Here is a 103,982-nt window from a genome sequence, read left to right on the forward strand (position 1 = left end):
CTGGTGCGATCCAGCTGAAAGAAGGCGTTGAAATGGTTATGCCAGGCGACAACGTTGAAATGTCAGTAGAATTAATCCACCCAATCGCAATGGACGCTGGTTTACGCTTCGCGATCCGTGAAGGTGGCCGTACTGTAGGTGCGGGTGTAGTTGCTAAAGTAACTGCATAATTATAAAATAAGTTTCACAAGCCGAAGTTTGCGGATTTCGGCTTGTTCTACAGGCCAGTAGTTCAATTGGTAGAGCGTCGGTCTCCAAAACCGAATGTTGGGGGTTCGAGTCCCTCCTGGCCTGCCATTTTTCAAAAAAAGCTTGATGCTGGCAAAACTGGTCATATAATAAGTCGCGAATCCTACGACGAGTACAAAAATGTCGAATGATAAATCGCGTGACGCATTAAGCGAAGCGCCAATTCCTCAAAGAAATAATCCTGCTGAAGTTGTAAATTCGGGTTCTCCATTAGACTACGTGTTGTGGATTATCGCCTTGATTTTATTCATTGCGGCAACCATGGTGAATCAGCATCTACCAGCGTACTGGGCACCGGCAAATGATATTTGGGTGCGCGTTGGGGTAATTTTGGCTTGTATCGTAGTGGCTTTAGGTTTATTATACGCCACCCATCAAGGCAAAGGCTTTGTTCGTTTATTGAAAGATTCACGAATCGAGCTGCGTCGAGTGACTTGGCCAACCAAGCAAGAGACAGTGACCACATCTTGGCACGTACTTGCAGTTGTAGTTGTAGCATCCATTTTATTGTGGTGTTTTGACTACGTTTTAGGTTGGGCGATTAAATTTATTATCGGGTAAGAGAGCTATGAAACGTTGGTACATTATTCATGCCTATTCTGGTTATGAAAAACAAGTGATGCGTTCGCTTAATGATCGAATCCAGCGTAGCGCTGTTGCCGATAGCTTTGGTGAAGTCCTGGTTCCTACCGAAGAAGTGGTAGAAATGAAGGATGGCAAGAAACGTAAATCTGAGCGTAAATTCTTTCCGGGCTATGTGCTAGTCGAAATGGAAATGAATGATGATACTTGGCACATTGTAAAAGAATGTCCAAAAGTATTAGGTTTTATTGGTGGTACACCGGAAAAACCTGCGCCAATTACGCAGCGTGAAGCTGATGCGATTCTTGCACGTGTACGCAATACTGGTGAAGCACCTCGTCCGAAGACGATGTTTGAACCAGGCGAAGAATTACTGGTAATTGACGGTCCATTCACCGACTTTAAAGGCGTGGTGGAAGAAGTCCTTTACGACAAGTCGCGTTTAACGTTGACGATTAATGTATTCAATCGACCAACACAGGTTGAGCTGGAATTTCGCCAAGTCGAAAAATCAGTTTAATTCACTGCTGGTTGAAAACGCCCGATTTGTTATGGATCGGGCATTGTTGTTGTAACGGTATCGTTACTTAGAAATCATTGGGGAGCCTAGCGGCGTTTGTACCCAGAGGTAATTGAAAATGGCTAAGAAGATTGACGGCTATATCAAGCTGCAAGTTCCAGCTGGTAAAGCAAATCCATCTCCACCAATTGGTCCTGCACTGGGTCAACGTGGTGTTAACATCATGGCATTCTGTAAAGAATTCAATGCTGCGACACAAAAAGTTGAAGCTGGTCTTCCAATTCCAGTAGTGATCACTGTGTACAACGACAAGTCGTTCACATTCATCATGAAAACTCCACCTGCTGCTATTCTGCTTAAGAAAGCTGCTGGTATCCAGAAGGGTTCAGCTGTACCAAACAAAACTAAAGTTGGTAAGTTGACTCGTGCTCAGTTAGAAGAGATCGCGACTACGAAAGAACCAGACTTAACTGGTGCTGACTTAGACGCGCGTGTACGTACCATCGCTGGTTCTGCACGTTCTATGGGCTTGGAAGTGGAGCTATAAGACATGGCAAAGTTAACTAAACGTCAAAAAGCCATTGCTGCTGCTGTAGAAGCAAACAAAGTTTATACTTTGGAAGAAGCAGTACAAGTTCTTAACAGCCTTCCTGCAGCTAAATTCAAAGAATCTTTGGATGTATCTGTAAACCTAGGTGTTGACCCTCGTAAATCTGACCAGGTTGTTCGTGGCGCGACTACACTTCCTGCAGGTACAGGTAAAACTGTACGTGTAGCTGTGTTTGCTCAAGGCGCTGCTGCTGAAGCTGCTAAAGCTGAAGGCGCGGACGTAGTTGGTTTTGATGACCTGGCTGAAAGTATCCAAGCGGGTAACCTTGACTTTGACGTGGTAATTGCTGCTCCAGATGCAATGCGCGTTGTAGGTAAATTAGGTACAATCCTTGGTCCACGTGGCTTAATGCCAAACCCTAAAGTGGGTACGGTTACTCCTGACGTAGCAACTGCAGTTAAAAATGCAAAAGCTGGTCAAGCACGTTACCGTGTAGACAAAGCGGGTATCATCCACGCTGCGATCGGTCAAGTAGGTTTCACTGCTGAAGCTGTTCGTCAAAACGTTGAAGCTCTTGTAGCTGACCTGAAGAAAGCAAAACCTGCGACTTCTAAAGGTGTATACATCAAAAAGATCACTCTAAGCTCAACTATGGGTCCTGGTCTGACTGTTGATGTAAACAACGTTTCTAACTAAGTTTAACTTAGACAGAATTTTAAAGTCCTGAGTGAAATTTAAAGCACTGCTTTAAATTTCATGCAAGAGAGGGTATAAGCTTCACTCGAAGCATAGCTTCTCGTCTTGCGGATCGGCAAAGCGTTGCTTTGCTGATCGATCCTCAGGCGGACTTTGAATTGGTAAATGAGAATTTATCAGCGTCAAAGACCTCAGGCGAGGGGAGTTTTATGCTCTTCTCTTAAAATCCCAGCCTGCGTAGACGCGGTGGTGTGATTTATTCCTCCTCCGCGTGTGAGTTCAGTGATGAATTCACGAATTGGGAGTGTATCCCTTGTGGGTACATAAATCACCGTTAGGAGGTTTTACAATGGCTCTTCTTATCGAAGACAAAAAACAGATCGTAGCAGAAGTAAACGAAGTTGCTTCTCGCGCGTTCTCTGCTGTTGTTGCTGACTATCAAGGTTTAACCGTTGAGCAATTAACTGCTTTACGTGTTGAAGCGCGTAAGCTTGGTGTTACGACTCGTATCGTGCGTAATACTTTGGCTAAGCGTGCATTCGAAGGTACTCAATTCGATATCTTGAATGCAACTCTTGTTGGTCCAACAATCTTAGCTTTCTCGACTTCTGAAGACGACATGGGTGCAGCTGCACGCTTGTTCGAAGATTTCGCTAAAACAAACAAAGCATTTGAACTTAAAGCTGCTGCATTTGACGGCAAGGTTTATCAAGGTGCTGAAGTTAGCGTGATTGCAAATCTTCCGAACCAAGAAAAAGCGCTTACTATGCTTGCAAACGTTCTTCAAGCTCCTATTTCGAAATTGGGTCGCCTTATTACAGCACTCAAAGAGAAAAACGAGTCAGAAGCAGCTTAAGCTTAAATCAATTTACACACCATTCAATTTCCATTTGGAGTTATTCTCATGGCTTTAACTAACGAAGAAATTTTAAACGCAGTTGCTGAAAAAACTGTTCTTGAACTTGTTGAACTGATCTCTGCTTTCGAAGAGAAATTCAACGTATCTGCTGCTGCTGTTGCAGTTGCTGCTGCTCCAGGCGCTGGCGCTGCTGCTGCTGAAGAGCAAACTGAATTCAACGTTGAGTTGACTTCTTTCGGTGCAAACAAAGTTGCAGTAATTAAAGCAGTTCGTGAAGCGACTGGCCTTGGTCTTAAAGAAGCGAAAGACATGGTTGAAGGTGCTCCAGCAGTACTTAAAGAAGGCGTTTCTAAAGAAGAAGGCGAAGAGCTTAAGAAGAAACTTGAAGAAGCTGGTGCTACAGTTACACTTAAGTAATAGCTTAAGCGGAGTCGATTTTTTTATAATCGACTCCAAAAAATGGCTGATGGCTCTTGGGTCATCAGCCTTTTTGCGTTACAATAATCGGCTCGATTTTTGTTTGCATGATATAAATTTCATACAAATTAAAAATAAAGATAACAATCAAACGCTTACCAATATTTTTCAATGTTAAAAAATATTGTTAAGCGTTTTAATACCACTAAAAATTGCAGCATTTGTAAAGAGTGGTGGCCATATCGGCCTGCGTAATTCCTTCTGAGCCCGTTCTGCAGGCGGGCTTGGTTTACTTTCCGAGGACTCCAGATGGCATACTCATATACCGAAAAGAAACGGATCCGTAAGAATTTTGGTAAATTGCCCCAAGTCATGGAAGCACCGTACCTGTTGGCGATTCAAGTCGACTCGTACCGTACTTTCTTGCAAGATGGCAAATCTCCAAAAAACCGCGAAGATATCGGTCTCCAAGCCGCATTTCGTTCAGTTTTTCCTATAGAAAGTTATTCTGGCAATGCTGCTTTAGAATTTGTTGAGTATAGTCTTGGTAAACCAGAGTTTGATGTGCGCGAATGTATTCTTCGCGGCTCAACTTATGCGGCACCAATGCGCGTTAAAATTCGTTTGATCTTGAAAGATCGTGAAACGAAATCAATCAAAGACGTACGTGAACAAGAAGTCTATATGGGCGAAATGCCATTGATGACGGATAACGGTACTTTTGTGATCAACGGTACCGAGCGTGTAATCGTATCGCAATTACACCGTTCACCAGGCGTATTCTTTGACCATGACAAAGGTAAGACTCACTCAAGCGGTAAAGTGCTGTATTCAGCGCGTATTATTCCTTACCGTGGTTCATGGTTAGACTTTGAATTTGATGCCAAAGATTTAGTCTATGTACGTATCGACCGTCGTCGTAAATTACTGGCGACTGTGGTTCTGCGTGCCCTGAACTATAACAACGAACAGATTCTTGACCTGTTCTACGAAAAAGTTCCTGTTTACCTGGATATGGGTAGCTATCAGATCGACTTGATTCCAGAACGTCTGCGTGGCGAAATGGCACAATTCGATATCACTGATGCTGATGGTAAAGTCATTGTTGAACAAGGTAAGCGTATCAACGCACGTCATGTTCGTCAAATGGAAGCCTCTGGTCTGACCAAACTGTCAGTGCCGGATGAATACCTGTATGAGCGCATTACTGCCGAAGACATCGTGCTGAAAGATGGCGATGTGATTCCGGCCAATACACTGTTAAGCCATGAAGTGATGGTGAAGCTGGCTGAAGGCGGCGTGAAGCAGTTCAATATCCTGTTCACCAACGACATCGACTGCGGTTCATTCATTGCAGATACGCTACGTGCCGATACGACTACAGGTCGTGAAGAAGCACTGGTTGAAATCTACAAAGTGATGCGTCCAGGCGAGCCACCAACCAAAGAAGCAGCTGAGAACCTGTTTAACAACCTGTTCTTCTCTTCTGAGCGTTATGACCTGTCACCAGTCGGCCGTATGAAGTTCAACCGTCGTCTGGGTCGTCCTTATGAAGTTGGTACTGACCAGAAGTCGCGCGAAGTTGAAGGCATCCTGTCGAACGAAGACATCACGGATGTACTGAAAACATTGGTTGAAATCCGTAACGGTAAAGGTGAAGTCGACGATATCGACCACTTGGGTAACCGTCGTGTTCGTTCAGTGGGTGAAATGACTGAAAACCAATTCCGTGTCGGTCTGGTTCGTGTAGAGCGTGCGGTTAAAGAACGTCTATCACAGGCTGAAACTGATAACCTGTCTCCGCAAGATTTAATCAATGCGAAGCCAGTGGCTGCTGCAATCAAGGAATTCTTTGGTTCAAGCCAGTTATCTCAGTTCATGGACCAAAACAACCCATTGTCTGAAATCACCCACAAGCGTCGTGTATCAGCGCTTGGGCCTGGTGGTTTGACGCGTGAACGTGCTGGCTTCGAAGTACGTGACGTACATCAAACTCACTACGGTCGTGTGTGTCCAATTGAAACGCCTGAAGGTCCAAACATTGGTTTGATCAACTCGCTTTCTGTATATGCAAAATGTAACAACTTTGGTTTCTTAGAAACGCCTTACCGTAAAGTTGTTGATGGTCGTGTAACGGATGAAGTTGAATACCTGTCTGCGATTGAAGAAGTGGGTACTGTGATTGCACAGGCCGACTCGGTTGTAGATCAGGACGGTAACCTGACTGAAGAATTCGTTTCTGTACGTCACCACGGTGAATTCGTACGTATGTCACCTGAAAAAGTGACTCATATGGACGTATCTGCTCAGCAGGTGGTTTCTGTTGCAGCATCGCTGATTCCATTCCTTGAACACGATGACGCCAACCGTGCATTGATGGGTTCAAACATGCAACGTCAGGCCGTACCTACACTAATCGCGGACAAACCGCTGGTTGGTACCGGTATGGAAGCCAACGTGGCACGTGACTCAGGTGTGTGTGTGGTTGCAGGCCGTGGTGGTGTGATCGAGTTTGTTGATGCATCACGTATCGTAATTCGCGTGAATGAAGATGAAATGATCGCGGGTGAAGCAGGTGTAGATATCTACAACCTAATCAAATACACGCGTTCAAACCAGAACACCTGTATCAACCAGAACGTTGTGGTACGTTTAGGCGATAAAGTTGCACGTGGTGACATCCTGGCGGATGGTCCATCGACAGATGGCGGTGAACTGGCCCTGGGTCAAAACATGCGCGTGGCGTTCATGACCTGGAATGGTTACAACTACGAAGACTCGATCTTGCTTTCTGAGCGTGTGCTTCAAGAAGACCGTTTAACGTCGATTCACATTCAGGAACTGTCATGTGTTGCACGTGATACCAAACTGGGTGCTGAAGAAATCACGGCTGATATTCCAAACGTCGGTGAAGCTGCGCTGTCTAAACTGGACGAATCAGGTATCGTTTACATCGGTGCAGAAGTGACTGCCGGTGACATCCTGGTGGGTAAAGTAACACCAAAAGGTGAAACTCAGTTGACGCCTGAAGAAAAACTGCTTCGTGCCATCTTCGGTGAAAAAGCAGCGGATGTAAAAGACTCCTCTTTACGTGTTCCATCGGGCACCAAAGGTACAGTGATTGACGTTCAGGTCTTTACCCGTGATGGTCTGGAAAAAGACGAACGTGCACTGGCGATTGAGAAAGCGCAGCTTGATGCATACCGTAAAGACTTGAAAGAAGAATACAAAATCTTCGAAGAAGCAGCACGTGAACGTATTGTCCGTCTGTTAAAAGGTCAGGAATCGAATGGCGGTGGCGGCACCAAACGTGGTGATAAACTGTCTGAAGATATGCTGTCTGGTCTTGAACTGGTTGATCTGCTTGAAATCCAGCCAAGTGACGAAGCGATTGCGGAACGTTTAACGCAAATTCAAACCTTCCTGAAAGAGAAGAGCTTTGAAATTGACGAGAAATTCGCTGAGAAGAAACGCAAACTGTCTACCGGTGACGAACTGACCACTGGCGTACTGAAAGTGGTTAAAGTTTACCTTGCAGTGAAACGTCGTATCCAGCCGGGTGATAAGATGGCGGGTCGTCACGGTAACAAGGGTGTTGTATCCAACATTCTGCCAGTTGAAGACATGCCACACGATGCCAACGGTGTGCCGGTAGACGTGGTACTGAACCCGCTGGGTGTACCATCGCGTATGAACGTGGGTCAGATTCTGGAAACGCACTTGGGTATGGCAGCCAAAGGTCTGGGTGATCAGATCGACAAGATGCTGAAAGAACAGCGCACCATTCTTGAACTGCGTGAATTCTTGGACAAGATTTACAACAAGGTGGGCGGCGAGCAAGAAGATCTTGACAGCCTGACGGATGATGAAATCTTGGCGCTTTCTGGCAACCTGCGTGCCGGTGTTCCATTGGCAACACCTGTATTTGACGGTGCTGAAGAAGGTCAGATCAAAGACTTGCTTGAACTTGCGGGTCTGTCACGTACCGGTCAAACCGTATTGTATGATGGCCGTACGGGTGAGCGTTTCGACCGTCCAGTTACTGTCGGTTACATGTACATGCTGAAACTGAACCACTTGGTTGATGACAAGATGCATGCGCGTTCAACTGGTTCTTACTCATTAGTAACACAGCAGCCGCTGGGTGGTAAGGCACAATTCGGTGGTCAGCGTTTCGGTGAGATGGAAGTCTGGGCACTAGAAGCATACGGTGCAGCTTATACGCTTCAAGAAATGCTCACTGTGAAGTCGGATGACGTTGAAGGCCGTACCCGCATCTATAAGAACATTGTAGATGGTAACCATTATATGGATCCGGGCATGCCTGAATCGTTCAACGTATTGACCAAAGAGATCCGTTCTTTAGGTATCAACATTGAACTGAAAAATGGTGACTAAGAATCTCCATTAAATCTCCCTAAATCCCTCTTTGTAAAAGAGGGACTTTTCCCCCTTTGAAAAAGGGGGATTAAGGGGGATTAAAATTCAGTTAAAAAACAATATTTGTGACCCAGTCGGAAAGTGAAAATCTTACCGGCACACGGAGAAAAAAATTGAAAGACTTGCTCGATATCATGCGCAAAAAGACGGACTCAGACGGTCATGCTCCTGTAGAGTTTGATCGCATCCGTATTGGTCTTGCGTCACCAGAAATGATTAAGTCGTGGTCTCATGGTGAAGTTAAAAAGCCTGAAACCATTAACTACCGTACCTTCAAACCAGAACGTGACGGTTTGTTCTGTGCCAAAATCTTTGGTCCAGTCAAAGATTACGAATGCTTGTGTGGTAAATACAAGCGTATGAAATACAAAGGCGTCATCTGTGAAAAATGTGGCGTTGAAGTAACAACTGCAAAAGTTCGTCGTGAGCGTATGGGTCACATCGAGCTGGCATCTCCAGTAGCACACATCTGGTTCTTAAAATCACTGCCGAGCCGTATCGGTCTGTTATTAGACATGACCTTACGTGATATCGAACGTGTTCTGTATTTCGAATCTTATGTAGTGACTGACCCAGGTATGACTCCATTTGAGAAATACCAGCTTCTGAACGATGAAGAATACTTCAATGCGTTGGAAGAGCACGGTGATGAATTCACAGCGAAAATGGGTGCAGAAGCAGTTCAGGACCTGTTAAAAGACATCGATCTTGAAAACGAAATCTCACGCCTGCGTGAAGAAATTCCACAAACAACCTCTGAGACGAAACTGAAAAAAGCGTCTAAGCGTTTGAAATTGATGGAAGCGTTCAAAGAGTCGAACAACAAGCCAGAATGGATGGTGATGAATGTACTGCCAGTACTTCCGCCAGACCTTCGTCCGCTGGTTCCGCTTGAAGGTGGCCGTTTCGCAACGTCTGACCTGAACGACCTTTACCGTCGTGTGATTAACCGTAACAACCGTTTGAAGCGTCTTCTTGACCTTGCAGCGCCAGACATCATCGTACGTAACGAAAAACGTATGTTACAAGAGTCTGTAGATGCATTGCTTGATAACGGTCGTCGTGGTCGTGCGATTACCGGTTCGAACAAACGTCCGCTGAAATCTTTGGCCGATATGATCAAAGGTAAGCAAGGTCGTTTCCGTCAGAACTTGTTGGGTAAACGTGTTGACTATTCAGGCCGTTCGGTGATTACCGTAGGTCCTACTTTACGTTTGCACCAATGTGGTCTTCCGAAGAAAATGGCGCTGGAACTGTTCAAGCCGTTCATCTTTGCGAAACTGCAAGCCTCTGGTCAAGCCACTACCATTAAAGCTGCGAAGAAAATGGTTGAGCGCGAGACGCCAGAAGTTTGGGATGTTCTTGCATCTGTGATTCGTCAGCATCCAGTGATGTTGAACCGTGCGCCAACCCTTCACCGTTTGGGTCTGCAAGCGTTTGAACCGATTCTGATTGAGGGTAAAGCGATCCGTCTGCACCCGCTCGTTTGTGCTGCGTTCAACGCCGACTTCGACGGTGACCAGATGGCGGTACACGTACCATTAACACTTGAAGCGCAATTAGAAGCGCGTGCGTTAATGATGTCGACCAACAACATTCTGTCTCCAGCCAACGGTGAGCCAATCATCGTACCGTCTCAGGACGTGGTCTTGGGTCTTTACTACATCACCCGTGATGCAGTAAATGCCAAAGGTGAAGGCATGGTGTTCGCAGATACGCATGAAGTTAACCGTGCTCTTGCAACTGGTCAGGTTGATCTACACGCTCGCGTAAAAGCGCGTGTATACCAAACTGTGATCAATGACAACGGTGAGCGTGAGCAACAAACTATTGTTGTAGACACCACGCCAGGTCGCTGCCTGCTTTGGGAAGTTGTGCCAGAAGGTTTAAGCTTTGAGCAAATAAACGTTGAGATGACCAAGAAAAACATCTCTAAGTTAATCAACTCTTGCTACCGTAAACTGGGTCTGAAAGACACGGTAATCTTTGCTGACCAATTAATGTACTTGGGCTTCCGTCAAGCGACGCGTTCAGGTGTATCTGTTGGTATGGAAGACATGGTTATTCCACCAAGCAAACAGGCGATCATTGACAAGGCAGAAGCTGAAGTTCGTGAAATCGAACAACAGTTCGAACAAGGTTTCGTAACGGCCGGTGAACGTTATAACAAAGTCGTCGATATCTGGGCACGTACCAATGACCAGGTAGCGAAAGCGATGATGGACAACTTGTCTTTCACCACTGTGAAAAACAAACAGGGTGAAGACGAGAAGCAGAAATCATTCAACTCGATCTACATGATGTCGGATTCTGGTGCCCGTGGTTCGGCAGCTCAGATTCGTCAGCTTGCAGGTATGCGTGGTCTGATGGCGAAGCCGGATGGCTCGATCATTGAAACACCAATTAAGGCGAACTTCCGTGAAGGTTTGACGGTACTTCAGTACTTCATTTCAACGCACGGTGCGCGTAAAGGTTTGGCCGATACTGCACTGAAAACTGCGAACTCGGGTTACCTGACGCGTCGTCTGGTTGACGTTGCGCAAGACTTGGTGATCACTGAGCCAGATTGTGGCACCATGGCTGGTCTGGTGATGACACCATTCATTCAGGGCGGTGACGTGATCGAGAACCTGGGTACGCGAGTACTGGGTCGTGTGGTTGCTGAAGACGTGAAGAAAGCCGGTTCAGATGAAGTGATCCTGCCACGTAACACCTTAATTGACGAAAAACTTGCCAACTTCCTGGAAGAGCAAGGTGTCGACGAAGTGAAAGTACGTTCAGTAGTATCATGTGAATCGACCTTCGGTGTGTGTGCGAAATGTTATGGTCGTGACCTTGCACGCGGTCACTTGGTGAACCCAGGTGAATCTGTGGGTGTTATGGCGGCACAATCAATTGGTGAGCCAGGTACACAGTTAACCATGCGTACCTTCCACGTGGGTGGTGCGGCAAGCCGAACTTCTGCTGCCAACAGCGTTCAAGTGCGTAACAAAGGTACCGTACGTTTCCACAACGTGAAAACTGTACAACATGCCAAAGGTCACCTGGTATCGACCTCTCGTTCAGGTGAAATTGGTATTGCAGATGACTTAGGTCGTGAGCGCGAGCGCTATAAACTGCCTTACGGTGCGTCAATCTTGCTGAAAGATGGCGAAGCGGTAGAAGCAGGCGGTATCGTGGCGACTTGGGATCCGCATACCCATCCACTGGTAACTGAAGTTGCAGGTAAAGTACGTTTCAGCCAGATCGCTGATGGTGTCACTGTAACCTCGAAAACGGATGATGCAACCGGTATGACCACAATCGAAATCTTGCCAGTGACTTCACGTCCTGCGTCAGGTAAAGATTTACGTCCTGCTGTTGTGTTAGACACCGTGGACGGTGGTGAACAGTTCTACTTCCTGCCACAAAACACTATTCTTTCGGTTCGCGATGGCGAAACCATTGGTGTCGGTGACGTTATTGGTCGTGTACCACAAGAATCTTCACGTACCCGTGATATTACTGGTGGTCTGCCGCGTGTTGCTGACTTGTTCGAAGCACGTAAACCAAAAGAGCATGCGATTTTGGCAGAAGTGTCAGGTATCGTGAGCTTCGGTAAAGAGACCAAAGGTAAGAACCGTCTGGTGATTACCCCGGATGATGGTTCAGAGATCTACGAAGAGCTGATTCCGAAATGGCGTACTATTAACGTGTTCGAAGGTGAGCATGTGAACCGTGGTGAAACCATTTCTGATGGTCCACAAAACCCGCATGACATCTTACGTCTGAAAGGTGAAGTGGCGTTGACCAACTACATCGTGAACGAAGTTCAGGACGTTTACCGTCTGCAAGGTGTAAAAATCAACGACAAGCATATTGAAGTCATCGTACGTCAAATGCTGCGTAAAGTTGAAATCACTGACGGTGGTGATACCAGCTTCATCAAAGGCGAACAGGTGGATTACATCCGCGTGGTTCAAGAAAACCAGGCTGTACTTGCACAGAACAAGTTCCCAGCGAAGTTTGATCGCCAGTTGATGGGTATTACCAAAGCATCGCTGTCGACGGATTCGTTCATCTCTGCTGCATCGTTCCAGGAAACCACACGTGTGTTAACTGAAGCGGCTGTAACCGGTAAAGAAGATGATCTACGTGGTCTGAAAGAAAACGTCGTTGTTGGTCGTCTGATCCCAGCGGGTACAGGTTTGGCTTACCACTTAGAGCGTCGTCGTCAGGAAGCAGAAGCTGCAGAATTTGAACTGCAAAATGACTTCTCTGATGTAGACCAAGCATTAAGTCAGGCATTTAACCAGGAATTCTAAGCTGGTGAAATGACAACCAAGAGACGCCTTCGGGCGTCTTTTTTTATGCCTGAAAAAAGGGTATCGCGCTGTACTTTGGCGTTAGATGGGCCGGGTTGCTGCTGCAAAGCGGGTGTTTTTACATAAATCCTCTATTGGTTACCAAGTTGGTAACATATTGCTCAGATTCGACCCATCAATATCGAATAAGCTAAAGCTATGACCAAAACAGGGGAAGAGCGATCATGAAAAAAGTTATCGGTGTTATGGCAGCCGCCACCTTATCTACCTTTATGCTGGCCGGCTGTGAAAGTATGTCTCCAAATGAACAGCGTATTGGTGCAGCGGCCTTAGGTGGTGCAATTGGTGGTGGTGTCGGTGGTAATGTCGGCGGTACTGCAGGTGCAGCCATTGGTGGTGGTGCCGGTGCAGCAGTGGGTAGTAAAACCCAGGATGGTTCAAACCGTAACGCGACCTATAGTGGTGTCGGCGGTGCAATTGGTTCTGCGGTAGGTAAAAGCATCTTCGGTGGTAGTACTGGTGCAGCGATTGGTGGTGCGATTGGTGGCGGTGCAGGTGCCGCGATTGAGCAGAACCGCTAAGTCTGGTTTAGACGATCTCACATAAAAAAAGCGCTTAAAGATAAGCGCTTTTTTATTTAGCCGGCAGCATGCGGCTTTCTGCGGCGGATGTATACCGTCTTTTCTACCTCGGCAATACGTACGCCGGCTTCATCAAAAATATTCAGGTGATAGTTGCGATACACCGGTGCGTAATTCTCGGCCAGTTCCCGAATGGTAGCGACCTCCATGGCATTGAGGCGGATATCGGCATAGACCATACTGCGACCGGGCGCTAGAAAGCGGATGGTCGCGGCCTTATCCCAGACAATATATTTTGAGCCAAGATGATGCATCAACAGCAGCATATAAAACGGATCGACCATGGCATACAGGCTACCGCCAAAATGCACCCCAACAATATTCTGGTTTTTACGCGTCAGTGGCATTTTGACACGAATGTGGTAATTGGCCAGATCCATTTTCTCGACCGCAATACCGGCGCCGCGATAGGGGGCATAGCGATTGATCAGGAATTTGGACAGGGTCGGAATTGTCTGTAGTTTTTTTAAAAGGCTCATAAGGGTCAATTATTTTTATTGCACTGATCTGCATACTAGAACAGAAACCGGCAGGTGGCATTGATTTGATTGACTGCACTTGCCAATAAACAGCCAATACAAGAAATCACCCATAAACAGAACAGGATGTCATCATGCACGCTCATACGCAGTGGATTCATACCTCAGACCAGCAGCGCCTGTATGTCAAAAGCTGGGGCAAGCCGGACAATCCGGCGCTGGTACTGGTTCATGGTTATCCCGACAATCAGGAAGTCTGGGAAGCTGTTATTACCCAGCTGATTCAGGATTTTTATATTGTGACCTATGATGTGCGTGGGGCCGGTCAGTCTTCCATTCCGAAGCATATTCATGATTATCGGCTGGCACGCCTGTCTGAAGATTTACTGACTGTGGTGGATGCAGTGCTGCCCAACCGGCCATTTCATCTGGCTGCGCATGATTGGGGTTCAATTCAGTCCTGGGAGTCGGTGACCGATGCCCGGTTTCGCCAGCGGATTCTTTCTTACAGCAGCATTTCCGGGCCTTGTCTGGACCATGCTGCATTCTGGATGCGTGCCCAGTTACAGCAGGGTAAGACTAAATTCTTAAAACAGCTGGGCAAGTCCTGGTATATCGCTGTGTTTCAATTGCCCTTACTGGCACCGACGGTGTGGCAATACATGAGTGCAGAGCGCTGGGGCAAAATGCTACAGCAGCTGGAGCAAAGCTCGGGTCTGGCCTTAAACCCGAATATCCAGCAGGATGGTCAATATGGCGTCAATCTGTATCGGGCCAATTTTATCCCGCGTTTGCTCAAACCACGTCAGCGTGTGGCGATTTGTCCGGTACAGGCCGTGGTACTGACCGAAGACCGCTTTGTCAGTCCGGAGCTGATTGATGAAGTGCCGAACTGGGCAGCAGACTTCCAGCGAGTGGAGATTGCGGCCAATCACTGGGCAATTTTAAGCCAGCCGGAGCGGATTGCTCAACATCTTCGGGATTTTGCATTTTCAAAATCAGGTAGTTAATTTGACTGTTACTGGCAAGGTCAAGACAAATATCGGACAGCGCAACAACAGCAGCTAAATAGCGATCAATCTCTGATAAAATAGCGTTTTTTCTCGATCCGTCTTTTCTTATGTTTGCAATTCTTGCCGCCATCGCAGTCATGTTCGGGCTGTCGTTGGCACGTGTTCCTGTTGTTTTTGCACTGGTCATTGGTGCCGTTACGGGTGGTTTGCTGGCTGGTTTGGGCCTGCAAGGTACTTTAGAGGCGTTTAATAATGGCCTGGGCGGTGGTGCTAAAATTGCTTTGGCCTACGGTATTTTAGGTGCTTTTGCACTGGCTCTGGCGCGTTCAGGTTTACCTGATTTATTGGCCTATAAAATGATTCACACCTTAAAGGGTGAGGCCGATCTGAAAGCGCAAAACCGGGTCAAATACTTTATTTTCCTGGTGGTGGCCATTGCCGCGGTATTCTCCCAGAACGTGATTCCGGTACATATTGCCTTTATTCCGGTGCTGATTCCGCCATTGTTGATGGTATTTAACCACCTGAAACTGGACCGTCGTCTGGTGGCCTGTTTATTGACCTTTGGTCTGGTGGCCACCTATATGCTGGTGCCGGTCGGATTTGGCGCCATCTTCCTGAATGATATTCTGGGCCATAATATTAATACCTTTGGCAAGCCGTATGGATTTGAGATCAGCTATGACCAGATTCCAACAGCGATGGCCATTCCGGTATTCGGGATGTTTGTCGGTTTGCTGATCGCGGTGTTTTTCTCATACCGTAAGCCACGTGAATATAAAGACGTGCATATTGAAGAGCAGCAAAGCATTTCGGCTGAAATGGGTGTGGCACAAAAATCAGGTCAACCTGAAGTGGCGACGTTCACCATCTGGATGGCAGTCATTGCGATTCTGGTAACCCTTGGCGTGCAGCTGTATTCAGATTCGATGATTCTGGCCGGTCTGGTTGGTGTAGCGATTCTGAGCTGTGCCGGGATCTTTAAGTGGAAAGAAGCGGACGATGTTATTATTACCGGTATGCGGATGATGGCACTGGTTGGCTTTATTATGATTGCTGCGCAAGGTTTTGCTGCCGTGATTGAGGCAACAGGACAGGTTTCTGCGCTGGTTGAAGCGTCGGTTGACTGGATTGGTAATAGCCAGGCACTTGCAGCCTTTTTAATGTTGTTGATTGGTTTGCTGATTACTTTGGGCATCGGTTCATCATTCTCTACCATTCCGATTCTGGCGATTATTTATGTACCGCTCTGTATTCAATTTGGTTTTAGTCCTGCAGCAACTATTGCGATCATTGGGACTGCGGCTGCACTGGGCGATGCCGGTTCACCTGCTTCGGATTCGACCTTGGGGCCAACCTCAGGCCTGAATATGGATGGTCAGCATGACCATATGAAAGACAGTGTAGTGCCGACCTTTATTCACTTTAATATCCCGCTGATGATTTTTGGCTGGATTGCCGCCATGGTGCTTTAACCTGAAATATCCCGGGAATAAAATCCCGGGATTTTTTTGAATCATAGATGTATTTATAATAAATCTTATAATCATTCTGATAATCTAATAATAGATGTATTTAAAATATATATTATAGAGTGTTTAAAATAAACCTGAGTATTTTAATCTGAATATTATTATTTAATCTTGATAAATCAGGTTGGTATTTAAAACCAAGTTGCGTGGTTGGTTAAAATAAATTAATTTAATAATCAATAGTTTGAAAATAATATAAAATTATTATATCGGATAAGTATTGCATATTAATTTATAACGTGTTTATTATTAATTAATGTTTAATTTTTGAATAAATAATCTTCCAGTGGGGTATTAAAATGTTAAAGCAAATTACACTCGTTGCATTAATGGGTCTTTCTGCTTCTGCGATGGCAGGCCAATGGCAAGTCAAGCTGGGCGGTTCGGTTGTAGCACCTACAGGCGATTATAATCTCGGCGGCGCAACAGTTGAGGCAGATCATGAATATGCATTTACCCCGTCAGTTGAATATTTCTTTAATGACAATATTTCGACAGAACTGCTTTTAGCTGCACCAATTAACCATGATGTTCAGTTAGCGGGTACAGATGTGGTACGTATTAAACATTTACCACCAACGCTGACGGCAAAATACCATTTTAAAAACAATACCGGTTTTACACCGTACATTGGTGTCGGTGGTACCGCATTTGTGGCTTGGGATGAGCGTACCAAAGGTCTGGGTGATACCGATGTGAAAGTAAAAGAAGATTTTGGTTTTGCCGGCCAGATTGGTTTTAACTTCCAGCCAGCAGATGCCAAAAACTGGGGCGTATTCTTTGATGCACGTTATGCGCAACTTAGCCCTGAAGTTACTTTAAGTGGTGATGTGGCAGCCCAATTCGATTTAGATATCGATCCAATGGTGTACACCATCGGTTATAGCTACAAATTCTAATTATAAAAAAGTACCAATAATAAAATTCAGCGTAGCCCCATCCTTGTGATGGGGCCTTTTTATTGCAAAATGATAACAATAGAACAAAATCAGAATATTGAGTTAAGTATTCGTTTTCATTTAATTTGTAGTGAATGAAATGAAAGAAATGAAAAAGTGAGAAGATCAAATATGAATAGAAATACAACCTTTGCCTTGGTCTTCGCCAGTTTGATCAGCCTGCCTGCCGCTGCAGCCAGCTTTAATTGTGAACGTGCTCAAACCCCAACCGAACATGCCATTTGTGAACATCGTAATGTTAATGATGCCGATGTGAAGATGGCCACCACCTATAAAATTATTAACCGTCTGGTACCGATGGGGACACGTTCGGCTATACGGGATGAACAGGTGCGCTGGCTGGCCCTGCGTGACCGCTGTGGCCAGTCGGTTGAATGTCTGACCCAGGTTTACCAGATGCGTCAGCAAAAGCTGGAGCAGTATATGCAGCGGGTCTATCAGCAGGGCCCATTTTAATATTTTTTTGTTTTCCTATTGAAAAATCGTCGCCTCACTCCAATTCATAAGGCATTCCAATACAACAATGCTGTCAATTTAAGGAGTGATGAATGAGCGAACAAAGCGCACAAAAACACAGTTTCCAGGCTGAAGTGGCTCAGCTTTTACATTTGGTGACGCATTCTCTTTATTCCAACCCTGAAATTTTTCTGCGTGAACTGATTTCTAACGCCTCTGATGCCTGCGATAAATTGCGTTTTGAAGGCATTAACCATCCTGAATATTATGAAAATGATCCGGACCTGCGCGTGCGTGTGCGTCTGGATGCAGAGAACAATACCCTGACCATTTCCGATAACGGTATTGGTTTAAGCCAGCAGGAAGCGATTGATAACCTGGGGACCATTGCCAAATCCGGCACCAAAGACTTTATGTCCAAGCTGACCGGTGATCAAAAAGCCGATGCCCAGCTGATTGGCCAGTTTGGGGTGGGTTTCTACTCTGGCTTTATTGTGGCCGATAAAATTACCGTAGAATCACGCCGTGCCGGTCTGGACGCATCGGAAGGTGTACGCTGGATCAGCGGTGGCACCGGTGAATTTGAAGTCGAGCAAATCAACAAGGAAGGTCGTGGCACCGACATCATCCTGCATTTACGTGAAGATGCGTTGGACTATCTGCAAAGCTATAAAGTGAAGCAGATTATCAATAAATATTCTGATCACATCAGCCTGCCCATTCAAATGCAAAAAGAAGTCTGGCAGGAAGAGGAAGTAGCGGAAGGTGAACAGCCAAAAGGCGGCCAGTATGTGAAAACTGATGAATGGGAAGCGATTAACTCGGCCAGTGCTTTATGGACCCGCAGTAAAAACGAGATTAGCGAAGAACAGTATATCGAGTTTTATAAAAACCTGAGCCATGATTTTGAGGCACCGCTGGCCTGGTCGCATAACCGTGTCGAAGGCAGCACCGAATATACCCAGTTGCTGTATATTCCGCCAAAAGCACCACATGATATTTTTACCCGCGAAGCCAAAGCTGGCATCAAGCTGTATGTCAAACGCGTATTTATTATGGATGATGCTGACAACCTGATTCCAAACTATTTGCGTTTTGTACAGGGTGTGGTGGATAGCGCCGATTTACCGCTGAACGTCAGCCGTGAACTGCTACAGGAAAGCCGCGATGTGAAAACCATACGTGAAGGTAACGCACGCCGTGTGCTGACCATGCTGGATGGTCTGGCCAAATCTGAAGATGAAAAAGACCAGAACAACTTCAAGACTTTCTATCGTGAATTTGGTTCGGTCTTAAAAGAAGGCCTGGGCGAAGACTTTGGTAACCGTGAGCGTATCCTGAAATTATTACGCTATGCGACCTCCACCCAGGATGAGGTCAGTACCTCACTGGCAGATTACAAAGCGCGGATGCAGGACGGCCAGAAAGCCATTTACTATGTAACCGCAGATAGCCTGACCGCGGCCAAGAACTCGCCGCAGCTGGAGCTGTTCAAGAAAAAAGGCATTGAAGTCCTGCTGATGACTGAACGTGTTGATGAATGGGCCATGAACTTCGTACATGAGTTTGATGGTACACCGCTGCAAAACGTGTCTAAAGGTGCGGTCGATTTGGGCGATCTGCAAGATGCTGAAGAGAAGAAGGCACTGGAACAGGCGGCAGAGCAGTTTAAGCCAGTGGTGGAGCAGCTGTCTGAATCGTTGAAAGACAAAACCAAAGAAGTGCGCGTGACCACACGACTGGTTGATTCTCCAGCCTGTCTGGTTACGGCTGACGGGGAATTGTCGCCACAGCTGATCCGGATGCTGAAAGATGCCGGTCAGCCGGTGCCAGAAATGAAACCGATTCTGGAAATTAACCCGCAGCATCCGTTGGTGCAAAAACTGCAAGGTTCGGCCCAGTTTGATGATCTGGCCAATGTGATTTTTGATCAGGCCCTGATTGCAGAAGGGGGACTACCAGAAAATCCGGCAGAGTACCTGAAACGGATCAACAGCTTATTATTGAAATAAGCCCATCAAAAAACCTCCTGCGGGAGGTTTTTTAATGCACGATTATATTGTTGATGGTTTTAGAACAGGGCTTCTAAACGCAGCAAGACACTCGGGAAATGGCTGCGGTCTTCACGGTCATCATTATAGTAATTCAGGTCGCCCTGCACAAAAAACCATTCGCGCAAGAACGGCTGACGCCAGGACACAAATGGCCCCCAGCTGTTCAGGCGTAAATCATCATTATGATAATAACCGCCGGTGTAGAGCCCGTAGTTAAAACGGTTGCCATGGAAAAACTGGTGCTGTCTAAAGCTGTAATTGTCCCATCTGAGGTCATCATCCTGTTCATCGGCATAGGTCAGGCTAAACTGGTTGCTTAAAAACGGATGATCAGGCCGGGCATGAATAAGTTCCAGGTTTGTTCTTAAATAGTTTTCACTGTCGAGGCCGTAACGGTAAATCTGCTCGGCATGAAAGGAAAAATCATTGACCAGTTCCCAGTCCTTGGCAATTTTTAAACGGGCATAAATATCATCGCCAGAACGCACCCCGAGGTCGGCATCGGTTTCAAAAGGCAAACGTTCAGTGAAGTCAGACCAGCGTAAGGCTAAGGAGCTGTTGTCTTCACGCGCCCGTCGGCCATCTAGGGTTTTGTCCGGGCTGTTGCTGGGGTTTTCATTGGTAATGGCAACACTGTTTTGCAGTTCGTTATCCAGCGAGTCATCACCAAAGACCAGACTTAATTTGCGTTCCAGCGTCGGCAGTTTAATCCGGCCACGTACCCGCGGTTTAATATCGTAGTCATCATATTTGTTCCAGCGACTGTCGACCAGAATACGCAAGGTCGCAGAGGCCGGTTCCTCCGGGCTGGTTTCTCCAAACCAGTTATCAATTTTATGTGCGGTATTGTCTGCCCAGAGGCGAATCTGTTTCTGGCGCCGGTCTACCCAGCTTTGTTCTTCGGTTTCATGCGTGGGCTGCACAATCGGTTCATTCGACTGTTCCGGCAAAATGGTTGGGGTGGCATCAATCAGGCGCGGCAGGGTATAGAAAAAACCATTACCCGCCTCAGTTTCGGGTACCAGCGGCACCTCATAACCTGGTGGTGCGGTCTGCTGTTCTGCGTCCAGGTCGGTATTGTTGTCTGCAACCGTATATCCACTGCCTAACAGGCAAAATAATAATAATGATGGCGCTATAAAATGTACTTTTCTTGGCATTATTTACTGATCTTTAAGCTCTTTTTGCTAGTGTTGAAAATCTTCAGGCGAAAAGCAAGATGCAGCTACAAAAACATAAACATTAACTGGCGGTGAGCTGTTGAATGGCCTGAACCAGACGTAAAGGATCGACCGGCGCAGGCAGATGATTCAGGACTTTTTGAATGATCTGCCAGCTCACGCCCTGCTGACGATCGAGCAGAATATAGGGATAGGCCTGTTCGGTACGCGCCAGTTGTAAACGCTGCTGGCCATGAATCAGGCGAATTTTTTGTCGCTCTTTTAATAAAATCAGCGGTGTGGCCAGCGTGGCTGCTGTTTCTTCAAACTGGATAAATTTCTGGGTATGAATCAGTTGTAGCGGAATAAACGGATAATAATCTTCTTTGTGCCAGATCATCTGCTCGGCATGTTGATAGCACTGAAACAGACTGTCCAGCGCAAACAGCTGGCTTTCCAGTACAGCGCTGTCTATTTCACGAATTGCGGCAATTTTATGTTCGTGCTGCTGGCTAAAGGCATGGGCAAAACGGGTGGCCTGCATAGCATCCAAGGCGCCAAACAAGACCAGATATTTAATAAAACGGCCTTGGGCATTAATTTGCTCGGCCACATAACCGGGGCGTTTGAGCAGAGCCGCTTGCTCTGCATCATGAACCAGCACATCGGCATACTGCATCACTTCAGGCCGGGCCGGTAAAAATACCCGGCACAGTGTTTCCGCCGGCAGATGGTCCAGGGGTAATTCGGAAATCGGGCAGCTGAGCTGATTGAGCAGCAGATGACGGGCGCTAGACTCTGCTTCGGGTACGGAATCTGCTTGCTGTTCAGGCTGAACAGGTGCGGCTTTGGTAGGCTTGAACTGCTGAGCTGCTGCTTCAGGTTCTATCGCTACAGATGAACGTGCTGCGACGGTATGCTGAAAGGCCTGCGTTGCGGCATAGTTTTGCTGGTTAAGTAATTCCAGATCGGTATGCAGACTGCGATACTGATGCTGCTGTTGCAACATCCAGCGATAGACCTGTTCCAGATTGCCCCAGTCACTGAGCAGGGCAGTACGTGCGGGTGCCGGAATCAGCCAGATTTGCCAGCCGGAGGCGGGCTGATACAAGATGGCCCAACCTGAATCGGGCTGGGCATATAAGGCCTGTTCTAGCGCCTCGACCTGCTGAAACACGCCCCGAAAAGAACGTGCATAAATGGTGTCACGCGCAAATTCTTCGGCAGAACGTTCCGGCTGCACCTGTGTCTTATAGGCCAGAATCTGCTTTTTAAACAGAGGCTGGTCGCATTCAACAAAAATACTTTTAATCCGGCTTTTGGCCTTGGCGGTTTCATACAGACTCAAGGAACGACGCTCCAGTGCGCCCGTCAGGTCATGCAGTTCTTTAATCAGCCGGGATTTTTCTAAAGTATTCATGGTGGAAACTTAAACCAGTTGTTGTGCTTTTTCCAGATAACTGGCCAGGACAATATTCAGGGCCAGTTCAACCAATTTGTATTCGGCAGAATGCGGCTGTGAATAATGTTCCGCCAGCGCCACCAGATTTTCTACATTAATCTCTTGTGGAGAAATTTTTCTCTGAATCAGGGCTTGAAGTTCGTGCATTGCTCTCTCATCAACCTGTACTTAAATAATTGTTTTGGATCACTTTGATTATAGGTATTTCACTAAAAATTACATGAAAAAAAATGTCAGCTTTTGTGGATTTTTAGGCATTTATGACAGAAATTGGGATTTCAATATAATAAATATTAAAAAATTTTTTAGATAAATTTCAGTTAAATCAGAGAATAAACAGATCATGATGCCGAATTGACAAAAAATGTCAGTCTGGAATTGTCTGGTCGGATCAGGTGTCAGCCACAGAATTGTTCTAAACCGCAATAAAAAAAGCAGACCTGAGGTCTGCTTATATTTAAAGAAGTGCTTAAGCTTCTTTGTTCTGTTCAGCGCTTGCAGGCTGATCGTTGCTCACGGTTTCAGTGTGGGCTTTTTCAGTCGGGAAGCTTGGTACATAAACCATTTCTGCTGATACATTGGCTGCATACAGGGTGACCATAAACAGGCCAAGCGCTTTTAAAACGTTCATCAATCTTACCTTCACAAAAAAAGGATGACTTGGGAGAAAAGTCATCGTGGGAGAGTGTATTCAAACAACAGCTATGATAGCGCGTTGTGATTGAGAGAAAATGATCATATCGGCAAGTTTAAGACTTTTTGTTAAAAAATAACATTTAAAAACAATAAATTAGAATAATTGCTCTAATCATTTAGCTACAAGATTTAAATTAATGATGATTATTACAAGAACGAGATCATCCTGTTTTAAGATGAAAAAATCTCCAGATTTTTTGCCCCATCCACGCGTCATCTCTGTACAAATCCCTTGATCTGTATAGAGATGTAAGTTTTTGACGCGCTATGGTTAAGCGCTCTTTTATTGTCTATTTTTTATTCTAAGATGAACGTTTATACCAACACTGAGGGATCAATCATGGCGATTGCAAAAGTAGTAGAAGTGAATGCCAGCAGTAATAAAAGTTTTGAAGATGCCATTCAAAGCGGCATTGCCAAAGTCGGTGAAACAGTCAAAAACCTGCAGGGTGCCTGGATTAATGAACAGAAAGTGGTGATTAAGGACAATAAGATTACCGAGTATCGGGTCAATTTAAAAATCAGTTTCCTGGTGGAATAAGGCGCATAGAAAAAAATCCCCGTAAGGGGATTTTTTATGGCAGCGATGCTTAAGGATGTAACTGCTTATTGTTCCGGTACATCGCACTGGTCATCCTGACATTGCGCGCCGTTGTCTGTAGGTGTTTCCAAAGCTTTTTTCAGCACCTGTTCAAACACTTCCCGTGGCTGGGCACCGGCTAAAGCAACGCGCTGGTCAAATACAAAAAAGGGTACGCCCGTCACTTTAAGCTGATCACGTGCTACATCCTGATCAAATTTCACAAAATCGGCATAGGCATCAGAATCGAGCACATCATCGACTTCCACCGGGTTTAAACCGATACGCGCAGCGACATCTTCCAGCGTTTCGCGTTCGCCAATGGCTAGACCTTGGGTCATATAGCTGTAGAAAAAGGCTTCCTTGGCTTCATTGCCCAAGCCTTTGCTTTGCGCCAGATGAATCAGACGGTGGGCATTCAAGGTATTGCCGGAATTGGCCTGTTCCCAGTTAAATTGGATGCCTTCTTCAGCAGCCATGCTGGCAATATTGCGCTGCATGTCTTCTACTTCCGCCAGGGTACGGCCATATTTTTGCGCCAGACGTTCAGAATTGGAAATTTCCTGACGTTCCGGTGCCTCCGGGTCAAGCTGGAAGCTGTGCCAGTGCACCTCAAGTTCTACGCCGACCTGTGCTGCCGCGGCTTCAAGACGTTTTTTGCCGATATAACAGAAAGGGCAGACCACATCGGACCAGATATCTACACGCATGAATATTCTCTTTGCCTTGTTTTCAACTATTGATGGGGATGATTTGCCTGAATTAAAGCCGAGATGGGTACTTTGCCGCCAGCAAACCGTATTTTTCATCCTCATCACTTTATATTTTTTGAAAATAAGCTAAACAATAAAAAAATTAGCTGAATAAAATAAATCACTTAAGTCATTTTTATTGTTTGATCTTTTGTGTGCTTTGTTGAATAATTTTGTCTAAAAAACAGGCGATACAACAACAAAGCGTTATGATAACGAGAAATACAACAAGAGGACAGGATATGCGACGTATAGTGTGGATCATCGTCCTCGTGACCTGTGCCGTGTTTGGATTGATGTTTTATCAATATCAGGCACAACAAAAAGAACTGACCCAATTACACGAATATCAGAACGTACTGTATGACAAGGCCGAGCAGATTTATGTACAGGCGCAGGATTGGTCGACCCCGATTCAGGTTGATCCGTCCGATCCGCGTTTAAGCGGTGATTATGCCCTGATGGCTGAATTTGTGATTAGCCATCTGGTGCAAAGTGCCGAAGCGCGTAACAGCTATTTACGCGAACTGAAAGCGTTGCAATGGGATCAGTTTCTGGATATTAAACGCCTGAATGAAGATAAAAAACAGGACTATGCCGAAACTGAAGCGATGCTGTCACAGGTCAAGGCTATGATGGAGCTATATCAGGAGCATCTGACTGAACATGAAGCACAGGCGCTGGCCCAAATTGAAGAATTACCGATTAAATCGCATCTACGCCGTCAGTTAAGTGAATCTCTGCTGGAAAGCCGCCAGAATGATGAAGGCACAGTGCTATTTGAGCTGGAAAAACAGAGCCTGAGTCAGGCCTATGTACTGCTTGGGATTCTAAAAAATAATCGCTGGGAAATGAAAAACAACCTGTTTATGTTCTATGAAGATGCAGGCCTGAAACAGTTTAATCAGGCCTATCAGGACATGCTCAAGCTGAATCAGCAAATGCAGGAGATTACCCAGGCGCATCAGCAGGCATTGGCTGAAAAACTGTAAGTAACAGCTCAACTTCTTGCACCTGTTTTAAGCCAAAGCTTAATACTGCCCCAACACCGTCATGGGGCAGTATCGGCAGATGCAAGGTGCATTCTTAATGATCACCTGGCCACAGGCTCAGGACATATTTTAGTGCTGCTGCTGGCCGCGATGGCTGTGAAAATGCACTGTGAGTGTACAGCCTCTAGCGCTTTTTAAGGGTGTGGATGGCTACGAGTTATATACATGGACAGCATCGTGCGTGATCCATTTAAAAAGAGGAAAAGAATAAAATTATGAATGAAAAAATATTAGTATAAGTAATTGATAAAATTCTAAAATTTAAGAAATTATCTTTCTATTCTTTCTTGTTTTTAACTAGTTCATCTCCTCCTCATGTTGGTGCCGATTTACCAGCAAAATCCGGCAGATTTTTTTTAAAAATGGCATAGTAATTGCTCCAATCCCGCAGGAATAGCGCTTGTCTGCAACATGCAGGCAAGGGCCAGTATATTTTTAAAAGATGGCTTCAGAGAAAAGCATCACTGAGCTGCGGCGTGGGGCTACATATGACAACGAGCAAACAGAATATTTCGCCCGAAGATGAATTTTTAGGGGCAGGAAAAAGCCTGACTTATGGCTTACAGCATGTATTAACCATGTATGGCGGTATTGTGGCACCGCCGTTAATTGTCGGCACAGCGGCCGGTTTAACTGCTGCGCAAATTGGGATTTTGATTACTGCCTCATTATTTATGGGCGGACTGGCGACCCTGTTACAAACCTTAGGCGTGAAATATTTCGGGGCACGCTTGCCACTGGTACAAGGCGTGTCCTTTGCCGGCGTGGCCACCATGGTCGGTATTGCCACCACGGGTGGCGGTTTTAATGCCATTCTGGGCGCGGTGATTGCCTCCTCCTTAATCGGGTTATTGCTGGCACCTTTCTTTGCCAAGATTATCCGTTTCTTTCCACCGGTGGTGACCGGCTGTGTGATTACCATCATCGGCCTGTCTTTATTGCCGGTGGCTGTGCGCTGGATTATGGGCGGCAATAGCAATGCACCCGACTGGGGTTCTATGCAAAATATTGGTCTGGCCGCCATGACCCTGGGGATTTTGCTGCTTCTAAGCCGTTTTGGTTCTGAAACCATTCGCCGTACCGGAATTTTACTGGCAATTCTGATCGGTTCGATTCTGGCTTATGCTTTGGGTTTTGGCGATTTTTCCAAAGTGGGTGAGGGCGCATGGTTTGCCTTTCCTGACTTTTTAGCCTTTGGCCCACCAACTTTTCATCTGTCCGCAATTCTGGCCATGACCATTGTGATGGTGGTGGTCTTAACTGAAACCACGGCCGATATTATTGCGGTGGGAGATATTGTCGGTGCCAAAGTCGATGACAAGCGTATTGCCAATGGCCTGCGCGCCGATATGATTTCCTCAGCAGTAGCGCCCTTCTTTGGCACCTTTATGCAAAGTGCCTTTGCCCAGAACGTGGGACTGGTGGCGATTACCGGTGTGAAAAGCCGCTTTGTGGTAGCTGCCGGTGGCCTGATTCTGGTGATTTTGGGCCTGCTACCGATTATGGGCCGTATTATTGCTTCCATTCCTACGCCGGTATTAGGCGGCGCTGGTCTGGTCCTATTTGGTACAGTGGCGGCCAGCGGAATTCGTACTTTATCTAAACTGGACTATAGCGATCAGAAAAACCTGATTATTGTCGCGACGTCTCTGGCTGCCGGGATGATTCCAATTATTGATCATTCTTTCTATGCCCAGTTTCCAACCTGGTTTAAAACCCTGTTCCATTCGGGCATTAGCTCGACCTGTGTGATGGCGATTTTCCTGAATATCCTGTTTAACCATCTTCATTTTGGTAAAAGGACAACGGTTGAGCCAGTGTTAACCACAGTGGCCAAGCCCGAACATTAAGGCGATGAGCTGAAGCTTGCTTCAGTCGTGATTGAGATGCAATTTAAAAATGCCCGATGTAGCACATGGGGCGTTTTGTTTTGAATAATTTTCGCGAATATAAAAAATCCCCGTATCAAACGGGGATTTTTTTATCTAAGTATTTAAAGATTAAACGCGTTCGATAATTGTCGCGATACCTTGACCAAGACCGATACACATGGTCGCAAGACCAATTTGGGTATCTTGTTGTTCCATGACGTTCAATAATGTGGTTGTGATACGCGCACCTGAACAACCCAATGGGTGACCTAGTGCAATTGCACCACCGTTCAAGTTCACACGATCTTGCTGATCATAAATGCCTAAGCCTTTAAGAACAGACAAACCTTGTGCAGCAAACGCTTCGTTTAATTCAAAGGTTTGAATGTCTGCAATTGACAAGCCAGCACGTTTAAGCGCTTTTTGTGTTGCAGGTACAGGGCCATAACCCATGATTGCTGCATCGCAGCCTGCAACTGCCATAGAGCGAATCACGGCACGTGGTTTTAAACCTAAAGCTTGTGCACGTTCAGCAGACATAAGCAGCATCGCAGATGCACCATCAGACAATGCTGAAGATGTTGCCGCAGTGACCGTACCGCCTTTCGGGTCAAATACAGGACGTAAAGCTTGGAACGCCTCAAGGTTGGCATCTGGACGGATCACTTCGTCGATGTCGCATAGCTGTTTAAAGCCATTTGCGTCATGACCTTCAATACCAATGATTTCGTTTTTAAAACGACCTTCTTGTGTTGCAGCCCATGCACGACGATGTGATTCCACACCAAAGGCATCTTGCTCTTCACGCGAAATACCGTTCATGCGACCCAACATTTCAGCAGTTAAGCCCATCATGTTTGATGCTTTGGCATAGTGCTTCGATGCAGCAGGGTTGATGTCGATACCGTGCATCATGCCCACATGGCCCATGTGCTCTACACCACCAATGATGAAAATATCACCCTGATTGGTTGCAATTTGTGCTGCAGCCGTGTGGATGGCTTGCATTGAAGAACCACACAGACGGTTTACGGTTTGACCCGCTACTGTTTTTGGAAGATCAGCCAGTAATGCAATATTACGACCAATGTTCATGCCTTGTTCTAGGGTTTGGTTCACACAGCCCCAGATTACATCTTCAACTTCGTTGACATCAAACTGGTTACGAGCAACTAAAGCACGAACCAATTCAGCCGATAGACTGTCAGCACGTACATTGCGGAACATACCGTTTTTGGTTTTACCCATTGCAGAACGTACGCCATCAACGATGACAACGTCACGTGGATTTAAAGTAGCCATTCACGTTGCTCCTTAACCGTAGAATTTTTTGTTGTTAGCAGCCATGTCACGCAACATTTGTGGCGCTTCATAAGCTTTTCCTAAGTGTGCATATTTGTCGCAAAGCGCAACGTATTCAGCAACACCTGTTTGGTCGATGTAACGGCATGGGCCACCACGGAATGGAGGGAAACCTACACCCATAATCATCGCCATATCTGCTTCAGATGGTGTTGCCACGATATTGTCTTCTAAGCAACGAACAGTTTCGTTACAGAACGCTAGCATCATACGATCAATGATTTCTTGTGCATCAAATTCGCGTTTTTCAGATGTTGCCACAGATGCCACAAGCTCGTATGCAGTTGGATCAACCACTTTGGCTTTTTTGCCTTTGCGATCCAATTCATATTTGTAGAAACCAACGTCATTCTTTTGACCAAGACGTTTGTTTTCATACATGACTTGGATTGAGCCTTTATAGTCAGGCTTCATGCGGTCAGGGAAACCTTCTGCCATAACTTCTGCACCGTGAACGCCCGTGTCGATACCGACAACGTCAATTAAGTATGCAGGACCCATTGGCCAGCCGAATTTTTCCATGACTTTGTCGACTTGCTGGAAGTCTGCACCATCTTTAAGTAACAAGTCGAATGCACCAAAGTAAGGGAACAATACGCGGTTCACCAAGAAGCCTGGGCAGTCATTCACTACGATTGGTGTTTTACCCATTTTCTGAGCAAGCACCACAGTAGTCGCAATCGCTTCAGGTGAAGTTTTTTCACCACGAATCACTTCTACCAATGGCATCATGTGCACTGGGTTAAAGAAGTGCATGCCGACAAAGTTTTCTGGACGTTGTAGGTTTTCAGCCAAACGTGTGATTGAAATGGTTGAAGTATTTGAAGCAATGATCGTGTTGTCACGAACATTTTTCTCAGTTTCAGCCAACACAATGCCTTTGACTTTTGGATTTTCAGTCACGGCTTCAATCACGATATCCACTTCTTTAAACTCGTCATAGCTTAAAGTTGGGCGGATACGTGCCAAAGTTTCACCCATTTTGGCAGGTGTCATTTTTTTACGTTCAACTTGCTTGGTCAGCAATTTGTTTGCTTCAGACATCCCCAATGCTAATTGTGGGTTGCCGATGTCTTTCATGATAATTGGTGTGCCTTTGCTTGCCGCTTGGTAAGCAATACCACCGCCCATGATACCCGCGCCGAGTACAGCCGCTTGGTTCACAGGATGTGCACCTTTTTCATATTTTTTCGAGGTCTTTTTCACCACTTGGTCGTTGATAAACAAACCAATCAACGCACCTGCTTGAGGCGTTACAGCAGCTTTAGCAAAGCCTTCAGCTTCTGCTTTGAGTGCGTCATTACGTGGCAAGCTTGCACCAGCTTGTAAAGAATCCAGCATGAGTTTTGGTGCTGGGTATTGTGCAGGATTCGCTTTGGCTAATACCGCACCTTTGGCTGTGTTGAACGCCATCATTTGTTCAAGTGGGTTCAATTTTACAGGGTCTAATTTTTCTTGGCGTTTTGCTTTCCAGTCCAGACGGCCAGCTGCTGCCTGTTTAGCCAGATCAACTGCGGCTTCAGTCAGTTTGTCCGCGGCAACAACGGCATCTACTGCACCATCTTTTAATGCTGCAGCCGGTTTTTTCGGATTGGCCATTGCCATCCATTCAACCGCATTGTCGATACCAATAACGCGGCTTAAACGAACCGTACCACCAAAGCCTGGGAAGATTCCCAGCTTGATTTCTGGCAGGCCGACTTGCGCCTGTTCGGACATGACACGGTAGTCACAGACCAGACACATTTCAAAACCGCCACCCAGCGCCATACCATTAATGGCAGCGACTTTAGGAATATCTAGATCTTCAAAGCTGTTGAAGATGTCGTGAACAGGCAACGCCCATTCCACAATTGCTTGTTCGCCTTGTGCGAAGTTTTCACCAAACTCAGTGATATCTGCACCCACGATGAAGGTCGATTTGCCTGAAGTGACCACCAAGCCTTTAATTTCACTATTGGCTTTGACAGCGTCAATTGCAGCTTTAAAATCTTCAATCGTTGCACGGTTAAATTTGTTGACCGACTCACCTTGTAAGTCAAAGCGGAATTCTGCAATTCCGTCCGAAAGCATTTGGACGGTAATGGCATTGCCAGCGTGGATCATGCCTGATCTCCTTTATTTTGGAGGATTTCTAAGTTGATGTTGTGAAGCGAGTGTGCATTTCCCGCACACTTCTATGCCTCGCTAATCTTACGATAACTATATCGAAAAAGAACATAACAAGTTGTATCAAGCCGTGACGCAAGGGTCATCAATTTTTCTATGCCCAATCAAGGTCTTGTTCCCTTTCTTCTCCTGCTTATTTCGCTTAAAAGCAGATGAAGTACTTGTTTCAGTTTTACTTTTTTGGCGCGGTTGCCTTCTGTTTATAACGGAAAAAGCTGCTACTGCCCATGCCGGAGTTGTGGTGTTTTGGTCAAAAAAGTCAATTTGTGTGAATGGACAGGGCATTGCAAGCACCTGAACAGCGCCAGTTTTGCAACGCTGTGTCTTAAACGACCGGCTGATTGGCCTGGCTAAATTTGTTATACTCGCCGATATTTTGGCTTGTCTGTTGTCCCTGTACAGGGCGGCAATTTCCCGGATGTTGCTATGCTTAAGTGGATTATTCTGGCCATCTTTGTTATTTCAGCGTTTTATATCCAGCAACGCGGCAAAGTTCGGCATTCGTTTTATCGTCAGTTCTTTGACCATTCGACCCTGTTCGCCCCGATTAATTTTCTGATGTACCGTTTTTCGCGCGTACCGAATCAGCCCTATATTGACACCCAGCATTTTCAGGATTTAAAAGTGCTGGATGAACATTGGGAGATGATTCGCGATGAGGCCAAAGCGCTGTATGAACAAGGCGGCATCAAGGCCTCCAGCAAATATGATGATCTGGGGTTTAATTCTTTCTTTAAAACTGGCTGGAAACGCTTTTACCTGAAATGGTATGACACCGCGCATCCTTCTGCGGCCGAGCTGTGCCCGAAAACCACGGCCTTATTAAAAACCTTGCCAAGTATTAAAGCGGCAATGTTTACCGAACTGGCACCAGACAGCCGCCTGGTTCGGCATCGCGATCCTTATGCCGGTTCGCTGCGTTATCATCTGGGTTTAATGACCCCGAATGATGAGCGCTGTTTTATTGATGTCGATGGCCAGCGCTATTCATGGCGCGATGGGGAAAGTGTGGTATTTGATGAAACCTATATTCACTATGCTGAAAATGGTACCGAGCAAAACCGGATTATTTTCTTTGCCGATGTCGAGCGGCCGTTAACTACCCGTTGGATGCAAAAGTTTAATCACTGGTTTGGTAAAAAGGTGATGACGGCGGCCAGCTCGCCCAATGAAGTCGGGGACCGCACTGGCGGCCTGAATAAAGTCTTTGCCTATGTTTATCAGATCCGGATTCAAGCCAAGGCCCTGAAAGCCAGAAACCGGACCCTATATTACATTTTAAAATGGGTGCTGATGTTGGGGCTATTCTTCCTGATTTTTATCCGGCCTTATCTGTTTTAAGATGATATTCTGATCTTTTGCACTCCAACCAAAACGCCCACATGGGCGTTTTTTTCTGCACGGCCCAATACAGCAGCCCCCATAAATTTTGTGTAAGATACAGACAGTAAAGGGGAAAATAATGCAGAAATTTCGTTCCAAAATTGACTGGTGGGTGTTGGCTTTTTTAATCTGTATGACCGGGCTGCTGGTGCAATTGTTACTGACCATGCAGGCCAAAGGCACCATGCAAGCGTATCCGGTGCATACTGCGGTGTATCTGCTGACCATTGTGGTGATCTGGTGGCCGGTGTGGAATACCCGCTATCGTGTGAGCGAAGACTGCCTGACCATCCGCTGCCTGTTTTTAAGCTGGCGCATCCCATTGGCGCAGATTCAAAAAGTATCACCGACCAATAACTCGGTGGCATCTCCGGCCATGTCCTTAAAACGCTTAAAGATTGACTATCAGCAAGATGGTGTGAACAAGTTTGTGCTGGTGTCGCCGCGGCATCCGGAGCAATTCTGCGCCGCGATTAAACAGTCTTTATCGTCCTGATTCAGTGCTGGTCGCTGGGTCCGGCTTGAATCAACAGCTGCTGATCCTGACAGTCCAGACACAGACTAAGCTGCTCTGGATGACTGAGGAAATACAGCGCCAGAATCGGTTCCAGTTCGGTGCGCATGCGGCGGCCCAAATGCCGGGCGCCATAGCGAATATCATGTCCCTGATAAAAGTAGGCTTTGGCGGCATCGGTCAGCTGTACCTGACGCTTCTGATGCTGCAGGCGTTTGTTCAGTTTTTCCAGTTCAATCTCGACCAGTTGCGGCAGGGCATTTTCCTGGACCGGCGCATAATGCAGGGTCCGGTCAATCCGGTTGAGAAATTCCGGATCAAAACGGCGCTGCATCACCTTTTCAATAATCTGTCTGGCCGGCAGACGTTTTAGACAGAGGTCCTGCATTTTTTTCGGGAACAGATTCAGCTTGTCCAGATATTGCTGCGCAGCTTGGGCACCGACATTACTGGTCATGAAAATCATGCAATTGCGAAAGTCGATGGTTTTGGTGCCAGAAGTCAGGGTCAGTTTGCCGGTGTCCAGCACATTCATTAGCCCGCGCAGTACTTCAGTCGAGGCTTTTTCCAGTTCATCAAATAGCACAATGCCGGGGCGGGTGTGACTGCCTGCAATCGCAGTTTCATCAAACAGGCTATGGCCTTCTTTGGAGCCAACATAGCCCGGCGGTGCACCGGTGAGTGCTGCTGCATAATGTTCCTGTGCCAGCGTGTTCATATCAATCCGGCAAAAAGCATCCGGGCGGCCATAAATCGCTTCACTGATCAGCCGGACAGTTTCAGTTTTACCGACGCCAGTTGGCCCCAGCATTAGCGTCACCGACAGCGGACGTTCCGGGCTGGAAAAATCTGCCTTGACCACATGCAGCATTTTTTCAATTTCATTTAAGGCTGTGTCCTGTCCAATAATCCGGGTTCTGAGCAGCTGCATCACTTCACGTGGTTCAAAATGAAAGCGCGGTTTGCCAATCAGGCGGTCTTTTTCCGATGTCGCATGTGTTGAGGTGGTCGGCTGAATAATATGCATGGCAGAGTGGACGGTGTGCATAAACTGAATCCTGAGCGGGACAAGCTGTTCAGCATAGCAAAATTTGTCTGTGGCACTAAGACTTTGTAGCAATCATGTCATTTCTGCCGGCATGCTTGCGCGGCAATGCTTGAAAATAGCAGAATCACCATCACATCATGCTAGAGCAGACGAGATCGATAAATAGGCTGAATGTGAACGAAAACGCACGCGAACATATTGTCAAAATTCTGGCCAATATGACCACCTTGCCCGGTATTTACCGCATGCTGGGTAAAGATGGGGAACTGTTATATGTGGGCAAGGCCAAGAATCTTAAAAATCGCGTGTCCAGCTATTTCGTAAAAACCATCGAACATCCGAAAACCCAGGCGCTGGTGGCGCGGATTTATGATATTGAAACGCTGGTGGTACGCTCTGAAACCGAAGCCTTGCTGCTGGAACAGAACCTGATCAAGCTGCATCGGCCGCCGTATAACATCATGCTGCGCGATGACAAATCTTATGTCTATATTTTTGTCTCCAGTGACAAGCCTTATCCGCGGATTGCCAGTGGCCGTGGCAAAGGCAAGCATCAGGTGGGTAAATTTTTCGGGCCTTATCCAAGTGCCTACAACGCCCGTGATACCTTAATTGTGCTGCAAAAGCTATTTAATGTGCGCCAGTGCGAAAACAGCTATTTTTCCCAGCGCAAACGTCCCTGCCTGCAATATCAGATCAAACGCTGTTCGGCGCCTTGTGTCGGGCTGATTTCACCGGAAGCCTACCAGGAAGATGTGCAGAACTCGATCCGTTTTTTACAGGGCGATACCCGTGAACTGAATCAGGAACTGATTGCCAAAATGGAAGCCGCGGCTGAAGCACTGGAATTTGAAAAAGCGGTGTTTTATCGGGACCGAATGGCCTTGCTGCGCGATGTACAGGCACAGCAGGCAATTTATAAGGTCAAAGGCGAAGCCGATATTCTGGCAATTGCCTATCAGGCCGGGGTGACCTGTGTGCAGATTATGCATGTGCGCAATGGCAAGATGCTGGGCGGGAAAAGCTATTTTCCGGATATGCTCGGAGATGATCAGGGGCAGATGCTGTCTGACTTTATCGCCAATTTCTATTTTCAGGTCGCCGATGAAGTACCGGCCGAGCTGATTGTGAATGTGGAACTGCCAGATGCCAAAGAGCTGGAGCAGGCGCTACAGCAGCAGTTTCAGCAGAAAGTCCAGATCAAGCACAAAGTCCGCGAAACCCGGGCCGAATGGCAAGAACTGGCACAAATGAACGTGCAACACGCGATTAAAGGCAAGCTGGCCAATCACTTCGAGCTGAATGAGCGTTTTCATCAGCTGGAGCAGGTGGTGGGGCGTCCTATTGACCGGATTGAATGTTTTGATATTTCCCACACCATGGGCGAAGCGACCGTGGCGTCTTGTGTGGTGTTTGATTCGGGCGGTGCGCGCAAACGCGATTATCGCCAGTTTTCCATCAATGACATTACCGAAGGCGATGACTATGCCGCAATGCGTCAGGCCCTGACCCGACGCTATAAAAAAGCCATGCTGCCGGATTTACTGCTGATTGATGGCGGTAAAGGCCAGCTGCATATGGCGATGGAAGTGATGCAGGAACTGGGACTGGAAGCCTTTATGGTCGGCGTGTCCAAAGGCGAGGGGCGTAAACCTGGACTGGAAACCTTGCATTTTACCGATGGCAGCAAAATCCAGCTGCCGGAAGATCATAAAGCTCTGCATCTGATTCAGCAGGTACGGGATGAAGCGCACCGTTTTGCCATTACCCGGCATCGGGCCAAACGTGATAAAAAACGTGGCAGTTCGGTGCTGGAAGTGATTCCCGGCCTGGGACCAAAACGCCGCCGTGATTTGCTGACCCATTTTGGCGGGATTCAGGGCGTGCTAAAAGCCTCGGAAAAAGACCTGATGCTGGTGCCGGGACTGGGGCAGGTCATGGCCCGCACCATCTATAAAATTCTGCACGAATAAGTCCGGCATATTTGACCTATTGGCAAAAATAGTCACTGGCCAGTATACGATTGACCATTCACAACCCTACTGAAAAACTGCAAGATGAAGCGCACTCAATAAAAAGGAAAATATATGTCGCTGCGTTCTGTATTTGTCGCAATCGAGCAGGATGAATGGATTCAGATTCCAACAGGCTGGTTACAGGGCCGAACCATCTATGGCGGACTGGTGGCCGGACTGATGATGCAGAAAGCCCTTTCGGTGATTGCCGACCCGGATAAACGTCTGCTCAGTGCATCGGTGACCTTTGTCGGGCCGGTGCGGGAAGACCGGGCCAGAATCAGTGCAGAAATTTTGCGACAGGGCAAGTCGGTGACCACGCTGGAAGTGCGCTTATGGCAGGATGATGCGGTACAAAGCATCTTGCTGGCCAGCTTTGGCGCGGCGCGTGAGTCCACTATTCAGGTACAGCAGGAACCGGTGGCGCCGGATTATCCTGCACCAGCGCAGCTTAACTATTTACCGGTGCATCAGCTGATGCCGGAATGTTATCAGCAGTTTGAGGTGTGCTGGGCCGAAGGCGATTATCCGTGTACCGGCAGCCAGCAGTCCGATTTTGGCGGCTGGTGCCGCTATACGCCAGAAAAACATGCCAACCGCGACTTTACTGTGGCCGATCTGGTTACACTGATGGACATTTGGCCACCGGGTGTACTGCCTTTATTTAAAACCTTGTCACCGGCCAGTTCGCTGACCTGGCATATTACTTATGTGCATCCGATCCGCCACCAAGTGCATGATTGGTTTAAATATAAAGTGATTACCGAGCATGCGGCAGATGGCTATTCTACTGAAACGGCGCATCTTTGGGATGCTGAAAACCGGCTGATTGCCATTTCGCGGCAAACCGTAACGGTCTTTGCCTAGTGACACTTTCTGCCATTTCGTATAAAGTGAAGCCTATTAACGATGGATAAACCCTCAAAAAATATGTGCATTTAGCTCGTGCATAACGGGGAAGCATTGGCGGTGTCTATGACAACAGGTCGAATCCTGAACATTCCAAATATTTTAACTTTAGCGCGTATAGCCTTAATTCCCGTATTTTTATTGGTGGCCTACTGGCCGCCTGCCATGGGAATCCATGATCATGATGCAGGGATGACCCGGCATCTGATTCTGACCGCTATTTTTGTGATTGCTGCCGTCACTGACTGGTTTGATGGCTATCTGGCACGAACCTTAAACCAGACCTCAGCCTTTGGCCGTTTCCTGGATCCGGTGGCGGATAAACTGATGGTGGCAGCCGCCCTGATTGTCTTGGTGCAATGGCAGCCGACCATTTCCATGGCCTTTGCCGCGATTGTAATTATTTCACGTGAAATTACCGTGTCGGCCTTGCGTGAATGGATGGCAGAACTTGGCGCGCGTACCAGCGTGGCGGTCTCTACCGTCGGGAAATATAAAACTGCATTTCAGATGATTGCGATTTCCGTGTTCTTGCTGAACTGGGAGCCACTGGAATTGCTTGGTTATGCCTTACTCTATACTGCGGTGGTGCTGACTTTGTGGTCGATGTTTATTTATTTAAAAGCCGCCTGGCCGTATTTAAAACAGCCTTAAGGCAAAAAAGCTCCTGTACAGGAGCTTTTTTTATGGATTAAAAAATACAGAATCATTCCTTCATCTTTAACCGGATTGCGGTTTAACTATGGGTTTCTTCTTCTGCGTCATCTTCAAAGGTTCTGGCAATCTTTTCAATATTCAGGCTTTTGGCCATCGCATCAAAAATTTCTTTATAGACACCGTCCTGATGGTAGAGCGTGTCATGTTCGCCGTGTTCGGCAATCGCACCTTCTTTCATGACATAGGTGTAATCGGCATCAATAATCTGCGACAGACTGTGTGAGATAATCACCACGGTACGGCCCTGTTTAATTTCATCCAGACTCTGCTTGATCTGCTCGGTGGCAATGGCATCCAGACTGGCGGTTGGTTCATCCAGAAAAATAATCGGTGGATTTTTCAGGAACATCCGCGCCAGTGCAATCCGCTGCTGCTGACCGCCCGAGAGCATCAGGGCATCACTGTCATAGCCTTGCGGGAGCTGCAAAATCTGCTCATGAATCGAGGCTTTCTGGGCCGCCTGTATCACTTCTTCCTGAGAAGCATCGGTTTTGCCATAGCGGATATTGTCAAAAATACTGCCCTGAAAAATATGGTTTTTTTGCAGCACCAGCCCGATATGATCACGCAGGTACTGGGTGTCGATGTCTTTTAAATCCACTCCATCTAACTGAATGCTGCCCTGCTGTGGTTCATAGAATTTATCCAGCAGGCTGATCAGGGTCGATTTCCCTGCACCGGACAGGCCGACCAGTGCGGTAATCTTGTTGGGCTGAATGCACATCTCGATATTTTTTAAGGCATGATGCCCGTTCGGATAATAAAACTCGACCCCGCTTAAATTGAATTGCCCGCGAATTACCGGTTTTTGTGCACCGCTGGCTTCAATTTCATCATCGGCCTCCAGAATCTGGAAAAAGCTTTCCGAGTAGATCATGGCATCATTCACTTCATCATAAATCCGGTGCAGTGAACGGATTGGTGCCGACACGTTATTAAACAGCAACACGTGATACATGATCATGCCGATACTCATCTGGCCATCCAGCACAAAATAGGCAGTCAGGATAATAATCAGCACAATTCCGATCTGTTCAATAAAGGTTTTCAGGCCATCAAACAGGAAGCTGGTCTGCCGGGTATGCATCTGGTTATCGGTCAGTTCCTTTTGCAGTTTTAGCTGTTTGTCCGATTCGATATGTTCCCGGTTAAAGGATTTGATCACGGTAATCGAGTTGATAATACTCAGAATACCCTGGCTTTTCCGTTCGCGGCCATCACGTAAATTGCGGCGCCAGCTGCCAAGTTTCTGGGCCTGTTTATAGGTCAGCCAGAAGTAAATGGGCACAATGGCCGAGGCCACCAGTCCGACATAGAAATTGGCCCAGTACATCAGCCCTAAGGCAATAATCGCGCTGGTAAATAACGGTAAAATATCAATAAAAAAGATTTGTACCAGCCGGGTGAGGGAGCCAATGCCGCGGTCAATCCGGGTTTGCAGCTTGCCGGCCTGATTGTTATCCTGATTAAAAAACGCCAGCCGGTAAGTCAGGAACTTCTCAATAATGCCTTGAGCCAAATCCTGCGACACAAAAATCCGCAGTTTTTCACCATAAAATTTCTGCCCGAATTGGACAAAGGCATTAATGATTTCCTTGCCCAGTAAAATGGCGCTAATGGTTATCAGAATCTGCCAGCCTTCAGCCAGCCCCTGACCGGCTTCTACCAGCCGGTTAATGCTGTCGACGGCATATTGCAGGGTCAGGGCATTGACCTGTGCGGTCAGGGAACCAATTAAGGTTAGAATCAGCGTGGCAATCACCAGCAGCCGATACGGCCGCACAAAGGGCTTGAGCTTCTGAAAGAGCTGCCATAAGTTCATAAGCAATTATTTTTTATTCTAAAACCTGTTTTTCAGTCTATGTCGATTTGGCGTGGCTCACAAGCACAGAGAATGTTTTGATTTGTGAAGCCGTTTTGGGTTTAAACTGAAGTTCCGCTTCGCAGGAAAACGCCACAATGAATCTGGAACTGTTTCCGCCCGAGCCGCGGCAGAATCTGTTGCCCTATGAGGGGATCGTGCAGGATTATGGGCTGATTCTGTCCGCTGAGGACAGTCACGCTTACTTGCAGCAATGTTTACAGCAGCTGGCCTGGCAAGCCGATGAAGTCACCTTATTTGGCAAACATTATGTCACCGCGCGGAAAATTGCCTGGTATGGTGATGAGTATTATCAGTATCGTTATTCGGGCAGTTTGAAGCAGGCGCAGCGTTGGCATCCGGCTTTGTGGCAGTTAAAACAGCAGATTGAACAGATCGTGGGACATCCATTTAATTCCTGTTTAGCCAATTTATATGCAGATGGCAGTCAGGGACTGGGCTGGCACAGTGATGATGAACCGAGTCTGGTCGCATCTCCGGGTGCAGAAACGGTGATTGCTTCTTTAAGTCTGGGTGCAACCCGTAAATTTAGCTTTAAGCACAAACACAGCGCAGCAAAAGTCGAGCTGCTGCTACAGAGTGGTCAATTAATTGTGATGCGTGGGCAGACCCAGCGCTACTGGAAGCACAGCCTGCCCAAATCCAGCCGTGTGGTGACGCCGCGAATCAATTTAACCTTTCGCTATTTTTATCCACTCTAATGCTGGTTGTGATCCAAAGGCCGGGCAGGGCAGAGATTTATCTCACCACGCTGATCTTAACAGCTGTATTTTGATAAAGATCAATCTAGGTATGTGGATTCAGACTTTCAACTTTCTGTTCAATCAGCGCGGCATTTTCCTGCAAAATGGCAATCAGCTTTTCGACATTGACAAATTCAAAGCGGTTTTTGGAGGCCAGTAAGGTCAGGGTGAATGGTGCTGTTTTATTGGAGAGTCTGATCGGCACCGACAAGCCGGCCAGTTGTGGTTCCAGTTCACCACTAGAATAGTAATAGCCCTGTTTTTTGATCTTTTTCATTTTGCTGATGAACTCGGCTTCATCCTGGGCAAAACCGGACTGACGGAACTGCACGGCAAAACGCTGATAATAATTCAGCATTTTCTGTTTTGGTAAATGCGCCAGCATGATTTTCGGTGACGAACCCATATACACCGGACGTGGGCAGCCGCGGCCATAGGACAGCAGATTCATATGCTGGAATACTTCATCATGCAGGTCGATACAGGCATCCTGATTCAGATAGGTCAGTACGCAGCAAAATTCGGTACGCTGCACAATATCCTGCATAAACGGAATGCTGATTTGCACCAGTGGATCGGTGGTGCGGGAAATATAATCCAGCACTGCAATTTTCGAGCCGAGGGTGTAATCGCCCGAAGTCCCACTTAAACGCTGCAATAATTCGGCCGAAACCAGTTCTTTTAAATAGCGGTAGCTGGTCGGTTTGGACAGGCCCAGTTCTTCACTGATCATATCGACATTAATCACCGGACGTGACACTGAAAATAAATTCAGAACCATCAAAATTTTGCCAAAACTCGATATTGCCATCAGTAATTACTCTACAACGTGAAAAAAGATCAATGAAAAAATCCGGTACTGACTATCATAACAGACCGGATTGAGCTGAAAACCAAGAGAAAGGGGATTTGGACGTCAACAGCGAGATTTTAAGGCTGGACGCCTTGCGGATAACGATACCAGCTTTCAATGAACAGGGCGGCCGCAATACTGTCGGCGGCAATTTTTTTACCGCGTCCCTGAGCCTGATAATGATCCAGTTCATCACGGGCTTCACGCGTGGTCAAACGCTCGTCCACCATCAGGGTTTCGATATTGGTCTGATGACGTAAACGTCGGGCAAACTTGCGCGCCCGGGTCGACAGCTCTGACTCGCTATCATCCATGTTCAGTGGCAAGCCAACCAGAAATAAATTTGGCTGATACTGTTTCACCAGTTTCAGCAGTTCGTCCCAGTTTGGAATACCATCTTTCATGGGAAACAGGGCCAGCGGCGTGGCGCTTTCAATCAGGGATTGACCCACCGCCATGCCCATTTTCTGGGTGCCAAAATCGAAGGCCATAATCAGGTGTACAGCAGACTCAGGCATGGCCAATCTCTGATGCAAGCCAGGTGCGGTCAATTCCGATTTTCCGGTAGGCAGCATCCCAACGGTCGCTATAGGGTAGATTAAAAATCAGGTCCATATCTGAATCACAGATCAGCCAGTCACCACGTGAAATTTCTTCTTCCAGCTGGTTTTTGCTCCAGCTGGCATAGCCGAGGGCAATCTGATAACGGCCTACGCCTTCGTTATGCGCAATGGCATCCAGAATATCTTTGGAGGTGGTAATACAGACATTTTCACCAACCGCAATGGATGAATGCCAGGTTGGCTGGCCAGTATGCAGCACAAATCCAGCTTCCGGACGCAGCGGCCCGCCTTGCAGCACTTCATGTGGATGGACATGATCGGCTTCAATATCCAGATCATTCAGTAATTCTTTAATTTGAATCCCTGCCGGACGATTGAGAATAATGCCTTGCGCCCCGTCTTCATCATGACGCGCCAAATAAATGACAGTATTCGCAAAAAAGTCATCATTTATCTCGGGTGGCGCAATAAGACAGCGATGTGTCAGATATTGTTTGGTCACCTAAGCCTTTCTCCTAAAATGTATGTTCTGATATAGATATAGGTCTTAATCATCACGTTACAAGAGGATTGCTATTTCACCAAACATTTTTTGTGGTTTTTCAGTGATTTTATGCGCCAGATTGAAACTTGAGCTGACGTAACTGCTTGGCATGCTGCAAGGTGGTTTCGTTAATTTCGACGCCACCAGTCATCCGTGCCAGTTCCAGAATCCGCTCTTCTTCTTGCAGCATTAAAATAGTACTACTGGCCGGATCAGTCTGCTGTTTCTTCACCAGCAGGTGCTGGTCAGACTGAGCCGCAACCTGCGCCTGATGGGTAATACACAGGATTTGTACGTGCTGCCCCAGACCGGCCAGTAAACGACCCACAATTTCCGCAGTACCGCCACTAATCCCGACATCAATTTCGTCAAACACCAGCACTTCTGCTTCGGTTTTTTCAGCATTCATGACCTGCATCACCAGCGCAATACGCGACAGTTCACCGCCCGAAGCGACACGCGCCAGTGGTTGTGCTGGAATACCTTTATTGGCTGTAAACAGCAGCTGGATAAAGCTTAAGCCTTCACTCGATGGCTGCTCTAAAGGCTCAAATTTAAATTCAAAATGTGCTTCTGGTAAGGCCAGCTGTTTCACCTGTTCGGTCAGCTGTTTGGCCAAAGGTCCGGCAGCTTCACGTCGAATCTGGTCTAAATGTTCGGCCTTGGCCAAAAAGTCCTGATAGGACACTTCGACCTGTTCGGCCAAGGTTTCCGGATCTTCCAGCTGATGCAGCTGTTCCAGCTCGGCCTGCCAGTTGTCATATTCGGTTTTCAATAATTCTGGCTGGGTGCGATATTTACGGGCCAGACGATGGAAAATTTCCAGTTTGGAATTCAGTTCTTCCATCCGCTCCGGATCGAAACTCTGCCGGTCAATAAAATGACGCAAACTGGCGGTGGCATCTTCAATTTCACTTTGCGCATTCAGCAGGGAAGTATAAATTTCTGACAGCTGTTCACTGCGGCCGGCATGGCTTTCCAGACGCCGTAAAATCGAGGACAGTTCCTGGCTCAGGTTTGGCTCTGCTTCATCCAGCCCGTTCAGACTATAGGCACAATCCTGCATAATCGCTTCATGATGGCTTAAGCGATCAAATTCCTGTTCAATATTGGCATAATCGACCTGGACCACTTCTTCTAATTCTTCCAGCTGCAATTCCAGTGTGTCGATGCGCTGTTTACGCGTCGCCTGGGCATCCAAAGCCGCCTGATGCTGGCGAATATCTTTTTGCCACTGGCTATAGGCATCGCGTACGGCCTGGGCTGGCGCATAAAAATTGCTATAACGATCCAGCCAGTGTTTTGGATAAGGCGGTTCTAACAGCTGCTGCTGGCTGTGCTGGCTATACAGCTGCACCAGCAAACGGCCAATTTCTTTGAGCTCAGACAGACTGCTCGGACGGCCGTTAATCCAGGCCTTGCTGCGTCCGGTGGCGAAAATTACCCGGCGTAAATGAATTTCGCCCGATTCATCATCCAGTTCCTGCTGTTTTAGCCACTCGGCTTCTGGACTACCGTCATGATAGCTGAAGGTGGCAGTGACATCGGCCTTGTCTGCGCCATAACGAACATAATTGGTGTCGGTGCGTTCGCCTAGACAGGCCGAAAGTGCATCCAGCAATAATGATTTTCCGGCACCTGTTTCCCCGGTCAGGACGTTAAAACCAGATTCAATATCAATGGCTAAACGGTCGGCTAAGGCAAAATTGATCAGGGTTAAATGTGTCAGCATAAACGCATCCAGGCTGCGAAAAGTTTGAGTTGAAGAATGTCAGGTTGGGCAGTGCAAAGCATTGCCCTTTATTTTAAGCAATTGAAAAAACACAATCATTCTAGCTTAATTTTTGCAGAAAAATAAAACTTCTCGGTACAGAATATTCAGCGGCATGCTGTGAGCAGAGGTTCTATATCCACCATGTAGATCAAGTCGCTACTGTTGCAATCGAAAGATCAGCTGTTATCTTCATCTGAAACAGAAAACTGTGTCCAGTTTCATGTGTTTGCAATACAGCGTCGGCAGAATGTTGCATAACTTTATCTGCCAATCAGCAAATTTTTTATGATTATCAGACAAGCTGAAAACGAGCAGAAAAGTGCTCACTATATTTAGAGATTCAGATGAAAATCAGTCAGATGCATAACCCGAATTGAACCAGTTCGGCGCAGGATTTGTCAGGCTGAAAATACAGATGGTCGGAGAGTGCAATGGGGGCGTTGAACTTTAGTTCATCTGCGATTAAAAGGTATTTGTACTTGCCTGAAAGTTGATTTAGACTCTCGCAAAAATGAGGTGAATTTATTCGCGTGCCAGGCAAAATGACTTGCCTGAAACGACAGGAAATAGAGTGATTTACCTTAGATGAAGATTGATTGATTAGTTCAGTAGGCAGCATTACACTACCTCAATCATAAAATATAAAAACGCGTTAGCTGGAGAATACGCATGTCAGCTCAGTTTGATCATGTATCAGTGGTAAAAAAATCCAATGTTTATTTTGGCGGGCTCTGCATTAGTCATACGGTGCAATTTGAAGATGGCACCAAAAAGACGCTGGGTGTGATTTTACCGACTGAACAAGCCTTAACTTTCGAAACGCATGTTCCTGAACGGATGGAAATTATTTCAGGTGAATGTCGTGTGCAAATCGCCGATAGTGAAGAAAGTGAGCTTTTCCGCGCTGGTCAGTCTTTTTATGTACCGGGCAACAGCCGTTTTAAGATTGAAACTGATGATGTACTGGACTACGTTTGTCATTTAGAAGGCTAAGCATTTTTAGCCCAAATCGGTTAAACTAGGCCGACACAGAAATCCTGTAAAGTTTCCTTTGCAGGATTTTTCTTTTGGATTTACAGCACAGCGTTGAGGTCATTCATGGCAAAACCAGAATATTATTATGGCGTTCATTCGGTAGAGTCATTGTTAGAACTTGAACCGGAGCGTGTATTAACCCTGTTTACCCTCAAAGGTCGTGATGACCAGCGTTTACAGCGTATTCTGGAACTGGCAGAGCCGTTTGGTATTAGCGTACAAAAAGCCAGTCGTGACAGCCTGGAAAAACTGGCCGGTTTGCCATTTCATCAGGGCGTGGTGGCTGCGGTGCGTCCGCATCCAACCTTAAATGAAAAAGATTTGGAACAGCTGTTGCAGCAGTCCAATCAGCCACTGTTACTGGCTCTGGATCAGGTCACCGATCCGCATAATCTGGGCGCCTGTATCCGTACGGCAGCAGCCATGGGTGTAGAAGCGGTGATTGTACCGCGTGACCGTTCAGCCAGCCTGACCCCAACGGCGCGTAAAGTGGCTGCTGGTGGCGCCGAGAAAGTTAAATTTATTCAGGTTACCAATCTGGCCCGTACTTTGGGGCAAATCAAAGAGCAGTTTAATGTACGCGTGGTCGGCACCATGCTGGATGAAAAAGCCTTGCCGATCCAGAAGTTTGACTTCACCGGTACGGCGGTGTGTGTGGTGATGGGAGCCGAAGATACCGGTTTGCGCCCAATCACCCAGTCGCAGTGTGATCAAACCGTGTATATCCCGATGATGGGCAATCTGCAAAGTCTGAATGTTAGTGTGGCCACTGGCATGGCGCTGTATGAAGCCTGCCGTCAGCGTCAACCGGCTTAAGCGCTCTTTCCATCTTAATGATCAACGCGCGTCAGCAAGGCTATCTGTTACTGGCCATCACCATGTGTATTTGGGGTGGCTTTACCCTGAGTACTCGTTTAAGTGCTCTGTGGGGCATTAGTGCTTGGGATCTGGTGGCCTTGCGTTTTATGCTGGCCTTTTGCCTGCTGATGCCGGTTTTGCTATATCGCAAAGATACGGCATTTTTATGGACCCGACAGTCCTTTATCCTGGCGATGATTGGCGGTGTCGGTTACTGCCTGACGGCTTATAGTGCATTTCATTTTGTGCCAGCGGCGCATGCGGCGATTTTCTTGAATGGCTGTATTCCCTTATGTACTGCACTGGCGGCCTGGTTGCTGTTTCGACAGCCCTTTGACCGGCATACCTGGATCAGCGTATTGATCATGCTGCTGGCGATTGCTGCCATGAGTCTGCTGATGTATCAGGAAACCGGTGTTGCTTTCGGTTTTGGCGATCTGCTGTTTTTCCTGAGTGCCTTATGGTGGGGCGTCTTTACGGTGCTGTTGCGGCAATGGAAGCTGTCGGCCTGGCATTCTATGGCCAGTGTAGCCATCTGGTCAGCTTTGGTGTATGTGCCTATTTATTGGCTATTTTTTCCAAAAAACCTGAGTGGTCCCGAACCACTGCATTTAATCGGCCAGACCCTGTTTCATGGAATTTTTGTGGTGATTATTGCCACGCTCAGCTATGTCGAAGCGATTAAGCGTTTAGGTGCTTTTAAGGCTGGCAGTATTGTGACTTTGGCGCCTTTTATTGCGGCTATTCTGGCAGTGCCGCTACTGAATGAGCCTTTGAGTCTGGCAATTGTTTGTGGTCTGCTTGGTATGGGTATTGGGGCATTACAGCCATGGCGCTGGTGGGGCCGGAAAGACAGCTTAAGCCAGCAAATCGAACGACAAAACAAGCCGTCTTAAACCGACTGCTGCTGTTGCGCTAAAGTCAGATAGTGTTGATGTAAGGGTTGTAGTTGGGCATAGAGATGTTCTAGATGACCATCATTCAGCACAATATCATCTGCTCGCTGGCGTTTGTCTGCGCGTGACATCTGTACCTGAATAATCTTGCGAATTTGTTCGATATTTTGTCCATCGCGTTGTGAGGCGCGTTGAATCTGCAGTTCTTCAGAGGCATCAATTAACAGGTTGCGCTGGGTCAGTTCATGCTGGTTGCTTTCAAATAACAGTGGAGACACCAGCACCACATAGGCACTGCGGGCTGCCTGTAACTGCTGGATGATCGACTGGCGAATGGCCGGATGGGTAATCGCTTCCAGGGTTTTGCGTGCTGCCGGTTCTTTAAAAATATGCTCGCGTAAGGCACGGCGGTTGAGCTCGCCATTGAGCAGGACCCAGTCGCCAAAGGCCTGATGAATCTGGGTCAGGGCCGGCTGGCCTGGCTCAACCACTTCACGTGCCACCACATCTGCATCGACCACCACAATGCCTTGGGTTTCCAACCAGTGACTTGCTGCCGATTTACCGCTGCCAATGCCGCCAGTTAAACCCAAAACAAATGTCATCCTGTTGTCCTTATTGACCTAAATAAAGCTTCATGATTGCATCACCCCACAAAAAGGCGATCCAGCCGGCAATGGCAATATAAGGGCCAAAGGCAAAAGGCTGGTTCTCTTTGCGGATTTTCAGCAAAATAATGCCAATGATTGCACCAACCAGAGAAGATAGCAACACAATCAGCGGCAGCATCAGCGGGCCCATCCAGGCACCTAAGGCGGCCAGCAATTTAAAATCGCCATAGCCCATACCTTCTTTGCCAGTCACCAGCTTAAACAGGTAATACACCACCCACAGACATAAAAAGCCAATGATATATCCCCAAATGGCAGAGCTAGCGGAGGTGTACAGGGCATAGCTGTTCACCCCCAAGCCGAGTGCAGCCAGGGGGAGGGTATAGCGGTCAGGCAGCAGCTGGGTGTCAAAATCAATAAAGGTCAGGGCAATTAACACATAGGTCAACACCAGGCCAAACAGCATTTGCAGGGTCGGGCCAAAAACCGCGACTACGGTTAAGGCACACACTGCGGTCAGCAGTTCAATAAAAGGATAACGAATACTGATCGGGTTTTGGCATTGGCCACATTTGCCACGTAGAAGCAGCCAGCTGATTACTGGAATATTCTGATACCAGCGAATCGGGCTGTGGCATTTCGGACAGGTCGAGGCTGGCTGACTGAGGCTGATTTTGCTTTCATCAATGATGGCCTGTTCAGGATGCAGCAGCATTTGACAGTCATTGCGCCATTCCTGTTCCATCATTTTTGGCGTGCGGTAAATCACCACATTCAGAAAACTGCCAATACATAAACTAAAAATCCCAACTACGAAATACAGCGCAGTTGGGTGTTGAATCAGATAATGAATGAATTCTTGCATTAAACCACAGAGCCCATTTGGAAGATTGGGAGATACATCGCGACCACCAGACCGCCGACCAGAATCCCGAGAACGGCCATAATCAGTGGTTCCATCATCGAGGTTAAGCCATCGACGGCGTTATCGACTTCGTTTTCGTAGTGAGTAGCGACTTTATCCAGCATCGCATCCAGCGCACCGGATTCTTCACCAATCGCAACCATCTGCACGGCCATGGATGGGAATTTATCCGTGACCCGCATGGCAAACTGCAACTGCTGACCGGTGGCGACATCTTCACGGATTTTCATTACTGCTTCTTCATAAACCACGTTGTTGGTGGCGCCGGCAGTGGATTCCAGTGCATCAATTAAGGGAACACCGGCAGCAAAGGTGGTGGCCAGGGTACGACTATAACGCGCGATAATCGCCTTATACACCAGATCACCAAAAATTGGTGCTCTCAGGGCGGCTTTGTCCAGCAGGTCACGGAATTTCTTGCTGCGTTTCTTGGCTTCCAGAAAAGCTGCAATGGCAAAGCCGACCACAATAATCAGCACAAACCAGTATTTCTGGGTCCACTGCGACATATTCACCACCATTTTGGTGAAGGCTGGTAAGTCGGCACCAAAAGAGGTGAAGAGTTCTTCAAACACCGGCACCACTTTGACCATCAGGATAATGGTGACAATCACCGCCACCACAATCACCGTTGCCGGGTATTTCATGGCTTTCTTGATTTTTTGTTTGAGTAATTCGCTCTTTTCTTTATAGATCGCTACCCGGTCCAGCATAGTTTCTAGAGCACCCGACTGTTCACCCGATTCAACCAGCGAGCAAAACAGATTATCGAAATGTTGCGGATATTTACGCAGTGCACCAGCAAAGGTATTGCCCCCTTCGACTTCGCCTTTAATCCCCAATACCACTTCACGCATGGCCGGGTTTTCCAGACCTTCAGCCACAATTTCAAAGCTTTGCACCAGCGGTACACCGGCTTTCATCATGGTCGCCAGCTGGCGGGTAAAAATCGTGATGTCCAGGGTCGAGACTTTTTTCTTCATCAAGCCTTCAAGAATATTTTTCTTCTTCTGGCGGATGGTTTTGATGGTGATCCCTTGCTTGCGCAACGTGACCTTGGCCAGCGCCATATTACGTGCTGGCAGTTCCCCTTTAAGTTTTGCCCCTTTGCGGTCAATCCCTTCATAAATAAAGGTGGGCATCATCTGTGCTTTTTTGACAGCCATGCGTGTTTATCCTTATTTTAAATGCTTCATCTATTCGCTGGTCACACGATTCACTTCCTGTAAAGAAGTGACCCCCTGCATGACCTTGATTAATCCTGAACGGCGTAAATTGTTAAACCCAGATTTTGCCGAGGCTGCTGCAATCTGCAAGGCATTACCATCTTCCATAATAATGCGTGAGATTTCCGGGGTGACTTTCATTACTTCATAGACCCCGACACGGCCTTTATAACCTTCACGACATTCCGGGCAGCCAACCGGCTGATACAGCTGGAACTCTGGCTGGTTTAAATCTTCTTCGGTAAAACCGAGTTCCAAGAGGCTCTGGCGTGGAATCTCCACCGGGGCCTTGCATTTCTGGCAGAGACGACGTGCCAGACGCTGGGCAATCACCAGGTTCACCGAGGTGGCGATGTTAAATGAAGGGACGCCCATGTTGCGTAAACGGGTCAGGGTTTCGGGTGCACTGTTGGTGTGCAGCGTCGACATGACCATGTGACCGGTTTGTGCGGCTTTAATGGCAATTTCTGCGGTTTCCAGGTCACGGATCTCACCGACCATGACAATATCCGGATCCTGACGCAGGAATGATTTTAGTGCTGCGGCAAAGGTCAGACCCACTTTGGGGTTGACGTTGACCTGATTGATGCCTTCCAGGTTAATTTCTACCGGATCTTCGGCGGTAGAAATATTGGTGTCTTCGCGGTTGAGGATATTTAAGCCGGTATATAAAGACACGGTTTTACCGGAACCGGTCGGACCGGTAATCAGCAACATGCCTTGTGGTTTGTCCAGCGCCTCCATAAACAGCTCTTTTTGCTCCGGTTCATAACCGAGTGCATCAATCCCCAGCATGGCACTAGATGGATCGAGAATACGCAGTACAATTTTTTCCCCGAACAGGGTGGGCAGTGAGTTGACACGGAAGTCGATGGCTTTGTTTTTTGACAGCTTGAGCTTGATCCGGCCATCCTGCGGAATACGTTTTTCCGAGATGTCCATTTGTGACATGACTTTTAAACGTGAGGCGAGCCGTGTGGCCAGTTGTAACGGAGGATTGGCAATCTGGCGCAAAACGCCGTCAATCCGGTAACGGACCCGGTAGCTTTTTTCATAAGGCTCGAAGTGTAAATCCGAGGCGCCCATACGGATTGCATCGACCAGTAACTTGTTAATATATTTGACGATTGGGGCTTCATCGCCTTGTGGCTCATCGTCATCTTTTTGTGTTTCGGGAGCGTTGTCGCCAACTTCCAGATCAAAGTCTTCATCAAAGTCAAAGGTGCTGTCTTCGGTAAAGTTCTGTTCAATCAGCCGTTCCAGCTTGTCATGCTCAACAATCACCACTTCAATATTCAGCTTGCTGTTAAAGCGGATCGCATCAATGGCTTCGATATTGGTTGGGTTACTGGTAGCAATATAAAGCTGATTGTGACGTCGGAAAATGGGCAGAATTCGGTATTTGGTGAACAGTTTTTCATCTAGACCTTCACGTACAATCAGACGCGAATCGTACACCGCCAAGTCAAAAATCGGTTCACCAAATTCATAGGAAATTTTTTCAGCAATGGTCAGCGGTGAAATCTGCAACTGCTGAATTAAATACGGCACAATATCGGTCTCGGCTTTTTTCGCCGCGACAATGGCTTGCTGCATATTTTCAGCCGTCACAAGCCCTTCTTCGACCAGTCGCCGAATAAAACCTGTAAATCTAGGCATTGCTTGTTGTACTGACATTCCCCAACGTCCTTAAAAAAAATCAAAAAAGTTTGTTTATAATTGGTATCACAAAATTATACTTTTGTTGCATAAAAATACCATATCTGAAAATGATGTCACCACCTAAGTATCCCCTAAAAGCATGAACCAGTCGCAATTAATCGGCAAAGATTTTTTGTTAAGCCGGTGTTCAGATGGGCTTATTTAGACTGTAGATCTAAAAATGCTGCAACAAATTGTTCTGCCCTGAACCGATTTACGTGTAGAATGTGCGCGATTGAAACATAGGTATTTGAATAGGTATTGTATGTCGGGTTCGGCGATTACGCCTTGGGTGATTGGCAATTGGAAAATGAACCCAGTGCAAGCAGAAGCGCAACAGCTGGTTTCAGAATTTAAAACATTATTAGAACAGCAGGCCATTGATGCCGCACAGTGTCATTTAGGGGTTGCGCCAGTTGCAATCGCATTGGGCAGTGTTCAGGAACAGCTGAAAACTGCGGTACGTCCGGTGTATATCGTGGCACAAGATGTTTCACGTATTGCTGGTTTAGGTGCTTATACTGGTGAGGTGAGTGCCGAGCTATTAAAAGACAGCCAGATTGGCTTTGTACTGGTCGGTCATTCAGAACGCCGTGAAATTTTTGCTGAAAATGTGCAAATTCTAAATGCAAAAATTCAAAATGCACTGGCAGCCGGTCTGACCGTAATTTACTGTGTCGGTGAAAGCCTGCAGCAACGTGAAAGTGGCCAGGCCGAGCAGGTGGTGTTACAGCAGATTTGTGACATTGCAGCAGTGGTTGAGGCAGAGCAGTGGCAGAATATTGTAATTGCCTATGAGCCAATCTGGGCGATTGGTACCGGTAAAACCGCTTCGCCTGAAGATGCACAGGCCATGCATGCCAAAATTCGTGAAGGTCTGACCCAGCTGACCAGCTATGGTCCGCAAATGGCTATTCTGTACGGTGGTAGTGTTAAGCCGGAAAATGCAGTAGAGTTAGCAGCCTGCCCAGATATTAATGGCGCACTGGTCGGCGGTGCTTCTTTAAATGCGGCATCGTTCCATCAAATTGCGCAGGCCTTTGCCAATACACAATAATTAGGAGTTCAGCATGCAAACTTTTGTGCTGGTAGTACATATTATTTTAGCCGTCTTGATGATTGTGCTGATTCTAGTTCAGCACGGCAAAGGGGCAGATGCTGGTGCTTCTTTTGGTGGCGGCGGTGCGGCGACCGTATTTGGTGCCTCTGGTTCGGGTAATTTTATGACCCGTTTGACTGGAATTTTAACGGCTTTGTTCTTTATCACCAGTCTGACCCTGGCGGTATTTGCCAAACAGCAAACCACCGATGCCTACAGTTTAAAATCAATTCCGGCGACCACAACCGCGCCGGCAACATTGCCTGATTCTTCACCAACTACACCTCAAACTGGCGAATAATTGCAATTAGGCCTTTATTTTTCGCGGTGATGCGACTAGAATGCGTCACAGCTGCGGTGGTGGTGGAATTGGTAGACACGCTACCTTGAGGTGGTAGTGCTTTCGGGCGTGGGGGTTCAAGTCCCCCCTTCCGCACCAAACTTATAATCCAGAACATAAGTTTGGTGTATGCAGCAAAACTTCTGTTGATGCGGGATGGAGCAGTCTGGTAGCTCGTCGGGCTCATAACCCGAAGGTCGTTGGTTCAAATCCAGCTCCCGCTACCAATCAATCCTTTTTAAAGATGCAAACTTTAAAAGGCGGCTTAAGTTTCTTGAGCTGAGAAGAGTTATTTGTACGCTGATGCGGGATGGAGCAGTCTGGTAGCTCGTCGGGCTCATAACCCGAAGGTCGTTGGTTCAAATCCAGCTCCCGCTACCATTTTTTAATGGTTGAGTAATATATTTCATGTTGGTTGAATCTGACGCTTGTTACTCATTCTTCAGCGATAAATAACGCCATATACATGACATACGATTTTCATTGAAAATTGCGCATATTTTGTATATAATTTTTGCACGTTGATGCGGGATGGAGCAGTCTGGTAGCTCGTCGGGCTCATAACCCGAAGGTCGTTGGTTCAAATCCAGCTCCCGCTACCAAGTTTCTTAAGAGGCTCACAACAAGGTGGGCCTTTTTGCACAGTGGACATTGGTTTTTCTGTGTAATAATAGGGGCGATTTACGCCCTTTTTTATTGGCTATCGTGTAGTGTCGATATGAGCCGGATACGGCATAAACTCAAGTGTCATGTTTCACTACTACTATAGCTTGAATGAGACTGTAGTGGTCAGATCAGGCCATTGAATCGCACCCATATGACGAGAGTAAATGAAGCTATCAAATAAAACCCAGGCACTCCAGGACTTGATTGCACCCGCAGTTGCAGCCTGTGATGTAGATTTGTGGGGAATTGAATTCCTGCCACAAGGTAAACGCTCACTATTGCGTATTTATATCGACAAAGCGGTTGATGAAAATGCCGCACCGGTCCTGAATGAAGACGGTGAACTCGAGCAGGGTCGTGGTGTAGGCGTACAGGATTGTGTGCGCGTGACTCAGCAAGTGGGCGCCATTTTGGACGTTCATGATCCGATCTCAGGTGAATATGCACTCGAAGTGTCTTCCCCAGGTTGGGATCGTCCGTTTTTCCAGCTGGAACAGCTTCCTGCCTATATTGGCCAGACCATTGCCTTGCGTTTGATTAGCGCGGTAGAAAACCGTCGTAAATTCCAGGCGAAACTGGTGGCAGTTGACCTTGAAAATGAAACCATTCAGGTTGAAGTTGAAAAACAGCAAGTGCTGGAAATTGACAGCCACAATATCGATAAGGCCAATCTGGTTTATCAAGATTAATTCAATAAATAAGAATCTAAAATAGGTGACTTATGGCACGCGAAATTCTTACCGTCGTTGAAACGGTTAGTAACGAAAAAGGTGTAAGTCGTGAAGCAATCTTTGAGGCGCTAGAGCAGGCTCTTGTTGCTGCGACGAAAAAGAAATTTTACGAAGGCACAAATGCGGAAGAAGCACGTTTACGTGTAGAAATCGACCGTAAAACAGGTGACTACCGTACTTTCCGTCAATGGGAAGTGGTGGCGGATGAAGATCATGAAATGCCAGCATGTCAGGATGCGATTTCTGATGTCGATCCGGCGCAGTGGTCAATTGGTGACATTCGCGAACTTGAAGTGGAATCAATTGATTTCGGTCGTATTGCGGCGCAAATTGCCAAACAGGTAATTGTTCAGAAAATTCGTGAAGCAGAACGTGCACTCGTTGCCGATGCTTATGAAGCCAAAGTGGGCGAGCTGATTTACGGTGAAGTGAAAAAGCAGACCAAAGATGGCTTTATCATTGATTTAGGTGACAATGCCGAAGCGTATCTGGCACGTGAAGAAATGATTCCAAAGGAAATTCTGCGTCCAAAACAGCGCGTGAATGCCATTTTATTTAACGTCAACCGTGAAGGTCGTGGTGCGCAATTACTATTGTCACGTGCGAAACCTGAAATGCTGATGGCGTTAATGAAAAAAGAAATTCCTGAAATTTCTGAAGAAATCATTGAAATCAAGGCGGCTGCGCGTCAACCAGGCGTTCGTGCTAAGATTGCAGTGAAAACCAACGATCATCGTATTGATCCGGTTGGTGCATGTATTGGTATGCGTGGTACGCGTATCCAGGCAGTCCAGCAGGAACTTAATGGTGAACGTATTGATGTGGTGGTGTGGTCAGATGATCCGGCACAGTACATTGCCAGCGCTTTAGAGCCGGCTGATGTATCGAGTATCGTGATTGATGAAGATGCACGTACTGCTGACATTATTTTTGCCACCAGCGATCAATTGGCCCGTGCCATTGGTTCACAAGGTCAAAACGTACGTCTAGCATCTGAACTGACCGGTTATAAACTGGACATGATGCTGGAAGAAGAATATTACGCGCGTCAGCAAAATGAAGCGCAGCAATATCTGGATATGTTTGTATCGCGTTTGGACATTGCAGAAGACCTGGCGATGGCACTGGTTGAAATGGGCTTCACTTCACTGGAAGAGATTGCCTATGTACCAGCAGAAACATTTGATGAAATTGAGCTTGATGCCGAGCTGGTTGAATTATTGCAAAGTCGTGCCAAAGAAGTGGCTTTGGCAGATGCGTTAAAACAGCAAGAAAATATTCAGGATCCGAGTGACGAACTTCTGGCAATGGAAGGGATGACACAAGAGATCGCCTATGCGCTTGCTGCTCGTGGTGTAGTGACCGTTGATGACTTGGCAGACCAGGCCACCGACGATATCGCAGATATTGAAGGTCTAGGTGCTGACAAAGCGGGTCAACTCATTATGAAAGCACGCGAATCATGGTTTAACTAGGAGGTAATGTATGACGGACAAGACGATTAAAGAGTTAGCGCTCAGCGTAGGACGTCCAGTTGAGAAACTCCTGGAGCAGGTTCGTGATGCAGGTTTACCGCAACGTAAAGCTGACGACATTATTTCCACTGAACAACAAGATACCCTCGTGACCCACTTGAAAAAAGTACATGGTCAAGATGCGGGTAATGCAGGACAAATCACGTTGAAACGTAAAACTACCAGTACTGCTAAAGTGGCAAGTACGTCAGGTAAGGCGAAAACAATTAATGTAGAAGTGCGCAAGAAGCATACATTTGTCAAGCCAGACCCTGAGCAAATCAAAGCAGAAGCTTTGGCCAAAGCACAGGCTGAAGCAGAAGCCAAAGCAGCTGAACAGCAAGCCCGTGAACCGGCGAAGCCAAAAGCTGCGCCAGAAGCTGCCAGCAAAGGTGAATCTAAAGCCAAACAGGCCTTAGAAGCAATGCGTGCTGCTGCGAAACAGGAAACCGCCAAACAGGAAACTTCTAAAGCCGCTGTGGTGGTGAAGCGTAAATCAACCAACAAGCCAGTGGTGAAAGCCCAGGTTAAAGTGGTTGAAACGCCTGAGCAAAAACGCGCCCGTGAAGAACAGGCAGCACAGTTGAAAGCGACTGAAGAAGCTGCACGTCGTAAGGCAGCTGAAGAAGCGCAGCAACGTACCCTTGAGCAAATGCGTAAAATGGCATCGAAGTATTCATCTGATGATGCTGCACCGACCATTCGCGTAATTGATGATTCTCCATTGGCCGCAGGTCTGGTGGGTCAGGCCTATGAAGATTCATTTGCCAAAGAAGACCGTGAAATCAAACGTGGTGGCGGAACCAAAGATACCCGTGGCCAGAAGAAAGGCGGCCGTCGTGGTGAAGAACAGTCATTCCGTGACAACTCGCATAAACGTGGTTTAAAAACCAGTCAGGCCAACAAGCATGGCTTTGAAAAACCGGTGAAAAAACAGGTTTATGATGTAGAAATTGGTGAAACCATTATTGTGGCTGACTTGGCTGCGAAAATGGCGATCAAGGTGCGTGAAGTAATCAAGACCCTGATGAAGATGGGTGAGCTGGTCACACAAAACCAGGCCATTGATCAGGATACTGCGGTGCTTGTGGTTGAAGAGATGGGCCATAACCCGGTGCTGGTGTCTGAAACTGCGGCAGAAGACAACCTGCTGGAAGCAGCTGAAGAAGCACGTGGTGAGCAAACTACGCGTCCACCTGTTGTTACCATTATGGGTCACGTTGACCATGGTAAAACCTCGCTTCTTGACCGTATCCGCCGTGCTAAAGTGGCACAAGGCGAAGCCGGTGGTATTACCCAGCATATCGGTGCTTACCATGTGACAACAGACAAAGGTATCATCACCTTCCTAGATACTCCGGGTCACGCCGCGTTTACCGCGATGCGTTCACGTGGTGCCAAAGCGACTGATATCGTGGTGCTGGTGGTTGCAGCAGATGATGGCGTGATGCCACAAACTGCAGAAGCGATTGACCATGCGCGTGCAGCAGGTACGCCAATTATTGTTGCTATCAACAAGATGGACAAAGATTCGGCTGATCCAGACCGCGTACTGAACGAATTAACCACTAAGGAAATCGTGCCTGAAGAATGGGGCGGTGATGTTCCAGTCGCCAAAGTTTCCGCGCATACCGGTGCCGGCATTGACGAATTACTAGACCTGATTTCAATTCAAGCAGAAATGATGGAATTGAAAGCCTCTGAAGAAGGTGCAGCACAAGGTGTGGTGATTGAAGCACGTGTTGATAAAGGCCGTGGTGCAGTGACCTCGATTCTGGTTCAAAACGGTACCCTGAAAGTCGGTGACTTGGTACTTGCCGGTTCATCTTATGGCCGTGTACGTGCCATGACCGATGAAAACGGTAAACGCATCAAGTCTGCCGGTCCATCAATTCCAGTGGAAATTCTGGGTCTGCCAGAAGCGCCAATGGCGGGTGATGAAGTACTGGTGGTCAATGACGAGAAGAAAGCGCGTGAAGTTGCTGATGCGCGTATGGATCGTGAACGTCAGAAACGTCTTGAGCGTCAGTCTGCAATGCGTCTTGAGAACATCATGGCGTCTATGGGCAAGAAAGATGTGCCGATTGTGAATGTGGTACTGAAAACTGACGTACGTGGTACGCTGGAAGCATTACACGTGGCACTGGCCGAGCTTTCAACGGATGAAGTGAAAGTCCGTGTGATTGGTTCAGGTGTCGGTGCGATCACTGAATCTGACGTAACGCTGGCTGAATCTTCAGAAGCGGTACTGCTGGGCTTTAACGTTCGTGCCGACAATACTGCACGTCAAAAAGCCGATGCCGATGGTATCGACATCCGTTACTACTCGATCATCTATCAATTGATTGATGACGTGAAAGATGCGATGAGCGGCAAGCTGGCACCAGAACACCGTGAAACAATTCTGGGTGTGGCGGAAGTCCGTGAAGTATTCCACTCAAGCAAGTTCGGTGCAGCAGCAGGCTGTATGGTACTGGAAGGTACTTTACACCGTAACAAGCCGATTCGCGTATTACGTGATGATGTGGTGGTGTTCCAGGGCGAACTTGAATCTTTGCGTCGTTATAAAGACGTGGTGGAAGAAGTTCGTGCCGGTATGGAATGTGGTCTTGCAGTCAAAGGCTATAAAGACATCAAAGTACAAGACAAGATTGAAGTGTACGATGTCCAACTAATTAAACGGAGTCTTTAATGGCGGGTAGTCAGCGTCTTAAGCGAATGGCAGATACGGTACAACGCGAGTTGTCCGACCTGATCCGCCAGGAGCTGAAAGATCCACGTCTGGGTGGTCTGGTGACCATCTCGGCGGTGAAAGTCAGCCCAGATTTAGGCTATGCCGAAGTGTATGTGACCGTAATGGGTCGTGAACTTGGCGATGAGCAAAGTGAAGCGGCAAACAAGGAAACCCTGGATGTGCTTAACAAAGCCTCCGGTTTCCTACGCCATGAGCTGAGCCGTCGGATCAAGACCCGGATTACGCCGCGTTTGCGTTTCCATTACGACAAAACCAATGCCTACGGTAACTATATGTTTGGTCTGATTGCAGAAGCAGTAAAAGATTTACCAGCTGCCGATGCAAAAAAAGATGAAGAATAAGTAGGCCAGCAGGTCTATGTAAAAAAGCCACCTTCGGGTGGCTTTTTTATGTCCTTCATAATTGCTTGACTTGCTTATCTTCCAGCAGAAACAAGCGCTTTAAGATTGCAATCAGGCAAGGGCAGTGGGTTGAGACAGCACATAAAAAAACCTGACCAGGAACAATCCGGGTCAGGTTTTTTAGAAGATGACGCGAAGACTTATTCGTCTTTAGAGGGTTTGATTCTGCCCAGCGGTTCACGATCTGTAAAGGCACGGCGACGGCTGCGCTGCCATGGTAGCGGACGTTCCAGGGTTTCTGGGACTTCACCACTCATCGAGCGCAGACGTAAATGCAGGGCTGCCTGTGCCATCAGGTTGGCCGATACCGGTGCGGTAATAAAGGCAAACAGGGTAATCAGCACTTCTGCAAAACCGAAGCGACCCAGATAAGCTGAATAAATAATGGCAGCAATCAGGAAGCTGCCCAGACCTAAGGTACTGGACTTGGTCGGGGCATGCAGGCGCATAAACAGGTCCGGCAGACGAATCATGCCAATTCCGCCGACCAGCATAAAGAAGGTGCCGATTAACAGGAAAATGGAGACCAGGATTTCTATCATCAGTTGCATGCTGTTCTCCTAATCAATCACGTGGCCAGAGGTGAAGTAACGGGCCAGGGCAGCGGTTGAAACAAAGCCTAGCATCGCCACCAGTAACGCACCTTCAAACAGTGAAGTACTGGTCCAGTAAATGCCCAGCACCACAATCAGACAGGTCGCATTTAAAAACAGGGTATCCAGCGCCAGCAGACGATCCACAATTGATGGTCCCATAATCAGGCGAATCAGGCACATAAACATCGAGCCGGCAATGGCAATCAGGCAGATGCCAAGCGCATAAGGCAATATCATCATGAGGCCGCTCCTGTCTTGACGTTAAAGATTTCAATCAGCGGCTGTTCATAACGGCTCTTGATCAGGGCAATTTCAGCTTCTTCGTCATCTGTACTTAAGGCATGTACCAGAATATCGCCACGGTCCTGGTCAATACCGGCCGTGACCGTCCCCGGCGTGGTGGTAATGATCATCGCCAGCAGGGTATTGACCTGTTCATGCTCGGTCTCCAGCGGTACACGGAACCATTTCGGATGCAGCGCATCGGTGGGTCCCAGCACCTGTTTGGCGACGCGGATATTGGACAGGATAATATCCCAGACCACCACCCAGAACAGTTTAAAGGCTGGCACCCAGTGGATATTCGGGGTGCGGGCAATAAACGGTTTGACCATCAGTGGAATCAGGATACTCAGGATCAATGCCATCAGCAGATTGCCGGCAGAAACACTATGTGCCAGTAACAACCAGCTAATGGCCACAATCACCGAAACAAAGGGATGTGGCAGCCAGATATCCCAAAACGATGTCTTTTGCATAGTTATGGCTCCATAGGTTTAAGTTGTGGCAGGTCGTTGCTTGCGGCGTCCTGCTCAATCTGCTGATTGATCTGACGTTGTTTATAGTCCGAAATATGCTCACCTTCCAGTGTATTTGGACTGATTACATACGGAATCAGCTTGGCATTCGGGTCCGGTTTTTCACCACTGTATTTGGTTTCTGGCAAATAGTTTGGATCATAAGGCTGGACGCTAATCACCTGGCCGGTTTCATCCTGCTTTAACACCGCCATTTCATACAGACGGTTGTTCTGCATTTGCTGGGCCGTGCTAAAGGCATAACGCTGGATTGGATTAGCAAAAACCACATAAGCCACCAGTGCTGCCAATAACAGGTAAATGGCCTTATCATTGCCTTTCGGGGCCTTGGCTGGCAAGGCCTGGTAGCTGTGATAGGCGTCATTGTCCGGATCATCTTCCGGACGCGATGCGCGCCAGAACAGGATAAAGCCAACCCGGGTCAGGGCCAGAATACTGAGTAAACCAACTAGCAGCACCACGGCAATAATAATGCCCTGATAAGGCGCATCAGCCGTGGCCTGTAACAAGAATACTTTACCGAGGAAGCCACTAAAAGGCGGCAGGCCGGCAATCATCAGTGCAATCAGCAGATAGGTAATTGACATCACTTTATGCTGTTTCATTTGCGGGGCGATATTAAAGTGATCCTTAAATTCACCGCGCTGCGCCGTGACCCAGCCGCAGAACAGATAGAAGGCCGCGGCAATTAAGGTACTGTGTACCAAGTAATACAGCGCTGCCGTCCAGGCCTGGGTGCTAAACAGGGCAATCGCAATCAGGATGGTGCCAATCGACGACAGCATCATAAAACCGACAAAACGGCGTAAGCGTTCTGCCCCAATTGCACCGATGACGCCATACAGTGAGGTAATCAGGCCAATTGGCAATAACCAGTTGCTGAGAATTTTCTGACTCAGTTCATCATCAAAGACCGTCCCATTGACCCTTAAAATCGCATAAATCCCGACCTTGGTCATAATGGTAAAAATCGCCGCCACAGGGGTAGCTGCTACGGCATAGGTTTTCGGTAACCAGAAGCCGACTGGCAGCATCGCCGCTTTAATCCCGAACACAATAAACAGGATCAAGCCGCCGACCACCGCCAGACGATGCTGATCTTCTGCCAGCGTCGGTATTAAACGGGCCACATCGGCCATGTTGAGGCTGCCGACACTGCCGTAAATCATGCCCAGACCAATCAGGAACAGCGCTGAAGCCAGCAGGTTGATGGTGACGTAATGCACCCCAAGCTGAAAGCGCGGTTTGCCTTGGCTATGCAGCAACAGCACATACGAAGCCAGCAGCAGCACTTCAAAAAATACGAACAGGTTAAATAAATCGCCGGTGAGGAAAGCCCCGCACAAGCCCATCATCAGGAAATGGAACATGGCATGGAAATAGCGACCACGTTCATCCCATTGCTGGCAGGCGAACCACAGCACTGGCAAGGCCAGACCGTAGGTCAGTACCAGCATTAGCGCAGACAGCTGATCCAGCACCAGTACAATCCCGAATGGAGCTGACCATTCAGACAGGTTGTAGACAGTAATCTGGCCGGTTTTGGCCAGCATCAGATAGCTGATCGCCAAGCCCAGTCCGAGAATAGTCGAAATCAGGCTGATGCCACGACGCCACGGCTGGCGCCAGTCATACGACAGCGAACCCGAACCCGGGTTGCCCAGCAGCACTAGAATAAAACCGGTAAAAGCCGGCAGCAGGATGCTGAGAATAGGAGTGTGTTGCGCCCAGAATTGGATAAAGTCATGCATTATGGCTCATCCTCACGTGGGTCAAGTAAAGCAGGATCATCTTTGGCATCCACATGGTCGGTTCCCGATTCATAACGGCTGCGTAAGGCCAGTTGCACCACAAAGGCGGTGGTGGCAAAGCCAATTACAATAGCAGTCAGCACCAGTGCTTGCGGTAAAGGGTCGGTGGATTGTGCTGCCGTGGTTAAAATGGCCGGTGCATTCAGCTGAATCCGGCCCATGGCGAACAGGAAAATATTGACTGCATAACCAATCATGGCCAGGCCCAGTACCACCGGAAAGGTACGTGCCCTTAAGATCAGGTACACGCCGGTGGCGACCAGTAAACCTACAGAGGTTGCGACTAAAAATTCGATACTAATCATGCTTACCCCCGAGGAATTGGACCAGACATACTGGAGTGACGCGAGTCGCCCAGCACGGAAATCAGCAACATGGTTGCCCCGACAACGGTGACATAGACCCCGACATCAAACAGTGCCGCTGAAGCCAAATGCAGCTCACCAATCACCGGCGGATTGACATAAATATGCGCGCTGGTCAGGAATGGACGGCCCCAGAACCAGGCTGCAATCCCGGTCATGCCGGCAATGGTTAGACCGGAACCAATCCAGATTTCATATAAACGTCCGGATTTGGCTTTCAGCATTTGCTCGGTTTGGTCCTGACCAATGGCAATGTACTGAATGATCAGTGCCATTGATGTGACCAGTCCGGCAATAAAGCCACCGCCTGGCAGGTTGTGCCCGCGCAGGAAAATATACAGGCTGATTACTAGGGCCACCGGTAAAATCCAGGAAGCGGTCATGCGCAGCATCAGTGGAGATGGGTTAAAACGATAGGTCAGGCCCTGCGTCATGGTGGTGCCGTGGGCACGCATACCATCCATCAGGCAGAGGGCACCAATGGCAGCAATACCGAGTACGGTAATTTCACCGAAGGTATCGAAGCCACGGAAGTCGACCAGAATCACGTTGACCACGTTGGTACCGCCGCCCAGTGGAATCGACTGCTGGTTAAAGAACCATGAAATCGAGTTGTGATCACGGGTCATGATTAACCAGGCCAGCCAGCTGATGCCAGCACCGGCCAGAATTGCAATTCCGGCATCGCGCCAGCGGCGGGTGCTGCTTGACTCATACGGGGTTAATTGTGGCAGCAGCGACAGGCTCATCAGTAACAGCACGGTGGTCACCACATCGACGGTAATCTGGGTTTGGGCCAGATCCGGAGCCGACAGGGTTACAAAGATCATGGTTACCACCAGACCGACGGCGCCACTGATCAGGACAGCTTTAATCCGTTCATGATGGAACCACAGCATCATCCAGCAGGCACTGAATAACAGCAGCCACAAGACAATGGCAATTGCAGGTGCCTGGGTCAGCTCACGCGTACCGGTACCAATCCCCTGATTCAGCAGCGGCACCGACACCAGTGCAATGGTAAACACCAGAATCCAGAACAGATAACTTTGTAGGGAGCCGTTTTCGGTCAGGCGTTTAAAGCGGCGCGAGTTCAGCAATAGGCCTTTTAAGAACAGGTCAAATAACACCCGTCCCTGTAAGCGGCCCAATGCCGGATCAAGATCAATCTCGCGGATACGGCCGCCTTTGGCCAGGGCAAAATACATCACCAGACCGCCCACCAGCGCAATCACACTCATTAGCAATGGCAGGTTAAAGCCGTGCCAGATGGCCAGATGGGTGCCTTCAAAATTCATCAGCTGGGTACTGGCACGGGTGGTGCTATTGACCAGATGCTCAACCAGCAGGGCAGGGAACAGGCCGACAGCAATACATAAAATCGCCAGAATCAGGGCCGGTGCGCGCATGCCCATTGGCGGTTCATGTGCATCTTTATTGGGTACGTCTTTGCCAATCGGGCCATCGAAGAACACGCCATGCACTAAGCGCACCGAATAGGCCACGGCAAAAATACCGGCCAGTGTCGCGACAATTGCCGAGATCACCACCACCGGTCCGCTTAAATTGGCCAGCAGTTCGGTAAAGAACATTTCTTTGGACAGGAAGCCGTTGAACAGAGGCACACCTGCCATCGACGCAGCCGTAATCATGGTTAGCGTACCGGTAAACGGTAACAGCTGCCATAAGCCACTCAGTTTGCGTAAATCACGGGTGCCGGATTCATGGTCAATAATCCCGGCAATCATGAACAGCGCCGCTTTAAAGGTGGCGTGGTTAATAATATGGAAAATGGCTGCAGCTACGGCCAGCGGAGAACCAATCCCGAGCAGGCAGACAATCAGGCCCAAATGGCTGATGGTGGAATAGGCCAGCAGACCTTTCAGATCTTCTTTGAAAATGGCAAAGAAAGCCGCGATACACAGGGTAAACAGACCAACAAAGGTGACCAGATTATGGTACAGCGCCGCGCCGGCAAAAATTGGCAGCAGACGCGCCAGCAGGAAAATTCCGGCTTTCACCATGGTCGCGGAGTGCAGATAGGCCGAGACTGGCGTTGGCGCCGCCATGGCATTCGGCAACCAGAAATGGAACGGGAACTGGGCACTTTTGGTAAAGGCACCAAGCAAAATCAGCAATAAACTGGGTACAAACAGCGCATGGCTCTGAATCTGATCGGTCATGGTCAGAATCTGGTCCAGCTCATAGGTGCCGGTGATCTGTCCGAGCAGGACAAAACCACCCAGCATGGCCAGGCCGCCCATGCCGGTAATGGTTAGGGCCATACGTGAGCCGCGTTGAGCCGCTTCGTAATTGCTCCAGTAACCGACCAGCAGGAACGAGGAAATACTGGTCAGTTCCCAGAACACCAGCAGGATAATCAGGTTATTCGACAATGAAATCCCGAGCATGGCTGCCATAAACAGCATGAGCAGGAGATACAGTTTGCTGAGGGAGTTTTTGGGGCTTAAATAATAATAAGCATAAATAAAGATGAGGGTACCGATACCGGTAATCAGCAAAGAAAATAATAAACCTAAAGCATCCAGGCGAAAGCTTAAATCAATCCCTAACTGGGGTAGCCACGACCATGACTGAATGATGGTGGCGCCATTAAAGACATCCTTTGCTTGAGTCAGTAACAGGATCAGACTGCTTAAACTGACTCCTATCGCCCCTAAAGCCGTTACCCCGCGCGAGAATTGCTTCAGCCACGAGACAAGGGTTGTGCCAAGTACCAGCGGTAGCAATATAATAATCGATAGCACACTCGTATCCATTGTCTTGATAGGTTCAAAACCTAAGGGTGAATCTTATCTTTCAAGGATTACAGGAATGCAAGGAGCAGTCCAAAATACTCAATCTTGAAAGCCGAAAAATAGAATTATGTCTAAATAAACAAGTTGTGTTGCGCAACTTGAGAAACTTATAGCAAATCGGATTTTACTATAAAAATATAAATCTGATTGATTTTATTACATGAATAAAACAACATCAATTTGTTTTTGCGCACACGGCAGACATTATACGCCGCCGAACTTTTTTCAGGATGAAATTGTTAGATCAGACCGGATTTTTTCGGCTGATTTTCCGATATTCCCCCATATTCCCCCATATTCAAAGCCGTATCTAAGGCAACGGATGCGGGGTCGAGGTGTCATCATCATTTTGCAGCCGTTTCAGCAGGGCTTCCTGCTGTTCGGCATTTAAATGCTGCTGAATCTGCTGATAGAGGTCCTCCACGCTGGCCGGCTCCTGTACCGCTTCTTCACTCAGGCTTTCATCGCTGCTGCTGGCTTCAGTCTGCATAAACTGGGCATAAATGGCGTCGAGCTGTTCCTGCACCGGTTGCAGATGAATTGGATGTAATTGCTGCTGATCCAGCCTTAAACATTGATAGTCTTCGGCATTTTCCAAGAGTGCCGTGCGGTTACCGGTGGCAATAATCTGCAGTGCCGGAAAAGCCTGATGCAAACGCGCCAGAATTACCGAGGCCATATCCTGATCGAGCTGATGATCGACCTGATCAATCAGCAGAATGCCGTCGCCTTCTAGAGTTGGATACAGACTATAAGGATTCAGCAGACATAAACGCCGCACAATATCGCCGACCAGTGCAATCCAGTTGCGGATACTGTTGGACAGCTGCTGATAGAGCTGGGTTTTGCCCTGATAGGTGACCATCAATTGCAGTTTCGGATGATATTGCAGATAAATCTGGCTCAGTTCCGGCAGCACAATTTGTAGTGCATCGCGCAGGGCCTGCAGGCTTGGCGCGTGCATCTGGGCATGTGCCTGCATCAGTTTGTCACGCCGTGGAGGTTCTGCGTCGGGATGCTGCGGATGTAATAACTGTTCAATCAGTTGGGCGCTCTGGGCATTTTCAATATCGGAAATTTCCCGGAACCACTCAAAGAAGCGTGTAAAGGTGGTGAAGGGGATGGCCGAAATTTCATAGGCATGTGCGGCCTGAAAAATCAGCGGATTGTTTTTACTTAGCAGATTGACTTCATTGACAAAACGTTCGGCCGGGTAATAGGCAATTAATGGCAAGCCTTGTAGCGGGTCCTGTTTTACCGCCTGCTGGTACAGGCTGACCATTTTTTCCAGTTTCTGGGTTTCGGTCTTGCTGACCCCGACGCCGTTGCTGTTCAGGGTTTTGTACAGCTGCCAGTCGCAGCACTGACGGTCCTGCTGCTGGGCATCGCTGCTTTCCGGCAGGCTGCCAATGTCTTTGGGAAAACACACGCACAGATCAATTTTGGACTGCAGCCGGGTGTGCATAATGTCCTGATCAAGCATGACCAGTCCCGAGGTGCGTAAATCTTTATAACGGGCAGCAAACCAGGTCAGTGCCTGATAGGTGAAGCGCAGTAGCGAGGTTTTACCGGAACTCTGATTGCCCAGAATTAAGGCCACAGGCTGTTGCTGCGGATGCAGTTGCAGCTGAAGGTCGGTAAAGTGGGTGATGTGCTTGAACTGGACAGACTGAATTTTCATGGGTCACCTGCATGCTTTAACCCACCGCCTTACGCAAGGACACCGGCATCTGCTGTTTCAGCTGTTGCACCAGATCGTAAATATGATGGATATTTAAGCTTACTTTAGCACGTGTGCAGGCCACGTACAGTAATCGTAACTCTTCATCACTAATTTTATGATCGCGTTCATTGACCTTGAACTGATAGTCATCTTCCAGATGCACGCGGTCCCATTCCAGCCCTTTGGCTTTGTGTGCGGTTGAAATAATATAGTCGGCCTGCCCAATCGGGGTGATTTTGGCCAGCGCCTTTTTCAGCGGATCGGTACCATGATCATCCACCAGTTTTACCAGCGGCTTAATGTCGCTGCCTTCATTGGTTTCGCAATATTCATGTACATCGTGCCAGGAGTTAAACCAGGCCAGTTCCGGCACATCGGTGACGCGGCGGCCCTGTTTCAGCATACTGGCGGCATCGACAAAGCGGTTCAGTTTGACATGATCGGCCTGCAGGCTGACCTTGTCACCATGTACCAGACCGGCCAGCAGCAATTCCATCGCCCGGGCATTGGTGCGGCATAAAATCGCATCACGCTGTTTGGTATGCGGCTTGTTCACCACTTTGGAATGTAAATCCGGGTTGCCGAGCAGCGGCACAGTTTCATTTAAACCGCCGAGAATGGCATTGGCGGTCATGGCGATGTCCGGACCAAAACGGAATGAGGTGGTTAAACGCGACTCCGGCAAAGGCAGTTGCTGCATGGCGTTGATGGCACCGCGCCAGGCATAAATCTGCTGATGGGCATCGCCAACATAAATCACCTGGGTGTTACGCTGTTTGAGCAGAATCCCCAGCATTAGCGGGTCGGCATCTTGCGCTTCATCAAACAGCACATAATCGGCCGGAATATTCGGTTCCGACAGTGCCCACAGTTTCAGGTAAATATCATGACCGATTCCGGCCTGATGGTTCGGATCAATTGATTCCAGCCAGCGCCGTTCCACTGCCGGATACAAATGTTTTTGCAGCAGCTCGGCATCATCAGGATGTAGCCAGTTCGGTGCCTGAATATGCCGTGGTGCCGGATATTGCGAGCTGGTCGAGCAGAAATAGCCAACGGCATTGGCCACCAGACTGGCCAGCCGTGAAGGCATCAGCACATATTTTTCATAGCGGCCACCCATCATCCGGCGCAGGGTAATCGGTTCGAGACGATATTCCTTGGCAATAAAACTCGGACTCAGGCGCGGCAGGCGCAGTTTGTCGGTGACTCCACGTGGAACACTACGAAAGGCCAGCGAGTGAAAGGTGCGACAATCGACATTGCGATGAAACTTGTGTTGCGCTTCTGCGGCAATGGATTTGTTAAAGGCCAGATACATGCCACGCCGCTCCGGCATGGCTTCACTGATCATCTGCAAGGTGGTGGTTTTCCCTGTGCCGGCATAGGCAATCACCTTGAAGGATTTGCCCAGACGTGCGTTATCAATGGCAGTGGCCTGCTCATAGGTGGCGGTCGGTTTCTTCAGCTCAGACACAGGGCGACAGCTTAAGCCTGAGTACGGTTGGCTTTTTCCACCAGACCGGATAAGCCCTGACGGCGTGCCAGTTCATTCAGAATCAGTTGCGGGTCCAGATTGAAATAGCCGAGCATGACCAGGCTGTGGAACCATAAGTCAGCCACTTCATAGATCAGGTCATTTTTATTGTCTTCATAAGCTGCAGCCTGATATTCCTTGGCTGCCAGAATAGTTTCTACGCTTTCTTCACCAACTTTTTCCAGAATCTTGTTCAGGCCTTTGTGATACAGCTTGGCCACATACGAAGAATCCGGATCGGCGGCTTTACGTTCAGCCATCATTTTGCCTAAATAGCTCAGAATTTCGACCTGTTCAGATTGCGCAGTGGAGGCATTCATGGCCAAGGTGTGCGGATTGCTGGACTTCTCGCCATAAATCGCATTCGGGTCTTTTAGCTGCGCATCAACAATTTCCCAGCCATTCGGAGTCAGTTTGCGATAGAAGCAGGATTCACGGCCGGTATGGCAGGCAATGCCGCCATGCTGTTCAATTTGCAGGATAATCACATCAGCATCGCAGTCCAGACGGATTTCATGCACCGTCTGGAAGTGACCGGATTCTTCACCTTTGTGCCAGAGTTTGTTGCGTGAACGGGAAAAATACACCGCCTGATTTTTTTCTGCGGTTAAGGCCAGCGCTTCGCGGTTCATCCAGGCCACCATCAACACCCGACCGGTTTGATGATGCTGTGCAATGGCTGGCACTAATCCCTGTTCGTTAAATTTTACTTCATCGAGCCATTGCAAGTTATTCATGAGTATGTCACCAAAAATTTGTTCAGAAAAACGAGATTTACGCCAGTGCGCAAACGCTATAGTGTACGGTATCTGACCGGCTTGCAGGAAAAAATCTTTGCCTATTTTTGCTCAGGATGTTACCACCATCCTGCTCATTCATCTCCCCATTTAAAGCGGCTGTAACACCTCTGGTAAACACTGCTTTTCAACCAGTTCTAAAAATTCATCGCCCAGGCGCTGACTTTCCGCAATACATTGTTTCCAGAGCTGAATACGCTGTGCCTGATCCATGCCTTTTAAATTAAAGTCTTTACGGTCGGGTAGGCGGCCCAAGGGTAAAGACTGTAAATATTCGGCTGATGGTGAAATCAGCAGGGTTCGTGCATGATTGTCCGGATTGGCTTTGCGGTGTTTCAGCATTTTGTCGAACCAGCCTGGGGTAATGCTATCGGTAAAATGCGGATACAGCACCAGTCCCTGACTCTGAAACGGCAGGTCAATATGATAGTCAATCAGGCCGCCATCGCGGTAGCTGCCCGGCGCTTCCGGAATATCCCGAATTGCGGACATCACGCCCGGAATTGAGGCCGAAGCCATCAGCCAGCTGGTGACATTGTCCGGCGTTAGCGCATGATAATGGGTAAAGAAATCATCCTGCACCTGAAACTGGTTGCCTTGTGCCGGCTGGCTGATCACGCGCTGCATAAACAGGCGGTTGTGTTTGCGCGCCAGTGCATTGCCGCTGACAATACCAGCCACCGAGGCCAGTAGGGCCAGTGCACGGTCACTCTGGAAAATGTGCTGCGCTTTTACCGAGAGCACGGTCAGATGATAATCCGGATGATCGACCAGCTGCTGTGCCTTGCCATCGACCAGATTCAACAGCATATCGCGGCAGACATGACTGACGTCCTGCCGTGACATTTTTTTATGAAAGCTCAGATTGGTATATAAGTCTGCCAGCCGTTCGGTACCTGCTTTGGCGCCCCAGGCCAGAATGCTGGCAAAACGCCAGCTGCCAATTGAAGAACCAATCAGGGTGCGGCGCTGCGCTGACTGCGGCAAAAACTCGCCAAAAATGGCCTGATCCAGTCCCTGAATACCAATACCTTTTGGACCACCGGCAGCACCCGGAATCATATCGACCTGATCGGGTTGTAGGCCCTGCTCGGCAATCAGCTGCCGGGCCAGATGACCGGCACGAAGGGTGAGGGCAGGTGGACGTTTTTGCAGAATCTGGATCATGGTCAGGCAGAAAAATAAACAGTTGTCTGTATTTTAGGCCAGTGACCAAGGCTCACAAGGGCAGGAATGTTCACTCTCTGACTGCTCAGTCATCCGGTATGTTATCTGCAATTGCAGGCCATAAAAAAACCGGTCATGTGACCGGTTTAAATAATGGAGGAATATAAGGATTCAGGAAACTTTGCCCATTTCGCCTTATTTGGCCACGCGCCAGACTGCCAGAATACTGGCCAGCACAATCAGAATGACTGAGACAAACCACGGTGAAATAATCGCAATCGACAGCAGAATCGCCATTACGCTGCCAAAGATCCAGCTGCGTTTTTGCTGATGTTCCATTTGCAGACGCATGCTTTGCAGTTCATTCAGCTGTTTGGCATGCCAGGCCGACTGGTTTTTCAGGCCGTTTAAGCTGTCGATCATCAGGGTCGGTAAATCCTGCGCACCCAACAGTAGGTCCGGAATTTTTTGTCCCAGCTCTTTCAGGTTTTTCTGCGGATTCATTTGTGCCTTGACCCAATCGGTGAGGATTGGTTTGGCCAGACTCCAGATGTCCAGTTCCGGATACAGATCGGTGCCCAGCCCTTCAACATGCACCAGCGTTTTGAGCAGCAGCATCAACTGTGGAGGAATTTCCAGATGGAAACGGCGGGCAATATCCATCACTTCAATCAGAATACCGGCAAAGTCCAGCTCATGCATGGGTTTGGAGACCATCGGTCCTACCGTGCGGCGCATTTCACGTGCCAAAGCATCCTGATCGGTGCCCGGTGGAATCCAGCCAGCCTGATGCACAATCTGGATCAGCTGCATAAAGTCGCTGTTCATGACCGCCAGTAACATGCGCGCCACGGTCATCTGGTCGTGCTTGGACAGCTCACCCATAATCGCGCAGTCCAGTGCAATAAAGCGTGGGTTTTGCGGATTGATAGTTTCTACAAACACATTGCCCGGGTGCATGTCGGCATGGAAGAAGTTGTCGCGGAACACCTGGGTAAAGAAGATGGTCAGGCCTTTTTGCGCCAGATCGGCGCGGTCCATACCCAAGCGGTCAAAGGTGGCCACATCGGAAATTGGTACCCCGGTAATCCGCTCGGCCACCATCACATCTTTGCTGTCCATATACACTTCCGGCACATACATCATGCTGGAGCCGGTGAAGTAATGGCGCATACGGCGGGTGTTATCCGCTTCTAAGGTCAGATCGAGTTCTTTCAGGATAATCTGGCGATAGTCCTGAATAATTTCGGATAAATGCAGCGCGCGTGCCGCTTCAAGACGTTTTTCCAGAAAATGGCCCAGCCATTGCAGAATTTCAAAATCCTGCAGAATCTGCTGGCGGATATTAGGACGGGTGACTTTGACCACCACTTCGCGGCCATCGTGCAGGGCAGCGGTATGCACCTGGGCAATTGAAGCAGCTGCCAGCGGCTGTTCATCAAAACGCGCGAACAGGGTGTTGACATCGGCCTTTAAGGATTCCTGAATCCGCATTTGCGCGACATCGGAACCAAAGGGTTTGACCCGGTCCTGCAGCAAGACCAGCTGCTGTAATACTTCAGGTGGAATCAGGTCACGACGGGTCGATAACAGCTGACCGAGTTTAATCGCCAGCGGTCCCATATCTTCCAGGGCCTGTTTCAGCTTGAGCGGATTTTTCCGTTCCTTACTGGACCAGGCCGCCGGATGCATCCGGATCAGACTCAGAATATGGCGGGCTTTTTCTGGTAATTCTTCCGCAGGGAACAACGTGTCGAGTCTATAGTGCGCAGCAATACGCCAAAGTTCGATTAAACGTGAAACGTGCGGAATCATAAATCTCTTTACCTAGTCGTGTGAATCTGGAGTGTCTTCAAGCTGCTTGCGGAGCTGTTGAATCTTGGCCTCTACGCGGTCGATATTCTGGTTCAGGATGCGGGTATCCTGTTGCAGATCATCCATTTGCCAGCGCGGTGCAAACAGGCCGGAATCTTCTTTCAGGGCATCTTCGGCGAAAAACAGCTGACTTTGCAAGGTTTTTTTCAGCTGCTTGGGCGCCAGCTGGATTTTACCCAGCTCATGTGCCAGTGTCGGGCCAACCCATGGCGACAGATGCGCGGCCAGATCGGGTTCGGCCTGCTCGATAATACGCTGGATGTCCTGTAGCAGCTTATAGTCGCCTTGTACCGGAATGGTGCCGACATCATCGGCCAGCAGCAGTTTCAGCAGTTCCACCACATTCTTGACCTGCAAGGTGGCGGTGGCTTCACTGAGCTGCTGTTCGCGCTCAAACGGGCGCTGCTCGAAAATAGACGGTTGGGTTGCCTGTCCGGTAACGGTCGGCTCCAGACGCACCTTGTTTTCATCAAAAAATACATCTACCGACAGTTGCGGCGCATCCATCACCACGCGCAGGGTTTTGCCCTGTAGCTGCTTCAGCTGGATGCGGGTAATCGCATCCAGATTAATGACATGATGGATGCATCGTTCAACGGCACCTAAGGCCAGAATCGACCACATAGCAGTGTCCTTTTCGGAATTAGAGTTTAAAACCGCGGTGCACCGCCACAATACCACCGGTCAGGTTGTGGTAGTCACAGTTCTGGAAGCCGGCATTTTCCATCATGCCTTTCAGGGTGCGCTGGTCTGGGTGCATACGGATTGATTCCGCCAGATATTTATAGCTTTCAGAATCATTCGCCACCAGTTTGCCCATGATTGGCAGTGCAGTGAACGAGTACAGGTCGTACAGTTTCGAGAACGGTTCAAATACCGGTTTTGAGAATTCCAAGATCAGTAAACGGCCGCCTGGCTTAAGCACGCGGTACATGGCTTGCAGTGCAGCATCTTTATCGGTCACATTACGTAAACCGAAAGAAATGGTCACCAGGTCAAAGCTGTTGTCAGCAAAAGGTTCAAGTGTTTCAGCATTGGCCAGGACGAAATCGACATTGGTACAGCCGGCATCAATCAGACGGTCACGACCGACATTCAGCATCGATTCATTAATATCTGAAAGGACCACATGGCCGCTTGGACCAACTTCACGGCTAAAAACTTTGGCCAGGTCGCCGGTACCGCCCGCAATATCCAGTACGTGCTGGCCACGACGCACACCCGACATGTTAATCGCAAAGCGTTTCCATAAACGGTGAATACCAAAAGACATCAGGTCATTCATGATGTCGTATTTGCTGGCCACCGAATGGAACACTTCCGCCACTTTCTGGGCTTTTTCTTCGCTGTTTACGGTCTGGTAGCCAAAGTGCGTGGTCGCGCCGACATTACCGGTATTGGCGCCACGTGGCAGGTTGTATTTTGGAATGCTGCCCGTTACCGGAGTATCGGTTAGGCGCTGTTCTAGAGACTGCTGCTGACCTTGTGGTGCACCTTCCGGTAATGGCGAGGTTAAGAATGGGCTCACTTTGTCTGTGTTGGTTGCCGTTTCTGGATGGGTAGGCTTTTGCTCTTCATTAGACATAGTGTCACTCCTAACATGAAAATCGGGTTGATGTGGCAGTGCAAGCATGATGACAGATTCTTAGGCGTTGTACAGTCATCGGCCTGCAATTGTCAGGAATAAAATACAGAAAATTGAATTGTTATCCTGATGAACGTGAATGCATATTCGTTTTACTGCTGTTTTTGTACCAAATTTTGGCCATCACATGCAAAAAATTATGTGGCTTTATTGAAAGGGCTGCGGATCTCCCCGATGCACTTTGTCAATAATCTGGCGTTCAACTGCGGTAAATTCGCGGACAAATTTTTCTGCAGATTTCAGCGGTTTCATGGCCACAAAACCATCTTGCATAAACTCGTACATGATATCGAAATTATATTTATGCGCGGCGCCTTTACACATTTTAAAGGCGGTATAAACCATAAAGGAGCGCATGTATTTGTCCAGGCTTTTGCCCAGTTCATCCAGCATGTCCAGCTGTTTTAAACGCGCGCTGCCCTGATCGAGCTTTAAATAGGTCAGGCGCATCATCTCGTCGGTCAATGGCGTCTGCGCCGGATAATCCTTTAACAGCTGAATGGCAACCTGTTCATCCAGCTGCACCGCTAAAATGGCCAGGGCCACCCCGGAGGTGCCGGTTTTAATGGCATTTTCCGGAATCAGTTTTTCTGCTTTATGTGCGTATTTGGTCAGGCGTGCAATCTGTGCGGCCAGCGCATCAAAATCGGGGCCGCCGTATAAACGGTTCAGAAAATATTCGGCCATCAGTACATTATTTTTTTCGGCAAAATGCGGGGCATGGGTACGTTGCATGCGCTGTTTCTGCCACAGCTGCACTTCCTGCAAACGTGTGAAAATTTCCGGCTGGCGATGATATTCAAATTGATTATAAAGTTCTAAAAGGTCATCTAAAACCGTAAGTTTGGACATGGAGCGTCTCAATTGTTTTGACTTAAGCGGCATTCTAAAGCCAGTTACATGCACAGGCCATGACAAATTGGTGACAGATTCAGGATCATCGGGTCAGTTTGCACTAGAAATAGACAAAATCAGACAGACGCGCTATACAAAATCATCAGCCGCCCGGCCAGCAGGCTGGTTATACTGAACGGAACAATAAAACAAGAGTGTGTGCCTATGACCGAGCAGAACCCGCAAACAGAATTTCAGTTAATGGATGAAGATCAGCTGTCTGTCGAGCTGATTGAAGCACAATATGCCCTAAAAGACAGCCGCGGTCAGAGCAATGCCAAAAGTCTGGTGATTCTGGTCAGCGGCATTGAGCTGGCTGGCAAAGGCGAGGCAGTGAAACAGCTGCGTGAATGGGTCGATCCGCGTTATTTGCATGTGAAGGCCGATGCCGCACACCTGTTTGATTTCAAAACCAGTTTCTGGCAGCCCTATGCCCGTTTTATTCCGGCCGAAGGGCAGATCATGATTCTGTTTGGCAACTGGTATAGCGATCTGCTCAGCAGTGCCACCCATGTCTCGAAGCCCTTTGATGACAGCCTGTTTGATGAGTATGTGCAGCGTTTTCGGGCCTTTGAACAGGATTTAAAAAACAACCAGGTCGATGTGGTCAAGATCTGGTTTGACCTGTCCTGGAAAACCCTGCAAAAACGCCTGAACGAGATGGACCCGAGCGAAGTGCGCTGGCATAAGATGAATGGCCTCGACTGGCGTAACAAAAAACAGTACGACACCTTGCAAAAGCTGCGCCAGCGCTTTACCGATGACTGGATTATTATTGATGGTGAAGATGAGCAGCTGCGTGACCAGCAGTTTGCCCAGCATGTATTACAGGCTTTTAAAGATTGCCCGGAGCATCCGAAAACTGTTGAGCAGAGCTGGCAGCAGGCACCCGTTCCTGAGGCTTTACTCAATCCGGACAATGCCGCGCTGGATGAGGGCGACTATAAAGCCGAACTCAAAAAACTCAGCCGCAAAGTGGCCGATGCCTTGCGTTTTGATGACCGCAACGTGGTGATTGTGTTTGAAGGGATGGATGCAGCCGGCAAAGGCGGCGCAATTAAACGGATTGTGAAAAAGCTGGATCCGCGTGAATACGAAATTTATACCATTGGCGCACCGGAAAAATATGAATTACGCCGGCCTTATTTATGGCGTTTTTGGACCAAGCTGCAACCAGAAGAAAAAATCTGTATTTTTGACCGTTCCTGGTATGGTCGGGTACTGGTGGAACGGATTGAAGGTTTTGCCAGTGACCTGGAATGGCAACGCGCGTATGCGGAAATTAACCGCTTTGAACAGGATTTAACCGAACATCAGACCGTGATTATCAAGTTCTGGCTGGCGATTAGCAAAGATGAGCAGGAACAGCGTTTTAAAGCGCGTGAGCAGACTGCGCATAAACGCTTTAAAATTACCGAGGAAGACTGGCGGAACCGGAACCGCTGGGATGATTATTTAAATGCCGCCGCCGATATGTTTGCCCATACCAGCAGCGAGGATGCACCGTGGCATATTATTGCCACCAATGACAAAAACAGTGCCCGGATTGAAGTGCTGAAAACCATCTTGAAACAGCTGAAAGCCGATTAAACCGGCAGCAACCATACATGAATCCGCCATAAAAATGCCGGTCACTGGACCGGCATCAGATTGAGGAAAAAGGCTTAGCCATTGACCACCTGGGTCTGTTTCTGCTGGATGCCTTTGGCAATCTTATAGCTTTCTTCCACATGCGCTTCGGCGACTTTCTTCATGACAAAATAGCCCAGGCTGGCCGCCACCAGCTGTCCGCCTAAAGGAATAAATTTGGTGACTTGCTTCGTGATCACTTTCGCGGCAACATTGTTCAATGATTTTTTGACGGCGGTACGTGCCACCACCAAACCGGAAAATTCAATGCCGCGTTTACGCAGTTCCTGCCAGTGAATCTGCTTGGTTTCGGGGTCATAGACACTGACCTGTTCCGGCGACAGACCAAAACGGGCATTAATTTCAGGAATCAGTTGTGACAAAATACCGACGTCAATCACGACATCTAAAAATGGAACCGGAATGACCGCTGCGCCTGCGGACACGTAGGCCCGTTTTTTGACCAGCTCCAGGCAGTCAGCACGAACTTGCTCTAAATTTAAATTGGGGTCAATCGAGTTGGGAATCTTGTCTATTTTCATAATATTAAATACCTTAAGCGGTGTATCGATTTTTTTATTGAAGCACTATTAAGGTACGTATTTCAAAGCATTTTTGAATCGAACCATGAGCTAAAAGTGACATAGGCAACTGCAAAAGTATAGTAATGAATCTTTATGGTTTTGTAGATATCATGGCAAAAGTTTAACAGGGTAGAGCGTTATGGGGATTCATGTCATTCAAAGTCAGCGTGTCGATGTACTGGTCGAGGCGATGCTGAAGACAGTCCGTAAACCTGCAGCGCATCCGCTGGAGGTATTAAAAACCCAGCACTTTATTGTGCCGTCCCCTGCGGTGGAAGCCTGGTTAACCCAGCGTCTGGCCGAACATCAAAGCATCTGTGCCAATACCGAGTTTCATCACCGGATTCGCGGTTTCCAGTGGAGTGCCTATCAATGGGTGCTGCACGATCAGAAAGACTTGGTCCGTCAAGCCAATATTCCACGAATTATCATTAAATGGCGCGTATTTCAGGCGCTAAAAGAATTTATTCAGCCGGAACAGAATCCGCTAGCAACCAGCCATGCGCTGTTTCCGATTATCCAGCGGATTTATGCCAGTGCCGACCGGCTGGAACAGCCGCTGGAACGCCAGCTGAAAAAACAGAGCATGTTGTATTGGGTGGCCGAACAGGTATCCAAACTGTTTAGCCACTATATGACTTATCGTGGGCATTGCCAGAAAGGCTGTGGCGAGCAGTGCCGCTGTCCGACCAACTGGCTGATGCAATGGGGCCGTGATCAGGCCCTTGATCTGGAGCAGATGTTCTTTAAAACCGACAGCGAAGTGTCGGGCTTTATGCTGCAGCAGGCAGAAGAACTGGAGGCGTGGCAGCGCTGGCTGTGGCAGGCAGTTTTTCATGAAGATTTTGAGCAGATGCAGCAGATTGACCAGCTGTTCTGGCAGGCGCTGGGCAGTCCGGAGCAGCCGGGCAAGGCGCTACGCAAATTACCGAAACAGCTGGTGGTATTTACCTTGCTGGACTTGCCGCCGCAGCAGTTACAGTTCCTGCGCCGTTTAGGTCAGTACATTGAAATTTTTATCCTGCATTATAACCCTTCACAGGAGTACTGGGCCGACAGCGTCGATCCGAACTGGAAGGCACGTTATGATGCGCGGGTGAAACAGCGTTTTCTGGCGCAGCATCCACAGGCCAATGATGCCGAGATTGCCCAGTTTTTCGAACAGTTTACCCTGCATTTTAATGCCCAGAACCGCGAGTCGCGTCATCCCTTGCTGACCCGTCTGGGCAAGCAGGCACGCGATCATTTCTCCTTACTCTCTGCCTTATCTTCCGGTGAAGAAGGCGTGTGGGCCGATCTGTTTATTGATGACTATCAGCCCAGCTTATTGGGCAAGCTGCAGGCCGATATCCTGTATTTAAATGAACCGGCCGCGCATCAATATGCTTTAGAGCAGCATGATGATTCCATCCAGATTCATGTCTGCCATTCCAGTCTGCGTCAGCTGGAAGTGTTAAAAGACCAGCTGCTGCACTGGCTGTCGCAAGGCACAAAAGAGCAGCCACGCCGGCCAAGCGATATTCTGGTTTTAAGTCCAAATTTAAAAGAGATTGAGCCTTTAATCCGCAGTGTCTTTGCGCCGCCACCGAGTGCGCGTGATCTGGGCAGTCCCTTACATGACAGTAGCCGGTTGGCCCAGCACAGCGTGTATTTGCCAATTCAGATTGCCGGGGTCAGCCAGCTGGATGTCAGCAATGCCTGGCGCGCCGTGGCCGGCCGGATTCGTCTGTTACAGGGCCGCTTTAGTCTGGATGAATTTGCTGACTGGCTCGGGCTAGCGGCCAGTTTGCAGCGTTATGAGCTGGACATTACCCAGCTGGAGCGTTTGCTGGAGCTGCTTAGTGCCGCCGGTTTTAAACGCGGTTTTGATGCCGAGCATTTGCAGCGCAGCCTGAGCGCCGATGATCAGGATTATCGCTTCAGTTTTAAATTTGCGCTGGATCGTCTGGCGCTGGGGCTGGCCATTCCGGAACATACCCTGTTTCAGGACACCCTATGTTTTGCCGAAGTGATGCCAGCCGATTTTGAACTGATTGCCAAACTGATCCAGATTTATCAGGACCTGGCCGAGCGCCGGCACTGGATGATTGCGCATGAACGCGGCGAGAACACGCGGGCCGAACAGTGGCTAAAACGCTTAATGCAAGACATTGACGAGTTTAGTGCAGCCGGTGTCACCGCGCTGGAAACGGTTTATAAGATCATTAAAAAGCAATACCGTATGCTGACTTTGGCCAGCTATTATGATGAGCAGGACCGGCATGCGCTGGCGGCCTTAAGTCTGCCTTTGCCGTATATATTGGAAGAAATTGAAGCACAGCTGGCAGCACAACTGGAACAGGCCGAACCAAGCGGCCAGATTACCTTTTGCCAGCTGGGCCAGCTGCGTCCACTGCCGTATAAACTGGTGGTGATGCTGAATCTGGATAGTGGCAAATTCCCGAATCGTAATGTGCAGCTGCCATTCGATTTAATGCAGTTGCTGAAACCGCAACTGGGTGACCGCTCACGTCTGGAAGATGATCAGGGTGCATTTTTGGATGCACTGCTATTGGCGCAGGACAAGGTCTGGCTGTTTTATAACGGCTTTGATGTCAATGACGGGCAGGTGCGTGATCCATCCAGTATCTTACAGGAGCTGATTCAGCATCTGGCGCTGATTGTTGCCGCGCCGCAGCCCGAGTCCGCACTGAACCAGACCGTGAATATTGACGGGATTGAGGTGCCGGAGCAGTTACGTCAGCTGTACTGTGTGCACCGTTTACAGCCGTTTGATCCGCTCGGGTTTGAATCCAGCGAGATCATCCGCTTTCAGGACCAGTGGTATGCAGTGGCACAGCAGATCCGTCAGCCGGGTGGGCAGCGCAGTCACTGGGCCAATCAGCCTTATCCTTTATTGACTCAGGATTTGCAGGTGCTGGACAGCCAGCAATGGATTCAGGACATGATTTTCCCGGCGCGGCTGTATTTAAAAAGTGTCGGGGTGGAAAACCTACGTCCGGAACAGCGCAGCGATCAGGCCGAGCCGTTATTGCTGGATGGTTTGGGTCGCTATACCATCCGCGATTTTCTGAAACAGCAGCACGATACGCCCGATCCGGCACTGTTACAAGACCGCCTGCCGATTGGCAAAATTCGTGAAGGCAGCTGGACCATGAGTCTGGTCGAACAGCAGCAGCTACAGGCCCGCTTGCAGCACTATGCACCGAGTGAAACGACTATCACCCGACAGGTCTGGAAAGTGCGTCCTGACTTGCACATCCGCCTGACCCTGCCAAAACAGGGCGCCGAGCGCTGGGTTAGTCTGGAAGCGTCCAGTGCGCGTGCCAAACGCCGTACCGCACTCTGGCTGGAATATCTGCTCTGGCTGGCCTATCTGAATCTGGGTGATGGCGGCCAGCAGCATCAGCGGATTGTGGTATTTAGCGATGATACCGTCTGCTGTGAAGGGGTCAGTTCCAATCAGGCCAGACAGTGGCTGGAACACTGGTTTAAGGCTTGGGACTATGGCCAGCGCCAGCCCTTGGTACTGCCATCAGCCTTGCTGCTGAAAGTGGCGGAAAAAGGCAAGCAGCATGAATGGGAACCCGATGCCGAACAGCGTATGCAGCTGAAAGATCTGGAGGGGCTGTATAAGGACTGGAATGATTCAGGCCAGTTCAGTGCCTTTTCAGTGGCCGACAATGAAGCCTGTAAGCATCATCGTGACTGGCAGTTTATTTTGCAGGAGCAGGATGCCAGTTTATTATTGGTACATGCCTGTGAACAGTTTTCCTATGATTTATACCAGCCGATTTTCTGGCACCAGCAGACGCTTGAGGAGTAAATGATGGCCGCTACTCCACATTCTTCGCCACTATCTTTCCAGCCCATTACCGACATGCATTTCAAGGGGCTGCACTGGATTGAAGCTTCGGCTGGCACCGGCAAGACCTATACCTTATCCAGCCTGATTGTGCGGATTTTTCTGGAAGCCTATTTACCCCATCAGGTGGTGGCGACCACCTTTACCCGTGCCGCCGCGGCCGAGCTGAAAAGCCGGATTCGTGCACGTCTGGTTGAAACCCTACGTTATTTTGAACAGTGCCAGTCCTATACTGAAGCCGAACTGCAAGCCAAGGCCCAGACTGAGTCCGATCCGCTATTGCAAAAAGTGCTGGCGGATTATGCTGCCAAACCGGACTTTGCCCGTGACCGGCTCAAGCTGGTGATTGACCAGCTGGATGAACTGTTTGTGGGTACCTTAGACAGTTTTAGCCAGAAGTTGTTGCGAGAATTCAGTTTTGAATGTGGCAAGATTGAACGCGCCGATATTACTGATGATGCCAAAAGTTATGTGCATCAGCTGATTCATGATGTGCTGCGGCAATGGCTGCAGGCCCAGCCACAGCAGGTGGTGAATTATCTGCTGTTGCAAAAGAAACTCAAGCATGTCGACGCCTATGTGGGTATTGTTGAAAATACCCTGAATTTTGCCTCGGCCCAGTTTCGTGAAGTACCGGCGCCCGAACTGGATTTAAACCAGTTTGAAGCAGCCATTGATGAGTTGTTGCAGCTGGATCTGGCTGATGTCGACAGCCTAAGCGACTATTATCTGGAGCAGGGCCAGTACGCTGCATTGGTTGGGAAAAAGTGGCGCACCAATCAGCTGATGCAACACACCTTATGCGAGGCTTTGCCGGCATTACTAAAGGCGTTGTCCCAGCAACGTGGCTATGCCTTGTTTGCACCACATTTTGAAAAAACCTTAAAGCTGTGTACCGATTTATCCACCAAAAAAGTGCTGAACAAATGTCCGGACGAGGTGCTGACGCAGTTTGAACAGCATGCGGTGATTCAACGGCTGAAAGCCTTCTGCCAGCAGTTGCAGCAACTGCAACTGGATTTAGAGCTGCTGGATGCCTATCTCAAATACTATTTAAGCCGTGAAGTAAAAAAACGCCTGCCGCAGGTGTTGCAGCAAAAAGGTGAAACCACCTTTGCCCAGCAGATCCGCAGCCTGTCGGAAGCCTTGCAGGGCGAGCAGGGACTGCGTTTTGCCCAGTTTGTGCACAGTAAATATCCGCTGATTCTGGTCGATGAATTTCAGGATACCAACCAGGATCAGGACAGTATGCTGGCCAGTATCTGGCGTCATGCCCGCTATTATCAGCAGGGCTGCATGATTATGGTCGGTGATCCAAAACAGGCCATTTACGGTTTCCGCGGCGGTGATATGCTGACCTATAACAAGGCCCGGGCCGATGTGCAGGCCAAACAGGGGCGCCTGTATAGCCTGAAATACAATCATCGTTCTATTCCGGCTCTGGTGGAAGTGGTGGACGCCTTGTTCCAGCGCCAAATAGATTTTGGTGAAGAGGTGCAATATAGCCTGGTAGAAGCCGGACCTCGTCCCCATCCGGCCTTAATTGACGGGCAAGGGGAGAACCGGCAGCCCTTGCGCTGGTTAATGCTAGAAGACAAAAATAATGAAGCATTGCAGGTGGCCTGGAAAATTCGGGAGCTTTTAAATCAGGCGGCGCAGCAGCAGATCTATCTGCACAATGGTCAGGAGCGCAGCCCGCTAATTGAAGATGATATTGCGGTGCTGTCCAAAAACCATGACGGGCTGGACAAGGTGCAGTACGAGCTGGAGCGGCTCGGGATTCGGGTGAACCGTCCATCCAAACGCAGTGTGTTTGACAGCCAGATCGCCAAAGATGTGGGGGCGGTGCTGACCGCAATTATGCATCCTTATGATGAAGCCAAAGTCAAACGGGCCTTGTTAAGCCGCCTGCTGAATTTTAATTTACAGCGCTTACTGGAACTGGAGGCTCATCCGGCCGGCCTGAGCCAGTTTATGGATGATTTTGACTGCATCCGCAGCATCTGGTTTGAAAAAGGCTTTTTAAGTGCCTGGCAATATGCCCTGAACCTGTTTCAGGTCTGGGAGAATCTGGTCGCCCATCACAGCCGTGACAATGAACGGGTGGTGGTCAATCTGCGCCATTTAAGCGAACTGCTTAGCCAGCACAGCGAACATTATCAGGGTGCACAAACCCTGTATCAGTGGTATTTAAAACAGTTGCAGGCGCCAAGTGAACGCGAGTGGGAACTGGAGCGAAAACTGTCCAATGCCGCCGGGGTACAGCTGATGACCATCCACCAGTCCAAAGGGCTGGAATTTAAAGTGGTGTTTTTGCTGGGGGCTGATAAGGACTTTCGCGAGGTCAACAAAACCCTGAATTTCTCGACCATTCAGGCGGTCAATCCGCTGACCGGTCAAACCGAGCAGCAGCGTCTGATTGCGGTAAATGCAGCAGCCTTGCTCAGTGCAGAGGATCAACAGCAGCATCAGCTTCGGGCCGAAGCTGAGCAACGCCGTCTGTGGTATGTGGCGCTGACCCGGGCCAGCCATCGGGTCTATGCCATTTTGCAGGATCAGAGCGGCAAATCCTGTTCCGGTCTGGCTTTCTGGCGCGGTCAGGGCAGTGACGTTTTCCAGCATCCGCATTGTGGCGATGAAGCATTGCTGACTGAAAAGCCGCCAAAGCTGAAGCTGCAGCAGCATGAGCAGACGCTACCATTAACGGCAAAGACTTTCCCGCAGCAGCGTTTCTATCCGCGCAGTAAAACCAGTTTCAGTGCTCTGGCTCAGCATTTAAGCCGTAAACAGGCGATTGATGCGCTGGCGGCTCATATTGAGCAGCACAGCAGTGCCTCTGATGAACTGCATCAGCCAGTAGCGGTGGCTGATGTCGACATCCTGAATCAGCCGATTGCCTGGATTAAACGCCAGTTCCCGATGGGTACGCTGGCCGGTAATTTCCTGCATGAGATTTTTGAACACATTGATTTTCAGGATCAGCAGGACTGGCCGCTGGAAATCCAGCGCCGTTTTAAAAATGATTATCCTTCTTTGTGGCAGGAGCTGCAGGACAAGTTTAGTCAGGAATATCCGGAACATACGGAGGACATCTTGCTGAGCTGGCTGTCGGCTTGGCTGCTGGATGTGCTGAGTACACCGCTGCATCCGGGCTTTCAGTTAAAACAGCTGGCGCCCGAGCAGCATCTGGCAGAATTTCCGTTTTATCTGTCCTTGTCCGATCAGGTCTTGGCGATCAAGCGGATTCATCAGCTGTTTGATGAATATGGCATTCAGATGCTGGATTTTCATGATGCCAATTCGGCGCGCTATTTAACCGGTTCGATTGACCTGGTGTATTTTGATGGCCACCGTTACCATATTGCCGATTATAAAAGTAACTTTTTAGGCGCCGATCAGTCGCATTATCAGGCGGCCTCGGTGCAGGCCAGCATGTCACAGTCCAGTTACTGGCTGCAGGCCGGTCTGTATCTGGTGGCCCTGCATCGCTACCTGAAAGTCCATCTGGAAAATTACGATATTTATCAACATTTAGGTGGGGCCAGCTATTTGTATTTGCGCGGCATGAATGGTCAGGCCGGGCAGGGCGTGTACCATTGGAAACCGCCGGTCGAGTTTATTTTGCGACTGGATGCACTGTTGGGGAATCCAACTGTCGATCAACTGGGGAAAATTGCCTAAATCATTTAATAACATTTAAAGAAAGAATGATTTAGCATGTGGATAACTTTGAGGATAATAGTGTGGACAACCAGCGGACAGTTTTAGCAGCAACGCCTGAAACCCAAACCCCGGCATGGTTTGCGCTTTGGAGTAACTATCTTTTACAGGCGCCTTTTTTTCAGGCGGAAAAGCGAGAAGATTCCGCTAAAATCATCGCGCAGTTGCTGGAGGCTACTCTCAATGGTGACAGCTGTATAGCCGCTTCTGCCGAACAGGTGGCAGCGTTGGCCAATCTGGTCGGTTTCGGTTCTGAACCGGGTTCGGTGGCGCCGTTTATTTATGACCAGCAGCATTTATACCTGTACCGTTATTGGGCGCTGGAGTCGGCGCTGGCACAGCAGGTGGCACGCTTAAAACAGCAAGCTGTTACGGCGGTAGATGTGTCGGACTATCTGCATTTATTGGAAGACCAGCACCAGCAGCAGGCGCTCAAAATGACCGCGACTACCGCTTTTAACCTGATTACGGGCGGCCCGGGTACCGGTAAAACCTATACTTTGGCGCGGATTATTGCCGTGCTAAACCAGGCCTTGCCGGAAATCCGGATTGCCATGGCGGCCCCGACCGGAAAAGCCGCGCAGCGTATGAAAGAAGCACTGCAGAATTCCTTTGATGATCCGAAAATTGCCAATCTGGTCAGTGACGATCTCAAACGCCTGACCCCGATTACCATCCACCGGCTTTTGGGCCTTGGCAACCGGCAGCAGCCACGTTTTCATGCCCGGCAGCCGTTGCCTTATGACCTGATTGTGATTGATGAAGCTTCCATGCTGGACCTGAATCTGGCCAGCATGCTGTTCAATGCCATTGCTGAACAGACCCGGGTGATTTTACTTGGGGATGCGCAGCAGCTGGCGTCGGTCGATGTTGGTTCGGTGCTGGCCGATTTACAGCAGGTGCCGGCACTGGCAGATAATCATGTGCATCTGGTCACCAGTCGCCGTTTTAAAGCCGGTGCCTTAATTGGTGAAATGGCCCGCTTTATTCAGCAGCAAACGGCTGAACAGCCGGCCGCGCAAATCTTGCAGCAGTTTGCCGCACAGCTGGTGCAGCCGGGCGAATTACAGGCCGTAACTTTAACGCAGGACATGGCCGATGTACTGCAACTGGAATATTTACCCGATGAAGCCCCGGATCCCATAGCCGGGCAGGGCTATTATGACAAACTGATGCTGGGCTATCAGGGCTATGTGCACAGCCTAAAACAGTATTTACAGGCCGATGATCCGGACGCGGTGGTGGCGCAGGTGGTGAAAGCCTTTGACCAGTATCGGATTCTGACTGCAATTCGGCATGGTGGCTTGGGCTTGCAACAGCTGAACATGCAGATTGAGCAGCGTTTGTTGCAGCAACTGGTTCTGGACGTGGCCAAGCAGGGCGACTGGTATGTCGGCCGGCCGGTAATGATGACCTATAACGACTATCAGCTCGGCCTGTCCAACGGTGATATTGGCCTGTGTCTGCAACGTCTGCGTGAGGGCAACCGGCAGTTTGAAGTGTATTTCCCGAGTCTGGATAAATGGGTGCCAGCCACACGCTTGCCAAAAAATATTGAAACCGCATTTGCTCTGACCATTCATAAATCTCAAGGTTCGGAGTTTCAGCATGTGGCGGTGGTGCTGGATCAGGCCGCGCAGAATCTGCTGAGCAAGGAACTGATCTATACCGCCATTACCCGGGCCAAATCGGTGGTGAGTTTACTGGCCGACCGGCAGGCGCTGGTACAGGCCTTAACCGTGAAAACCAGCCGTAACAGTGGTGTGTTAGAAAAAGTAAATGAACATTTGTCATTATAAAGTTGGCATAAATAAACCCGGCCGTTGTAAGAAAATGCTTACAACGATTCGAGAAATTTGCGCATAGAGCTTTGCCTGAGTTTTTGAGAAGATGACTTCACACAAAAGCTCAACACGGAAAGTTGAGGAAAATCGCAAAACCAGAATAAGAAAGTCGAGAGACAGCGAGCTTACATTGAAGTAGGTGAAAAAAAGAGGAAACTTACAGCCGCTAAGCCTTGTAGTTTTGGGAGAGACTACAGGGCTTTTTTATTGGCAGTTCAAAATCAAAAAAATGAAGCGTCATTCATCGACGTAAGCGAAAACGTACAAGGAGAGAGGTAATTATCTGCTTCTTTCCCCAAGGGCTTGTGGCAAAATCTATCACATAAGGAAAGCCAATTAAAACAGGGAATGTTGATTAGAAGAAGGCCAAAGCCTCGCTATACATCACAATAAATAAAATTAGAACAACCAAAAAAGAAGAAACTACAGCGCAAAAAATAGCCCGGGAATTTATTCCCGGGCTATTTTTATTCCATCTTGGCTTATTTGCGTTTCATCATCCCGGATTTCTCTTTGGTGTTTTATGAATAGAATCAATCCTCCGGGTAGACGCTGCATCATTCATGTGACATCGCATCGGATAATTCATGGCTTTTTCGCGTTGTGTTTTGCAATTTAAGCGGTTTTGTCTTAAAATAATGCACTTGCTGTAGTGATGCACGGCAGTCAGACAGATGCTTGACATCGGTTTGATTTTTATCAAGGTATTTTATAAGCATCTCGGAGAAATCGAATGGCTTTAACAAACGCAGATCGCGCAGAGATCATCGCTAAATTTGCTCGTGCTGAAAACGACACTGGTTCACCAGAAGTTCAAGTAGCTCTTTTAACTGCTCAAATCAATGACTTACAAGGTCACTTCAAAGAGCACAAACACGACCACCATAGCCGTCGCGGTCTGATCCGTATGGTTAACCAACGTCGTAAATTATTAGACTACTTAAACGGTAAAGATCACGGTCGTTATGTTGCGTTGATCGGTGCTTTAGGTTTACGTCGTTAATTCGATTTAGACTTTTATTTTCGGGTTATTGCATGCGTTGCGCTGTATGTCTGAAAACTAAAGTGTACCCGGCGTTGACCGGGTAATTAAGAAGGGGCGATTGTTTCGCTCCTTCTTTGTGTTTAAAAAACCTATATTTCTAGTGAGGTCGGCTTCTAAGCTTTGTCATTTACTTGAACCTGAGTCGTGAATGCCAAACCTTAGGGGTCTCCACTAGAATAAAATCAGGAAACAAAAATACATGTCAATGTTTAATATTATTCGTAAAGAATTCCAATATGGTCAGTACAACGTGGTACTGGAAACCGGTCGTGTTGCACGTCAGGCCAACTCGGTTTTAATCACCATGGGTGGTGTATCGGTACTGGTGGCGGTAGTTGCACAGCCAACAGCAAAAGCCGGTCAGGACTTTTTCCCACTAACCGTAAACTATCAAGAAAAGCAATACGCTGCTGGCCGTATTCCGGGTGGTTATGGCAAACGTGAAGGCCGTGCGTCTGAGGCAGAAACTTTAATTTCACGTCTTATTGACCGTCCAATTCGTCCATTGTTCCCGGAAGGTTATTACAACGAAATCCAGGTAACAGCAACAGTTGTCTCTTCTGACAAAACCATGGAAGCGGATATTGCTGCCATGTTAGGTACTTCAGCAGCACTGGCAATTGCGGGTACACCGTTCCGTGGCCCAATTGGTGCAGCACGTGTAGGTTTAATCAACGGTGAATACATCCTGAACCCGAACCACGAACAGCTGGCACAGTCTGACCTTGACCTTGTGGTTGCAGGTACAGAAGCTGCAGTACTGATGGTTGAATCTGAAGCGAAAGAACTGTCTGAAGACCAGATGCTGGGCGCAGTGTTATTCGGTCATGACGAAATGCAAATTGCGATTCAGGCGATTAATGAATTTGCAGCAGCGGCTGGCGCAACTGAGTCAACCTGGACTGCACCAGAGAAAAATGAAGACCTTCGCGCGAAATTAAAAGAAGCGTTTGAAGCGAAAATCTCTGAAGCCTATACCATTGCAATCAAACAAGACCGTTATGCTGCTTTGGATGCATTGCAAGCAGAGGCGGTTGCGCAGTTCGTACCTGAAGAAGATGTAGATGGCATCGCAGATGACCTGAATGAACTGTTTGAAGATCTGAAATACCGCACTGTACGTGACAACATCCTGTCTGGTAAGCCGCGTATTGATGGTCGTGACACCAAAACTGTACGTGCGTTAGATGTACAGGTGGGCGTTCTTGATCGTGCTCACGGTTCTGCGCTGTTCACCCGTGGTGAAACACAGGCGTTGGTAACAACGACTCTTGGTAACACCCGTGATGCATTAATGGTTGATACCCTGGCTGGAACCAAAACTGACAACTTCATGTTGCACTACAACTTCCCGGCTTACTCGGTTGGTGAAACGGGTCGTGAGTCTGGTCCTAAACGTCGTGAAATCGGTCACGGTCGTCTGGCACGTCGTGGTGTACAAGCGGTTCTTCCAGCTGCTGACCGCTTCCCGTACGTAATCCGTATTGTATCGGACATTACTGAATCGAACGGTTCATCTTCTATGGCGTCTGTATGTGGTGCATCTCTGTCACTGATGGATGCCGGTGTTCCACTAAAAGCACCAGTTGCGGGTATCGCGATGGGTCTGGTCAAAGAAGGCGAGCGTTTCGCAGTGCTTTCTGACATCCTGGGTGACGAAGACCACCTGGGCGACATGGACTTTAAAGTTGCCGGTTCTGCCAACGGTATTACTGCGCTGCAAATGGACATCAAAATCGAAGGGATCACTGAAGAGATCATGGAAGTGGCATTGAACCAGGCTTATACCGGTCGTATGCACATCCTGAACGAAATGAACAAAGTGATTTCACGTGCACGTCCAGAAATTTCAATGCATGCGCCTACCTTCCAGGTCATTACCATCAACCCGGACAAAATCCGTGACGTGATTGGTAAAGGCGGCGCGACCATTCGTCAAATCACTGAAGAAACCAAAGCGGCAATTGATATTGAAGACAACGGTACCGTTCGCGTATTTGGTGAAACCAAAGCAGCTGCACAAGCGGCTATTGCCAAAATTCAGGCTTTAACTGCTGAAGTTGAACCAGGCAAAATCTACGCCGGTAAAGTAATTCGTATTGTTGAATTCGGTGCCTTCGTAAACATCATGCCGGGTACAGATGGTCTGCTGCACATTTCTCAAATTTCAAATGAGCGTGTAGCTAACGTGACTGACGTACTGAAAGAAGGCCAGGAAGTGAAAGTCCAGGTTGCAGATGTCGACAACCGTGGCCGTATCAAGTTAACCATGAAAGACATTGATCAGGCTTAATTTCAGGCCCTGATGAATTGAAAAAGCCCGCTTTATGAAGCGGGCTTTTTTATGGCATGATCGCAAAATAAAATGACAGGAATGTGGATGCACGCGGATGCAACAGTATTATTTTTCCCTCCATGACACCACACAACAGTTATTTCTGCATCGGGGGCCGGCCGCCGAGGCAGAATTTATCTGGCTGGATTATACCCGGGAAGATGTACGCCAGCATCCGGAACAGTGGCAGCAACAGGTACTGCAGCACACCCAGCTGTGGCTGAATGAATATCATCTGCGAGATATTTTAAATCTGGAACATCCCTGTAATTTCGACAGTCTGGAAGATTATGACCTGCTGATTTTCCGCAAACTGATTACTCCGGATGATCAGATTCATAATTTTAATGACGAGGCACATGAGCATGTGTTTGGCTTAAGCACCACACCGGTCAGTTTTATTCTGACCCCGCAGGTGCTTATTACGGTGCGTGAGCAGGGCAATAAAGCCATCGAAAATTATATTGCCCGTTTAGATACCATTTTAAGCCGGCCGGCTGAAGAGCAGAATAAACCGAAAAAACTGGCGACCTCGCCTCTAGATTTGGCCTTACGTTTACTGAATAGTATGGTCGATGACTATTTAAACCTGCGCCATCCTTTAACCCGCCGGGTCGAGTTTTGGCAGCGTGAGCTGTTGCAGGGTCATCGCCGTTTTAACCAGTGGCATCAGTTGCTACAGGAAAATATGGCGTTTCAACATGTGGAAAATCTGTGTGAAGAACAGATTGATACCTTGCAGGAACTGCGCGATGAAATTGTCGAAAACTATCTGCATTTAAAAGGCAAGAAACGCAGTGAAAAACAGGAAATCATGCTGGTGCGGGTAGATGACTTAAGCAGCCATGTGGCCCGCATCCAGAAACATACCTTGCGTTTAAGAAGTGCCATTCAGGCGGCCATTGACCTGCATTTTTCTGCCATTGCCAACCAGACCAATGAAAATATGCGGATTCTGGCGATTATTACCGCGGTATTTGCGCCGTTAACCCTGTTAACCGGAATTTACGGCATGAATTTTGTGATGATTCCGGGGCTGGATTCACCCTATGCTTTCTGGGTGATGCTTGGCACCATGCTTATTACCACCTTGTTGCTGCTGTATTATTTTTATCGGCGGCATATGGTGGGACGCGGTGAAAAAAGTGTGCTGGACATGCTTTCGCAGCGGCCGGATCCGACCCGGATGGACCTGTTCTGGTTTCTGGATTATGTGCCTGGCAAGCCATTACTGCCGGAAGGTCAGAACGCTCTTCGAGATTCTCAGCTTAAACCAAAATAATGCAGCCTTCATTTGCCTGCCCGAAAGAAAGCATCTGCTTTCTTTCGGGCAGCGTGCAGATTTCATCGCACTGCAATAAAAACCGGTTAAGGTGAAGATAAAGGATTTTGCTGGGCCTGCTGCAAAAGCTGATAAATCTGATCTTTCAGTTTTAATTTTTTGCGTTTCAGCGCCTCGATATCATCATTAATCTGATGAACCGGATCAAGCTCGAGCTGGCTGATTTTCCGGTCCAGATGTTCATGATCTTCAAACAGGCGCGCAAAATGTGGATTGTCTTCGCGCAGTTGTTGCATTAATTCCCGAAACTCCGGGAACATGAGTTTGACCTTTTTGTTGCATTCTTTTGTTTTCATTGCGACCGTCTATTTTCCCAAAAATAAAGAGAGGGAAATACGCAGATTTCCCTGTAGAGAGTAAATGGCGTGGTGCCTAGCTTTGTCTTAAATGCAGATGTTTGACTTCTTTGCGCAAATTTTGCAGCTCATCAATCAGGTCGAGCATCATGGCGACGGCAGAAAAGCTGGCATTAAAATCACGTTGCAGGCGATAGGCCTGGCGGGCACGAGAGACATCTTCCCCAAAAAACTGGTGAATCCGTTCTTCCGGACGTGAAGGGAGAATATCATATTCTAAAAGCTGTAATACCCATTCCGGGCTTTGACCACAAGCTTCAGCAAAATGCTCTAAATCAAAAGATACGCGCTCATCTATAATTTCAGCTTGTGGGCGACCAGACTGGGAGTTTTCGCGATATTGGATCGTGGTCATGGCTTACTCCTTTTAGCTTGAACTTGTTAAAACAAGGAAGAGCAGATGCATGGGTTGTTCTATCGCAATTTCGGGTCTATGCGCTGCGCTCTTGTTGTTTTATCTGAAGGATTAATTTTATTTAAAACCATATTTCAGCATTTGGCTGTTTTGTTTGGTATTCCTTTGTGCTTGAAACGTAGCCTCGCTTGCTTTTTCGCCATTTTTCTGGCGTCAAGGATGCTCAGCAGGCCTACTTTCAGCTAATCTTCAGTTTAAATAAACTGTTTAAATTTTATTCATTATTCAGGCTTTCGAGAGCGACGGACAGAGGGTAGAGTAACTATATTGTTTCAAATTATGTCCATATTATGGAGATAAACTAAAGGCTTCCGTAGAAGCCTCTTGTAAACTTGTTGAAGAATCAGTATTTAATCCAGGTCACACTACGACCAATCACGGAAACACCGACATAGCCGCGCAAGGTCAGGCGTTTACCGTTGGCACTTAGGCGTGCCTTGCCTTTATAGACTTTGCCGCCAATCGGGTCGAGTACACTGCCTTGCACAAACTGTAACGGGTTTTTTGGATCCTGCTTAAAGCCCCAGATAAATGGCAAGCCGATAAACGGTTTGTTTTTAAGTTGACCCGGACATTGGTGGCAAATATTCATTTTTTCTGCGCCCGGAATGTTGCGGGTTTCAACAATAATACCTTCATAGGTGCCATCTGGCTTTTTACGGATTTCGACATCGGCACGGGAATAACTGGTACGGTCATCAATTGTTTTCCATTTCCCCACCAATGGATCATTCTCTGCGAAAGATACGCCTGAAACTGTTGCCAAAAGCAATCCAGCAAAAATCCCTGTAAATCCCTTTTTCATGATTATTATCCCACAACGCAATGCGCGTTATTAAAATTAGAGTAAAGTACCTAATTCTATAGAAGAAAATACTGTTAAATCAATGAAATAATAAGTGAAAGCGATCACAATAAGATGAGAAACCATTAAATAGTTGCAACTATTGCACACGCTTGAATTCATCAGTCAGGTTATACAAAGAATGTGTGCTTGCGCTAGATGAATAAAGCGGTACGGTTTGTGTAACCCAGTCGCTTAAAAAAGATGAGTAACAGCTTGAGCGAGATTGATGCTGAGTTCAGTAAAAAGCGTGCGCTATTTGAAGCTATATCTACAGCGCAAAAAGCTTGAATAAACGTATGAAACTGAACATAAAAAAAGAGACCAAACCGTTCTCCGGTTTGATCTCTTGGTAGTCTTGAATCTTGCGGCCTAGCTTAGGTGTTCACCAAACAGGCCAAGTGCTTCTTCTGCAGTAAACTGATAACGTGCATTACAGAACTGGCAATCCATCACAATCGGGTTTTGATGTTCCAAGGTTTCGCGTACTGCATTGGCCCCAATCTGGGTCAGTGCCGTAGCACAGCGTTCTTTGGAACAGGTGCAGCCAAATTTAAGATGCTCGACTTCTGGCAGACGTACTTCTTCTTCGTTGTACAGACGGTACAATACTTCCTGAACTTCCAGATCGGTCAGTTCGCTGGTTTTCAGGGTTTCAGTCAGCATGGTCAGACGTGGCCATAAATCTTCATCTACACGTTGCTGTTCTTCTTCGCTATTTCGCGGTAACAGCTGAATCAGTAAACCGCCAGAACGCTGGTCGTTGCTGGCCAGTACAATGCGGGTTGGAATTTGTGCAGATAAATCATAGTACTGCATCAGGCAGCCGGCCAGGTTTGGCTTGTCTAAAGGCACAATACCCTGATAACGCTCACCAAATTCCGGTTCAATATTAATAAACAGCACCGGATTGACCAGGGTTTTGAGTACCGTGCTGCTGTCTTCAGCCTGCTGGAAATGTGGATCTGGTTCATAATCTGCCAAAGCACGAATTTCACCCAGATGATTACATTCGGCCATTGCCCATTTAAAGGTGCCGCTGGCCTGAATTTGCAGGCTAATCCGACCTTTAATTTTTAAGGTACTGGCCAGCAAAGCGGTGGCACTGAGCATTTCTCCCAAAAGGACCTGGATGGCAGGCGCATAGTCACGTTGGGCCAAAATGGTTTGCAGGGCTTCTTCAAGATGAACAATCTCACCGCGGACAGGGCTATCTTCAATAAAAAAGCGTTGGCGTAAATCAGACATAAAATTCTCCATAACCCTGCATTAATGGTGATGATATTGTAAATCACAAGTCAGTTTGATTCATTACGTGTTACATCAATATGATGGTTTTGTAGTGAACGCTTTAAATCTACACCGGTCGGGCTTTCCCGGACCTGGGCATCATTCTCGAACAGGTGCTCCAGCTCGGCCAGTGCATTGCGATGAGTTTCATAGATTTTTTGCTCATCGGTATAAATATTCTGCTGCTGGGCCAGTAATTTTTCATCATAACTGCGAAACAATTCGATACTCTTGTAAGCATCTTCTTCAGCAATACCCTGGTCGCGTAGCGCGCAATAGGCCATGCCTAAAGAAGATAAATAGGTTTCGCGCCAGATGTGTTCAACGCCTAAATCCCGCAATAAATGCACATGATGGCGGTCACGGGCACGCACCAGCAGTTTGAGCTGCGGATAATTCAGGCGGATATGCCGGGCCACATTCATCGAGTCTTCAATATCATCAATGGCCAGAATAAAGGTCTTGGCATGTTCAATCCCGGCGGCACGTAAAATATCGGGCTGGGTGGCATCGCCATAATAGACTTTACCGCCATAATTGCGCACAAAATCAACTTTATCCAGGTTGCTGTCAATGGCGGTATAGGGTAGGTGCTGCAAATAGGCCACCCGTGCAATAATCTGCCCAACCCGGCCAAAACCGGCAATAATCAGCGCTGGATGCGCATCGGGAATCTGGTCATATTCCGGCGTCTTGTCCTGATTCAGACGCGGAATCACCTGGCTGGTCATGAACCAGTACAGCACCGGGGTTAGCACCATCGACAGGGTCACCATCAGGGTAATCGGCTCTAAAATGGCCTGTGCCACCACTTTTTCTGTTAAGGCAACCTGTAACACCACAAAGGCAAATTCACCGCCTTGCGCCAGACAGGTGGCCAGTAGCAAACTGTTTTGCCAGGAATATTTAAAATACCGGGCAATTGCGGTCAGGGAAATAAATTTCACCAACAGCAGTACTAAGGCGCCGCCGAGAATGAACAGTGGACTGTCGATCAGCAGGGACATCTGAGTGGTCATCCCCACGGTCATGAAAAACAGGCCGAGCAATAGTCCTTTAAACGGTGCAATACTGGCTTCCAGTTCATGTCGGAATTCGGAATCGGCCAGTAGCACCCCGGTCAGGAAGGCGCCAAGCGTGGTGCTAATCCCCAAGACATCCATCAGGCAAACCACCGCCAGCACAATAAACAGGCCGACCGCGGTAATCAGCTCATGCGCGCCGGTTTTGGCAACAAAACGGAAAAACGGGCGCATGAGATAACGGCTAAATAAAAACAGTCCGCTAAAGGTAGCTAAAATCGCAGCAAAATAGGCCAGCCCATGATGGGTCGATTCAGTACCGGCCAGCAAGGGAATAATCGCAATTAATGGAATGGCGGCGATATCCTGAAACAGCAGAATCGAAAAAGACTGCTGGCCATAACTGCTGTTCAGCTGCTGTTTTTCATTTAAAAGTTGCAGCACAAAGGCGGTTGAGGACAGGGCCAGGGCAAAACCAATAATCAGGCTGGCGGCAATCTGCTGCTGCAAACTGAAAAACACTAGAATCGCCAGTAACAGGCCAGTCACGGCCACCTGCGCGCTGCCCATGACAAAAATTGACTGACGCATTTGCCAAAGCCGCTGGGGTCTGAGTTCCAGACCAATAATGAACATCAGTAAAATGACGCCAAATTCAGCTAATTCCTGAATGGCTTCCGGGTCGCTGGCGATATTGAACACACTCGGGCCCAATAAAATACCGGTAAACAGATAGCCGAGTACGGTGGCAATCCCAAAACGCTTGAGCAGCGGAACCAGTAATAAAGAAGCACCCAGAAACAGGGTGATTTGCAGCAGTAACGACATCGACAATCCTAGGAGTTATGGTGCCCTCAGGCTGCAGCCAAAGTCAGTGGTTAACTGAATTCCTGAGGGTCTATATCTAAGCTAAGTTTCATATTTGATGGCTTGTGATGCAACATATTTTGCCACCATGCACGTAGATAAAAATGTAAACGGGCGCGATCTTGCGACAACAGCACCAGATGCGCCTGATAGCGGCCGGCCTTGCGTTCCATTGGCGCCGGAATCGGTCCCCAGATATCAATTAAATGTTCAGAATTTTCTCGCAGCCACTGGGCATGTTGCTGTAAAAACTGCTGGTTCTGTTCCTGACTTTTGGATTCGCAGCGAATCAGGGCGGTATAGCGAAACGGGGGTAGCAGGGCGGCCTGACGTTCTTTTAAGGTTTGCCGGGCAAAGGCACGATAATCCTGCTCGACCAGGGTGCTCAGCAGCGGATGGTCAGGACGCAGGGTCTGTAAATAGACATCGCCTTTATGTTCACCGCGGCCGGCACGACCGGCCACCTGCACAATCAGCTGCGCAGTCCGCTCTGGCGCCCGGATATCAACACTTAACAGGCCGGCATCAATATCTAAAATCGCTACTAAGGTGACATAAGGAAAATGATGCCCTTTGGCCAGCATTTGGGTGCCAAGCAGAATCAGTGGCTGGCTGGTTTGAATGCGGTCATAAATTTTTTGCCAGCTGCCGACGCGGCTGGTGGAATCGCGGTCTACCCGCACCACCTCATAGTCCGGGATCAGCTGTTGCAGGTTTTCTTCAACCTTGGCTGTACCCATGCCCAGGGTTTTCAGTTCATTATGCTGGCACTGCGGGCATTGCTCCGGCTTGCGTTGAATAGTGCCACAATGATGACAATGCAGATGGGTATATGGACTATGATGCAGGGTAAAGTTGGCATCACAGTGTGGGCATTGTGCCTGCCAGCCGCAGCTGTCACAGACCAGCACCGGTGCATAACCACGGCGGTTTAAGAAAATCAGCACCTGTTCTTTTTTCTGCAGGCGTTTTTTGATTTCCTGAATCAGCAGCAGGCTTAGACCTTGCTGCTTTTGCGCAACTTTTAAATCAATGATGTGAATTTTCGGCATCAGTGCCGGGCCGGCACGCTGGTTCAGTTCCAGACGGATCATTTTACCCTGTTCCGTTAAGGCATAGCTGTCAATGCTGGGCGTGGCCGAACCGAGAATCACCGGGCAGTGTTCTAAATGAGCACGGTATAAGGCCACATCGCGGGCATGGTAACGAAAGCCTTCCTGCTGTTTAAATGACAGGTCGTGTTCTTCATCCAGAATAATCAGCCCCAAATTGGGCAGCGGGGTATAAATTGCCGAGCGCGTACCAAGAATAATGGAGGCTTTGCCGGTCTGGGCGGCCTGCCAGGCCTGCAGACGTTTGCTGTCATTTAAACCGGAATGCAGCAGCGCAATATGACAGTGAAAACGTGACTGGAAGCGGCTAATGGTTTGAGGAGTCAGGCCAATTTCCGGCACCAGCACCAATACCTGTTTACCCTGTTTTAGCACCTCTTGCATGATCTGCAGATAGACTTCGGTTTTACCACTACCGGTCAGACCATCGAGTAAAAAGGCCTGATAACGATGCTGCGCTTTCAGTACGGTTTCAATGGCCCGTTTCTGGTCACTGTTCGGGGTTAACGGCATTTGCGCCAGCGTCATTGGCACCGGGCTAAAATCCTGCTGCTCCAGATCGCAATAGCAAATCTGCTTTTTTTCCAGCGCTTTTAAGGTTGCAGTTTCAATACCGGCCAGATTCAGGATATTTTCTGAAGTCCCGCTCGGATGCAGCTTCAGGACTTTATAGGCCTCCTGCTGCTTCTCGGAGCGCTTCAGTTTGGCTTCGGCCTGATCATCCAGTAGTTTCCACATTCGTGCCAGTAAATTATACGGGCGTCCCTGACGTAACAGGCTGGGCAGGGCGCTATGCATCACTTCGCCAATCGGAAACTGATAATACTGCGCCGACCATGTCAACAAAGTTAAAACTTTCTGATCTAGAATCGGCTGCTGGTCGAGCAGCTCGCTAATGGCTTTCAGTTTAATCTTGGGGTCAAGCGGATGATCGGGCGGGAGTTTTTCAATAATGATGCCCACCAGATTCTGCCGGCCAAAGGACACCAGCACCCGCGCGCCAACGGCAGCCTGCTGATATTCAGCCGCACTGAGCATATAGTCAAACCCGTCATACAGATAGACCGGAACAGCTACACGAACACGGTAGATGGGGGCGGGATGGACGGGCGAATTTGGCATAACAGCGGGTCTGCTTCCTGATGAAAATGTCGTCGTGCTCGATCTGGAGTTATGATAGAGTGAGCAAATAATTTATATCTCAGAATATGAATGATTTTGGTGGTGAGACGCAACTGCGTTGAATAATTTTTTGGAAAATTAGAGCATTACAATGCCTGCATATCAGTTTACAGCCCTTGATGCATCAGGAAAGCAGCAAAAAGGGGTTTTAGAAGGGGATTCTGCACGGCAGATTCGTCAGCAATTGCGTGACAAGGCCCTTATCCCGATTAGCGTTGATCCGGTAGAACAAAAACAGAAGCATCAGGCCCAGCGCTGGTTCCAGAAAAAAATGACCGCTTATGATCTGGCCTTAATGACCCGGCAGCTGTCGGTACTGGTGGCCGCAGCCATTCCGCTGGAAGAAGCCTTGCGCGCCGTGGCCAAGCAAAGTGAAAAAGTCCATGTGCAGAATTTATTGCTGTCGGTACGCTCCAAGGTTTTAGAAGGATATTCACTGGCCAATGCCTTACAGCAGTCGGGGCATTTTCCGGATTTATATATTGCCACCATTGCCGCCGGGGAACGTTCTGGACATCTGGATTTAATTCTGGACCAGCTGTCGGACTACACCGAAAACCGCTTTGCCATGCAGAAAAAAGTGCAAGGCGCGATGATTTATCCAATTATTTTAATGCTGATGTCCTTTGCCATTGTGATGGGGCTGATGACCTATGTGGTGCCGGATATTGTCAAAACCTTTGATCAGGACAAAGGCGCCTTGCCGTGGATTACCGTGGCGTTAATGCAAGCCAGTGATTTTATCCGTCTGGCCTGGCCCTTTTTGCTGGTCGGGACGATTCTGGGCATCTTCCTGTTGGTCCGCTTTTTAAAAACCTCGGCCGGCCATTATGCATTTGATCGTTTAACCCTCAAACTGCCACTATTTGGTAAACTGTCACGTGGTATAAACGCAGCACGTTTTGCCAGCACCCTGTCGATTCTGACCCAGTCCGGTGTACCATTGGTTGATGCCTTAAAAATTGGCGCTGCGGTCAGCAGTAACTGGGTGATCCGCGATTCGGTTAATCTGGCGGCCGAGAAAGTCACCGAAGGGGGGAACTTGGGCACCCAGCTGGAGCGCAGTGGTTATTTCCCGCCGATGATGGTACAAATGATTAAAAGTGGTGAAGCATCGGGTGAGCTCGACCGGATGCTGGAGCGCGCATCGACCATGCAGGATCGGGAGGTGACCACGCTCATCTCGACCTTACTGGCGCTGCTGGAGCCCTTAATGCTGGTGCTGATGGCCAGTATTGTGCTGGTGATTGTGATTGCGGTGATGCTGCCTATTGTCAATATGAATAATATGATTTAAATCGAGACCCATTGAAGATAACAAATGATGAAAGATTCAAGAGAGAACCTGATGCAACGGAAATCCTATTCGAATAAACAGGCCGGTTTTACCCTCATTGAAGTAATGGTGGTGATTGTCATTTTAGGCGTGCTGGCGGCGCTAATTGTCCCGAACGTGATGGGCCGTGGTGAAAAAGCCAAAGTCGATACCACCGCAATTACCTTAAAAGGTGTGGCCGGCGCGCTGGATCAATACAAGCTGGACAATGGCCGTTATCCATCCATGCAGGATGGCGGTTTAGATGCGCTGGTCAATCAGCCCGCGTCAGCTAAAAACTGGTTGCCGGGTGGTTATGTCAAAGGCGGTTATCCAAAAGACAGCTGGGACAATGACATTCAATATGTAATTCCAGGCTCTGAAGGTCGCGCTTTTGACCTGTATTCTTTTGGTGCAGATGGTCAGCAGGGCGGTGAAGGCACCGATGCCGATATTTATTATCAGCCTTAAGCCGGCTTGATTATAAATGCCGTGATGGAATATATCACTTCACCTGATTGGACTATTCAATTAAAGGTGAAGTGATAATAGCTCTTAATTATAAAAAATATACTAATATATTGATAAATATAGATTTAAGATAATCTTCCAGATTTGAGATTCATAATAAGAATTATTCCCAACAGTACTGATTACAATAATCCTGGGAATGTGGAGCAATATCATCTATTTATTTCATTAAAACCGTTCATAATAAGTCAAAAGGCACATATTTGTCTGGAGGATGGTATGAAAGCATTAATCTTGTCGGATGAAATTAACCAGTTTCACTGGACGATGCTGAAGTCTGTTCTGCTGATTTTAAGCCTGCTTCCCTTGAGTCAGGGCTTTTTGCATCTCTGGCAAAGCACCGAAGGCAGCAGCCAGATTATGGTCGGTTTCTTCGCCCTGAGCCTGATGAGCTCGTGCTTGCTCTTAAGTTTCTGGTCGGCGCTACAAGCCACTATTTTAAAACTAGAACCAGAACAGGCCTCTTGCTTTGAGCAGGCAGTGGTAAAAGTCTATCGTTATTTGCCGATGCTCTCTCTGGCGGCGATGCTGTCCTATCTGGTGACCCAGCTTTAAATATAGACAAAATAAAAAAAACCGAGGCATGCACCTCGGTTTTTTTATTACGCCTCCCTTTTACAAAGGGTGAGAAGCACTGCTTCGCAAGGGAGGGATTTATAAAGTTAATCCCCTTAACCCCCCTTTGATAAAGGGGGACTTCATAGGCGAATTATCTTCTCGACTTAAAGCTGACATCGACCTTACGTGGACGATAGATCCAGCCCAAAATCAGCAACAGGAAGGAGAAGATCAGCACCGGCCAATCACTAAGGCGAGTATACAAGGTCTGGCCCTGCATTGCCGGTAACTCACCGCGCAGCACTGCTTCCTGATCAATTGGAGCCTGCTGCACAATATGGCCCTGATGGTCAATAAAGGCGGTCACACCGGTATTGGTGGCCCGAATAAACCAGCGGCCATTTTCTTTGGCACGCATCTGCACCATCTGTAAATGCTGCCACGGGCCGGCTGTACCGGTAAACCAGGCATCATTGGACACAGTCACCAGAAAATCACTCTGGCTGGCATTACGACGGGTCAGATTCGGATAGGCCACTTCATAACAGATGGCTGCACCCAACGGTAAGTTATGAATCATCAGCGGTTTTTGCTCTTTGGCACCGCGCGAAAAACCACTCATGGATGGATCATTCTGCAAGGCCGGCAAGACCCAGCTTAACAGGCCGGATAAAGGAATATATTCACCAAATGGCACCAGGCGCTGTTTCTTGTATAAGCCTTCTGAATCTGTACCGGTGGCCATAATACTGTTGTAGTACATCGACTGGCCATTTTGCTGCGATTCAGGCAGGTCCCAATACGGAATACCGGTGACCCAGGCACTTCCCGATTTTTCCGCCTCGGTTTTCATGGCGGCTAAAAACGGTTCGATATCGGTCTGGAACATTGGAATGGAAGATTCTGGCCAGACAATCAGGTCGCGGCCCCATTCGGTGCGGGTCAGTTCGCTGTAGATTAACAGGGTTTTCAGTTGATATTCGGTCAGCCATTTCAGGTCTTGTGGAATATTGCCCTGAATCAAGGACACGGACAGCGGCGGTTCATCTTTCTCGCTGACAAAACTGAGCTGGGAAGCACCCCAAGCACCGGCCAGGAGCAGCAATGACGGCACCAGCCAGAAGATGCGTTTATTCAGAATTTCCACCAGCGCACAGGCCAGAATAATGGCCACAAACGACACCCCGAACACCCCGAATAAAGGCGCATAGCTGTCCAGAAAACGCTCGGTAAAGGCATAGCCGACAAATAGCCACGGGAAACCGGTAAATACCCAGGTTTTGGCCCATTCAAAGAACACCCACAGCGGCGCAAAAGTTAGCGGCGTTTCCGGGAAGAAGCGGCGATACAGCCAGGTTTGAATGGCGGTAAACAGCCCCATGGCCAAGGCCATAATCGCAATCATCAGCACGCTTAAAATGGCCGGGGTATATCCATAGACATGAATGGAGGTATATAGCCAGAAGGCACCGACAAACCACAGGCCAATACCGTAGGCCCAGCCAATAAAAAAGGCCTGTTTGGCAGAGCGCTGACGTAAAACTGCATAAAGCAAGGCCGGAGACAGCAGGGCAATCCACCAGTAATAATACGGTGCCAGGGCAAAACTGAAAATGGCACCTGCGATTAAGGCAATCAGCAGGGGATAAACTAGCGGGAGCTGTTTGTGTTGTTGGGATGAATCTAACAGCTTGGTGAAATAAGTCCTCATTGACGTACAGCTCGAATCAGATGAATAGTGCGTGCATCTGCTTCAAGAATCTTAAACTGCCAATCCCCAATTTCAATAATTTGACCTTGCAGATCACTCACCAATCCAATTTCCTGAAGCAGTAAACCGCCGACAGTTTCTACTTCATCGTCAGAAAAATCAGCATCTAAAACATTGTTAAAGTGTTCAATTGGTGTAAGTGCCTGTACCAGCCAGGTGTTGGCGGTCTGCGGATCATGATCGGGCACAATGTATTGTGCTTCGGCATCGGCCTGATCATGCTCATCTTCAATTTCACCAACAATTTCTTCCAGAATATCTTCTAGGGTTACCAGTCCTGAAGTGCTGCCATATTCATCAATTACAATGGCAATATGGGTCTGGGTATTTTTCAGCATACGCAGGACCTGATCGGAACGCGCACTTTCTGGCACAAACAGTGGCTGACGCATCAGTGCCCGGATATCGACCTTCGGCGTTGGTTCGGTCAGAAAGGGTAACAAGTCTTTGGCCAGCAGAATCCCCACTACATTGTCAGGCTGGTCTGAAGAGAAGACCGGAAAGCGTGAATGGGCCGACTCGACCAGTACATGCAGAATATCCAGCAGCTCATCATCTTCCTGCAAGCTGATCATGGAGGTGCGCGGGGTCATAACCTCACGGATTTTGGTGGCCGGCAAATCCAGCACACCTTCCAGCATTGCCACAGTATCGGGTTCTAAAAAACGACGTGAATCTTGTACTAATTTTAGCAATTCATCGCGGGTTTCCGGTGCAGTACCTAACCATTTACGTAAGCCACGCATACCCCACGATGGGCCTGATTCCTCGTGCATGATCCTTCCTAAAGACTCGTTGTATCTAAAAAACTTGATTTAATCATACCGCAGAAAATACAGTTGTCTATTGTTTATCGACTTTCGCCGAAACAATGAATTTGATGATTTATCAGGCGGATAAAGCCAGCTTGCAGCTTCAGTGGTTTTGCTGGCTTTGTGTTAGAATAGAAAAATTCTATCTCGCCGAGTTTTATTATGTCTGATTCATCCATTACCCCTGCCATTCAGCTAAATACGCGCGGTCTGCGTTGCCCTGAACCAGTGATGATGTTGCATCAAGCCATTCGTAAATCTAAATCGGGCGATGTGGTGGAGATTTTTGCCACCGACAATTCTACTTCGTGGGATATTCCAAAATTCTGTATGCATTTGGGTCATGAGCTGCTGTTACAGGAAGAAGTGCTGGATGCTGCTGGCAATAAAGAATTTCATTATCTGGTCAAAAAAGGCTAGGTCATCCTCCGACAATGCCGCGGTTTTAAAGGCCATACTTTTTATCGGATAGTTACATATTGATAAACAAGCGGCCGGGTTGAAGCGATGTTTTATGTGGTTATTTTGTATAAAATAGCCACACTTTTTTTTAGCTATTTATTACAGAACAATGATGCCAAGCAATATATTTGCAGCACTAGAAAAATTAGGCCTCAGCCCACAAAAACGTGCCCTCCATATTCAATTTTCTCAGCCTGCCTTAAATGCCGATGTTTTCTTGCAGCGCATCGATGGTAAACACCAGCTTAATGACGGTTTACGTGCCGAACTGATCTGTCTTTCGACCAACGCGCAGATTCCGTTAAAACAGTTTATCGGCGCGCAAGTTGCCGTCGATCAGGTCACTGATCAGGGCCAGCTGTTTCGCAGCAGCGGTATTATCACCGCAGCCGCGCAAGGCCAGAGTGATGGCTCTCTCACCCTCTATAAACTTACGCTAGAAGATCCAACCGCACTCTGGCATAAACGCCGTAACA

The 103,982-nt window shown here is 48.2% G+C and carries 85 protein-coding genes, 5 tRNA genes and 2 pseudogenes; 50 read left to right on the top strand and 42 right to left on the bottom strand.

The features are described from left to right. The 11 genes and pseudogenes from FTU69_RS06925 to FTU69_RS06975 all read left to right on the top strand — a co-directional run. Nucleotides 1–170: pseudogene (locus tag FTU69_RS06925) on the top strand (elongation factor Tu); the annotation flags it as partial. Nucleotides 171–221: 51 nt separating this feature from the next. Then, nucleotides 222–297, top strand: a tRNA-Trp gene (locus tag FTU69_RS06930). A gap of 72 nt (nucleotides 298–369) precedes the next feature. Further along, nucleotides 370–810 carry a preprotein translocase subunit SecE gene (gene secE / locus FTU69_RS06935; RefSeq protein WP_005181678.1) on the top strand — a complete coding sequence of 147 codons (441 nt, stop codon included), beginning with the start codon at nucleotides 370–372 and terminating at the stop codon, nucleotides 808–810. A 7-nt stretch (nucleotides 811–817) separates the two neighbouring features. Further along, a complete protein-coding gene (gene nusG, locus FTU69_RS06940; protein ID WP_005181681.1) occupies nucleotides 818–1,351 on the top strand; it encodes a transcription termination/antitermination protein NusG in 534 nt (177 codons plus the stop codon). 118 nt (nucleotides 1,352–1,469) lie between these two features. Next, a complete protein-coding gene (gene rplK / locus FTU69_RS06945) occupies nucleotides 1,470–1,898 on the top strand; it encodes a 50S ribosomal protein L11 (RefSeq protein WP_004868049.1) in 429 nt (142 codons plus the stop codon). Nucleotides 1,899–1,901: 3 nt separating this feature from the next. Continuing rightward, complete coding sequence (gene rplA / locus FTU69_RS06950; protein WP_005181684.1) at nucleotides 1,902–2,597, top strand: 50S ribosomal protein L1; 696 nt, start codon at nucleotides 1,902–1,904, stop codon at nucleotides 2,595–2,597. A gap of 349 nt (nucleotides 2,598–2,946) precedes the next feature. After that, nucleotides 2,947–3,453: a 50S ribosomal protein L10 gene (gene rplJ, locus FTU69_RS06955; protein ID WP_075167586.1), complete on the top strand. Its 507-nt coding sequence runs from the start codon at nucleotides 2,947–2,949 to the stop codon at nucleotides 3,451–3,453. 48 nt (nucleotides 3,454–3,501) lie between these two features. Then, nucleotides 3,502–3,873, top strand: coding sequence for a 50S ribosomal protein L7/L12 (rplL, locus tag FTU69_RS06960; protein WP_004774018.1), 372 nt, complete (start codon nucleotides 3,502–3,504; stop codon nucleotides 3,871–3,873). Between the two features lie 309 nt (nucleotides 3,874–4,182). Further along, complete coding sequence (rpoB, locus tag FTU69_RS06965) at nucleotides 4,183–8,271, top strand: DNA-directed RNA polymerase subunit beta (RefSeq protein ID WP_163146199.1); 4,089 nt, start codon at nucleotides 4,183–4,185, stop codon at nucleotides 8,269–8,271. A gap of 155 nt (nucleotides 8,272–8,426) precedes the next feature. Next, entirely contained in the window at nucleotides 8,427–12,617 is a 4,191-nt protein-coding gene (rpoC, locus tag FTU69_RS06970) for a DNA-directed RNA polymerase subunit beta' (RefSeq protein WP_005181690.1), read from the top strand. Between the two features lie 224 nt (nucleotides 12,618–12,841). After that, complete coding sequence (locus tag FTU69_RS06975; protein WP_005181692.1) at nucleotides 12,842–13,198, top strand: hypothetical protein; 357 nt, start codon at nucleotides 12,842–12,844, stop codon at nucleotides 13,196–13,198. A gap of 56 nt (nucleotides 13,199–13,254) precedes the next feature. Here the strand turns inward: FTU69_RS06975 and FTU69_RS06980 are convergent, their stop codons facing one another. Then, complete coding sequence (locus FTU69_RS06980; RefSeq protein ID WP_180103633.1) at nucleotides 13,255–13,737, bottom strand: DUF4442 domain-containing protein; 483 nt, start codon at nucleotides 13,735–13,737, stop codon at nucleotides 13,255–13,257. A 134-nt stretch (nucleotides 13,738–13,871) separates the two neighbouring features. Between FTU69_RS06980 and FTU69_RS06985 the strand changes: the two genes are divergently transcribed. The 5 genes from FTU69_RS06985 to htpG all read left to right on the top strand — a co-directional run bounded on the left by FTU69_RS06985 (nucleotide 13,872) and on the right by htpG (nucleotide 19,709). Next, nucleotides 13,872–14,747, top strand: a complete 876-nt coding sequence (locus tag FTU69_RS06985) for an alpha/beta fold hydrolase (RefSeq protein ID WP_168383607.1) — start codon at nucleotides 13,872–13,874, stop codon at nucleotides 14,745–14,747. A 110-nt stretch (nucleotides 14,748–14,857) separates the two neighbouring features. Then, nucleotides 14,858–16,225, top strand: coding sequence for a Na+/H+ antiporter family protein (locus tag FTU69_RS06990; RefSeq protein WP_005181697.1), 1,368 nt, complete (start codon nucleotides 14,858–14,860; stop codon nucleotides 16,223–16,225). Nucleotides 16,226–16,581: 356 nt separating this feature from the next. Continuing rightward, nucleotides 16,582–17,181, top strand: coding sequence for an OmpW family protein (locus FTU69_RS06995; RefSeq protein WP_163146198.1), 600 nt, complete (start codon nucleotides 16,582–16,584; stop codon nucleotides 17,179–17,181). Between the two features lie 171 nt (nucleotides 17,182–17,352). After that, nucleotides 17,353–17,697 (top strand): lysozyme inhibitor LprI family protein, encoded by a 345-nt coding sequence (locus tag FTU69_RS07000; RefSeq protein ID WP_016659674.1) that lies wholly within the window; start codon nucleotides 17,353–17,355, stop codon nucleotides 17,695–17,697. 92 nt (nucleotides 17,698–17,789) lie between these two features. Then, nucleotides 17,790–19,709 (top strand): molecular chaperone HtpG, encoded by a 1,920-nt coding sequence (gene htpG, locus FTU69_RS07005; RefSeq protein ID WP_005181707.1) that lies wholly within the window; start codon nucleotides 17,790–17,792, stop codon nucleotides 19,707–19,709. A gap of 59 nt (nucleotides 19,710–19,768) precedes the next feature. Here htpG and FTU69_RS07010 read toward each other — a convergent pair. The 4 genes and pseudogenes from FTU69_RS07010 to FTU69_RS07025 form a co-directional block, all read right to left on the bottom strand. Further along, a pseudogene (locus FTU69_RS07010) lies at nucleotides 19,769–20,731 on the bottom strand (hypothetical protein); the annotation flags it as partial. 262 nt (nucleotides 20,732–20,993) lie between these two features. After that, on the bottom strand, nucleotides 20,994–22,331 hold the full coding sequence (locus FTU69_RS07015; protein WP_180103635.1) for a hypothetical protein: 1,338 nt from the start codon (nucleotides 22,329–22,331) through the stop codon (nucleotides 20,994–20,996). A gap of 9 nt (nucleotides 22,332–22,340) precedes the next feature. Continuing rightward, nucleotides 22,341–22,520, bottom strand: a complete 180-nt coding sequence (locus FTU69_RS07020; protein ID WP_005181710.1) for a hypothetical protein — start codon at nucleotides 22,518–22,520, stop codon at nucleotides 22,341–22,343. Between the two features lie 322 nt (nucleotides 22,521–22,842). Continuing rightward, nucleotides 22,843–23,004, bottom strand: a complete 162-nt coding sequence (locus FTU69_RS07025) for a hypothetical protein (RefSeq protein ID WP_168369786.1) — start codon at nucleotides 23,002–23,004, stop codon at nucleotides 22,843–22,845. A gap of 405 nt (nucleotides 23,005–23,409) precedes the next feature. Here FTU69_RS07025 and FTU69_RS07030 point away from each other — a divergent pair, with 405 nt between their 5' ends. Next, the gene (locus FTU69_RS07030; protein ID WP_005181715.1) at nucleotides 23,410–23,610 is read left to right on the top strand and encodes a dodecin family protein; all 201 of its coding nucleotides are present in this window, start codon (nucleotides 23,410–23,412) and stop codon (nucleotides 23,608–23,610) included. A 65-nt stretch (nucleotides 23,611–23,675) separates the two neighbouring features. On the opposite strand, the gene FTU69_RS07035 is transcribed toward FTU69_RS07030, so the two are convergent. Beyond that, nucleotides 23,676–24,359, bottom strand: coding sequence for a DsbA family oxidoreductase (locus tag FTU69_RS07035; RefSeq protein WP_160241685.1), 684 nt, complete (start codon nucleotides 24,357–24,359; stop codon nucleotides 23,676–23,678). 284 nt (nucleotides 24,360–24,643) lie between these two features. On the opposite strand from FTU69_RS07035, the gene FTU69_RS07040 reads away from it, so the two are divergent. After that, a complete protein-coding gene (locus tag FTU69_RS07040) occupies nucleotides 24,644–25,393 on the top strand; it encodes a hypothetical protein (RefSeq protein ID WP_104471815.1) in 750 nt (249 codons plus the stop codon). 548 nt (nucleotides 25,394–25,941) lie between these two features. Then, a complete protein-coding gene (locus FTU69_RS07045; protein WP_127798509.1) occupies nucleotides 25,942–27,303 on the top strand; it encodes a nucleobase:cation symporter-2 family protein in 1,362 nt (453 codons plus the stop codon). A gap of 150 nt (nucleotides 27,304–27,453) precedes the next feature. Here FTU69_RS07045 and fadA read toward each other — a convergent pair whose 3' ends face one another. From fadA to FTU69_RS07060, 3 genes are all read right to left on the bottom strand, one after another. After that, nucleotides 27,454–28,626: an acetyl-CoA C-acyltransferase FadA gene (gene fadA / locus FTU69_RS07050; protein WP_004975824.1), complete on the bottom strand. Its 1,173-nt coding sequence runs from the start codon at nucleotides 28,624–28,626 to the stop codon at nucleotides 27,454–27,456. A gap of 12 nt (nucleotides 28,627–28,638) precedes the next feature. Further along, entirely contained in the window at nucleotides 28,639–30,792 is a 2,154-nt protein-coding gene (fadB, locus tag FTU69_RS07055; RefSeq protein WP_180103636.1) for a fatty acid oxidation complex subunit alpha FadB, read from the bottom strand. 126 nt (nucleotides 30,793–30,918) lie between these two features. After that, nucleotides 30,919–31,140, bottom strand: coding sequence for a hypothetical protein (locus FTU69_RS07060; protein WP_034598125.1), 222 nt, complete (start codon nucleotides 31,138–31,140; stop codon nucleotides 30,919–30,921). 141 nt (nucleotides 31,141–31,281) lie between these two features. On the opposite strand from FTU69_RS07060, the gene lpxO reads away from it, so the two are divergent. Both lpxO and FTU69_RS07070 read left to right on the top strand, forming a co-directional pair. After that, a complete protein-coding gene (lpxO, locus tag FTU69_RS07065; RefSeq protein ID WP_168406131.1) occupies nucleotides 31,282–32,196 on the top strand; it encodes a lipid A hydroxylase LpxO in 915 nt (304 codons plus the stop codon). A gap of 121 nt (nucleotides 32,197–32,317) precedes the next feature. Then, nucleotides 32,318–32,734 (top strand): PH domain-containing protein, encoded by a 417-nt coding sequence (locus FTU69_RS07070; RefSeq protein WP_180103637.1) that lies wholly within the window; start codon nucleotides 32,318–32,320, stop codon nucleotides 32,732–32,734. A gap of 1 nt (nucleotide 32,735) precedes the next feature. On the opposite strand, the gene FTU69_RS07075 is transcribed toward FTU69_RS07070, so the two are convergent. Beyond that, the gene (locus tag FTU69_RS07075) at nucleotides 32,736–33,800 is read right to left on the bottom strand and encodes an AAA family ATPase (RefSeq protein WP_180103638.1); all 1,065 of its coding nucleotides are present in this window, start codon (nucleotides 33,798–33,800) and stop codon (nucleotides 32,736–32,738) included. Nucleotides 33,801–33,973: 173 nt separating this feature from the next. Between FTU69_RS07075 and uvrC the strand changes: the two genes are divergently transcribed. The 3 genes from uvrC (at nucleotide 33,974) to pgsA (ending at nucleotide 37,378) form a co-directional block, all read left to right on the top strand. Beyond that, nucleotides 33,974–35,773: an excinuclease ABC subunit UvrC gene (uvrC, locus tag FTU69_RS07080; RefSeq protein WP_005181732.1), complete on the top strand. Its 1,800-nt coding sequence runs from the start codon at nucleotides 33,974–33,976 to the stop codon at nucleotides 35,771–35,773. 114 nt (nucleotides 35,774–35,887) lie between these two features. Next, nucleotides 35,888–36,682 carry a thioesterase family protein gene (locus FTU69_RS07085; RefSeq protein ID WP_180103639.1) on the top strand — a complete coding sequence of 265 codons (795 nt, stop codon included), beginning with the start codon at nucleotides 35,888–35,890 and terminating at the stop codon, nucleotides 36,680–36,682. Between the two features lie 108 nt (nucleotides 36,683–36,790). After that, nucleotides 36,791–37,378, top strand: coding sequence for a CDP-diacylglycerol--glycerol-3-phosphate 3-phosphatidyltransferase (pgsA, locus tag FTU69_RS07090; RefSeq protein WP_034598126.1), 588 nt, complete (start codon nucleotides 36,791–36,793; stop codon nucleotides 37,376–37,378). Between the two features lie 82 nt (nucleotides 37,379–37,460). Here the strand turns inward: pgsA and FTU69_RS07095 are convergent, their stop codons facing one another. Continuing rightward, entirely contained in the window at nucleotides 37,461–39,263 is a 1,803-nt protein-coding gene (locus FTU69_RS07095) for an ABC transporter ATP-binding protein (RefSeq protein WP_005181751.1), read from the bottom strand. A 137-nt stretch (nucleotides 39,264–39,400) separates the two neighbouring features. On the opposite strand from FTU69_RS07095, the gene FTU69_RS07100 reads away from it, so the two are divergent. Then, entirely contained in the window at nucleotides 39,401–40,024 is a 624-nt protein-coding gene (locus FTU69_RS07100; RefSeq protein ID WP_016659661.1) for an alpha-ketoglutarate-dependent dioxygenase AlkB, read from the top strand. An 85-nt stretch (nucleotides 40,025–40,109) separates the two neighbouring features. Here FTU69_RS07100 and FTU69_RS07105 read toward each other — a convergent pair whose 3' ends face one another. From FTU69_RS07105 to recN, 4 genes are all read right to left on the bottom strand, one after another. After that, nucleotides 40,110–40,877, bottom strand: a complete 768-nt coding sequence (locus tag FTU69_RS07105) for an IclR family transcriptional regulator (RefSeq protein WP_016659660.1) — start codon at nucleotides 40,875–40,877, stop codon at nucleotides 40,110–40,112. Nucleotides 40,878–40,996: 119 nt separating this feature from the next. Then, nucleotides 40,997–41,437, bottom strand: coding sequence for a Holliday junction resolvase RuvX (gene ruvX, locus FTU69_RS07110; protein ID WP_075167604.1), 441 nt, complete (start codon nucleotides 41,435–41,437; stop codon nucleotides 40,997–40,999). Further along, a complete protein-coding gene (locus FTU69_RS07115) occupies nucleotides 41,430–41,984 on the bottom strand; it encodes a YqgE/AlgH family protein (RefSeq protein WP_005181761.1) in 555 nt (184 codons plus the stop codon). Before FTU69_RS07115 ends, ruvX begins: the two co-directional genes overlap by 8 nt. A 109-nt stretch (nucleotides 41,985–42,093) precedes the next feature. After that, nucleotides 42,094–43,758, bottom strand: a complete 1,665-nt coding sequence (gene recN, locus FTU69_RS07120) for a DNA repair protein RecN (protein ID WP_180103640.1) — start codon at nucleotides 43,756–43,758, stop codon at nucleotides 42,094–42,096. A 711-nt stretch (nucleotides 43,759–44,469) separates the two neighbouring features. On the opposite strand from recN, the gene FTU69_RS07125 reads away from it, so the two are divergent. From FTU69_RS07125 to FTU69_RS07135, 3 genes are all read left to right on the top strand, one after another. After that, nucleotides 44,470–44,793 (top strand): pyrimidine/purine nucleoside phosphorylase, encoded by a 324-nt coding sequence (locus FTU69_RS07125; protein ID WP_005181767.1) that lies wholly within the window; start codon nucleotides 44,470–44,472, stop codon nucleotides 44,791–44,793. A gap of 105 nt (nucleotides 44,794–44,898) precedes the next feature. Continuing rightward, nucleotides 44,899–45,651, top strand: coding sequence for a 23S rRNA (guanosine(2251)-2'-O)-methyltransferase RlmB (gene rlmB / locus FTU69_RS07130; protein ID WP_005181769.1), 753 nt, complete (start codon nucleotides 44,899–44,901; stop codon nucleotides 45,649–45,651). A gap of 17 nt (nucleotides 45,652–45,668) precedes the next feature. Next, nucleotides 45,669–46,589 (top strand): DMT family transporter, encoded by a 921-nt coding sequence (locus FTU69_RS07135; protein WP_016659657.1) that lies wholly within the window; start codon nucleotides 45,669–45,671, stop codon nucleotides 46,587–46,589. Here the strand turns inward: FTU69_RS07135 and coaE are convergent. Genes coaE through pilB form a run of 4 tightly spaced genes read right to left on the bottom strand, consistent with a single transcriptional unit; the run spans nucleotide 46,586 to nucleotide 51,028 of the window. Beyond that, nucleotides 46,586–47,194 (bottom strand): dephospho-CoA kinase, encoded by a 609-nt coding sequence (coaE, locus tag FTU69_RS07140; RefSeq protein ID WP_180103641.1) that lies wholly within the window; start codon nucleotides 47,192–47,194, stop codon nucleotides 46,586–46,588. The genes FTU69_RS07135 and coaE overlap by 4 nt on opposite strands. Nucleotides 47,195–47,204: 10 nt before the next feature. After that, nucleotides 47,205–48,065 carry an A24 family peptidase gene (locus FTU69_RS07145; RefSeq protein ID WP_005181774.1) on the bottom strand — a complete coding sequence of 287 codons (861 nt, stop codon included), beginning with the start codon at nucleotides 48,063–48,065 and terminating at the stop codon, nucleotides 47,205–47,207. Beyond that, nucleotides 48,065–49,291: a type II secretion system F family protein gene (locus FTU69_RS07150; RefSeq protein WP_016659656.1), complete on the bottom strand. Its 1,227-nt coding sequence runs from the start codon at nucleotides 49,289–49,291 to the stop codon at nucleotides 48,065–48,067. Before FTU69_RS07150 ends, FTU69_RS07145 begins: the two co-directional genes overlap by 1 nt. Before the next feature lie 30 nt (nucleotides 49,292–49,321). Continuing rightward, entirely contained in the window at nucleotides 49,322–51,028 is a 1,707-nt protein-coding gene (pilB, locus tag FTU69_RS07155; protein ID WP_005181778.1) for a type IV-A pilus assembly ATPase PilB, read from the bottom strand. A gap of 289 nt (nucleotides 51,029–51,317) precedes the next feature. On the opposite strand from pilB, the gene tpiA reads away from it, so the two are divergent. From tpiA to FTU69_RS07205, 10 genes are all read left to right on the top strand, one after another. Next, nucleotides 51,318–52,109 carry a triose-phosphate isomerase gene (gene tpiA, locus FTU69_RS07160; RefSeq protein ID WP_180103642.1) on the top strand — a complete coding sequence of 264 codons (792 nt, stop codon included), beginning with the start codon at nucleotides 51,318–51,320 and terminating at the stop codon, nucleotides 52,107–52,109. Nucleotides 52,110–52,122: 13 nt separating this feature from the next. Then, a complete protein-coding gene (gene secG / locus FTU69_RS07165; RefSeq protein WP_005181783.1) occupies nucleotides 52,123–52,452 on the top strand; it encodes a preprotein translocase subunit SecG in 330 nt (109 codons plus the stop codon). 53 nt (nucleotides 52,453–52,505) lie between these two features. Then, a tRNA-Leu gene (locus FTU69_RS07170) sits at nucleotides 52,506–52,590 on the top strand. 51 nt (nucleotides 52,591–52,641) lie between these two features. Continuing rightward, nucleotides 52,642–52,718 (top strand) — tRNA-Met (locus FTU69_RS07175). A gap of 77 nt (nucleotides 52,719–52,795) precedes the next feature. Next, nucleotides 52,796–52,872: transfer RNA gene (locus FTU69_RS07180), tRNA-Met, on the top strand. A 144-nt stretch (nucleotides 52,873–53,016) separates the two neighbouring features. Next, nucleotides 53,017–53,093: transfer RNA gene (locus tag FTU69_RS07185), tRNA-Met, on the top strand. Nucleotides 53,094–53,321: 228 nt separating this feature from the next. Then, the gene (rimP, locus tag FTU69_RS07190; RefSeq protein WP_005181784.1) at nucleotides 53,322–53,846 is read left to right on the top strand and encodes a ribosome maturation factor RimP; all 525 of its coding nucleotides are present in this window, start codon (nucleotides 53,322–53,324) and stop codon (nucleotides 53,844–53,846) included. Between the two features lie 32 nt (nucleotides 53,847–53,878). Continuing rightward, the gene (gene nusA, locus FTU69_RS07195) at nucleotides 53,879–55,363 is read left to right on the top strand and encodes a transcription termination factor NusA (protein WP_005181786.1); all 1,485 of its coding nucleotides are present in this window, start codon (nucleotides 53,879–53,881) and stop codon (nucleotides 55,361–55,363) included. 10 nt (nucleotides 55,364–55,373) lie between these two features. Then, nucleotides 55,374–58,094, top strand: coding sequence for a translation initiation factor IF-2 (infB, locus tag FTU69_RS07200; protein WP_005181788.1), 2,721 nt, complete (start codon nucleotides 55,374–55,376; stop codon nucleotides 58,092–58,094). After that, nucleotides 58,094–58,498: a ribosome-binding factor A gene (locus FTU69_RS07205; RefSeq protein WP_005181793.1), complete on the top strand. Its 405-nt coding sequence runs from the start codon at nucleotides 58,094–58,096 to the stop codon at nucleotides 58,496–58,498. The genes infB and FTU69_RS07205 overlap by 1 nt, the downstream gene beginning before the upstream one ends. A gap of 200 nt (nucleotides 58,499–58,698) precedes the next feature. Here the strand turns inward: FTU69_RS07205 and FTU69_RS07210 are convergent, their stop codons facing one another. The 14 genes from FTU69_RS07210 to FTU69_RS07275 form a co-directional block, all read right to left on the bottom strand. Next, complete coding sequence (locus FTU69_RS07210) at nucleotides 58,699–59,109, bottom strand: Na+/H+ antiporter subunit G (protein WP_168381966.1); 411 nt, start codon at nucleotides 59,107–59,109, stop codon at nucleotides 58,699–58,701. Nucleotides 59,110–59,118: 9 nt separating this feature from the next. Next, nucleotides 59,119–59,394: a monovalent cation/H+ antiporter subunit F gene (locus tag FTU69_RS07215; RefSeq protein WP_005181799.1), complete on the bottom strand. Its 276-nt coding sequence runs from the start codon at nucleotides 59,392–59,394 to the stop codon at nucleotides 59,119–59,121. Then, nucleotides 59,391–59,912: a Na+/H+ antiporter subunit E gene (locus FTU69_RS07220; RefSeq protein ID WP_005181800.1), complete on the bottom strand. Its 522-nt coding sequence runs from the start codon at nucleotides 59,910–59,912 to the stop codon at nucleotides 59,391–59,393. Before FTU69_RS07220 ends, FTU69_RS07215 begins: the two co-directional genes overlap by 4 nt. Nucleotides 59,913–59,914: 2 nt before the next feature. Beyond that, nucleotides 59,915–61,723 carry a monovalent cation/H+ antiporter subunit D gene (locus FTU69_RS07225; RefSeq protein WP_163143043.1) on the bottom strand — a complete coding sequence of 603 codons (1,809 nt, stop codon included), beginning with the start codon at nucleotides 61,721–61,723 and terminating at the stop codon, nucleotides 59,915–59,917. Next, on the bottom strand, nucleotides 61,723–62,088 hold the full coding sequence (locus tag FTU69_RS07230) for a Na+/H+ antiporter subunit C (protein ID WP_075167613.1): 366 nt from the start codon (nucleotides 62,086–62,088) through the stop codon (nucleotides 61,723–61,725). The genes FTU69_RS07225 and FTU69_RS07230 overlap by 1 nt, the downstream gene beginning before the upstream one ends. A gap of 2 nt (nucleotides 62,089–62,090) precedes the next feature. Then, nucleotides 62,091–64,928, bottom strand: a complete 2,838-nt coding sequence (locus tag FTU69_RS07235) for a monovalent cation/H+ antiporter subunit A (RefSeq protein ID WP_168381968.1) — start codon at nucleotides 64,926–64,928, stop codon at nucleotides 62,091–62,093. Nucleotides 64,929–65,277: 349 nt separating this feature from the next. Then, complete coding sequence (locus tag FTU69_RS07240; RefSeq protein WP_180088282.1) at nucleotides 65,278–66,648, bottom strand: AAA family ATPase; 1,371 nt, start codon at nucleotides 66,646–66,648, stop codon at nucleotides 65,278–65,280. 16 nt (nucleotides 66,649–66,664) lie between these two features. Then, nucleotides 66,665–68,167, bottom strand: coding sequence for a UvrD-helicase domain-containing protein (locus FTU69_RS07245; RefSeq protein ID WP_005181808.1), 1,503 nt, complete (start codon nucleotides 68,165–68,167; stop codon nucleotides 66,665–66,667). 11 nt (nucleotides 68,168–68,178) lie between these two features. Further along, nucleotides 68,179–68,964, bottom strand: a complete 786-nt coding sequence (gene hisIE / locus FTU69_RS07250; RefSeq protein ID WP_005181811.1) for a bifunctional phosphoribosyl-AMP cyclohydrolase/phosphoribosyl-ATP diphosphatase HisIE — start codon at nucleotides 68,962–68,964, stop codon at nucleotides 68,179–68,181. Between the two features lie 150 nt (nucleotides 68,965–69,114). Beyond that, nucleotides 69,115–70,191 carry a patatin-like phospholipase family protein gene (locus tag FTU69_RS07255; RefSeq protein WP_005181814.1) on the bottom strand — a complete coding sequence of 359 codons (1,077 nt, stop codon included), beginning with the start codon at nucleotides 70,189–70,191 and terminating at the stop codon, nucleotides 69,115–69,117. Nucleotides 70,192–70,386: 195 nt separating this feature from the next. After that, complete coding sequence (locus FTU69_RS07260) at nucleotides 70,387–72,006, bottom strand: AarF/ABC1/UbiB kinase family protein (RefSeq protein ID WP_104494772.1); 1,620 nt, start codon at nucleotides 72,004–72,006, stop codon at nucleotides 70,387–70,389. Nucleotides 72,007–72,018: 12 nt separating this feature from the next. Continuing rightward, on the bottom strand, nucleotides 72,019–72,690 hold the full coding sequence (locus FTU69_RS07265; protein WP_180103643.1) for an SCP2 domain-containing protein: 672 nt from the start codon (nucleotides 72,688–72,690) through the stop codon (nucleotides 72,019–72,021). A gap of 19 nt (nucleotides 72,691–72,709) precedes the next feature. Further along, nucleotides 72,710–73,651, bottom strand: a complete 942-nt coding sequence (gene ubiE, locus FTU69_RS07270; protein ID WP_005181822.1) for a bifunctional demethylmenaquinone methyltransferase/2-methoxy-6-polyprenyl-1,4-benzoquinol methylase UbiE — start codon at nucleotides 73,649–73,651, stop codon at nucleotides 72,710–72,712. A 207-nt stretch (nucleotides 73,652–73,858) separates the two neighbouring features. Continuing rightward, complete coding sequence (locus FTU69_RS07275) at nucleotides 73,859–74,563, bottom strand: hypothetical protein (RefSeq protein WP_180103644.1); 705 nt, start codon at nucleotides 74,561–74,563, stop codon at nucleotides 73,859–73,861. 207 nt (nucleotides 74,564–74,770) lie between these two features. Between FTU69_RS07275 and FTU69_RS07280 the strand changes: the two genes are divergently transcribed. After that, a complete protein-coding gene (locus FTU69_RS07280; protein ID WP_180103645.1) occupies nucleotides 74,771–76,195 on the top strand; it encodes a phosphate--AMP phosphotransferase in 1,425 nt (474 codons plus the stop codon). A 74-nt stretch (nucleotides 76,196–76,269) separates the two neighbouring features. On the opposite strand, the gene FTU69_RS07285 is transcribed toward FTU69_RS07280, so the two are convergent. Further along, entirely contained in the window at nucleotides 76,270–76,776 is a 507-nt protein-coding gene (locus tag FTU69_RS07285) for a hypothetical protein (protein ID WP_005181834.1), read from the bottom strand. A gap of 181 nt (nucleotides 76,777–76,957) precedes the next feature. Between FTU69_RS07285 and FTU69_RS07290 the strand changes: the two genes are divergently transcribed. The 6 genes from FTU69_RS07290 to FTU69_RS07315 all read left to right on the top strand — a co-directional run bounded on the left by FTU69_RS07290 (nucleotide 76,958) and on the right by FTU69_RS07315 (nucleotide 90,909). After that, nucleotides 76,958–80,644, top strand: a complete 3,687-nt coding sequence (locus FTU69_RS07290) for an exodeoxyribonuclease V subunit gamma (protein ID WP_180103646.1) — start codon at nucleotides 76,958–76,960, stop codon at nucleotides 80,642–80,644. A 3-nt stretch (nucleotides 80,645–80,647) separates the two neighbouring features. Further along, the gene (locus tag FTU69_RS07295) at nucleotides 80,648–84,364 is read left to right on the top strand and encodes a UvrD-helicase domain-containing protein (RefSeq protein ID WP_180103647.1); all 3,717 of its coding nucleotides are present in this window, start codon (nucleotides 80,648–80,650) and stop codon (nucleotides 84,362–84,364) included. A 62-nt stretch (nucleotides 84,365–84,426) separates the two neighbouring features. Next, nucleotides 84,427–86,202, top strand: a complete 1,776-nt coding sequence (gene recD / locus FTU69_RS07300) for an exodeoxyribonuclease V subunit alpha (RefSeq protein WP_180103648.1) — start codon at nucleotides 84,427–84,429, stop codon at nucleotides 86,200–86,202. Between the two features lie 778 nt (nucleotides 86,203–86,980). After that, nucleotides 86,981–87,250, top strand: a complete 270-nt coding sequence (gene rpsO, locus FTU69_RS07305) for a 30S ribosomal protein S15 (RefSeq protein ID WP_004637724.1) — start codon at nucleotides 86,981–86,983, stop codon at nucleotides 87,248–87,250. Between the two features lie 247 nt (nucleotides 87,251–87,497). Beyond that, a complete protein-coding gene (gene pnp / locus FTU69_RS07310; protein WP_171065134.1) occupies nucleotides 87,498–89,585 on the top strand; it encodes a polyribonucleotide nucleotidyltransferase in 2,088 nt (695 codons plus the stop codon). Between the two features lie 97 nt (nucleotides 89,586–89,682). After that, nucleotides 89,683–90,909 carry a magnesium transporter CorA family protein gene (locus FTU69_RS07315; protein WP_180103649.1) on the top strand — a complete coding sequence of 409 codons (1,227 nt, stop codon included), beginning with the start codon at nucleotides 89,683–89,685 and terminating at the stop codon, nucleotides 90,907–90,909. A gap of 86 nt (nucleotides 90,910–90,995) precedes the next feature. Here the strand turns inward: FTU69_RS07315 and FTU69_RS07320 are convergent, their stop codons facing one another. From FTU69_RS07320 to FTU69_RS07345, 6 genes are all read right to left on the bottom strand, one after another. Beyond that, a complete protein-coding gene (locus FTU69_RS07320) occupies nucleotides 90,996–91,265 on the bottom strand; it encodes a YdcH family protein (RefSeq protein WP_180103650.1) in 270 nt (89 codons plus the stop codon). Nucleotides 91,266–91,341: 76 nt separating this feature from the next. Next, entirely contained in the window at nucleotides 91,342–91,680 is a 339-nt protein-coding gene (locus FTU69_RS07325; protein ID WP_005181858.1) for a chaperone modulator CbpM, read from the bottom strand. Nucleotides 91,681–92,083: 403 nt separating this feature from the next. Continuing rightward, complete coding sequence (locus tag FTU69_RS07330) at nucleotides 92,084–92,545, bottom strand: DUF2147 domain-containing protein (RefSeq protein WP_180103651.1); 462 nt, start codon at nucleotides 92,543–92,545, stop codon at nucleotides 92,084–92,086. Between the two features lie 411 nt (nucleotides 92,546–92,956). Continuing rightward, a complete protein-coding gene (locus tag FTU69_RS07335; RefSeq protein WP_005181862.1) occupies nucleotides 92,957–93,832 on the bottom strand; it encodes an Hsp33 family molecular chaperone HslO in 876 nt (291 codons plus the stop codon). A gap of 50 nt (nucleotides 93,833–93,882) precedes the next feature. Beyond that, complete coding sequence (locus tag FTU69_RS07340) at nucleotides 93,883–95,724, bottom strand: monovalent cation:proton antiporter-2 (CPA2) family protein (RefSeq protein WP_016659637.1); 1,842 nt, start codon at nucleotides 95,722–95,724, stop codon at nucleotides 93,883–93,885. Nucleotides 95,725–95,774: 50 nt separating this feature from the next. Next, nucleotides 95,775–97,997, bottom strand: coding sequence for a primosomal protein N' (locus FTU69_RS07345; RefSeq protein WP_180103652.1), 2,223 nt, complete (start codon nucleotides 97,995–97,997; stop codon nucleotides 95,775–95,777). Between the two features lie 151 nt (nucleotides 97,998–98,148). On the opposite strand from FTU69_RS07345, the gene gspF reads away from it, so the two are divergent. The 3 genes from gspF to FTU69_RS07360 all read left to right on the top strand — a co-directional run bounded on the left by gspF (nucleotide 98,149) and on the right by FTU69_RS07360 (nucleotide 100,458). Further along, on the top strand, nucleotides 98,149–99,354 hold the full coding sequence (gene gspF, locus FTU69_RS07350; protein WP_005181870.1) for a type II secretion system inner membrane protein GspF: 1,206 nt from the start codon (nucleotides 98,149–98,151) through the stop codon (nucleotides 99,352–99,354). Nucleotides 99,355–99,405: 51 nt separating this feature from the next. Further along, nucleotides 99,406–99,843: a type II secretion system major pseudopilin GspG gene (gene gspG / locus FTU69_RS07355; protein WP_005181871.1), complete on the top strand. Its 438-nt coding sequence runs from the start codon at nucleotides 99,406–99,408 to the stop codon at nucleotides 99,841–99,843. A 279-nt stretch (nucleotides 99,844–100,122) separates the two neighbouring features. Further along, complete coding sequence (locus FTU69_RS07360) at nucleotides 100,123–100,458, top strand: hypothetical protein (RefSeq protein ID WP_016659636.1); 336 nt, start codon at nucleotides 100,123–100,125, stop codon at nucleotides 100,456–100,458. A 154-nt stretch (nucleotides 100,459–100,612) separates the two neighbouring features. Here FTU69_RS07360 and lnt read toward each other — a convergent pair whose 3' ends face one another. After that, nucleotides 100,613–102,172, bottom strand: a complete 1,560-nt coding sequence (gene lnt / locus FTU69_RS07365) for an apolipoprotein N-acyltransferase (protein WP_180103653.1) — start codon at nucleotides 102,170–102,172, stop codon at nucleotides 100,613–100,615. Beyond that, nucleotides 102,169–103,008 (bottom strand): HlyC/CorC family transporter, encoded by an 840-nt coding sequence (locus tag FTU69_RS07370; protein ID WP_005181878.1) that lies wholly within the window; start codon nucleotides 103,006–103,008, stop codon nucleotides 102,169–102,171. Before FTU69_RS07370 ends, lnt begins: the two co-directional genes overlap by 4 nt. A 198-nt stretch (nucleotides 103,009–103,206) precedes the next feature. Between FTU69_RS07370 and tusA the strand changes: the two genes are divergently transcribed. Both tusA and FTU69_RS07380 read left to right on the top strand, forming a co-directional pair. Continuing rightward, on the top strand, nucleotides 103,207–103,464 hold the full coding sequence (gene tusA / locus FTU69_RS07375; protein WP_005181880.1) for a sulfurtransferase TusA: 258 nt from the start codon (nucleotides 103,207–103,209) through the stop codon (nucleotides 103,462–103,464). Nucleotides 103,465–103,615: 151 nt separating this feature from the next. Next, nucleotides 103,616–103,982, top strand: a 367-nt coding sequence (locus FTU69_RS07380; protein WP_180103654.1) for a phage late control D family protein, incomplete at its 3' end; no start/stop codon positions are given.

The sequence above is a fragment of the Acinetobacter sp. YH12134 genome (assembly GCF_013418555.1).
In the GTDB taxonomy this organism is placed as follows: domain Bacteria; phylum Pseudomonadota; class Gammaproteobacteria; order Pseudomonadales; family Moraxellaceae; genus Acinetobacter; species Acinetobacter indicus.

Bases quoted from the DNA above. Each gene is read 5' to 3' on its own strand.
- gspF (WP_005181870.1), top strand. From the start codon at position 98,149: ATGCCTGCATATCAGTTTACAGCCCTTGATGCATCAGGAAAGCAGCAA.
- FTU69_RS07325 (WP_005181858.1), bottom strand. From the start codon at position 91,680: ATGACCACGATCCAATATCGCGAAAACTCCCAGTCTGGTCGCCCACAA.
- fadA (WP_004975824.1), bottom strand. From the start codon at position 28,626: ATGGCTACTTTAAATCCACGTGACGTTGTCATCGTTGATGGCGTACGT.
- FTU69_RS07060 (WP_034598125.1), bottom strand. From the start codon at position 31,140: ATGCCCTGTCCATTCACACAAATTGACTTTTTTGACCAAAACACCACA.
- FTU69_RS06975 (WP_005181692.1), top strand. From the start codon at position 12,842: ATGAAAAAAGTTATCGGTGTTATGGCAGCCGCCACCTTATCTACCTTT.
- FTU69_RS07290 (WP_180103646.1), top strand. From the start codon at position 76,958: ATGGGGATTCATGTCATTCAAAGTCAGCGTGTCGATGTACTGGTCGAG.
- FTU69_RS07265 (WP_180103643.1), bottom strand. From the start codon at position 72,690: ATGTGGTCGATTCTGGCCTTAGGTGCCGTTGAACGATGCATCCATCAT.
- FTU69_RS07015 (WP_180103635.1), bottom strand. From the start codon at position 22,331: ATGAATACTTTAGAAAAATCCCGGCTGATTAAAGAACTGCATGACCTG.
- FTU69_RS07280 (WP_180103645.1), top strand. From the start codon at position 74,771: ATGACCGAGCAGAACCCGCAAACAGAATTTCAGTTAATGGATGAAGAT.
- FTU69_RS07345 (WP_180103652.1), bottom strand. From the start codon at position 97,997: ATGCCAAATTCGCCCGTCCATCCCGCCCCCATCTACCGTGTTCGTGTA.
- FTU69_RS07340 (WP_016659637.1), bottom strand. From the start codon at position 95,724: ATGTCGTTACTGCTGCAAATCACCCTGTTTCTGGGTGCTTCTTTATTA.
- secG (WP_005181783.1), top strand. From the start codon at position 52,123: ATGCAAACTTTTGTGCTGGTAGTACATATTATTTTAGCCGTCTTGATG.
- FTU69_RS06990 (WP_005181697.1), top strand. From the start codon at position 14,858: ATGTTTGCAATTCTTGCCGCCATCGCAGTCATGTTCGGGCTGTCGTTG.
- rpsO (WP_004637724.1), top strand. From the start codon at position 86,981: ATGGCTTTAACAAACGCAGATCGCGCAGAGATCATCGCTAAATTTGCT.
- rplJ (WP_075167586.1), top strand. From the start codon at position 2,947: ATGGCTCTTCTTATCGAAGACAAAAAACAGATCGTAGCAGAAGTAAAC.
- FTU69_RS06995 (WP_163146198.1), top strand. From the start codon at position 16,582: ATGTTAAAGCAAATTACACTCGTTGCATTAATGGGTCTTTCTGCTTCT.
- FTU69_RS07255 (WP_005181814.1), bottom strand. From the start codon at position 70,191: ATGATCCAGATTCTGCAAAAACGTCCACCTGCCCTCACCCTTCGTGCC.
- FTU69_RS07095 (WP_005181751.1), bottom strand. From the start codon at position 39,263: ATGAACTTATGGCAGCTCTTTCAGAAGCTCAAGCCCTTTGTGCGGCCG.
- FTU69_RS07105 (WP_016659660.1), bottom strand. From the start codon at position 40,877: ATGGCAATATCGAGTTTTGGCAAAATTTTGATGGTTCTGAATTTATTT.
- secE (WP_005181678.1), top strand. From the start codon at position 370: ATGTCGAATGATAAATCGCGTGACGCATTAAGCGAAGCGCCAATTCCT.
- FTU69_RS07285 (WP_005181834.1), bottom strand. From the start codon at position 76,776: ATGAAAATAGACAAGATTCCCAACTCGATTGACCCCAATTTAAATTTA.
- FTU69_RS07295 (WP_180103647.1), top strand. From the start codon at position 80,648: ATGGCCGCTACTCCACATTCTTCGCCACTATCTTTCCAGCCCATTACC.
- lnt (WP_180103653.1), bottom strand. From the start codon at position 102,172: ATGAGGACTTATTTCACCAAGCTGTTAGATTCATCCCAACAACACAAA.
- gspG (WP_005181871.1), top strand. From the start codon at position 99,406: ATGCAACGGAAATCCTATTCGAATAAACAGGCCGGTTTTACCCTCATT.
- FTU69_RS07235 (WP_168381968.1), bottom strand. From the start codon at position 64,928: ATGGATACGAGTGTGCTATCGATTATTATATTGCTACCGCTGGTACTT.
- pgsA (WP_034598126.1), top strand. From the start codon at position 36,791: ATGACAACAGGTCGAATCCTGAACATTCCAAATATTTTAACTTTAGCG.
- rlmB (WP_005181769.1), top strand. From the start codon at position 44,899: ATGGCAAAACCAGAATATTATTATGGCGTTCATTCGGTAGAGTCATTG.
- FTU69_RS07020 (WP_005181710.1), bottom strand. From the start codon at position 22,520: ATGCACGAACTTCAAGCCCTGATTCAGAGAAAAATTTCTCCACAAGAG.
- FTU69_RS07330 (WP_180103651.1), bottom strand. From the start codon at position 92,545: ATGAAAAAGGGATTTACAGGGATTTTTGCTGGATTGCTTTTGGCAACA.
- FTU69_RS07025 (WP_168369786.1), bottom strand. From the start codon at position 23,004: ATGAACGTTTTAAAAGCGCTTGGCCTGTTTATGGTCACCCTGTATGCA.
- FTU69_RS06985 (WP_168383607.1), top strand. From the start codon at position 13,872: ATGCACGCTCATACGCAGTGGATTCATACCTCAGACCAGCAGCGCCTG.
- FTU69_RS07100 (WP_016659661.1), top strand. From the start codon at position 39,401: ATGAATCTGGAACTGTTTCCGCCCGAGCCGCGGCAGAATCTGTTGCCC.
- nusA (WP_005181786.1), top strand. From the start codon at position 53,879: ATGGCACGCGAAATTCTTACCGTCGTTGAAACGGTTAGTAACGAAAAA.
- FTU69_RS07210 (WP_168381966.1), bottom strand. From the start codon at position 59,109: ATGCAACTGATGATAGAAATCCTGGTCTCCATTTTCCTGTTAATCGGC.
- FTU69_RS07315 (WP_180103649.1), top strand. From the start codon at position 89,683: ATGCAACAGTATTATTTTTCCCTCCATGACACCACACAACAGTTATTT.
- FTU69_RS07205 (WP_005181793.1), top strand. From the start codon at position 58,094: ATGGCGGGTAGTCAGCGTCTTAAGCGAATGGCAGATACGGTACAACGC.
- FTU69_RS07030 (WP_005181715.1), top strand. From the start codon at position 23,410: ATGGCGATTGCAAAAGTAGTAGAAGTGAATGCCAGCAGTAATAAAAGT.
- rpoB (WP_163146199.1), top strand. From the start codon at position 4,183: ATGGCATACTCATATACCGAAAAGAAACGGATCCGTAAGAATTTTGGT.
- FTU69_RS07360 (WP_016659636.1), top strand. From the start codon at position 100,123: ATGAAAGCATTAATCTTGTCGGATGAAATTAACCAGTTTCACTGGACG.
- recN (WP_180103640.1), bottom strand. From the start codon at position 43,758: ATGCTGACACATTTAACCCTGATCAATTTTGCCTTAGCCGACCGTTTA.
- tusA (WP_005181880.1), top strand. From the start codon at position 103,207: ATGTCTGATTCATCCATTACCCCTGCCATTCAGCTAAATACGCGCGGT.
- FTU69_RS07240 (WP_180088282.1), bottom strand. From the start codon at position 66,648: ATGAAAATTCAGTCTGTCCAGTTCAAGCACATCACCCACTTTACCGAC.
- ruvX (WP_075167604.1), bottom strand. From the start codon at position 41,437: ATGCCTGAGTCTGCTGTACACCTGATTATGGCCTTCGATTTTGGCACC.
- hisIE (WP_005181811.1), bottom strand. From the start codon at position 68,964: ATGAATAACTTGCAATGGCTCGATGAAGTAAAATTTAACGAACAGGGA.
- coaE (WP_180103641.1), bottom strand. From the start codon at position 47,194: ATGACATTTGTTTTGGGTTTAACTGGCGGCATTGGCAGCGGTAAATCG.
- FTU69_RS07125 (WP_005181767.1), top strand. From the start codon at position 44,470: ATGTCAGCTCAGTTTGATCATGTATCAGTGGTAAAAAAATCCAATGTT.
- FTU69_RS07075 (WP_180103638.1), bottom strand. From the start codon at position 33,800: ATGCACACCGTCCACTCTGCCATGCATATTATTCAGCCGACCACCTCA.
- FTU69_RS06980 (WP_180103633.1), bottom strand. From the start codon at position 13,737: ATGAGCCTTTTAAAAAAACTACAGACAATTCCGACCCTGTCCAAATTC.
- FTU69_RS07275 (WP_180103644.1), bottom strand. From the start codon at position 74,563: ATGTCCAAACTTACGGTTTTAGATGACCTTTTAGAACTTTATAATCAA.
- tpiA (WP_180103642.1), top strand. From the start codon at position 51,318: ATGTCGGGTTCGGCGATTACGCCTTGGGTGATTGGCAATTGGAAAATG.
- infB (WP_005181788.1), top strand. From the start codon at position 55,374: ATGACGGACAAGACGATTAAAGAGTTAGCGCTCAGCGTAGGACGTCCA.
- ubiE (WP_005181822.1), bottom strand. From the start codon at position 73,651: ATGTCTAATGAAGAGCAAAAGCCTACCCATCCAGAAACGGCAACCAAC.
- rplA (WP_005181684.1), top strand. From the start codon at position 1,902: ATGGCAAAGTTAACTAAACGTCAAAAAGCCATTGCTGCTGCTGTAGAA.
- FTU69_RS07135 (WP_016659657.1), top strand. From the start codon at position 45,669: ATGATCAACGCGCGTCAGCAAGGCTATCTGTTACTGGCCATCACCATG.
- pnp (WP_171065134.1), top strand. From the start codon at position 87,498: ATGTTTAATATTATTCGTAAAGAATTCCAATATGGTCAGTACAACGTG.
- FTU69_RS07320 (WP_180103650.1), bottom strand. From the start codon at position 91,265: ATGAAAACAAAAGAATGCAACAAAAAGGTCAAACTCATGTTCCCGGAG.
- rplK (WP_004868049.1), top strand. From the start codon at position 1,470: ATGGCTAAGAAGATTGACGGCTATATCAAGCTGCAAGTTCCAGCTGGT.
- FTU69_RS07045 (WP_127798509.1), top strand. From the start codon at position 25,942: ATGACAACGAGCAAACAGAATATTTCGCCCGAAGATGAATTTTTAGGG.
- htpG (WP_005181707.1), top strand. From the start codon at position 17,790: ATGAGCGAACAAAGCGCACAAAAACACAGTTTCCAGGCTGAAGTGGCT.
- FTU69_RS07145 (WP_005181774.1), bottom strand. From the start codon at position 48,065: ATGCAAGAATTCATTCATTATCTGATTCAACACCCAACTGCGCTGTAT.
- lpxO (WP_168406131.1), top strand. From the start codon at position 31,282: ATGCTTAAGTGGATTATTCTGGCCATCTTTGTTATTTCAGCGTTTTAT.
- FTU69_RS07215 (WP_005181799.1), bottom strand. From the start codon at position 59,394: ATGATGATATTGCCTTATGCGCTTGGCATCTGCCTGATTGCCATTGCC.
- fadB (WP_180103636.1), bottom strand. From the start codon at position 30,792: ATGATCCACGCTGGCAATGCCATTACCGTCCAAATGCTTTCGGACGGA.
- rplL (WP_004774018.1), top strand. From the start codon at position 3,502: ATGGCTTTAACTAACGAAGAAATTTTAAACGCAGTTGCTGAAAAAACT.
- FTU69_RS07225 (WP_163143043.1), bottom strand. From the start codon at position 61,723: ATGCATGACTTTATCCAATTCTGGGCGCAACACACTCCTATTCTCAGC.
- rimP (WP_005181784.1), top strand. From the start codon at position 53,322: ATGAAGCTATCAAATAAAACCCAGGCACTCCAGGACTTGATTGCACCC.
- FTU69_RS07040 (WP_104471815.1), top strand. From the start codon at position 24,644: ATGCGACGTATAGTGTGGATCATCGTCCTCGTGACCTGTGCCGTGTTT.
- FTU69_RS07230 (WP_075167613.1), bottom strand. From the start codon at position 62,088: ATGATTAGTATCGAATTTTTAGTCGCAACCTCTGTAGGTTTACTGGTC.
- FTU69_RS07220 (WP_005181800.1), bottom strand. From the start codon at position 59,912: ATGCAAAAGACATCGTTTTGGGATATCTGGCTGCCACATCCCTTTGTT.
- nusG (WP_005181681.1), top strand. From the start codon at position 818: ATGAAACGTTGGTACATTATTCATGCCTATTCTGGTTATGAAAAACAA.
- FTU69_RS07035 (WP_160241685.1), bottom strand. From the start codon at position 24,359: ATGCGTGTAGATATCTGGTCCGATGTGGTCTGCCCTTTCTGTTATATC.
- FTU69_RS07260 (WP_104494772.1), bottom strand. From the start codon at position 72,006: ATGATTCCGCACGTTTCACGTTTAATCGAACTTTGGCGTATTGCTGCG.
- FTU69_RS07070 (WP_180103637.1), top strand. From the start codon at position 32,318: ATGCAGAAATTTCGTTCCAAAATTGACTGGTGGGTGTTGGCTTTTTTA.
- pilB (WP_005181778.1), bottom strand. From the start codon at position 51,028: ATGTCAGTACAACAAGCAATGCCTAGATTTACAGGTTTTATTCGGCGA.
- FTU69_RS07370 (WP_005181878.1), bottom strand. From the start codon at position 103,008: ATGCACGAGGAATCAGGCCCATCGTGGGGTATGCGTGGCTTACGTAAA.
- FTU69_RS07335 (WP_005181862.1), bottom strand. From the start codon at position 93,832: ATGTCTGATTTACGCCAACGCTTTTTTATTGAAGATAGCCCTGTCCGC.
- FTU69_RS07150 (WP_016659656.1), bottom strand. From the start codon at position 49,291: ATGGCTGTCAAAAAAGCACAGATGATGCCCACCTTTATTTATGAAGGG.
- FTU69_RS07085 (WP_180103639.1), top strand. From the start codon at position 35,888: ATGTCGCTGCGTTCTGTATTTGTCGCAATCGAGCAGGATGAATGGATT.
- FTU69_RS07000 (WP_016659674.1), top strand. From the start codon at position 17,353: ATGAATAGAAATACAACCTTTGCCTTGGTCTTCGCCAGTTTGATCAGC.